86 protein-coding genes (2 of these 86 only partly in view) are annotated in these 115,343 nt (G+C 72.7%); 63 read left to right on the forward strand and 23 right to left on the reverse strand.

What is annotated here, in order from left to right:
- The 3 genes from WMF42_RS07710 to WMF42_RS07720 all read left to right on the forward strand — a co-directional run.
- Window positions 1-340 carry the 3' end of a CheR family methyltransferase gene (locus WMF42_RS07710; RefSeq protein ID WP_437691214.1) on the forward strand. It extends 572 nt beyond the left edge of the window, so only the last 340 of its 912 coding nucleotides appear in the window; its start codon lies off the left edge, out of view; it ends in the stop codon at window positions 338-340.
- Window positions 341-433: 93 nt separating this feature from the next.
- A complete protein-coding gene (gene cheB, locus WMF42_RS07715; RefSeq protein WP_061605839.1) occupies window positions 434-1,516 on the forward strand; it encodes a chemotaxis-specific protein-glutamate methyltransferase CheB in 1,083 nt (360 codons plus the stop codon).
- Between the two features lie 345 nt (window positions 1,517-1,861).
- Window positions 1,862-4,615, forward strand: a complete 2,754-nt coding sequence (locus tag WMF42_RS07720) for a transglycosylase SLT domain-containing protein (RefSeq protein WP_437691216.1) — start codon at window positions 1,862-1,864, stop codon at window positions 4,613-4,615.
- Between the two features lie 109 nt (window positions 4,616-4,724).
- On the opposite strand, the gene WMF42_RS07725 is transcribed toward WMF42_RS07720, so the two are convergent.
- The gene (locus WMF42_RS07725) at window positions 4,725-5,066 is read right to left on the reverse strand and encodes a cupin domain-containing protein (RefSeq protein WP_061605840.1); all 342 of its coding nucleotides are present in this window, start codon (window positions 5,064-5,066) and stop codon (window positions 4,725-4,727) included.
- Window positions 5,067-5,483: 417 nt separating this feature from the next.
- Here WMF42_RS07725 and WMF42_RS07730 point away from each other — a divergent pair, with 417 nt between their 5' ends.
- From WMF42_RS07730 to WMF42_RS07740, 3 genes are all read left to right on the forward strand, one after another.
- Window positions 5,484-7,748, forward strand: coding sequence for a protein kinase domain-containing protein (locus WMF42_RS07730; protein ID WP_437691219.1), 2,265 nt, complete (start codon window positions 5,484-5,486; stop codon window positions 7,746-7,748).
- Between the two features lie 227 nt (window positions 7,749-7,975).
- Entirely contained in the window at window positions 7,976-9,511 is a 1,536-nt protein-coding gene (locus WMF42_RS07735; protein WP_437691221.1) for a protein kinase domain-containing protein, read from the forward strand.
- A gap of 5 nt (window positions 9,512-9,516) precedes the next feature.
- On the forward strand, window positions 9,517-11,574 hold the full coding sequence (locus WMF42_RS07740) for a protein kinase domain-containing protein (RefSeq protein WP_437691223.1): 2,058 nt from the start codon (window positions 9,517-9,519) through the stop codon (window positions 11,572-11,574).
- 528 nt (window positions 11,575-12,102) lie between these two features.
- On the opposite strand, the gene WMF42_RS07745 is transcribed toward WMF42_RS07740, so the two are convergent.
- Together WMF42_RS07745 and WMF42_RS07750 are read right to left on the reverse strand one after the other, a co-directional pair.
- Window positions 12,103-13,470, reverse strand: coding sequence for a hypothetical protein (locus WMF42_RS07745; RefSeq protein WP_233560972.1), 1,368 nt, complete (start codon window positions 13,468-13,470; stop codon window positions 12,103-12,105).
- 342 nt (window positions 13,471-13,812) lie between these two features.
- Window positions 13,813-14,823, reverse strand: coding sequence for a PEGA domain-containing protein (locus WMF42_RS07750; protein WP_437691226.1), 1,011 nt, complete (start codon window positions 14,821-14,823; stop codon window positions 13,813-13,815).
- A 1,428-nt stretch (window positions 14,824-16,251) separates the two neighbouring features.
- Here WMF42_RS07750 and WMF42_RS07755 point away from each other — a divergent pair.
- A complete protein-coding gene (locus tag WMF42_RS07755) occupies window positions 16,252-16,470 on the forward strand; it encodes a hypothetical protein (protein WP_199693433.1) in 219 nt (72 codons plus the stop codon).
- Window positions 16,471-16,881: 411 nt separating this feature from the next.
- On the opposite strand, the gene WMF42_RS07760 is transcribed toward WMF42_RS07755, so the two are convergent.
- The 6 genes from WMF42_RS07760 to WMF42_RS07785 all read right to left on the reverse strand — a co-directional run bounded on the left by WMF42_RS07760 (window position 16,882) and on the right by WMF42_RS07785 (window position 27,108).
- Window positions 16,882-17,922 (reverse strand): PEGA domain-containing protein, encoded by a 1,041-nt coding sequence (locus WMF42_RS07760; protein WP_437691228.1) that lies wholly within the window; start codon window positions 17,920-17,922, stop codon window positions 16,882-16,884.
- Between the two features lie 11 nt (window positions 17,923-17,933).
- The gene (locus WMF42_RS07765; RefSeq protein WP_061605500.1) at window positions 17,934-19,805 is read right to left on the reverse strand and encodes a hypothetical protein; all 1,872 of its coding nucleotides are present in this window, start codon (window positions 19,803-19,805) and stop codon (window positions 17,934-17,936) included.
- On the reverse strand, window positions 19,795-20,826 hold the full coding sequence (locus WMF42_RS07770; RefSeq protein ID WP_061605501.1) for a hypothetical protein: 1,032 nt from the start codon (window positions 20,824-20,826) through the stop codon (window positions 19,795-19,797). Before WMF42_RS07770 ends, WMF42_RS07765 begins: the two co-directional genes overlap by 11 nt.
- Window positions 20,827-21,131: 305 nt before the next feature.
- Window positions 21,132-22,196 (reverse strand): tRNA (adenosine(37)-N6)-threonylcarbamoyltransferase complex transferase subunit TsaD, encoded by a 1,065-nt coding sequence (tsaD, locus tag WMF42_RS07775; RefSeq protein WP_437691230.1) that lies wholly within the window; start codon window positions 22,194-22,196, stop codon window positions 21,132-21,134.
- Complete coding sequence (locus tag WMF42_RS07780) at window positions 22,184-22,765, reverse strand: hypothetical protein (protein ID WP_434046256.1); 582 nt, start codon at window positions 22,763-22,765, stop codon at window positions 22,184-22,186. Before WMF42_RS07780 ends, tsaD begins: the two co-directional genes overlap by 13 nt.
- An 11-nt stretch (window positions 22,766-22,776) precedes the next feature.
- Window positions 22,777-27,108 (reverse strand): HEAT repeat domain-containing protein, encoded by a 4,332-nt coding sequence (locus WMF42_RS07785; protein ID WP_437691233.1) that lies wholly within the window; start codon window positions 27,106-27,108, stop codon window positions 22,777-22,779.
- 259 nt (window positions 27,109-27,367) lie between these two features.
- Between WMF42_RS07785 and WMF42_RS07790 the strand changes: the two genes are divergently transcribed.
- The 12 genes from WMF42_RS07790 (at window position 27,368) to WMF42_RS07845 (ending at window position 49,004) form a co-directional block, all read left to right on the forward strand.
- Window positions 27,368-31,381, forward strand: a complete 4,014-nt coding sequence (locus WMF42_RS07790; RefSeq protein WP_437691235.1) for a protein kinase domain-containing protein — start codon at window positions 27,368-27,370, stop codon at window positions 31,379-31,381.
- Between the two features lie 192 nt (window positions 31,382-31,573).
- Window positions 31,574-32,368: a hypothetical protein gene (locus tag WMF42_RS07795; RefSeq protein ID WP_437691237.1), complete on the forward strand. Its 795-nt coding sequence runs from the start codon at window positions 31,574-31,576 to the stop codon at window positions 32,366-32,368.
- A 60-nt stretch (window positions 32,369-32,428) separates the two neighbouring features.
- Window positions 32,429-33,601 carry a hypothetical protein gene (locus WMF42_RS07800; protein ID WP_437691239.1) on the forward strand — a complete coding sequence of 391 codons (1,173 nt, stop codon included), beginning with the start codon at window positions 32,429-32,431 and terminating at the stop codon, window positions 33,599-33,601.
- The gene (locus WMF42_RS07805) at window positions 33,598-37,128 is read left to right on the forward strand and encodes a hypothetical protein (protein WP_437691241.1); all 3,531 of its coding nucleotides are present in this window, start codon (window positions 33,598-33,600) and stop codon (window positions 37,126-37,128) included. The genes WMF42_RS07800 and WMF42_RS07805 overlap by 4 nt, the downstream gene beginning before the upstream one ends.
- Before the next feature lie 237 nt (window positions 37,129-37,365).
- Window positions 37,366-38,184 (forward strand): CDP-diacylglycerol--serine O-phosphatidyltransferase, encoded by an 819-nt coding sequence (gene pssA / locus WMF42_RS07810; protein ID WP_061609195.1) that lies wholly within the window; start codon window positions 37,366-37,368, stop codon window positions 38,182-38,184.
- 69 nt (window positions 38,185-38,253) lie between these two features.
- Entirely contained in the window at window positions 38,254-38,655 is a 402-nt protein-coding gene (locus tag WMF42_RS07815) for a hypothetical protein (protein WP_061609196.1), read from the forward strand.
- Between the two features lie 187 nt (window positions 38,656-38,842).
- Entirely contained in the window at window positions 38,843-39,748 is a 906-nt protein-coding gene (locus WMF42_RS07820) for a cytochrome C assembly family protein (RefSeq protein ID WP_061609197.1), read from the forward strand.
- A 6-nt stretch (window positions 39,749-39,754) separates the two neighbouring features.
- The gene (gene hemA / locus WMF42_RS07825; protein WP_061609198.1) at window positions 39,755-41,362 is read left to right on the forward strand and encodes a glutamyl-tRNA reductase; all 1,608 of its coding nucleotides are present in this window, start codon (window positions 39,755-39,757) and stop codon (window positions 41,360-41,362) included.
- A 5-nt stretch (window positions 41,363-41,367) separates the two neighbouring features.
- On the forward strand, window positions 41,368-42,264 hold the full coding sequence (gene hemC, locus WMF42_RS07830) for a hydroxymethylbilane synthase (protein ID WP_061609222.1): 897 nt from the start codon (window positions 41,368-41,370) through the stop codon (window positions 42,262-42,264).
- 112 nt (window positions 42,265-42,376) lie between these two features.
- Window positions 42,377-43,975 carry a glycoside hydrolase family 57 protein gene (locus tag WMF42_RS07835; RefSeq protein WP_437691245.1) on the forward strand — a complete coding sequence of 533 codons (1,599 nt, stop codon included), beginning with the start codon at window positions 42,377-42,379 and terminating at the stop codon, window positions 43,973-43,975.
- Window positions 43,976-44,647: 672 nt separating this feature from the next.
- A complete protein-coding gene (locus tag WMF42_RS07840) occupies window positions 44,648-45,739 on the forward strand; it encodes an efflux RND transporter periplasmic adaptor subunit (RefSeq protein WP_437691247.1) in 1,092 nt (363 codons plus the stop codon).
- 43 nt (window positions 45,740-45,782) lie between these two features.
- On the forward strand, window positions 45,783-49,004 hold the full coding sequence (locus WMF42_RS07845; protein ID WP_061609201.1) for an efflux RND transporter permease subunit: 3,222 nt from the start codon (window positions 45,783-45,785) through the stop codon (window positions 49,002-49,004).
- Window positions 49,005-49,079: 75 nt separating this feature from the next.
- On the opposite strand, the gene WMF42_RS07850 is transcribed toward WMF42_RS07845, so the two are convergent.
- Entirely contained in the window at window positions 49,080-50,237 is a 1,158-nt protein-coding gene (locus WMF42_RS07850) for a S1C family serine protease (RefSeq protein ID WP_434046268.1), read from the reverse strand.
- Between the two features lie 95 nt (window positions 50,238-50,332).
- Between WMF42_RS07850 and WMF42_RS07855 the strand changes: the two genes are divergently transcribed.
- From WMF42_RS07855 to WMF42_RS07885, 7 genes are all read left to right on the forward strand, one after another.
- Entirely contained in the window at window positions 50,333-52,075 is a 1,743-nt protein-coding gene (locus tag WMF42_RS07855) for a DUF885 domain-containing protein (RefSeq protein WP_437691250.1), read from the forward strand.
- A 107-nt stretch (window positions 52,076-52,182) separates the two neighbouring features.
- On the forward strand, window positions 52,183-52,719 hold the full coding sequence (locus WMF42_RS07860) for a hypothetical protein (protein ID WP_061609204.1): 537 nt from the start codon (window positions 52,183-52,185) through the stop codon (window positions 52,717-52,719).
- A 292-nt stretch (window positions 52,720-53,011) separates the two neighbouring features.
- Entirely contained in the window at window positions 53,012-53,488 is a 477-nt protein-coding gene (locus WMF42_RS07865; RefSeq protein ID WP_437691252.1) for a hypothetical protein, read from the forward strand.
- 264 nt (window positions 53,489-53,752) lie between these two features.
- A protein-coding gene (gene prfB, locus WMF42_RS07870) for a peptide chain release factor 2 (protein WP_199693749.1) occupies window positions 53,753-54,896 on the forward strand; the annotation gives its coding sequence in 2 pieces (ribosomal slippage) (window positions 53,753-53,821 and window positions 53,823-54,896; 1,143 coding nt in all).
- 44 nt (window positions 54,897-54,940) lie between these two features.
- Window positions 54,941-56,623 (forward strand): lysine--tRNA ligase, encoded by a 1,683-nt coding sequence (gene lysS / locus WMF42_RS07875; protein WP_437694227.1) that lies wholly within the window; start codon window positions 54,941-54,943, stop codon window positions 56,621-56,623.
- On the forward strand, window positions 56,607-58,334 hold the full coding sequence (locus WMF42_RS07880) for an ABC transporter permease (protein ID WP_233561746.1): 1,728 nt from the start codon (window positions 56,607-56,609) through the stop codon (window positions 58,332-58,334). Before lysS ends, WMF42_RS07880 begins: the two co-directional genes overlap by 17 nt.
- Before the next feature lie 8 nt (window positions 58,335-58,342).
- Window positions 58,343-59,077, forward strand: a complete 735-nt coding sequence (locus tag WMF42_RS07885; RefSeq protein ID WP_061609208.1) for an ABC transporter ATP-binding protein — start codon at window positions 58,343-58,345, stop codon at window positions 59,075-59,077.
- Here WMF42_RS07885 and WMF42_RS07890 read toward each other — a convergent pair.
- The 3 genes from WMF42_RS07890 to WMF42_RS07900 form a co-directional block, all read right to left on the reverse strand.
- On the reverse strand, window positions 59,066-61,153 hold the full coding sequence (locus WMF42_RS07890) for a GMC family oxidoreductase (protein WP_061609209.1): 2,088 nt from the start codon (window positions 61,151-61,153) through the stop codon (window positions 59,066-59,068). The genes WMF42_RS07885 and WMF42_RS07890 overlap by 12 nt on opposite strands.
- Before the next feature lie 125 nt (window positions 61,154-61,278).
- Complete coding sequence (locus tag WMF42_RS07895) at window positions 61,279-62,322, reverse strand: arginine N-succinyltransferase (protein ID WP_061609223.1); 1,044 nt, start codon at window positions 62,320-62,322, stop codon at window positions 61,279-61,281.
- Between the two features lie 141 nt (window positions 62,323-62,463).
- Window positions 62,464-63,240, reverse strand: coding sequence for a shikimate dehydrogenase (locus WMF42_RS07900; protein ID WP_437691256.1), 777 nt, complete (start codon window positions 63,238-63,240; stop codon window positions 62,464-62,466).
- Window positions 63,241-63,356: 116 nt separating this feature from the next.
- On the opposite strand from WMF42_RS07900, the gene lepB reads away from it, so the two are divergent.
- Window positions 63,357-64,091, forward strand: a complete 735-nt coding sequence (lepB, locus tag WMF42_RS07905) for a signal peptidase I (protein WP_081426610.1) — start codon at window positions 63,357-63,359, stop codon at window positions 64,089-64,091.
- A 13-nt stretch (window positions 64,092-64,104) separates the two neighbouring features.
- On the opposite strand, the gene ftsH is transcribed toward lepB, so the two are convergent.
- Entirely contained in the window at window positions 64,105-65,925 is a 1,821-nt protein-coding gene (gene ftsH / locus WMF42_RS07910; RefSeq protein WP_061609211.1) for an ATP-dependent zinc metalloprotease FtsH, read from the reverse strand.
- Between the two features lie 260 nt (window positions 65,926-66,185).
- Between ftsH and WMF42_RS07915 the strand changes: the two genes are divergently transcribed.
- From WMF42_RS07915 to WMF42_RS07925, 3 genes are all read left to right on the forward strand, one after another.
- A complete protein-coding gene (locus WMF42_RS07915; protein WP_155798518.1) occupies window positions 66,186-66,677 on the forward strand; it encodes a hypothetical protein in 492 nt (163 codons plus the stop codon).
- Window positions 66,678-66,760: 83 nt separating this feature from the next.
- Window positions 66,761-67,012: a hypothetical protein gene (locus WMF42_RS07920; protein WP_061609225.1), complete on the forward strand. Its 252-nt coding sequence runs from the start codon at window positions 66,761-66,763 to the stop codon at window positions 67,010-67,012.
- 1 nt (window position 67,013) lies between these two features.
- Window positions 67,014-67,688, forward strand: coding sequence for a sigma-70 family RNA polymerase sigma factor (locus WMF42_RS07925; protein ID WP_061609213.1), 675 nt, complete (start codon window positions 67,014-67,016; stop codon window positions 67,686-67,688).
- Between the two features lie 49 nt (window positions 67,689-67,737).
- On the opposite strand, the gene WMF42_RS07930 is transcribed toward WMF42_RS07925, so the two are convergent.
- Window positions 67,738-68,160 (reverse strand): hypothetical protein, encoded by a 423-nt coding sequence (locus WMF42_RS07930; RefSeq protein ID WP_061609214.1) that lies wholly within the window; start codon window positions 68,158-68,160, stop codon window positions 67,738-67,740.
- Window positions 68,161-68,312: 152 nt separating this feature from the next.
- On the opposite strand from WMF42_RS07930, the gene WMF42_RS07935 reads away from it, so the two are divergent.
- The 24 genes from WMF42_RS07935 to dnaJ all read left to right on the forward strand — a co-directional run bounded on the left by WMF42_RS07935 (window position 68,313) and on the right by dnaJ (window position 97,126).
- Window positions 68,313-69,077, forward strand: coding sequence for an SDR family oxidoreductase (locus WMF42_RS07935; protein ID WP_061609226.1), 765 nt, complete (start codon window positions 68,313-68,315; stop codon window positions 69,075-69,077).
- 184 nt (window positions 69,078-69,261) lie between these two features.
- Entirely contained in the window at window positions 69,262-69,474 is a 213-nt protein-coding gene (locus tag WMF42_RS07940) for a (2Fe-2S)-binding protein (RefSeq protein WP_081426611.1), read from the forward strand.
- Window positions 69,475-69,666: 192 nt separating this feature from the next.
- Window positions 69,667-70,137, forward strand: coding sequence for a bacterioferritin (gene bfr / locus WMF42_RS07945; protein ID WP_061609215.1), 471 nt, complete (start codon window positions 69,667-69,669; stop codon window positions 70,135-70,137).
- Window positions 70,138-70,345: 208 nt separating this feature from the next.
- Window positions 70,346-71,701, forward strand: coding sequence for a sigma-54-dependent transcriptional regulator (locus tag WMF42_RS07950; RefSeq protein WP_061609216.1), 1,356 nt, complete (start codon window positions 70,346-70,348; stop codon window positions 71,699-71,701).
- 424 nt (window positions 71,702-72,125) lie between these two features.
- Window positions 72,126-72,533, forward strand: coding sequence for a response regulator (locus tag WMF42_RS07955; protein ID WP_233561763.1), 408 nt, complete (start codon window positions 72,126-72,128; stop codon window positions 72,531-72,533).
- A gap of 9 nt (window positions 72,534-72,542) precedes the next feature.
- The gene (gene queA / locus WMF42_RS07960) at window positions 72,543-73,664 is read left to right on the forward strand and encodes a tRNA preQ1(34) S-adenosylmethionine ribosyltransferase-isomerase QueA (RefSeq protein WP_061609218.1); all 1,122 of its coding nucleotides are present in this window, start codon (window positions 72,543-72,545) and stop codon (window positions 73,662-73,664) included.
- The gene (tgt, locus tag WMF42_RS07965) at window positions 73,661-74,782 is read left to right on the forward strand and encodes a tRNA guanosine(34) transglycosylase Tgt (protein WP_061609219.1); all 1,122 of its coding nucleotides are present in this window, start codon (window positions 73,661-73,663) and stop codon (window positions 74,780-74,782) included. Before queA ends, tgt begins: the two co-directional genes overlap by 4 nt.
- Window positions 74,783-75,104: 322 nt before the next feature.
- Complete coding sequence (locus WMF42_RS07970) at window positions 75,105-76,772, forward strand: response regulator (RefSeq protein ID WP_434046285.1); 1,668 nt, start codon at window positions 75,105-75,107, stop codon at window positions 76,770-76,772.
- A 75-nt stretch (window positions 76,773-76,847) separates the two neighbouring features.
- Entirely contained in the window at window positions 76,848-78,968 is a 2,121-nt protein-coding gene (locus WMF42_RS07975) for a GYF domain-containing protein (protein WP_437691263.1), read from the forward strand.
- Window positions 78,969-79,064: 96 nt separating this feature from the next.
- On the forward strand, window positions 79,065-79,469 hold the full coding sequence (locus tag WMF42_RS07980) for a cobalamin B12-binding domain-containing protein (protein WP_061609429.1): 405 nt from the start codon (window positions 79,065-79,067) through the stop codon (window positions 79,467-79,469).
- Between the two features lie 551 nt (window positions 79,470-80,020).
- Window positions 80,021-80,479 carry a division/cell wall cluster transcriptional repressor MraZ gene (gene mraZ, locus WMF42_RS07985; RefSeq protein ID WP_061609428.1) on the forward strand — a complete coding sequence of 153 codons (459 nt, stop codon included), beginning with the start codon at window positions 80,021-80,023 and terminating at the stop codon, window positions 80,477-80,479.
- A gap of 20 nt (window positions 80,480-80,499) precedes the next feature.
- Window positions 80,500-81,423, forward strand: a complete 924-nt coding sequence (rsmH, locus tag WMF42_RS07990; RefSeq protein ID WP_233561852.1) for a 16S rRNA (cytosine(1402)-N(4))-methyltransferase RsmH — start codon at window positions 80,500-80,502, stop codon at window positions 81,421-81,423.
- Window positions 81,420-81,773: a cell division protein FtsL gene (locus WMF42_RS07995; RefSeq protein ID WP_061609426.1), complete on the forward strand. Its 354-nt coding sequence runs from the start codon at window positions 81,420-81,422 to the stop codon at window positions 81,771-81,773. Before rsmH ends, WMF42_RS07995 begins: the two co-directional genes overlap by 4 nt.
- A complete protein-coding gene (locus WMF42_RS08000) occupies window positions 81,770-83,857 on the forward strand; it encodes a penicillin-binding protein (protein ID WP_061609425.1) in 2,088 nt (695 codons plus the stop codon). Before WMF42_RS07995 ends, WMF42_RS08000 begins: the two co-directional genes overlap by 4 nt.
- Complete coding sequence (locus WMF42_RS08005; protein WP_437691266.1) at window positions 83,854-85,458, forward strand: UDP-N-acetylmuramoyl-L-alanyl-D-glutamate--2,6-diaminopimelate ligase; 1,605 nt, start codon at window positions 83,854-83,856, stop codon at window positions 85,456-85,458. The genes WMF42_RS08000 and WMF42_RS08005 overlap by 4 nt, the downstream gene beginning before the upstream one ends.
- Window positions 85,455-86,585, forward strand: coding sequence for a phospho-N-acetylmuramoyl-pentapeptide-transferase (mraY, locus tag WMF42_RS08010; RefSeq protein ID WP_061609423.1), 1,131 nt, complete (start codon window positions 85,455-85,457; stop codon window positions 86,583-86,585). Before WMF42_RS08005 ends, mraY begins: the two co-directional genes overlap by 4 nt.
- 4 nt (window positions 86,586-86,589) lie before the next feature.
- The gene (gene murD / locus WMF42_RS08015; protein WP_437691268.1) at window positions 86,590-87,960 is read left to right on the forward strand and encodes a UDP-N-acetylmuramoyl-L-alanine--D-glutamate ligase; all 1,371 of its coding nucleotides are present in this window, start codon (window positions 86,590-86,592) and stop codon (window positions 87,958-87,960) included.
- On the forward strand, window positions 87,960-89,279 hold the full coding sequence (ftsW, locus tag WMF42_RS08020) for a putative lipid II flippase FtsW (protein WP_155798543.1): 1,320 nt from the start codon (window positions 87,960-87,962) through the stop codon (window positions 89,277-89,279). Before murD ends, ftsW begins: the two co-directional genes overlap by 1 nt.
- The gene (gene murG / locus WMF42_RS08025) at window positions 89,276-90,490 is read left to right on the forward strand and encodes an undecaprenyldiphospho-muramoylpentapeptide beta-N-acetylglucosaminyltransferase (protein WP_437691270.1); all 1,215 of its coding nucleotides are present in this window, start codon (window positions 89,276-89,278) and stop codon (window positions 90,488-90,490) included. The genes ftsW and murG overlap by 4 nt, the downstream gene beginning before the upstream one ends.
- Window positions 90,490-91,902: a UDP-N-acetylmuramate--L-alanine ligase gene (murC, locus tag WMF42_RS08030; RefSeq protein ID WP_061609419.1), complete on the forward strand. Its 1,413-nt coding sequence runs from the start codon at window positions 90,490-90,492 to the stop codon at window positions 91,900-91,902. Before murG ends, murC begins: the two co-directional genes overlap by 1 nt.
- Entirely contained in the window at window positions 91,899-92,921 is a 1,023-nt protein-coding gene (locus WMF42_RS08035; protein WP_437691273.1) for a cell division protein FtsQ/DivIB, read from the forward strand. Before murC ends, WMF42_RS08035 begins: the two co-directional genes overlap by 4 nt.
- A 141-nt stretch (window positions 92,922-93,062) precedes the next feature.
- Window positions 93,063-94,373, forward strand: a complete 1,311-nt coding sequence (gene ftsA, locus WMF42_RS08040) for a cell division protein FtsA (protein WP_233562684.1) — start codon at window positions 93,063-93,065, stop codon at window positions 94,371-94,373.
- A 245-nt stretch (window positions 94,374-94,618) separates the two neighbouring features.
- Window positions 94,619-95,887, forward strand: coding sequence for a cell division protein FtsZ (gene ftsZ / locus WMF42_RS08045; protein WP_061613183.1), 1,269 nt, complete (start codon window positions 94,619-94,621; stop codon window positions 95,885-95,887).
- Window positions 95,888-96,040: 153 nt separating this feature from the next.
- Window positions 96,041-97,126, forward strand: coding sequence for a molecular chaperone DnaJ (gene dnaJ / locus WMF42_RS08050; protein WP_063816008.1), 1,086 nt, complete (start codon window positions 96,041-96,043; stop codon window positions 97,124-97,126).
- Window positions 97,127-97,268: 142 nt separating this feature from the next.
- Here dnaJ and WMF42_RS08055 read toward each other — a convergent pair whose 3' ends face one another.
- From WMF42_RS08055 to WMF42_RS08075, 5 genes are all read right to left on the reverse strand, one after another.
- On the reverse strand, window positions 97,269-98,435 hold the full coding sequence (locus WMF42_RS08055) for a PrsW family intramembrane metalloprotease (RefSeq protein ID WP_061613181.1): 1,167 nt from the start codon (window positions 98,433-98,435) through the stop codon (window positions 97,269-97,271).
- A 40-nt stretch (window positions 98,436-98,475) separates the two neighbouring features.
- On the reverse strand, window positions 98,476-99,186 hold the full coding sequence (locus tag WMF42_RS08060; RefSeq protein WP_437691277.1) for a hypothetical protein: 711 nt from the start codon (window positions 99,184-99,186) through the stop codon (window positions 98,476-98,478).
- Between the two features lie 161 nt (window positions 99,187-99,347).
- Entirely contained in the window at window positions 99,348-99,557 is a 210-nt protein-coding gene (locus WMF42_RS08065) for a DNA gyrase inhibitor YacG (protein WP_275936240.1), read from the reverse strand.
- 112 nt (window positions 99,558-99,669) lie between these two features.
- Complete coding sequence (locus WMF42_RS08070; protein WP_233562683.1) at window positions 99,670-100,872, reverse strand: trypsin-like peptidase domain-containing protein; 1,203 nt, start codon at window positions 100,870-100,872, stop codon at window positions 99,670-99,672.
- A gap of 337 nt (window positions 100,873-101,209) precedes the next feature.
- On the reverse strand, window positions 101,210-101,806 hold the full coding sequence (locus WMF42_RS08075; RefSeq protein WP_437691279.1) for a hypothetical protein: 597 nt from the start codon (window positions 101,804-101,806) through the stop codon (window positions 101,210-101,212).
- A 491-nt stretch (window positions 101,807-102,297) separates the two neighbouring features.
- On the opposite strand from WMF42_RS08075, the gene tsaB reads away from it, so the two are divergent.
- The 5 genes from tsaB to recO all read left to right on the forward strand — a co-directional run bounded on the left by tsaB (window position 102,298) and on the right by recO (window position 106,339).
- Window positions 102,298-103,116, forward strand: coding sequence for a tRNA (adenosine(37)-N6)-threonylcarbamoyltransferase complex dimerization subunit type 1 TsaB (gene tsaB / locus WMF42_RS08080; RefSeq protein WP_437691281.1), 819 nt, complete (start codon window positions 102,298-102,300; stop codon window positions 103,114-103,116).
- Entirely contained in the window at window positions 103,113-103,940 is an 828-nt protein-coding gene (locus WMF42_RS08085; protein ID WP_061608666.1) for a Crp/Fnr family transcriptional regulator, read from the forward strand. The genes tsaB and WMF42_RS08085 overlap by 4 nt, the downstream gene beginning before the upstream one ends.
- Before the next feature lie 235 nt (window positions 103,941-104,175).
- Window positions 104,176-105,015: a tetratricopeptide repeat protein gene (locus tag WMF42_RS08090; protein ID WP_233561544.1), complete on the forward strand. Its 840-nt coding sequence runs from the start codon at window positions 104,176-104,178 to the stop codon at window positions 105,013-105,015.
- A gap of 108 nt (window positions 105,016-105,123) precedes the next feature.
- Window positions 105,124-105,558: a helix-turn-helix domain-containing protein gene (locus WMF42_RS08095; protein WP_061608668.1), complete on the forward strand. Its 435-nt coding sequence runs from the start codon at window positions 105,124-105,126 to the stop codon at window positions 105,556-105,558.
- 58 nt (window positions 105,559-105,616) lie between these two features.
- Window positions 105,617-106,339: a DNA repair protein RecO gene (recO, locus tag WMF42_RS08100; protein ID WP_061608669.1), complete on the forward strand. Its 723-nt coding sequence runs from the start codon at window positions 105,617-105,619 to the stop codon at window positions 106,337-106,339.
- 24 nt (window positions 106,340-106,363) lie between these two features.
- On the opposite strand, the gene WMF42_RS08105 is transcribed toward recO, so the two are convergent.
- Complete coding sequence (locus tag WMF42_RS08105) at window positions 106,364-107,536, reverse strand: hypothetical protein (protein ID WP_437691284.1); 1,173 nt, start codon at window positions 107,534-107,536, stop codon at window positions 106,364-106,366.
- 167 nt (window positions 107,537-107,703) lie between these two features.
- On the opposite strand from WMF42_RS08105, the gene WMF42_RS08110 reads away from it, so the two are divergent.
- Window positions 107,704-108,123, forward strand: a complete 420-nt coding sequence (locus WMF42_RS08110; RefSeq protein WP_437691286.1) for a hypothetical protein — start codon at window positions 107,704-107,706, stop codon at window positions 108,121-108,123.
- 83 nt (window positions 108,124-108,206) lie between these two features.
- Entirely contained in the window at window positions 108,207-109,109 is a 903-nt protein-coding gene (gene hemH, locus WMF42_RS08115) for a ferrochelatase (RefSeq protein ID WP_061608672.1), read from the forward strand.
- Window positions 109,110-109,119: 10 nt separating this feature from the next.
- On the opposite strand, the gene WMF42_RS08120 is transcribed toward hemH, so the two are convergent.
- Complete coding sequence (locus tag WMF42_RS08120) at window positions 109,120-109,935, reverse strand: SDR family oxidoreductase (RefSeq protein ID WP_061608673.1); 816 nt, start codon at window positions 109,933-109,935, stop codon at window positions 109,120-109,122.
- Between the two features lie 201 nt (window positions 109,936-110,136).
- On the opposite strand from WMF42_RS08120, the gene WMF42_RS08125 reads away from it, so the two are divergent.
- Window positions 110,137-112,950: a tetratricopeptide repeat protein gene (locus tag WMF42_RS08125; protein WP_061608674.1), complete on the forward strand. Its 2,814-nt coding sequence runs from the start codon at window positions 110,137-110,139 to the stop codon at window positions 112,948-112,950.
- Between the two features lie 245 nt (window positions 112,951-113,195).
- Here the strand turns inward: WMF42_RS08125 and WMF42_RS08130 are convergent, their stop codons facing one another.
- Window positions 113,196-114,578: a sigma-54-dependent transcriptional regulator gene (locus WMF42_RS08130; protein WP_061608675.1), complete on the reverse strand. Its 1,383-nt coding sequence runs from the start codon at window positions 114,576-114,578 to the stop codon at window positions 113,196-113,198.
- 262 nt (window positions 114,579-114,840) lie between these two features.
- Between WMF42_RS08130 and WMF42_RS08135 the strand changes: the two genes are divergently transcribed.
- Window positions 114,841-115,343, forward strand: the start of a protein-coding gene (locus WMF42_RS08135) for a hypothetical protein (RefSeq protein ID WP_233561547.1). 631 nt of this gene lie beyond the right edge of the window; only the first 503 of its 1,134 coding nucleotides appear in the window; it begins with the start codon at window positions 114,841-114,843; the stop codon falls past the right edge of the window.

The following is a 115,343-nucleotide window of genomic DNA, read 5'->3' on the forward strand; positions in this document are numbered from 1 at the left end:
GGTGGACGATCTGCGGTCGCTCTGCCAGTTCGGGCACCTGAACCTGCTCGACTCGTCGCGCGCGGCGGTGGTCGGGCGCGTGGACGTCATCTTCTGCCGCAACGTCCTTATCTACCTGGACGAGGAGTCGCGGCGCCGGGTGATCGACATCTTCTACGAGCGCCTCTCGCCCGGCGGGTTCCTCCTGCTCGGCCACTCCGAGTCGCTGCTGAACGTCACGACCGCGTTCGAGATCGTGCACCTCCGGGAGGATCTCGTGTACCGCAAGCCGGCGGCCACGCTGCGTCTCGGGCTCACGGAGGGCTCGCCGGAGCGGGGGGGCGGGGAGGAGGGCGGATGAGGCGGCGAGGAAGTCGAGGCTGTACAGGCGACGGGTGGTCCCATGGCGCCCCGGGTGGGCTAGAATGAACCTCCGGCGGAAGGTTTTGCGCTCATGACATTCGCTCCCCTGCGCGTGCTCGTCGTCGACGACTCCGCGTACAACCGGCGCAACATCGCCGAGATCTTGAGCGGAAGCGACGAGATCGAGGTCGTGGGCAAGGCCGGTGACGGCGACGACGCGCTCCGCCAGGCCGCGCAGCTCAGGCCGGACGCGATCACGCTGGATCTCGAGATGCCGCGCATGGACGGCTTCACGTTCCTGCGCATCCTGATGGCGCGGCAGCCCACGCCGGTGATCATCGTCTCCAGCTACAGCCACAAGGAGAACGTCTTCAAGGCGCTCGAGCTGGGCGCTGTCGACTTCGTGGCGAAGCCGGATCGGCAGTTCACGGCCGACGCGCAGATCCGCCGGGAGATCATCCAGAAGGTCCTGCTCGTGCGCTACCTCCGCCCCCGCTCGCCGATGCCTGCGGCCGCGGCGCCGGCCCGCGCGTCGCAGCCCACGGCGCAGCGCGCGGCGCAGGAGCCGTCGCGGCTCGGGGTCTCCCTGCGCCACCTCGTGGCGGTCGGCTCCTCGACCGGCGGGCCCACGGCGCTGCTGGAGATCTTCAACCGCATCCCGGATCGTTTCCCCGGCGCGATCCTCATCGCGCAGCACATGCCCGACAAGTTCACGCGCACGTTCGCGGAGCGGCTCGATCGCAAGGGCGGGCTCCGCGTCGTGGAGGCGCAGAACGGCGACCAGGTGGTGGCCCGCAAGGCGTACGTGTGCCCGGGCCGCATGTGCATGGAGATCGCGGTGACGCCGGGCAGCGGGGTCGGGCTGAGCGGCGACATCCGGATCCGGGTGGGCGCGCCCGCGCCTGGCGATCGCTACGTGCCGAGCGCGGACCGGCTGTTCCGGAGCGTGGCGCAGGTGGGCGGCAGCCGCGCTGTGGGCATCATCCTGACGGGGATGGGCGACGACGGGGTGAACGGCGCGCGGGCGATCCGCGCGGCCGGGGGCACGGTGGTGGCCGAGAGCGAGGACTCCGCGGTTGTCTACGGCATGCCGGGCGCCGCGGTGCGGGCGGGGGTCGTGAACGAGAGCCTGCCGTTCACGGCGATCGGCGACTTCATCGCGCTGCTCTCCTAGGCGCGGCGGTGGTTCCTCGAGAGCCCCGAGAAAATTGAACCACAGAGGCACAGAGGGCACAGAGGGGAGAGAGAATTCTGCCCCTCTCCGATCAGGGATCGCCGACGGATCGAGCTCTTTCTACTCTCCGATCCCTCTTCCCTCTGTGCCCTCTGTGCCTCTGTGGTTCAAATCTCTCTCTTCATCACACACGCCGCCGCTGTGTGCTCCAGCCCCCTGAACCGTTGGCACTGCAACGGTTCCCGGCTGACTGCCAAAGTTGACCCCTCGGTCGCATCGTGAGACAGGTCGGGCGCTGACATGCGGATCCGACGCGCCGCACGCAGGCTTGTTTGTCTTGGCTGGATGGTCGCCCTCTCGGGCGTCGCGTTCGACGGCCTCGCTGCGCCCGCGGAGGCCGCGGCGACCGCGGCCGAGGCGAAGAAGGCCGAGCCGAAGAAGGACGGGCCAGCCGACGGCAAGGCGGAGAAGCCTGCCCCGGCCAGGCCGGCGGCGCGCGCCGCGGGGGCGTCGAGCGGCAACGGCGGCGCGAAGCGCGTGGCCGCCAAGGCGCCGGCGAAGCCCGCGGCGCGGTCGAAGCCGGCGAAGAAGGGCGCGGGCAAGATCGCGCGCAAGCCGGGGGAGCCCGGCGCCCCGGACGAGGCGGCGCGGCGGGTCATCGCGGGCACCTCGACGCCGGCGGGGGCGAGCGTCGCCGAGTCGCCCGAGCTCCGCACGATGCGCGCGATCGACCAGGCGCTCTTCCCCGGCGCCGCGCCGACCGCCGGCCCGGCGTGGCCGGTCGACGGCACGCTCCTGCTCGGCGCGGGCGAGCCGCGCATCGAGGCCTCCGGCCTGCCGCCCTCCGGCCTGACGGCCGCGCCGGTGGACGCCGAGGAGACCCGCGACATCTCCTGGCTGCGGCAGCTCGAGCTGCCGGAGATCCCGGTCCGCTGGGACGGCCGGGTCGTGCGCTACCTCGAGTACTACAAGGACGACCCGCGCGGCCGCTGGGCCGTGGCCACGTGGATCAAGAAGAGCGGCCGCTACGGCGCCGCGATCCGCCGCGTCCTCCGCGAGCAGGGGCTCCCGGAGGACCTCCTCTGGCTGTCGCTCGTCGAGAGCGGCTTCGACCCGACCATCCACTCCCCGGCCGGCGCCGCGGGCCTCTGGCAGTTCATGCCCGAGGGCGCGCGCATCTACGGCCTCACGGTCGACCGGTGGGTCGACGAGCGCCTCGATCCGGAGCGCTCGACGCTCGCGGCGGCGCGGTACCTCTCGGATCTGCGGCGTCGCTTCGGCGGCTGGGAGCTCGCGTTCGCGGCCTACAACATGGGCTACGGCGGGCTGCTCGCGTCCATCCGCAAGTACAACACGAACGACTTCTGGGAGCTGTCGCGGCTCGAGGCGGGGATGCCGCTCGAGACGGCGCTCTACGTGCCGAAGATCCTCGCGATCGCGATCGTCGCGCGGAACCTGAAGGTGTTCGGCTGCGACGAGCTCGAGCTCGACCCGGCGGTGACGTTCGACAAGATCTCGCTGGGCTCCGGGGTGTCGCTCCAGTCGGTGGCGGCCGCGACGGGGGCGGGGGCGCCGGAGATCGAGGCGCTGAACCCGCAGCTCGTGGCGAAGCGCACGCCGCCCTCGCCGGTGGACGCGAGGGAGCAGGCGCGCTGGGAGATCCGGGTGCCGGCGGGCGCCGGGGCGCGCGCGGCGAAGTCGATGCCGAAGCTCCTCGAGCGCGAGCCGAAGCTCGAGCGGTACCTGGTGCGCTGGGGCGAGTCGCTCGACGACATCGCGACGTTCCGCGGCACGACGCGGTGGACGCTGCAGTCGCTGAACGGCCTGCGGGCGGGCGAGCCGGTGCGCCCGGGGACGCTGCTGTTCGTTCCGGCGGCGGAGGGCGTCGGCGTGGCGGCGGCGGAGCACCTGCTCGCGAACGGCGCGCCGCTGTCCTCGGAGGCGAAGCCGGTCGTGGTGGTCCCGGCGCAGCGCTTCTCGTACGAGGGTCGCCGGCGCGTGTTCTACCGGGTGGTCGCGGGCGACGCGCTCCGGGATCTCGCGGCGGTGCTGTCGGTGACGCCGGACGAGATCTGCCGCTGGAACACGCTCGCGCCCGGGGCGTCGCTCCACGAGGGCATGACGCTCCAGCTCTTCGTGCCGAGGTCGCAGCGCCACGACGGGGTCTTCCTGCTCGACGAGGCCGACGCGCGGGTGATGGAGGTCGGCTCGGAGGAGTTCTTCACCCACTTCGAGGGGCTGAAGGGCCGCAAGCGCATCGAGATCGCGGTGCGCGAGGGCGACTCGTTCAGCAAGCTCGCGACCCGTTACGGCCTGAGCGTGGGCAGCCTCGAGCGGATCAACCAGCGCTCGCGGCGGAGCGTGCTGATGCCGGGCGACCGGCTGGTGGTGTACGTGCCGGCGTCGCATCCGGGCGATCCGCCGCCGGTGGAGCCGCGCGAGGACGACGTCCGCGTCGCGTCGGCCCAGGCCGCGGGCGCGGTGGACGACGGCGACAAGGCGGCGGCCGCCGTGCCGGTGAAGGCGGCGACGGCCGCCGTGCCGGTGAAGGCGGCGACGGCCGCCGTGCCGGTGAAGGCGGCGACGGCCGCCGTGCCGGTGAAGGCGGCGACGGCCGCCGAGGGCGCGAGCGAGACGAAGCCAGCGAAGGCAGAGGCCGGTGCGGGCGAGACGAAGCCGGCGAAGGCCGACGGGAAGGCCGCCGAGGGCGCGGGCGAGACGAAGCCGGCGAAGGCCGAAGGGAAGGCTGCCGAGGGCGCGGGCGAGACGAAGCCGGCGAAGGCCGACGGGAAGGCCGCCGAGGGCGCGGGAGCCACGAAGCCGGCGAAGGCCGAAGGGAAGGCCGCCGAGGGCGCCGGCGCCACGAAGCCGGTGCGGGCCGAGGGGGCGAAGGCCGAGGCGGGCGCCGGGGAGAAGCCCGGCCGCGCGGACGCGGCGGGCGCTGGCGAGCGGGCCGGCGCGGCGGCGGAGGAGAAGAAGGCTCCCGAGGGCGAGAAGAAGCCGGCGCCGGGCGGCGCGGACGAGAAGACCCCAGCGGGGCGCGCCAAGGGAGCGCAGGACACGGAGAAGCCCGCGACGGGCAGCGGCACCGCGCTGTGATGTCGCGTGGCACGGCAGCCGAGCTCAAGCGAGCTCGTCTGTCGAGGCGAGCTGTCGAGGGCAGCCGAGAACAGCCCGTGTCGAGATGGGGTCTCGGGAGAGAGCTTCCTCAGGTCTCGTCCCGCCCGTGGACGCTGGCCGGCGGGCTGGTCGCCTCGACAGCGGTGAACGGTTCAATGATCTTGTAGAAATGTGATGTGCCTTTAGGGACCGTCCACGAATCGCCGGGCTCGAGGCGCACCATCTGTCCCTCGAGGTGCAGCTCGGCTCGCCCCTCGATCACGAACCCCACGGTCTCATAATCGCGTGCGGTCGGCTGTTTCTCCTCGCCGGGCGGCTCGCGCTCCCAGAGCCGCATCGAGACCTGGACTCCGGAGGCCAGGTACTTCTGTCCCATCTGCCCTCTCGGGGAGCGGCCGGAGGAGACCTTCATGATGGTTGTGTCGCCCATGTGCGCCTCGCTTTCGTCGTCGATCGATCCGTCCGGTCACTCGCCTGGTCTGGCGAGGAGCGCGGGCGCGATCGTGGGCGCCAGCCTCGCTGACGCGAATCGGGCTTCTCCCTCATTCCTCGTCCGTCTTTGCTCGTCGGTCTTTCGTTGCAGAGAACGTATCCCGCCGGTCCGAACTCCTGTAGGATGGATCTCACTGGAGGCGCGTCCCGTGGACCTGGGATCTGGATCGTACGTCGCGCGGGAGCGCGCGAAGGATGGGTCGCACGGGGCGAGCGCGGGGCGGTGGGTGCAGGGGGAGCGCGGCCCTGTCACCGGAGCGGCGCTGATTGACGCGGTCGTCCGGGCGCGCTCCGTGAGGGCCAGGCGCGCTGCGCTGCCAGGAAGTCGCTGATGTCGTCTCCGAAGAGTCCGACCTTGCTCTCAGCCGGCGTGCTGATCGACAGGAAGTACCGGCTCGTGCGCCAGATCGGCGAGGGCGCGATGGGCGTCGTCTGGTCGGCGGTGAACGTGGCGACCGCGCGCGAGGTGGCGCTGAAGCTGATCCACCGCCCCGAGGCCGAGTTCCGGCTGCGGCTGCAGCGCGAGGCGCGCAATTGCGGGGCGCTGCGGCACCGGAACGTCATCGACATCTACGACATGGGGGAGACGGAGGCCGGGGAGCCGTTCCTTGTGATGCAGCTCCTCACGGGCGAGACGGTGGCCGAGCTGCTCGCGCGGCGGCGCAAGCTCGAGCCGCCGGTGGCCGCGTCGATCGGGCGCGACGTCGCGAGGGGCCTCGCGGCCGCGCACGCGATGCACGTCATCCACCGCGACCTGAAGCCGGCGAACATCTTCCTGCACCGCGAGCCGGACGTGGACGAGCCGGTGGTGAAGGTGCTCGATTTCGGGGTCGCCAAGAACCTCTCGGTCAACGACGGCCTGCACACGGTGCAGGGCGGCGCTGTCGGCTCGCCGCTCTACATGAGCCCGGAGCAGGTGAGGGCGGAGCCGAACGTGGATCACCGCGCCGACATCTGGGCGCTCGGGGTGGTGCTGTTCGAGATGCTGACCGGCATGCGCCCGTTCCAGGGGGACGCGCAGTCGGTGTTCATGGGGATCCTGACGGGCGAGATCCCCACCGTGTCCAGGTACCTGAGGCGGGTGGACCACGGCCTCGTCGATCTGATCGCCCGCTGCATGCGGCGCGAGCGATCCGACCGGATCGGCTCGGCGGCGGAGGTCGCGGCGCTGCTCGATCGGTACGCGGCGCGGGGCGCGGGGGCAGACGCGGCGCTGCGGCAGACGGCGGACGCGCCGTGGCCGCAGCCGGGCGCTGGCGGCGCGGCGGCGCAGCCCGGGTCGGGGAGCGCGGGCCTCGCGGCGCCGGCGTCGATCGCGGATCCGATCTCGGTGAACGCGGGCAGCGCGGGCGCGCTGCCCCTGGCGCTGCTCGGCGGAGGGCCGCGTGCGCCGGTGCCGGTGCAGGAGCTGCCGGGCGCGGGCGCGGTGGCGTCGCAGCGCCCGGGGAGCTCGGCGCAGCTCACGCCGCTGCCGTCGGCGGGGCGTGCCCCCTGGGACGACGACATGCCGACCTTGCCGATCGCGCGCGGGAGCGCGGAGGCGGCCGGGGCGGCGCGGCAGCGCGCGGGGTCGGGGCAGCATCCGGCGGCGGGGCCTGCCGCGGCTGCGCTGGCGACGCCGCTGCCTTCGGCGGTGGGGTCTGCAGCGCCCGGGCTGGCGCATCCTGGGCTGGCGCAGGCGGGCGCGGCGCAGCCCGCGCCGGGGGTGTTCCCGGAGCGCGGGTCATGGGGGAGCACGGTCCGCATGAGCTCGCCGTCGATCCCGGAGCGGAAGGCGGGGGCGAGCACCGGCGGTCCTGCCGTCGCGCCGGGCTCCGGGAGCTACGTCGCTCCGTCGGGCTCGATCCAGGAGTCCACGGTGAAGCTCGGGGCGGAGGCGGGCGCTGGCGCGTCGGACTCGAGGCCGGGCGCGACCACCGCGACGGGCGCCGCCGCGACGTCGAGCACGTCGGCGCAGGCGGGGAGCTCGTCGACGACGCCGCTCGTCTCGAACCATCCGTCGGTCCATCAGACCGGCGCGCACAGGGCGCAGGACGCCCAGGACGCGGCTCCGCAGGACGATCGGAGGCGCCGGCGGACGGCCGCGACGCTGGCGATCGCGGCCGCCGCCGTGTCGCTCATCCTTGTGGGGATGCTGATCGCGATGCGCTCGGGGGGGCCGTCGCACGCCGCGCCGGAGGAGCCCGGGAGCCTGGCGCCGCCGGTGAACAGCGCCGGCGGAGACATGGGCGCGGTGCCGGAGCGCGGGGGATCGCCGCCGCCGGACGAGGAGCCCCCGGCGCTACGCGACGAGGCGCCGCCGGCGTCCGCGCCGCCCGAGGTGCCGCCGCCGAGCGCCGTTCCGGTGAACAGCGCCGGCGCAACGCCGAGCGGCGGCGCGGGGGCGGCGCCGAGCGCCGTTCCGGTGAACAGCGCCGGCGCAACGCCGAGCGGCGGCGCGGGCGCAGCGCCGAGCGGCGGCGCGGGGGCGGTGGCGGGGACGGCGAGCAGCGCGAAGTCGATCCGGACACAGCCGTCTCCTCTGGTGACATCGCAGCAGGCGAAGCCGCCGGCGGCGGTCTCGTGCGCTCATCTGAGGTTTCTCGAGCGGAAGCAGTGCGAGGCGAAGCACAAGAAATAGCTGAGCTCTCGGCGGATCCATCCAGCTACACCCGCCGGAGTCACGATCGTCGCGGCGTTGGCCTCGAGCGTCGCTGCGGTGACGAACACGTGTGCTGGACGCATGCCGTGCTCAGGGGCCGGGCGCCTGCCCACGCCTTTGCTTGACGGTGCGCTGCCTCACCTGCGACAATTCTTCCCAAGCGCCCTCGATCTGCCACTGCATCCGCCCTCACGCGAGCTCACTCCATGCAGTCTCCCTCGCCTCCTGCCGCGCCGCCGCCAGGTGCGCTCGTTTGCGGCAAATACCGCCTTTTGCGCCGGATCGGCGAGGGCGCGATGGGCGTCGTCTGGGCAGCGCACAACGAGGCCACATCGCGCGAGGTGGCGCTCAAGCTGCTCGTGCGGCCCGATCCGGAGCTCCGCGTCCGGCTCTTGCGGGAGGCGCGCGCCTGCGGCGCCGTGAGCCACCGGAACATCGTTGATATCTACGATGCTGACGAGACCGAGAGCGGCGATCCGTTCCTGGTCATGCCGCTGCTCTCCGGCGAGACGCTCTCGTCGTTGCTCAAGCGCAAGCGGAAGCTGGAGGTCCCCGAGGCCTCGCGCATCGCCCGGGACATCGCGCGCGGCCTCTCCGCCGCGCACGAGCGCGGCATCATCCACCGCGATCTGAAGCCGTCCAACATCTTTCTCCACACCGAGCCAGGCGACACCGACTACGTCGTCAAGATACTCGACTTCGGCGTGAGCAAGTTCGTCACCGGGCCTCAGCAGGTGCGGACCGCGACAGGCATCCTCATCGGCTCGCCTGCGTACATGAGCCCGGAGCAGGTGCGGGCGCAGGGCGAGCTCGACACGCGCGCGGATCTCTGGGCGCTCGGCGTGGTGATGTTCGAGATGCTCACGAGCCGGCGGCCGATCCAGGGCAGGGCGCATGAGCTCCTGAGGAGCGTGCTCCAGGGCGACATCCCGTCGGTGTCGCAGTTCGTCTGGCAGATCGATCCCGGCCTCGACGCCCTGGTGACGCAGTGTCTCCAGCGCGATCGCGAGCGGAGGCCGCGCTCGGCGGCCGAGGTCGCGGCGGCGCTCGAGTCGTTCGTCACGCCGTCGGTGCCCCCGCGTTTGCCCTCGTCGCCGGGGTCGTCGCCGGAGCTGCGTCATGAGATACCGCAGCATCTGGGGAGAGGGTCGTGGGGCGGGGCTTCGTCTGGACCTTCGCCGGCGACAACGACGCCGCTCCCGCTGTCCATGGGCCATCTGCAGTCTCCGCACGGGCACGGGGGGGCGGCGGCGGCATCGACGCGGGGCGCGGGCGCGTCGCCGGCGCCGGCGCTCCCGGCGGACGGGGGCGCGGTGACGCCGGCGCAGCGGAGGTCGATGTCGAGCAATCCTCTGCTGGGCGAGCACGGGACGATCAAGCTCACCCCGGATCAGGCGGCCGTCCATCGGGCGGCGCTTGCGTCGTCTCCGGCGCTTCCGAGCGCGCCCGCGCCGAGGGCGGCGTCGTTCGGCGGCACCGTGCCGCTCGGACCGCTCCCTCCGCCGAGGCGATCGTCTCCCGAGCTTGCCCGGTCGCCTGTCGTGTGGGTCGCGATGGCGGTGCTCGCGGCGGCGGTGCTCGTGGGGATCGGCATGATCGCGGGGTACCTCCTGTTGCGCGCCGGCGTGGAGAGCCCGGGGGAGCGCGGCGCAGAGCGTGCTACCTTCGATGGCGTCCCTTGGTTGGCCATAGGTAAAGAGATCTCGCGCGCCGTCGTGCTGCGCCTCGAACAACCCTGCTGAGCTCGATGTCGAAGTCTTTCACGCAGATCGCTCCTGGCCTGGTGATCGCCGAGAAGTACAAGCTGGTGCGGCGGCTGGGCGAGGGATCCATGGGTGTGGTGTGGGCGGCGCTCAACCTGTCCACGTCGCGCGAGGTGGCGCTGAAGCTGATTCACCGTCCGGATCCCGAGCTCCGGCTGCGGCTGCAGCGGGAGGGGCGGAACGGCGGGGCGCTGCGGCACCGCAACGTCATCGACATGTACGACATGGGGGAGACCGACTTCGGTGAGCCCTTCCTTGTGATGCAGCTCCTCACGGGGGAGACGCTCGCGGAGCTCCTCCAGCGCCGGCGCCGGCTCGACGCGGACGTGGCGGCGTCGATCGGGCGCGACGTGGCGCGGGGCCTGTCCGCGGTGCACGCGCTGCATATCGTCCACCGCGATCTGAAGCCGGCGAACATCTTCCTGCACCGCGAGCCGGACATGGACGAGCCGGTGGTGAAGGTGCTCGATTTCGGGGTCGCGAAGAACCTCGCCGTGAACGACGGGGTCCGCACGGCGACGGGCGGCGCTGTCGGCTCGCCGCTCTACATGAGCCCGGAGCAGGTGAGGGCGGAGCCGAGCGTGGATCACCGCGCCGACATCTGGGCGCTCGGGGTGGTGTTGTTCGAGATGCTGACCGGCATGCGCCCGTTCCAGGGGGACGCGAGGGCGGTCTTCACCGGGATCCTGACGGGAGAAATTCCGAAGATTTCCAGGTACTTGCGGCGGATCGACCCGGGGCTCGTGGAGCTCGTGGCGCGGTGCATGGCGCGCCATCGGGACGACCGGATCGGGTCGGCGGCCGAGGTGGCGGAGCTCCTCGAGGGGTACGCGGGCGGGAAGGCGAGGCCGGGCGTGGGGGCGGGGGCCGCGGTGGGGGGCGGGGGGATCGGCGGGATCGGCGGCGGGATCGCGGGCGGGCCGATGCCGCCGGCGGAGGTGCCGGGGTTGCCCGGGGCGGGGTCGGCGGGCGCGCCGCTGTCGCCGCGGGGCGTCGGGGGGATGCGGGCGGGGACGCCGCTGCCTGGCGAGATGCCGCCGGGCGCGCCGCTGTCGCCGATGGCGAGCGCGGGGTTCGGCGTGGCGCCGTTCTCGCCGCTGGGCAGCGCGGTGCCGGCAGGGGCGCAGCCGGTGCGGATGCCCAGCGCGGCGCCGGCCGAGGCGCCGCTGTCGCCCAGGGGCAGCGTGGCGTCGGAGCCGGTGTGGAACGCCGAGCTCACCCAGAAGCTCGATTTCGATGCCCTACCGCCGGCCCCGGAGGCCGGGACGGGCGTGCCGCCGGCGCCGGCGTGGAGCCAGGACGAGCCGGGGAAATCGGCGACCGCGCCGCTCGCGCCGAGCCCGGAGGTGAGCCGGGCGGGGCAGTCGTCGCCGTGGGCAGCGCGACCGACGCCGCTTCCTCAGCCGACAGCGCAGCCGACGGCGCCGCGGCGACAGGAGATATGGAATCGCCTTCCCCCTCGTCCGGTCCTGGCGGCGCTGGCCGCCGGCGCGGCTGGGTTGCTCGGCGTGGTGCTCTTCTTTGCGCTGCGCTCGCCAGCGCCCGCGGAGAACGCCGCCGCGCCTGAGGTGCTGCCGGAGGCCGGCGTCGAGAGCGATGTGACCGCCGCCAGGCCGACGGAGGCGCCGCCGCCGGCGACGACGACTCCGCCTCAGGCATCGGCTGCGCCCGAGCCGCCCGGGATCGATGAGCCTGCGGATGCGGGCGCGGCGGACGCGGCGAACAGCGCGGCGAGCGCGGAGCCCGCAGGCGCGGAGCCCGCGGTGGCGGAGCAGAATCAGCCGGCGGCGCCGGCTGTATCGGTGGCCGCGGCGCCGCAGCGGACCGCGGCGCCGCAGCCGGCCCCGGCGCCAGTGCGGTCCGTCGCGGCGGCGCAGCCCGGGGTGAAGCCTCCCGTGCAGCCGACGGCGGCGCCGTCGCGATCGGCGCAGCAGCCCGCGGCCCGGCGGCCGGCTCCGGATCCGTGCGCGGGGAAGACGGGGTTCATCCGGACGAACTGCCTGCGGGAGCAGGCGAGGAAGAAGGACCCTTACGCTCCCTGAGCGGTGCCAGGCGGGCGGGCGCGCGGCGCCGTGATTCCAGCCGCGCGGGGGCAATGCTAAGCCCGCGCAGGCAGTAGGGCGCGGGGGCATATCTCGGAGCTGATCGAGGCGTAGAAGCTGCTTCCGGGCATGCTGCTCGCCAAGAAGATACCGCCTGAGCCGCAAGCTCGGGCAGGGCGGCATGGGGGTCGTCTGGGCCGCGACCAACGAGGCGGGCTCGTGAAGGTCGTCTGGGCCGCGACCGAGGAGGCGGGCTCGTGAGGCTCGTGGATCGGTGCCTCCGGAGAGAGCGGGGGAGCCGAGGCGCCGGTCGCCGGGGCGAAGCCGGTGGTGATGCTTCGTGGGGCGGCCGTGATGCAAGATCAGGCCGCCGAGGCGCAGCGGCAGGCGGCGATGCAGCCCGAAGGGGCGCGCGTGTCACCGGCATCGCGGGAGAGCGAACCTGGTGCGATGCGGCCGGGAACGCGGGGGCGAGGAGCTGACCGAGGCGGAAGACGTCAGCAGGGGGTCACGGCGCCGGAGCGCGCGCTATAGAGCCGAGAAGTCCAGCAGGTCGCTGGCCTGACCCGCATCACCATCGTACTCGTCGCTGCTGCCCTCGCCACCGACGCCAGGCGCACCGCGCTGGACGGTGGCGCCGTCGAGGGACGGGAGGGTGTCCGGCGTGCCCTGGAAGGCGATGCCAAGGGAATGGCCGCCCTGACCGCCGCCGCCACGGCCGCCGGTGCCTCCCACGCCTCCCGGCCCGCCGGCGCAGCCATCCAGCATGCCGGCGATCGGGTCGCCGTTCATATAGCGCCCACGCAGTCCGCCTGTCCCGCCGCTGCCGCCCGGTCCGCCTGTCTGGCCTTCGGAACCATCGCCGCCTTTGCCACCCTTGCCGGCGATCAGGAGGACCTCACGGAAGGTGAGCTTTGCGTTGAGGCTCAGCAGGGCGATGCTCGACCCACCAGGAGAGCCGCCCTTGCCGCCTGCTCCGCCGCAACCGCCGGCGCCGCCGTTGCCGCCGCTGGCACCTCCATTGTTGAGACCAGGGCATGATGTATTCCCGCGGGAGCTGCCGCCGCCCCCGCCGCCCTGGGCGGTTTGCCCGTTCTTGCCGTCGCGGCCGCGTATACCGGCGTAACCGAGACTGGAGAGCTGGCCGATGCCGCGTCCCCCTGCGCCTGCCTCGCCGAGATCACCATTTCTACCGCGCTGGCCATTGCTGCACGTGTTGTTTGTGGCATCGTAGCTGCCAGCGTTGGGGTTGATCTCCGCGCCGGGAGAGCCGCTGGTGCCGACGCCTCCGCGGTCCGCGTAGCCAATACCGGCTCGTCCGCCGAGCGAGTCGTCAGAGATATCCGGTGTGCCGCAATCATTGGGCAGCGGCATTGCGGTAAACACCGTCTCCGCAGAGCATGCGTCATTGCCACGTGCGCCGTCGTTGCCTGGCTCGCGCTGCGCAGGAGGAGGCGCCCCCGAATCCCCGGGCGCCGCATCGCCCGCCTCGACGGTGCAACGAACCAGAGCGACCTTGCAGCGATCGGCGATCGCTGCAATGGCGGACTTCCCCGCATCACTCGAATCGATCTTCGGAGCGAGGATGTGGACATCCTCGAGGCGCACCGTGTCGCCCACGGCGCGCATCGTCAGAGGCACGACCCCGGGCGACGTCGTGAGGATCGTCTTTTTCTCACCATCCCATCCCCAGTTTGCCTTGCAATCAAGCCCACCATGGATGGTCACGCCCGCGGTCACCGTGACGACTTCCTCGAACCTCTCGGCGCAGGCGTACACGCGCCGCGCGCTCTCATCCTCTTTCGTCACGGCGAGCTGGATGGCCTGCGCGAGCGTCTTCACCGGCGCGTCGGGCGTCCCCGCTCCGTCGTCGCTCCCCGTGGTCGACACGAACACGCCGCAGCTCTCATCCGCGGTCCAGCTTTGCCCGTCGCTGGGCACGCACCCCACCGGCGTCGGCTCTCCCCCTGCGCCGCCTGTCCCTGTTGCGCCCCCGGTCCCTGCTGCGCCGCCTGTCCCTGCGCTGGTCGTTCCGCCGGCGGCCATGCCGCCCGCGCCCCCCGTACCGCCGCCGTTCTCGCTACAGTACAGGGGCTTGTGCTCGCAATCATCGTGGAGCGCGAACGGGAAGCAGCCGGCAAGATCGAGGCTGGCGGCCAGGGTCCCGAGGACGAGCAGCGCGGCGGTACGAGCAGTCCGAGGCATCATCCATTCTCCGTCGTCTTGAGGTCACCGTCGTCAGAACGCGCCGCCAACCGAGACCCCCACGTCGTGAAATCCAACCGTGGGCGTCACCCGCACGCGAGCCTCAGGCTCCGATGGCCCGCTCACGAAGCCATAGAGCAACGTCCCGAGGCCGACAGTGCCGGCCCCCACGAAGCTCCAGAACGCCACGTTGCTGTAAAGCGCGCTCTCGTCCAGCGCCTCGCTCTGCTGCACGCACGCCGCCGGTGGGGACGTGTTCGAGCACCCGCTCTGACCTCCGGTGGTCAGCTCATTCTTCAGCCTCTCGGCCTCGCCGGCCCTGTTGTTCGCCAGCACCGTGAAGAGCACGCCCGCCGCGGCGCCGACGCCTGTCGCGATCCCACCCCCGACGAGCACCGCCGTCCTCGCGCCGTCCCGCGACCCCCTGGGCGCCGTCGGGACATCCGGGCCAGCGCCGGCGCGCTTCGCGTCGAGCGCCGGGGCGCGCTTCAGCTCGAGGACCACCGTCTCCGTGCCGCCCGCGGTCGCCGCGACCGGCTGCGCCTGCGGCACGTGCCCGTCGAGCTTCGCGCCCACCTCATGCCGGCCCGGGTCGAGGAACACGGGATCCGCGAGCGGCGCTCGCCCGACGCTCGCCCCGTCGACCGTCACCTCGGCCCCGTCCGGCGCGACCCGCACCGTGACGGTCGCGACCTGCGCCCGCGCCTCCTGGAGCGACGCCTCCGCGCGCTGCCGCTCCTGGACCTTCGTCGCGGGGACCTCGCGGAGGTAGAGCGTGAGGTACTCGGCCGCGTCGCGGGGCTTGCCGACCCGGAGGGAGGCCACGCCCAGGTTCGAGGCGATCTGGTAGTGCGGCTTGATGGCCCACGCCGCGAGGAACGCCGCGTGCGCGTCGTCCCACTTCCCCGCCTTGGCCGCCTTCACCCCGTCCTCGAAGAGCTGGCGCGCCTTGTCCGTCAGCGCGTCGCTCTCCTGCGTCTCGGCCCGAGGGGCCGCCTGCTGCGCACCGGCGACGGGCGCCAGCAAGGTGATGGCTACGCTCAAGGTCCACAGCAGCGGGCGCTTCGTCGTCATGATAAGTCCGGCGTTGCTCCAGGGAGCTGCGGTTCGGAGAAGGTTACCGCAGCACTTTACCCACCCTGGAGCTCGAACCGTACCCCTTCCGAGCGGTGACGGAAGCTTTGGTGGTCCCGTTCCCCACGGGGTGCGACATGTGCAACGGCTCGGTCGCGTTTCGCTCTGCTGACTTCCCGGCGCCAGAGCAGACCTGTAGTATTGAAATCCGCCATCGCGGGCATCAGCCGAGCGGGCTGGACGAGCGGTCAGGGACGGTGCTGCGCACTGCATATGCCCTTCCGCCGGCCTGTCCAGCGCCGTCGTCGTTGCAGAGCATGCAAACAGAGCCGGTCAGGGGTCGCCCACGGAGCGATAGCTACTTGTCACGGCTGAGCAGTGGCCGAGCAAGCCGTATTGTCGGCAAAATTCCAGCATTCTTCTGCGAGGCCATTCGCGCCTGAGGCACCGTTGTCCGGAGCGATTCCTGCTCCCGGGGCGCCTGTACCTGCATCGCCGGGGGTGAATGAGACGTTGCTGATTCCTCGCAACTCCCCCGCACGCAGGGCGACGCCGAGGGCGTGACCGCCGTGACCACCGCCACCCGGGCCGCCATTGCCGCCCGGGCCACCGCTCCCGCCGGCGCAGCTCTCCTTGGCATCACCCGCCCGGGCCCCACGGGCACCACCTGAGCTGCTACTTCCACCCAGCTGGCCTTCTCCTCCGGGGCCGCCATCTCCGGCGTCGCTGGCAACAAGGCTCACTCCGTCAAGGGAGACAGTCGCCTCGACAACAACCAACGCGATGCTGGAGCCCCCGGGGTGCCCCGCGTGGCCCCCTTGACCTCCACAGCCCCCGCTGCCGCCTGCGCCGCCGCTGGCGCCGGGCAGCAGGACCCTGGTGGTGCTGCCCCCACACGTCCCTGCTGTTCCCCTGGCGCCGCCACCGCCGCCCCCACCTTGACCGGGCCTGCCCGTGCCACCTCGCTCAGCGGGCGCTCCGGTGTAGCCATTCGCGTCGATGGCGCCCAGGCCTTCGGAAGGACGGGCTGGCTCGCCAGGATCACCGGGCGCGCCATTCTTCCCTTCGGTGCACAGCTGGCCAGCCGTTTCTCCGGTGCCGGCTGCGCCTTGAGCCGGCTGTGATCCGGCAGGCTTCCCGGACGTGCCGTCTCCGGCATCGGCGCGGTCGTACATTGCGACAGTACCCGTCACGGTACCGCCGTCGCCCCCTTTTCCTCCTTCGGATTGCCCGTCAGCACACTGAGTGACTGGTCCTGCTGGACCCCCGTGCGTGGCTCCCGGGCTGCATGCCTCCAGGCCCGGATCGCCATTGGTGCCGTCGAGCCTCCGATCTTCCGCGATGGTGCCCGCCTGCGCTCCGTTCGTCGCCTCGCCGGCCTCGAGCCTGCTATTGACGATGGTGACCGCCCCGCCGTTCGCCAGCAGCGCGATCGACGACCTCCCCGGGGAGTCGGCGCCCGCGGCGCTGGCGTCCGCGGCGATGACGTCGAGGTTCTCGAGCCGGTTGTTGCCGCCGTTCAGCGTGAGGGCGATGGCGTCGGCCGGCCCCTGGAGCGCCGCCCGCGCCTCGGGTGACCAGGTCCAGGCACCGTCGCACGCGGTGAAGCCGCCGTAGATCTTCACTCCGTCGTTGAAGATCACGCCAGCGTCCTCGGAGTACGTCGCTCCCATCTCACCGCACGCATAGATGCGCTTCGGGCTCGTCGCGGCTGCCTCGGCGAAGCTCTGGAACGGCCGCTCCTTGCTGCCGTCCCCACCGGCTGCCGCGCTCGACCTCACGAATACCCCACAGGATCCATCCGGGGGCAGGGTCTTGTCGGTGAGGTCGCAGTTCTTCGTCGGGTCGAGCTGGCCGCCTGCACCACCTCCCGTTGTGCAAGCAGGGCCTTCGCAGCCCTCTGATGGATCATAGCGATCCACGCACCCGACCGCCTCGGCGCCCATGGCTGCTACCGCCAGCAAGAGCACAGAAGCGAGACGGGCACGATGACGCATTCTGAATCTCCTCTGTTCCACGTACGCCCGCTCAAAACTTTCCGCTGACCAGGAGCCCGGAAGCCCCTGTTCCCAGGAGCGGCACCACCTGCACGGTCGGACGCGATTCGGATGACTTCATCGTCACGAGCCCGTAAACGAGCGTGCCAGCGCCGATCGCCCCACCCGCCACGAAGCTCCAGAACGCCGCGTTCGTCAGATCGACCTTGGCGAGGACCGTGTCCTTGAGCTCTGCGCACTTCACGGGATTGAGATCCGGGCACAGCGCGTATCCATCGCCTTCGACGATCAGCTCTTGCCTCGACGTCTCCGCGTCGCCTGCCCGCCCGTTGGCCAGGAGCGTGAACACCACGCCCGCCGCCACCCCAGCACCGGCCGCGATCCCACCTCCGACGAGGACCGCCGTGCGCACGTCGTCGCGCGGCGCCCCTGGCACCGGAGAGAGCGATGTGTCGACGCGCCCCCCGATCTGGGCAGAGGGCGTGCGCTCGAGCTGCAGCACCGCCGTCTCCTTGCCCCCTGCCGTGGCCACGATCGACCGCGTCTCCGGCTCATGCCCGTCGAGCCTCGCGCCGATCTCATGCTTCCCCGGGTCCAGGAACACCGGATCCATGAGCGGCGCCTTGCCCACGGCCACCCCGTCGACAATGACCTCCGCCCCTTGCGGCGCCGCCTGTACCGTGACGGAGGCGACCTTCGCGAGCGCCTCGTTCAACGAGGCTTCCGCGCTCTGCCGCTCTTTCACCTTGGTGGCGGGTGCCTCGCGAAGATACCGCGTCAGGTACTCTGCTGCTTCGCGGTTCCTGCCCAGCTTGAGGCAGGTCACCCCCAGGTTCGACGCGATCTGGTAATGCGGCTTGATCGCCCACGCCGCGAGGAACGACGCGTGCGCATCGGCCCATTTCCCTGCCGCTGCCGCCTGTCTCCCCTCTTCGTAGAGCTGCCGCGCCTTGTCCGTCAGCGCGTCGGTCTCCTCGGAGACGGCCGGCGCGGCCGCCTGCTGCGCGCCGGCCGTCGGCGCCGTCAACGCCACGGCCACGCTCAAGCCCCACAGCAGGGGACGCGTCTTCATCGTCAGAGTCATCAGAAGTCTGGCTTCCCTTCGGGGAGAGGCGGCTCGGCCGTGCTCGACGCGGGCACCTTACCCCCTCGGGGTTTCGGTTCAAAGCGCCCCGTCGCGGCCCCACCCGCCTTGGGGTTCCTGGTCCGCCCCGTTGACTGCGTCTTCGGCTGCGGTTCGTCCTGCTGCGGCTGCTCTTGCCCCGCCTGCGGCTTCGCTGTCTCTGCCGGCGGTGACCACGGCGACGGCAGCGCCGTCGCGGAGGGCGCCCCGGTCGCCGCCGCGCTGGCCTCGGCGCTCGGCTCCGGCGGTGCTGCGCTCCCCGCGGACGGCGGTACGACGACATCCGCTCCCGTCGCGTCCGGCACGGCAGGCCCCACCCCGGGAACCCTCTGCGATACAAGCACCGCAGCCGCGCCCGCCGCCGCCGCGAGGCCGAGCCCCGCCACGGCCCAGATCCACTTCCGCGACGCCGCCGGCTTCTCCACGATGACCGGGATCTCGTCGCGCTCCTCCCCCGCGCCGCCGCCCGGCAACGGCGGCAGCGGCGCCGCGCCCCACGCGCCGCTCGCCGCCTGCCCCGCGGCGCCGCCGGCCGGCTGCCCCATCCGCAGAGGCCCCGTGTGCCCAGCCTCAACCGCCGCCGACAGCGCCGCGCTCCGCGCCACGCCCCCCAGCAGCTTCTCCGTATCGATGACCAGCGTGCCCTTCGGCCCGACCTGCTGCGACGCCGGCCCGCTCGCCGCCGTCATCCCCAGCCCCGCCGCGCCGGCCCCCGCCTCCGCCAGCCCGCCGCCCGCCCTGCCGGGCGCGTCATTCCACCGGACCCCCGCGGCCCGCTGCGACGGCGGCGCCGACCCGGCCGCCCGCCGCTCCCGCTCGTGCAGCGCGACCCCCGGCATCGCGCCCGCCGCGCCATGCGCCGGTGACCCCAGCGGGCCCGTCCCGCCCTGCTGCGCCGCGAACCGCTCGCGCCACCCGCCGAACTGCGGCTTCTCCTCCTGCTCGCCCTGCGGCCGCGCCCCGAACATCCCCCGCGCGATCTCCCCCTCGTCCTCCGAGACATCCTCGATCCGGAGCAGCACCCCGTGCCGCTCCTCCATCGTGACGTCGCGCTCCCTCACGAACCGCACCGACACCCCACCCGGGATATCCGCCTCGCGCCCGCTCGTGATCGACGTCCACTTGATGTTCGACCGGTACAGCACCGTCGCGATCCTCGCCGCCGCATGCGCGATCGCTCCGAACGGCTCATCGTGCTTGTGCACGATCACCACCCGCTTCGGCGCCGCCCCGTCGTCGACCTTCCAGTCCCACGTCGCGCTGCTCCGCCGCAGGTACGGCAGATCCCCGTACTCCTCGACGTACCGCTCCAGCACGTGCGCCACCCGCTCCGGCGCGTCGCGCACCGCGGCCACGTACTCGCGGTAGAACATGCCGGCCGACGAGTTGACCTCCGTCGCGTTCATCACGTGCCGGTAGAACGTCGCCGATGCCTCCAGCAGCGTCGCATACCCGAGGTCCCGATCCACCGCGACGAGCCCGTGCGCGAACGGCGGATTCCCCCGCCCGGCGTGGTCGACCGTCCCCCCGATCCGGAACCCGAAGATGAGACCCACCGCCCCGTGCCCCGGCTCGTGCTGCGTGTCGTCGCGCGACAGGTTCCCGATCGCGAACGCATGCGTCGCCCCCGTCGCAGGCTCGATGTACTTCATCAGCCGCGCCAGGTGGCTGAAGTGCGTCGTCGTGAGGGGCCCCTGCGGCACCTCAGGGCAGTACATGAAGTCGATCTGATGCCCCGGGATGTTCCCGTGCAGCACGTGATACCACGGCGCGTCCCCGGGAGCGCGGTACCGCGGGATCACATACCCCGAGGCGCCCTCGCTACCGTACATTGGGCCTGACCTGCTGCGGGAGCGGCTGCGGGAGCTGCGGGGCAGGGAGCTGCGCGGTCCGCGCCAGCGCCGGGTTCGGGCCCATGTCCTGCTTCATCCGCTGCAGGAGCTGCGGATCATACGCGTTCTTCGGGAGGATCCGCTCCACGAAGTGCGAGAACAGGTGATGCGTGCTGTGCCCGTAGCTCGCCGACCCGACCAGCACGCGAATATCGATGTTGTTCTTGTACCGCTCGAGGCTGTCGATGAGCGGCTTGTAATAACCGCGCGCCTCCTTCTCCACCTCGGCCGGCGTCCCCGACAGAACATCGGACTTGTTGATGAACAGCACGACCGCCTTGCACGACGCCAGCGTCTTCGGGCTGAAGAAGAACTGCAGCGACTGCGCCTGGAACTCCCGGAGCTGCTCCTGGATCCGCGACGGCTCGAGCTTTTGCCCGTCCTTGCCCGCCAGATCCACGACCATCAAGAGCCCATGGATCTCCTCCATGATGAGCTCCTGCTGGGCGTCCACGATGTGCTCGCCGCCCCAGTCGCCGATCTCGAACACGTGCTCCGTCAGCACCTCTTTCGTGAGCACGTGGCTCACCGTCCGCTCGTAACGCTCGATCTTCGTCCCCTGCAGCGTGCCGAGATCCACGAGCGGATTCGCCCACTTGAGCGTGAGCGACGTCTTGCCGGTCCACTTGATGCCGAGCGTCAGGATCTTGTAGCGCTTCTGCGTGATCTTCGGCCGGCTCTCGAGCTCGGCCTTGTACCAGTCGATCTCCTTCTGCTGGGCGTCGAGCCAGTCGACCTTCTGCCGGTCCTCGCTCCTCGCGATGTCGAGCGCCTGCTGGAGCTGCCCGAACTGCGCCCGCGTCTGATCGAGCTGGCTCTTGGCCTGCCGGAGCGCCTCGATGTGCTGGTTCGCGTCCTGGAGCTGCCGCCTGAGCTGCGTGGCCTGCATCAGCAGGAACACGGCGCCTGCGCCGCACGCCACCGCAATCAACCCGAGCACGATCGGTAGAACAACCTGCATGGCTTACAATCCTCGCGCCCCGCCGGGCGGCTCTCCCAAGATGGCCTGTCCCGTGCGGCCGGAAGAACGGCCAGCGCGGGCCGACCTGTATCCTGAGATCTCATCAGACCACGGCTCGCCGCAGCGTACAAGTCCGAGGTAATCCCCGGCACGAGCCATCCCTGCACAGCCCCGCATGGCCCCACACACCTCAGCCTTGCAGCGCTCCCATCCCGCAGAGCCTGCAAGGATCGCCGCCCGCAGCCGACGCCGCCTCTCCGGCCCTCGCCGCCTCTCTGGCAAGCCCCGCTACCTGCCTCTCCCGCTCACCTCGCGCCGCCGCCCTTCCGGGTCACCCGCGGCAGCGCCGTCCTCGTCTCCGGCGCGAGATCCAGCGTGTCCCGCTCCCCGGCCGCGAGCCGCAGCGCGCCCGCATACGCGATCATCGCCCCGTTGTCCGTGCAGCTCGCGAACGGCGGGACGAACAGCGCGAGCCCCCGCCGCGCGCACGCCGCCGCCATCTTCGCCCGGAGCCCCCGGTTCGCGGCGACGCCCCCCGCCAGCACCACCCGCTCGACCCCCTCGGACCGCGCCGCCCGCACCGTCTTCTGCACGAGCGCGTCGACCACCGCCCCCTGGAACGCCGCGCACAGGTCGTTCAGCGCCTGCCCCTCCGGCCGCCCCCGCTTCGCCACGTGGCGCGCCACCGCGCTCTTGATGCCCGAGAAGCTGAACTCCAGCGACTCCTTGCGCGCCATCACCGCGGGCACCGCCTCCGCCGCGGCCGCCGCGTCCCCCTCGGCCGCGAGCCGGTCGACCACCGGGCCGCCCGGATACCCGAGGCCGAGCAGCTTCGCCACCTTGTCGAACGCCTCGCCCGCCGCGTCGTCGCGCGTGGCGCCGAGCTCCCGGATCGCGCCGAGCGAAGGCCCGTCCACCCGGTAGATCGCCGTGTGCCCGCCCGAGGCGAGCAGCGCCACGTACGGGAACGCCGGCCGCTCCTCCGGCGCGGGCGCCCCGTCCCGCCGCAGGAACACAGCGAGCAGGTGCCCGACGAGGTGATCCACGCCGACAAGCGGCTTGCCCGCCGCCCACGCCAGCCCCTTCGCGGTCTGCAGGCCGACGAGCAGCGCCCCCGCGAGCCCCGGCCGCGACGTCACCGCCACGCCGTCGAGGTCCGCCGCCGCCACGCCCGCGCGCGCCAGCGCCTCGCGCACGACCGGGACCACCGCGCGCGCATGATCGCGCGCCGCGACCTCGGGCACGACGCCCCCGTACGGCGCGTGCAGCGCCACCTGGCTGCGCACGACGTCCGAGAGGACGTCGCCCTCCTCGGTCACCACCGCCGCCGCCGTCTCATCGCACGATGTCTCGATCCCTAGAACCCGCATGTCCCCGTCCGCCGCGTCAGCCTGAAGTTGCCGAACACCTGCCGCTGCCCCGCCGCGGGCGCCTCGCCCGAAGGGAGCGGCGCCTGACCCGGCCGGAGCAGCCGGACCTCGACCGAATCGTCGGTGCGCAGCGACAGGATCGCCAGCAGCGACTCCGCCTCCGGATCCGACGCGCTGACCGCGTAGATCGCGTTGCGCTCCCGGCCCTCCCCGAACTCCAGCCGCGACAGCGGATCGTGCGCGAGCGCGCCGATCGGCCGGAGCGGCGCGCCGTCGAGGAGGCGCCGCTCGGGCGTGGCGGCGTCGGGCGCCTCGTAGGTCCACAGCGCGCCCGGCGGGTCCGGGCCGTCGAGCGCGTCCGCGTCGAGCGACAGCCGCATCTGCACCCGCGGGCTCAGGCCGGCGCGGAACGCGCCGCCCAGCGTGATCGCGCCGCAGTAGGACTCGCCCTCGGCCGTCGAGAACCGGCTCACGTCGTCGCAGCCGGCCGCCCCGCCCGCGGTGACCGAGCCGGCGAGCGCGAGGGCGATCGGCGCGAGCCGCAGCGCGGGGCGCCGCGGCCCGGGCATGGCGCCGCTGCTCAAGGCGCGGCGCTCCGCATCAGCTCGGCCGCGGCCTGGCGCACGCGCGGCTCGGGGTCGCGCGCCGCGAGCTGCTTGAGCACCGGCGCCGCCGCCGCGCGATCCGCCGCGGCCAGGGCGCGCGCCGCCGCCTCGCGGACCAGGGCGTACGCGTCCGAGCGCGCGGCCGCGCCGAGCGTCTCCGCGACCTGGCCCGGCCTGCCCCCGCCCGCGCCCGGCGCGCCGAGCCGGCCCAGCGCCTCGGCCGCGCGCACGCGGAGCGGCCAGCTCGGCGAGCTCCGCAGCAGCCCCGAGACCGCCGCGATCGTCGGCCCGTGCCGGACCGCGCCGAGCGCCGACAGCGCCGCCCGCCGCACGCTCTCCTCCGGATCGCCGAGCGCGTCGACCACCGCGGCCTGCGCTTCCGGCTCGGGCCGGGTCGCGAGCAGCTCGACAGCGCGCGTGCGCACCTCGATCGCCGGGTGCCGCACGAGCGCCACGAACCCGCCCACGACCGCGGCCGCGATCCCCTCCGCGGCGGCCTCCACCTGCTTCTTCAGCTCCGGGGCGAGCTCTTCCCGCCCGTCCGTGAACGGCGCGAGCCCGGGCGCCGCGCCGCCCCCAGCAGCGGCGCGCTCGCCTCCCGCCCCTGTCGCGCCCGCGCCGCGCGCGACGTCGGCAACGTGGCGCGCGCCGCGCGACAGGATCGCGTCCGCGACGACCAGCGCCCGCTCCGGCGACGTCGCCACCGCGGCGACAGCGGCCCTCTGGAGCGCCGGGCCGAGCGCGACGAGCGCCGCCGCGCGGTCCTCGGGGCCGAACGGATCCGGATCGAGCCCCGCGAGCACGTCCTTCACCGTCAGCGCCCCGTCCGGCACGGGCAGCGGCTCGCGCGTGCGCGGGTACACCCGCCGCGTGAGCGCGACCGCCGCCGACACCGCGGCCGCGCGCAGCCCCTCGTCCGACGAGAACGCGCCGGCCGCGATCGCCTGCGCGGCCCTTCCCGAGGCGAACGCCTCGGCTTCGCCCGTGTCGCCGCCGCCCTTCGGCCCGGCGCCGCTGCCGCCGCCCAGGCGCGCGAGCGTGATCAGCGCCGCGCGGCGGAGCTCCGGCTCGCTCGAGTCGGCCAGCGACATGAACAGCGCGGGCCCCTCGCCGCCGCCCCCGAGCTCGCCCAGCGCTCTCACCGCCGCCGCGCGGGGGATCGAGCCGGCCTCGGGCGCCCTCGCGACGGCGGACAGCGCCGCCGCGTGCTTGCGGTCGTGCGTCAGCCCGAGGCCGACCGCGGCGATCGCCCGCACCTCCGGCGCCGGGGACGACAGGAGCCGCGCGAGCAGCGCCTCCGCCCTGGCCGCGGGCCGGCCGCCGCCCGCCGCGAGCCGCGCCGCGCCCCAGGTCGCCGCGACAGCGACCGCGTCGTTCGGCAGCACGCTCGCGGCCGCGTCCCTCGGCGCGAGCATCTGCTCGTAGCGCTCCAGCATCGCCGGGTCGCGCAGCGCGCCGCACGCGATCATCGCGCGGGCGCGCAGGCCCTTGTCCGCCTGCCCGATCGCGAAGTTGTAGAGCGCCGGCCCGGCGCTCTTGTTCTCGACGTATGCCAGCACCTCGATCGCGATCTTCTGCTGCGACTCCTTCTCGTCGGCGAGCGCGTCGAGCAGCGGCTTCACGGCGCGCGCGCCGATCTTCGCGAGCTCCGCCCGCGCGCCCGCGCTCGCCGCGCGGCCCTCGGCGCGGACCTTCTGCATGAGCGGCAAGGTCATCGCCCCGTACAGCTCCACGAGCAGCCGCCGGTAGAGCGGCTTCTGCGGGTTGCCGACCGCGACCGGCAGGAGCTCGCGCTCGAGCACCTCGAGCGAGCTCCGGCCGAGGTTCACCTGCATCGACATCCGCGCCGCGCGCGCGACGAGCTCCTCGTCGTTCGACGCCCGCACCACCCGCCGGAAGAGCCGGTCGGCCTCGTCGGACTGCCCCGCGGTGAGCAGCAGCTCGGCCAGGTCGAAGTACACCGGGAACAGCCGGTCGTTCTTCGCGAGCGCCTGCCGGTACTCCGCGATGGCGCGCGGGAAGTCCTGCCGCCGCCGGTACATGTCGCCGAGCTTCTGGTGGCCGCTCGCGTCCTCGGGCGACAGCTCGACGGCCCGCGCGGCGTACCGGATCGCGTCGTCGTCGCGGTAGAGCTCCGCGGCGTACTGCGCCATGCGCTGGTAGAACTCGCGGGCGCGCTTCGGGTTCACCTCGACGAGCTTGCCGAGCACGTCGATGGCGCCGAGGAGGTTCTGCTGGAGCACGAGCACGCGCTCCAGCGCGAGCAGCGAGTCCTCGTCGCCGGGCGCGGCCTGGACGAGCCTCCGGAGCGTGGCCTCGGCGTCGGGCAGCCGGTGCAGCTTGCGCTGCACCTCCGCGAGCAGCCGCCCCGCGTCCAGATCGGGCGGGGTCGCGTTGAACCGCGCGCCGAGCGGCGCGACGCGGCCCGGCAGCTCGCGGGTGAGCGACCACAGGCTGACGATGTGCGTCCGCGCCTCGCGCGCGAGCAGCCTGTCGTTGCCCGCGCCCGCGAGGAGCTGCTCCCACAGCTCGCGCGCCTCGGCGTAGCGCGGCCCCGCGTTCCCGAGCGAGCTCGCCGTGCGCTCCAGCGCGATCGCCAGCGCCTTCTTGTAGCGGCTGTTCGCGGGCTCGAGCTGCGCGGCCTCCCGGAGCGAGGCGAGCGCCTCCGCCACCATGTCGTGGTCGAGGTACACCTCGCCGAGGGTGGCCGCGGCGCGCGCCCGGTTCGGCACGACCTGCTTGATGCGCGCCCATGTCTCGAGCGCCTTCTTCTTGTCGCCCGCCTGGAAGTACCTGTCGCCGAGGTCGACGAGGTGGCTCGGATCGCCGCCCCCTGCCGCCGCGAGCCGCTGGAGCACCCGCAGGGCCCGGTCCTTCTCCTCGACCCGCTCGTAGAAGTCGGCGACGGCCGCGAGCGTCTCGGGCTCGCTGGCGACGCGCCCCTCGAGCTGGGTGAGCAGGGCGAGCGCCTTGGGCCGGTCGCCCCGCTGGATGAGCGTCTCGCACAGCTCGAACACGAAGTCCGCGTTGCTCGGGGCCGCCTTGATCAGGAGCTCGTACTCGCGGATCGCCGTGTCGAGATCGCCGGCTGTCTGGAGCAGGTGCACGAGCCGGAGCCGCGTGTCGATGTGCTTCCCCTCGAGCGCGAGCGCCCTCCTGTAGATCGCGATCGCCTTCTCGACGTCGCCGGTCTCCTCGTACAGCGCGCCCAGGGTGGCGAGCCGCTGGAAGTCCTGCCCCCGCTCGGCCTCGAGGATCGCGATGAGCTCCGCGAGCTTCCCCTCGGCGCGGAACGCGTCGGTCATGATGAGCAGGATCTCGGCCCGCACGCCCGCGGCGCCGCCGGCGACGGCGAGCGCCCGCTTCAGCACGGCCATCGCCTCGTCCATCTTCTTCTGCCGGGCGAGCGACTGCCCGAGATCGCGCAGCGCCGGCGCGAGCGCGCGGTTGTCGCCCGCCGCGGCCTTCACGAGCTCGCGGAACTCGGCCTCGGCGCGCGCGTGGTGCCCGCGCGCGGCGAGCTCGCGCCCGAGCTCCGCCTTCACGAAGAGCGAGCCCTGCGCGTTCTTCACGAGCGCGTCGTGCTGCGCCTTGGCCCCCTGGAAATCCGAGAGGTCGAGACAGAGCCCGAGCAGCGTGCGCCGGGTCTGCTCGACGTCCGCGGGCACCTTGAGCAGCGGCAGCGCCTTCTCGTAGTGCGCCCGCGCGCGGGCCTTGTCGCCGCGGTCGGCCTCGAGCTGGGCGAGCGCCATCATCGGCGCCGGGTCCTGCGGCCGGTCGGCGATGGCGGCCTCGTACGTCTTGATGGCGTCGTCGTAGCGCCCGTCCTGCTTGTAGATGCCGGCGAGCACGACCTTCGAGGCCCAGGCGTCGGCGCCGGGCTGCGCCGCGCGGCGCTCGAACTCCTCGACGAGCTTCTTCAGGTTCCCGTCGCGCTCGCGGTAGAGCTGGGCGAGGCGCTGGAGCGGGAACGGCGCGCTCGGCTGGCTCATGACGATGGCCGTGTAGCGGGCGATCAGCGCGTCGCTCGACGGGCCGCTCCGCTTCCCATCGCCGGCCTCGGCCGCGTCGGGCTTCGTCTGCGGCGCGCCGGCGGGCTGCGGCCGTGGTCCAGGCTGCGGCCGCGGCCCTGGCTGCGGCCTGGCGGCGGGGCCCGGCTTGCCGCCGCCGGGCTTCGGGGGCTTCGGCCTGGGCCGCTTGCCGCGGCCGGACGGATCGAAGTCCGCGGCCTCGGCGTGCGGGATCGCGAGCGTCGCGGCCGCGGGGATCAGGACCGCGAGGCAGCCGGCCAGAACGTGGGAACGCACCGGGGTAGGGTAGACCGGCGGTGCGCGGGGGGCCACGCGGAGCGGGGGCGGGGGCTCGACGGGGGGCGCGACCTGCCCCTCCGTCGCGCCGCGCCGCTCGACAGACGTTCAACAGAGCTTGTCGAGGTTGCCGCGCTCACAGCAACATTTGCTGTCTGGAAAGCCCCGAGTTCTGGCTATCCTGGGCCACTGCGATGGGCTCGCGACGCACTGCACGGCGAGCGATGCGGCTCCCTGAGCCGCGGCAGGGGTGGTGCTGATGCTTGCAGGGGACCTCGTCGGCAACCGCTTCGAGATCGAGGGGCACGCCACCGCCGGCGGCATGGCGCAGATCTTCCGCGCCCGCGATCGCCTCACGGGCGAGCCGGTCGCGCTGAAGGTCCTCCAGCGCAGGGGCCTCCAGGAGACGCACCGCTTCCTCCGGGAGGCCCACGCGCTCGCCGCGCTCCGTCACCCCGGCATCGTCGGGTACGTCGCCCACGGCACGACCGAGGGAGGCGACCCCTACCTCGCCATGCAGTGGCTCTCCGGCGAGACCCTGGCCGAGCGCTTCCTCCGCGAGCCGCTCACCGTCCCCGAGAGCCTCGCGCTCGGCGTGCGCATCGCCTCCACCCTCGGCGCCCTCCACCGGCTCGGCATCGTCCACCGCGACCTCAAGCCGAGCAACCTCCTGCTCGTCGGCGGCTCCGTCGACGAGGTCACCCTGCTCGACTTCGGCGTCGCGCACGTCGTCGAGGCCGGCCAGGAGCTCACCATGCCCGGCGTCATGCTCGGCACCCCCGGCTACATGGCCCCCGAGCAGGCGCGCGGCGAGGTCGCCATCGACGCCCGCGCCGACGTCTTCGCCCTCGGCTGCGTCCTCTACCGCTGCCTCACCGGCCGGCCCCCGTTCGTCGGCAACGACAGCCTCTCCGTGCTCGTGAAGGTCCTCCTCGAGGAGCCTCCGCGGCTCCGGGAGCTCCGCGGCGAGATCCCCGCCGCGATCGACGACCTGGTCTTCCGCATGCTCGCGAAGTCCCCGCGCGACCGCCCCCGCGACGGCGCGGCCGTGGCCACCGAGCTCTCGTCGCTCGGCGATCTCGCGCCCGGCTCGCGGCGCGTGCCCTTGCCCCTCGGCGGCCCCACCCCCGAGCTCACGACCGGCGAGCGCCGGATGATCTGCCTCCTCCTCGCCCGCGACGGCGCGCTCGACAGCGACGCGACCCGATCCGAGGGCGAGGACGCGCTGCGGGTGCGCGCGCTCAGCGCCCTGGCCGAGCGCCACCAGGGCCGCCTCGAGATCATCGAGTCGCGCTCGCCCGTCGTCGTGCTGTCCGGCGCCGTCGCGCCGACCGATCTCGCCACCCGCGGCGCGCGCTGCGCGCTGGCCATGCAGGTGCTGCTCGGCGGCGCGCCCGTCGCGCTGGTCTCGGGGCGCACCGAGATCTCCGCCCGCTCCCCGATCGGCAAGCTCATCGACCAGGCCGCCGCGCTCCTCGCCGGCGACGCGGCGCGGCCCGGCGTCGTCCGCATCGACGAGGTCACGGCCGGCCTGCTCGGCGCGCGGTTCGACGTCGGCGCCGACGACGCCGGCCACCTCCTGCGCGGCGAGCGCGACGACCTCGAGGCCGTGCCGCGCCTGCTCGGCAAGCCCACGCCGTGCGTCGGCCGCGACCGCGAGCTGTCCCTCCTCGAGGCGACGTTCGTCCAGTGCATCGAGGAGCAGACGCCGTCCGCGGTGCTGGTCACGGCGCCCGCCGGCCTGGGCAAATCGCGCCTGCGCAGCGAGCTGCTCCGGCGCCTCCGGGCGCGCGGCGAGCCGATGGAGGTCTGGATCGCGCGCGGCGACCCGATGAGCGCCGGCGCCGCCTTCGGCCTGCTCGCGCAGGTGCTCCGGCGCGCGCTCGGCGTCGCCGACGGCGCGCCCGCCGCGGCGGTGCAGCGCAGGATCCGCGAGCGCCTCGCGCGCCACGGCGAGGACGGCGAGCGCATGGCGCCCTTCCTCGGCGAGATCGTGGGGGCGCCCTTCCCGGACGAGGCCAGCGAGGCGCTCCGGGCGGCGCGCCGGAGCTCCATGCTCATGGGCGACCAGCTCCACCTCGTCTGGGAGGAGTTCCTGCGGGCCGAGTGCGCCGCGCAGCCGGTGCTGCTCGTCCTCGAGGACATGCACTGGGGCGATCTGCCCACGGTCGCCATGATCAACAGCGCCCTCCGCAACCTGCGCGACGCGCCGTTCATGGTGCTGGCGCTCGGCCGGCCCGAGGTGCGCGAGATGTTCCCGAAGCTGTGGGCCGGCCGCGGCGTGCAGGAGATCGAGCTCACGGGGCTCTCGCGCCGCGCGAGCGAGCGGCTCGTGCGCCAGGCGCTCGGCAGCGCCGTCCCCGAGGACGCTGTCGCCACGCTGGTCGAGCGCGCCGACGGCAACGCCTTCTTCCTCGAAGAGCAGATCCGCGCGGCCGCCGACGGCCGGGGCGCCGCGCTGCCGGAGACGGTGCTCGCGATGGTGCAGGCGCGGCTCGAGGCGCTCGATCCCGAGGCGCGGCGCGTCCTCCGGGCGGCGAGCGTCTTCGGCCAGAGCTTCCGCTCGCGCGGCGTCGCCGCGCTGCTCGGCGGCGCCGACGCCGAGGTGGCGGATCGGCTCGCCGAGCTCGTCGAGCGCGAGGTCATCGTCCCGAGGCGCCAGCCGGGCCGGGGCGGCGCGCGCGGCGCCGGCCTCCTCTCGTCGACATCCGCGCGCGGGATAGCCGCCGACGCCGACGGCGCGGCCCGCGAGGCGTCGCCGGCCTGCGACGGCGACGCGCTCGAGCAGGGCCCGCCGAGCCAGGCGGGCGCGGACGAGCCCGAGCACAGCTTCCGGCACGGGCTCGTGCGGGAGGCGGCGTACGGGGCGCTCACCGACTACGACCGGCAGCTCGGCCACCGGCTCGCGGGCGAGTGGCTGGAAGGGGAGGGGAAGGGCGACGCGGCGGAGCTCGCCGAGCACTTCGAGCGCGGCGCCGAGCCCGGGCGGGCGGCGGCGTGGTACCGGCGCGCGGCGGAGCAGGCCCTGCGCGGCAACGATCTCCTCGCCGCGATCGGCCACGCCGGGCGCGGCCTCGCGTGCGGCGCGTCCGGCGCCGAGGCGGGCGTGCTGCTCCTCGTCGAGGCCGAGGCCCGCGTATGGCGCGGCGATTTCGCGGCGGCCGAGGAGCGCTCGCTCGCGGCGGCCGCGCTCTTCGAGCCCGGCTCGCCGCCCTGGTACTCCGCGGTCACCGAGGTGATCATGGCCGCCGGCAAGCAGGGCGCCCTCGACCGCGTCGAGTCCTGGGTGACGGCGGCGCGCGGCGCGTCGCCGCAGGGCGGCGCGCTGACCAGGAGGGACATCTGCCTCGTCGAGGGGGCCCTCTGGCTCGTCTTCGGCGGCCGCTACGCCGCCGCGGACGGGATCATCGAGGCGCTCGAGCGCAGCGAGGGGGAGGGCCGGTCGCTCGACGTCGAGGTGCTGGCCAGGCTCTACGAGGCGCGCGCCATCCGCGCGATGACCTCCGGCGACCCCGGCGCCTGCCTCGAGGGCATCGAGGCGGCGCTCGCTGTGTTCGAGCGGAGCGGCGATCGCCGCAACGCCTGCTCGCTGCGGGTGAACCTCGGCGCCATCACCATGGAGCTCGGCGACTACGAGGGGGCCGAGGCCGCGCTCCGCTCCGCGCTGCGCGCGGCGGAGCAGATGGAGCTCACCGATCTCGCCGCGTTTGCCCGCAGCAACCTCGGGAGCGTGAGGATCGCCCGCGGCGACATCGACGAGGCCCGCCGGCTCGAGGCGGAGGCGATCGCGACGTTCCAGCGGCTGGGCGACCCGAGGGCCGAGGGGGTCGCCCGCGCCTACCTGGCGAAGGCGGCGCTGCTCACCGGGGATCTCGCCGCCGCCGAGGACGAGGCCCGCGCCGCGGCCGAGCTGCTGCAGAGCGCGCCGCCGCTGCGCGCCGCGGCGTGGGCCCTCTCCGCGCGCGTGCTGCTCCGGAAGGGCCGCGCCGACGAGGCGCTCGCGCTGTCCGGCGAGGCGCTCTCGCTGCTCGAGTCGCTCGGCGCCGTCGAGGAGGGCGAGTCGCTGATCCGGCTCGTCCGGGCCGAGGCCCTCTTCGCGAGCGGCCAGCGGGCCGAGGCGTTCGCCGCGATCGCGAAGGCGCGCCGCAGCGTGCTCTCCCGCGCCGCGCAGATCTCGAATCCTCGCTACAGGGACCGGTTCCTCTCCGCGCTCGACAACGGCGAGACGCTCGCGCTCGCGGCGCGGTGGCTCGGCGATCACGAATCGACGTAACCCGGTGATCCGCCGCACGTAGGATTCCCTGCTTGCGGCTCTCCCGGAGTCCGCGCGAGGCGCACGAGCGCGCCTGTCCTACCGCGCTTGCGCCGTCCTCACGACGTCACCGCAGGCACAGAATTCTAGGAGTCTGCCTGAAAATTGATTGAGGAAACTCCTGACGCATGTTTCATTCGTGTTGAGGGGGCTATGCGAAATCAACTCGAACTGGCGACCTCGATCCTGGGCCTGCTGAGCGTCTGCTTGCCTGCCTGTGTCGGCGACGCTGAATCTCAGGAGGAGTATGTCGATGAGATTGCGCAAGAGGCGTTCACGAAGAACGCGTTCACGAAGAACGCGCTGAAGGCCAGCGCGCTCACGACAGACAGGCGCGCGACAGAGGCGCTCACCGGCAACCCGCTGACGAACGACGGGATTGCGGGCAGCAGCCATGTCCTGAGCGCGCTGCGCGACCCTCTGGCGCGCGAGTTCCTGACCTACGTGGCGGGCTGCGCGCTCCCGGCGGAGCAAACCGTGCGGGTGTCGCTCGACGGCCAGGAGCATGTGTTCAAGGGGGATGTCGGCCTCGCGCCCGAGTGGGGCAGCGCGCATGGGCAATGCAACGCGCGCTGCCAAGGATGGGTGTCGGCCTGCATGCTGGCCAGGGTCAACTACCTCGGGGAGAGCATCCCCATCTCGATGCGGGGCAGGAACAAGGCCCTCGAGGCGGACGCCGCGGAGCGGGAGAGCTTTCCTCACCGGGAGGGTGCCTATTTCGGCGATCTCTTCGCCCCGGAGCCGCTCCGGTTCGCGTGCAGGTCGCCCGGGTCGACGCTCATCTCCCGCGTGTGCGGCGGGACGGGCGTCGACGCGCCCGGCTGCATCATCGACGTCCTCGGTGAATGCGATGATCTCTGCGGTAGACCGACGGCGGACGGCAGCTTCCCCAACTGCGTCGGTGGCGGCCATACGATGCCGACGACGGTGACGATCTTCCGGCAATGATCTCCCGCCCGTAGCGGCGCGCGCGACGGCTCCCCGCTTTCGTACTAGAGTCGCGCCGCCATGAACCGAAGGCCGACCGCCGTCCTCGCTTGTCTGCTCCTCGCCGCCTGCGCCTCCCCGGAACCCCGGCCGAAGGAGCCCCTCGGCCAGATCCCCGAGGCGACGACCACCGCGAAGCCGGAGTGGCTCCCGTTCCGCGTCCGCGCCGGCAAGAGCGTCGCCGCCGACCCGCGCGAGAAGCACCTCGCCGACCTCCGGCAGCTCACCTTCGGCGGAGAGAACGCCGAGGCGTACTGGTCGCCCGACGGCAAGAAGCTCGTGTTCCAGTCGACCCGCGACGGCAACAAGTGCGACCAGCAGTACGTCATCGACCTGGAGAGCGGCGACGTCCGCCGGGTCTCGAACGGCCAGGGCAAGACGACCTGCGGCTATTTCCTCTTCCCCGCGCCCGCTGTCCCGGCCGACGCGCGCGTCCTCTTCGCCTCCACCCACGCCGCCGGCGAGGCGTGCCCGCCGAAGCCCGATCATTCGCAGGGGTACGTCTGGCCGCTCGACGAGTTCGACATCTACACCGCCAAGATCGACGGCTCGGACCTCCGCCCCCTCATCCAGGGCAAGGGCTACGACGCCGAGGCCACCGTCGCGTTCGACGGCTCGCGCCTCGTGTTCACGAGCAACCGCGACGGGGACATCGAGCTCTACACAGCGAAGCTCGACGGCTCCGACGTCCGGCGCATCACGAGCACGCCCGGTTACGACGGCGGCGCATTTTTCTCTCCTGACAGCACCAAGCTCGTGTGGCGGGCGAGCCGCCCGACCGGCGCGGCGCTCGACGACTACCGCGCGTTGCTCGCCAAGGGGCTCGTGCGCCCGAGCGCGCTCGAGATCTTCGTCGCGAGCGCCGACGGGCAGAACCCGCGCGCTGTGACGAGGAACGGCCGCGCCAACTTCGCGCCCTACTTCCTGCCGGACTCGCGGCGCATCCTCTTCGCCTCGGATTTCAGCACCCCGCAGGGCGCGCGCGGCATGCCGAACTTCGACCTCTACCTGGTCGACTCCGAGGCGCCCCCGTCGGCGGACGGCGTGCCGCCCGTCGAGCGCGTGACCTTCTACGAGGGCTTCGACAGTTTCCCGATGTTCTCGCCGACCGGCGAGCACGTCGTCTTCGCCTCGAACCGGTACGGCGAGAAGCCGGGCGAGACCAACCTGTTCGTGGCCCGCTGGGTCGAATGACAGCGCCGCCGTCGCGGACCCGCGCGCCGGTCGCCCTCGCGTCGGCGTGCGCGCTCGCCGGCTGCTCCGGCGCCCCGGCCCAGCCGTCGCGCCCCGCCGAGGCCGCCGTCCCGTCGGCGGACATCGCGGGCGCCGCCTACACCTCGCCCGCGCGCTGGAGCTACCACCCCGCGGCGCCCGACGCCGCCGTCGCGTGGGCGCCCGCCGGCGCCGGCTGCGTCGTCGTGGCCCAGGGGGGCCAGCGCTGGACGGTGACGCCCGACCCTCAGGCGTCCGCGGCCGCGCCCGCCGCCGCGCCGGCCGCGCGCTGCGCGGGCCAGGGCAGGACGAGCGCCTCGCCTGCGCCCGAGGAGCTCACCGCGATCGTGCGGCGCTCGCCGACCTCGTGGATGTTCGTCGGCGCCAGCGGGGCGATCTACGAGGCCTCCTCGCCGCTCGGCCAGTTCACGCGCACGCTCGCGCCGCCCGAGCCGCTCGCGCAGGTCGCGGGCGCCGGCGGCGCGCTGCTCGGGGTGACCCGGGGCGGCGGCGTGCTCCGCTGGCGCGAGGATCTCGGCTGGAAGCCGGTCCCGCTCGACGGCGCCGCGGGGCAGGGCGGCTCGCCGCCGCCGCGCGCGTTCGGCGTCGCGATGGCCGAGGGGGGCCGGGCGCTCGCGCTCGCGCTGCCCGAGGCGCTGTTCGCGAGCGAGGACGGCGGCGCGACATGGTCGCGCGCGCCGCTCCCGCCCATGGGCCTCTCGCGGGTCGGCGTCCTCGGCGGCGAGCTCCTCGCCGAGGGCCTCCTCGCGTCGGCGGCCTGGGATCCGCGGCGCGCGCCCGCGTTCTCGCGCAGCGCCGCGGTGCTCCCGCGGGCCGACGTCGAGCTCGCCGTCGCGGCCCCGCGCGCCCCGTCCGCCTCCTCGGTGTGGCTCGGGCGGGCGGCGATGGCCGGCGATCGCTACCTCGAGGCGGTCCGGCCCGACGACGCCGGCGCGCCGTGGCGCTTCGCGAGCGGCCCCATCGAGGGCCCGCTCAGGGAGGCGCCCCTGCCGGGCACGGGCGAGTGCGGGAGCATCAAGCTCGGCGCGAACGGCGCGAACGGCCGGCGCATCGTCGCAGTGTGCTCCGAGCCGGACGGCGACCGCATCCTCGCGCGGGTGCTCCGCAGCGAGGACGGCGGCGGCACGTGGTCGCCCGCCGCCACGCTGGAGACGCTGGACATCGACCAGGTCGGCGTCGCGGTGGCGCCCGAGGGCGCGGCGCTCCTGACCGGCGTCTGCAAGCCGAGCGAGGGCGCCGGCGGCTGCAAGCCGACAGCGCCGCTGCTCCTGACCCACGACGGCGCCCAGGACGACGCCCGGGCGACGGTCGCCCTCACGGCGGCCCCCACGCTCAGCGCCCCGGCCGCGCTGCCCGCGTTCTCGGCGGACGGGCGCTCCGCCTACTTCCTCGGCTACCGCGGCAAGGACGAGCGCCTCGCGCTGTTCGTCTCGCACGACGGCGGCGAGACGTTCGCGCCGCGATCGCTCGACGCGACCGCCGCGACGGCGCCGGCGCCGCCGGAAGAGGACGCCGAGGCCGAGGACGCCGAGGGCGGGTCGGGCGACGGCCCCTCGTCCGAGGGGCTCGAGATCGTCGAGGAGAGCGCGCTGCGCCCCGCGGACGACGGCGCCGTCGGCCTCCTGCTCTCGGATCGCGGCGCGCTCACGTACCTGACCGCCGACGAGGACGGCCGGGTGCTCACGGTGGCGGCCCCGCCGGCCGAGGGCGCGGCGCTCTCCGGCTTCGGCCGGCGCGTCGTCGCGCTCGCGACCCGCGCCGCCCCGCGCGCCGGCGCGGAGGACGTCGCGGTGCTCTGGGAATCGCTCGACGGTGGCGTGAGCTGGGCGGAGCTCCCGGAGATGCTGGCGCTCTCGCGCGAGCTCGCCCAGGCCCCGGTCGCGATCGCGTGCGGCGCGAGCGGCTGCCTCTTCGGCGACGTGGCGACCCGCGTCGGCTGGGGCGGCCAAGCCGAGGGCGCGCCGCCGCGCGCCCCGGACCTCGCGCCGCGCGCCCAGCCGGCGGCGCGCACCCCCATCGTCTGCGAGACGCTGCCGTCCTCGAAGTGGACGCGCATCGACAACGTCGACTCGAGCGGCCTCGGCCTGCCCGACGCCGACGAGCTCCTGCGCGGCCGGTCGGTCTGGTCGCTGCTCACGCGCGCGCCGAGCGGCGCCGTCGACGTCGTCTCCGCGATGCTCCCCGAGTCGGGCGCCGGCGAGGCGCGCGTCGTCACGCGCTCGCTCCTGCCCGCTGTGCCTTCGGGGCTCGGCAGGGCGCGGGTCGCGACCAACCTCACCACGCAGATGGAAGGTTACGCCGCGGCCCGCGTGCGGCTCCCCGGCGGCGCGGCGAAGCCGGGCACGCCGATGCGCAACGTCGAGGTCGCCTGGGAGAACTGGATGGATGGCACCTCGGGGCGCGGCGTGATCCCCGACGCCGGCCCGTTCGAGCTCGGCGACGTGAAGGTCGTCCCGGACGCGGCGCGCCAGCCGTCGTCCGGCGCGCGCCCTCAGCCCGGCGCGTCCCCGCGCCGCGCGCCGCCGCCGCCCCCCGAGGATTTCTTCGATCCCGCGCTCCTCTCCGTCTCGATGCGCGGGCTCTTCGTCCGCCCGCACTCCGGCAGCGCGCACTCGGCGCTCACGTTCTTCTACGAGCCCTCCGGCAGGCTCCAGCGCTTCGAGTTCCCGCCCTGGCCCGAGTCGGGCCCCCGCGGCAGCCTCGACGTGCGCGCCGACGCCGTCTTCGCGGACGGCCAGCCTGTCGGCGTGGGCATGGTCCGGCAGGCGTCGAACGGCCCGGTGACCACGATGCTGCTCGCGCATCGCCCGGCGCCGGCGTCTCCCGGCGGGGCCACCCCGCCGGATCCCGGCGCCGCGTGGGCGATCGACGCCGTGACCGTCGCGCCTCCGCCGGGGCGCGATCGCGTCGTGCACACCGACTGGACCTACGCCGGCAAATCGATCGGCGTCACGACGCTCGTCGCCGATCCAGGGCACGGGACGGCGTGGGCGATCTTCCAGCCATTCCGCGGGGATGGAACGCTCGGCCCGGCGCAGTCGATGCCGACGCCGCTCGACCTCGGCGACGTGCCGCGCCCTTGCTCTGCCGCCGAGCGCGCCGCGACCCCGCGCCACGAGGCGCCGCTCTTCCTCGGGAGCGAGGCCCTGTTCCCGGGCACGCGCCACCCCGTCCTGGTCACCGACGCCGCCGGCCCTTCTGGCGCGACCGAGGCGATGGTGCTCCTGACCTCGTCCTCGGTGCTCCACGGCACGCCTGCCGCGCCGTGCGTGGCAGGCTGGGAGGCGAGATCGATCGGGCGGGCTCCTCTCTCGGCGATTGTCCCGGGCGATCTCGCGCGCTCGTGGCTGTTCCGGGCCGCGTCGGGCTCGTCCTCGGCGAGCGGCGTGGCCGTCGAGGTGCGCCCGATGGCGTGCCGCTTCGATCCGGGCGCCAGGGTGCCAGAGGCGGTATGGAACGAGCCTGCCACCGCGCGCCCCGACCGCTGAGCGGTCGGCGGTGATGGGGCCGCAGAGCGGTCGAGCCGATGAGCATGGCGCGGAGCTGTCGATGCGGCGCTCGGCCGCAGACCGCTCCGACGTGATGAATGAAATGCAGCAGATGGTGCGATGAAACAATCCCGGATCCGAGCTCGCGGTAAGCTTCCAACGGCCCTCGTTTGTGCCGCGGTGCTTGCGTTCGTGGTCTTCACGGCGATAGCCTCGCCTGCCTGAAAGGGAGGCGGCATGATCCGGAAGCGACGGCGGTTCGAGCTCAGGAAGACGCTGTTCCTGCTTCCGAACCTGATCACGCTCTCATCGATATTCTGCGGCTTTGACTCGATCCGGCGCTCGGCGACAGCGCAGTCGGAGGACGATTTCTACCGCGCCGCGCTGCTGATCGTCTTCGCGATGTTCTTTGACACGCTCGACGGGCGCGTCGCGCGGATGACGAAGACCCAGAGCGCCTTCGGCCTGCAGATCGACTCGCTGGCCGACATCGTCTCGTTCGGCGTGGCGCCGTCGATGCTCGTGTACCAGTGGACGCTGCACCGCTTCGACCTCGCGGGGCTGCTCGTCTCGTTCTTCTTCACCGCGTGCGGCGCGGTCCGGCTGGCTCGCTTCAACGTCCTCTCGATGGGCGAGGCGGGCAAGCCCACGAAGCCGTCCAAGTACATCGTCGGCCTGCCGATCCCGGGCGCGGCGGGGATCCTTGTGTCGATCGTTGTCGCGAACCACGCCGCCGCCGGCGCGATCGGCGGCGAGCGCTACGCGTCGGCGATCCTCGCGACCACGACGATCCTGTCGCTGCTGATGGTCTCGACCATCCGGTTCCGCTCGTTCAAGGATCTCCGCCTCAACGTCCGGACGGTGCTCTTCGTCGCGTTCGCGGTCGGGTCGAGCGCGGTGATCTCGACGCAGCTCCAGCCGGCGTTCGTGCTCGTGTGGCTGCTCGGCTTCTACGTGCTGCTCGGGATCTTCGAGTCGCTCTGGCACCTGCCGGCGCGCCTCCGCGGCCTGCCGCGGGACTCGGCGCCTCCGCCCAGGGTGCCCCCGGCGGCCTGACGCCCGTCTTCTCCGGCCCGCCCGTCGCCGTCCCACCGCTCGGGCCTGTTTTTGAGTAGACTGGGCGCGATGAAGAACCGCGTGTTCTTTCCGCAGGCCGCGCTCGACGACTGGATCGCGAGCGACCGCGTCGATCTGAACAACGACGAGCTTCTGATCAAGACCGAGGGGCGCCGCTACAAGATCATCGAGGCGATCCGCGTGCTGCGCGAGGTGACCGGCTCGGCCGACATCCACGAGGTCCTCGGCAGGGTCAAGACGCGCGCCTTCCTCCGGGAGCTCGGCGCGGAGATCCTCGAGGGCTCCATGATCATCGGCGACAACGCCTACGACGTGATCCCGGGGTTCATCGGCGCGCCGGTGGGCACGTTCGCCGAGCACCGCAAGGCCGCGCCGGCGGCGACCGCGACCAACAGCAGCCTGACCACCGACGAGGAGCTCCTCGCCGCGTTCCTGACGAGCGACATGTAGCCGTGTCGCATCGCGCCGCGGCGGCGCCGCCGCTGGAGCAGCGCCGGCGGAGGCGACGCGCTGACAGCGGGAGCTCCGGGGCGCTCGGCCTGGCTCTTCTGTGCAGTCGGGCCCGTTCTTACGAGAGTACGCCTCCGCCTCTGCGGCCGGCGGGCCATCCCCGGTGAGGCAGGCTATAACGGGGGCCATGCCCGAGGTCCTCTCCGGGATCAGCTTTGTGCTCGCGCTGCTGTTCTACGGCGTCGCGAGCGCCCTCTTCTTCATCGACGTCGCCGGCAGCCGCTCGCGGCTCCCCTCCGCGACCGATCTCGCTGGGCTCGGCGCGGGGTCGCACCACCATGATCCCGCGGCGCGGCCGAGCGCCGCGGCCGCGCCTCCCTCGCGGCACGCGCCCCTGCTGCTCGGCCTCGGCGCCCTCGGGCACGCGACCTACGTCACGTTCGCCAGCTTCGTCGCGCGGGTCTGCCCGGTCCATTCCGTTCACTTCATGCTCTCGGTCGCGTCCCTCCTCGCGATCGCCGTCTACCTCGTCGCCCGCCGTCGCTTCCGCATCGACGCGCTCGGGCTGCTCATCGGGCCGCTCGGGCTCGCCTTCCTGCTCGGCACCTTCTTCCTCGGAAAGCCGCACCCGGAGCCGAAGCTCAGCCCGCTGTTCATCGCGGCCCACGTCATGGCGAACCTGCTCGGCATCGCCCTCTTCCTGCTCGCCGGCGCCTCCGCCGCGCTCTACCTCGTCCAGGAGAAGCGGCTCAAGAAGAAGCGGCACGTCGAGCGCATGGGCAGCCTCCCGCCGCTCGACACCCTCGACCGCGCCGTCCACCGCTTCCTGATCGCCGGCTTCCCCTTGCTGACGCTCGGCATCGTCACGGGCACGTACTGGGCGCACCAGCTCGAGATGGGCAACACCGAGGAGGTGATGCGCGCCATCTTCGGCTACGCCACCTGGCTCCTCATCGCGCTCGTGTTGCTCCTGCGCGCCGCCGCGGGCTGGCGCGGCCGGCGCGCGGCGTACGGCACCATCGCGGGGCTCGCCTGCGCCGCGGCGGTGCTCGTCATCTATCTCGTCCGCCCCGCCGCGGGGCTCGGAGGCTAGGGGCAGTTGATCTTCGTCGGGCTCTCCCACAAGACCGCGCCCATCGAGGTGCGCGAGCGGCTCGCGATCGGGCGGAGCCAGCTCCCCGAGGTGCTCGCGCGCCTCACCGCCCACCCCGCCATCGCGGAGGCGCTCGTGCTGTCCACGTGCAACCGCGTCGAGGTCTACGCCTCACCGCGTCGGCCGGCGTCGGGCCTCCCCCGCGTCGGGGGCGCGCCGATGTCGCCGCCGTCGCTCGATGACGAGCTCTCGCTCGACAACGAGGCGCTCCGCGCCGCCGTCTCGGTCCTCGTCGGCGTCGGCGGGGACGCCGTCCGCGGCCACCTCGCCGGCCGGGTCGGCAGCGATGCCGTCGTCCACCTCTTCCGCGTCGCCGCCTCGCTCGACTCGATGGTCGTCGGCGAGCCGCAGATCCTCGGCCAGATGAAGGAGGCCATCGAGATCGCCCGCGGCGCGAAGACCCTCGGCGCCCGGCTCGGCCGCGCCGCCCACCGCGCGATCAAGGTCGGCAAGCGCGTGCGCACCGAGACGGCGATCGGCGCCGGCCAGGTCTCGGTCTCCAGCGTCGCCATCGATCTCGCCCGCCAGATCTTCACGGATCTCGCCGGCCGCACGGCGCTGCTCATCGGCGCCGGCGAGATGGCCGAGGCCGCCTCGAAGCTCCTCGTCCGCGCCGGCGCCCGCCTCGTCGTCGTCAACCGGAGCCCGGAGCGCGCCGCCGCGCTCGCCCGCGAGGTCGGCGGCGAGCCCCGCCCCTGGGCCGAGCTCGAGCGCGCCGTTGTCGACGCCGACATCGTCGTCTCGTCGACCTCGAGCCCGAGCTACGTGGTCACGCTCGATCTCGTCCGCCGGGCCCGCAAGGCCAGGAGGGGCAGGAGCCTCTTCCTCATCGACATCGCGGTCCCGCGCGACATCGACCCGGCCGTCAACAAGCTCGACAACGTCTATCTGTACGACGTCGACGACCTCTCGCAGATCGTGGCGCAGTCCGTCGAGGGGCGCGCCGCCGAGGCGGCGCGGGCCGAGGCGATCGTCGTGGACGAGGCGCAGGCGTTCGAGGCGTGGACGCTCGAGCGCGCCCTGACGCCCACGATCGTCGGCCTGCGGTCCCGCACGCGCTCGATCCTCGCCGCCGAGGTCGAGCGCAGCCTCTCCGGCAAGCTCCGGCACCTCGGCCCGGCCGAGCGCCAGGCGCTCGCGCTCATGATCGACGCCGCCACGAACAAGCTGCTCCACGTGCCCACCACCCGCCTCCGCGCGATGGCCGGCGATCCCCGCGTCGCCGAGCACGTCGACTCGCTCCGGGAGCTGTTCGACATCGACGACGCCCTGATCGACAGCGGCGTCACCCGGGCGCTCGCCGAGGGGGAGCTGCGCGACGCCGCGGACGATCGGCGCACGCCGGTGTCCGCCCGCGGGGCGGAGCCGCCCGCCTCCGGCGACCGCAGCGGCGACCCCGCGCTCCGGCAGGCCGGGCCGCGCCCCCACGCCGCGGAGGACAACGGCCACTATGCCCGGCCGTCGGGCGCGCGTCCCCAGCCCGCCGAGGCCAGCGTCCTGGCCGTCGCGAATCCATCGGCGGCCGTGAGCGCGGCTGGGTTAAAAGGAGCGTGACCTACATGGAGCTCACCCTCGCCACGCGCCGATCGGCGCTCGCCCTCGCCCAGTCCCGCGCCTTCGCACGCTCTCTCGAGGCGGCGGTGCCCGGCCTCACCCTCCGCGAGCTCGAGGTGGTGACCTCGGGCGACAGGACCCAGGATCGATCGCTCCAGGACATCGGCGGCAAGGGGCTGTTCATCAAGGAGCTCGAGGAGGCGCTGCTGGATCGGCGCGCCGACTTCGCGGTCCACTCGATCAAGGACGTCCCCGCCGAGATCGCCCGGGCGCTGTGCCTCGCGTGCATCCCCGCGCGGGAGGATCCGCGCGACGTGCTCGTCACCCGGAGCGGCGCCCCGCTCGCGGAGCTGCCGGCGGGGGCCCGGGTGGGCACGTCGAGCCTCCGCCGCGCTGTCGCGCTGCGCGAGGCGCGCCCGGACCTCCAGATCGAGCCGGTCCGCGGCAACGTCGACACCCGGCTCCGCAAGGTGGTCGACGGCGCTTTCGACGCCATCGTGCTGGCGCTCGCCGGCCTGAAGCGGCTCGGCCTCGCGGACCGCGCCACGGAGGTGCTGTCGCCCGAGGTGTCGCTGCCGGCGATCGGCCAGGGCGCGCTCGGCATCGAGTGCCGCACGGACGACAGCGCCGTGCGCGACGTCCTGGCGGCGCTCGCGGACCGCGAGACAACGACCTGCGTCACGGCGGAGCGCGCCGTGATGGCCGCCGTGGAAGGCAGCTGCCGGACCCCGGTGGCCGCCTACGCGGTGCGAGACGGCGACGCGCTCTGGCTGCGCGCGTTCCTCGCCGACCCCGACGGCTCCCGGCTGCGGCGGGCAGAGCGTCGCGTCGCGTGGCCCGGCGACCTGCGCGAGGCAGCGCGCCTCGGCGAGGACCTCGGGGCGGAGCTCAAGCAGGGCTGAGGCGCCCAGCCGAGCTCCGGAGCCCCGACCTCCGGAGCGCCCGGCGCTTTCCACGCCCGCGCGTCCGTGCGAGACGAGGGCCCGCCGGCGGTCTACCGCCGCCCAGCGCTCCATGCCGGGCTACGTCGCCCTCGTCCTCCACGCCCACCTGCCGTACGTGCGGCACCCCGAGCACGCCCGTTCGCTCGAGGAGCGCTGGCTCTTCGAGGCGCTCTGGGAGTGCTACCTCCCCTTGCTCGGCGTCCTCGATCGCCTCGCCGCCGATCGCGTCCTCGCCCCGCTGACCGTCTCCGTCTCGCCGTCGCTCCTCGCGATGCTGCGCGACGAGCTGCTCCTGCGCCGGTTCGAGGATCACCTCCGCCGGCTCACCGCGCTCGCCGCCCGGGTCGAGGCCCGCTTCGCCGGGAGCGGCTTCGCGCCCGCCGCCGCGTTCTACAGCGCGCGGCTCGCCGACGCGGCGAGCGCCTGGGCCGCGCTGGGCGGCGACGTCCCCGGCGCCCTGGTCCGCCACGCCCGTGCCGGCCGCGTCGAGCTCCTCACCACGGCCGCGACGCACGCCTACCTGCCCGGCCTGCTCCCCACGCCGGCGTCGATCCGGGCGCAGCTCCGGCTCGGCCGCCGCGCGTTCGCGGCCCTCACCGGCGCGCCCGAGCCCCGCGGCTTCTGGCTGCCCGAGTGCGCCTACGCGCCGCCCATCGACGCCGAGCTCGCCGCGGCCGGCGTCCGCTTCACCGTGCTCGACGCCCACGCCCTGACGCTCGCCGCGCCGCCCGCGTCCGCCGGCGCCGCCGTCCCCGTCCTCTCGCCGTCGGGCGTCGCGTGCTTCGGGCGCGACCGCGACAGCGCCCGCGAGGTCTGGTCGCGCGACGCCGGCTACCCGGGCCACCCTGCCTACCGCGAGTTCTACCGCGACGTCGGGCTCGACCTGCCCGAGCGCGAACTCGAAGGCGAGATCGGCCCCGACGGCGTCCGGCTCATGACCGGCCTCAAGCTCCACCGCGTGACAGGGCCCGGCGCCGACAAGGCGCCCTACGACCCGGCCCGCGCGTCCGCGCAGGCGCGCGCGCACGCCGCGGAGTTCGTGGCCCGCCGCGAGGCCGCGCTCTCGTCGATCCGCGGCGCCGCCGCCCCGCCCATCCTGGTCGCCCCCTACGACGCCGAGCTCTTCGGTCACTGGTGGCTGGAGGGCCCCGAGTTCCTCGAGCACGCCCTGCGCGGCCTCGCGGCCTCGGCGCGCGCCGTCCCGATCGCGCTCGGCGCCTACCTCGAGCGCCACCCGCCCGCGGAGGTCGTCGAGCCTGCCGCCTCGACGTGGGGCGAGGGCGGGTTCGGCGCGTTCTGGACCGGCCCGAGCGCGGCGCGCCTGTGGCGTCACGCCCACCACGCCGAGCGCGCGGTGCTGGACGCGCTCTCGCGTCGCCGCGACGCGGGAGGCCTGCCCGGCCGCGCGCTGGATCAGGCGATCCGCGAGCTCCTCCTCCTTCAATCGAGCGACTGGGCGTTCATGATGTCCGCGGGCGAGATGGTCTCTTATGCAGGAGCGCGCGCCCGCGCCCACGCGGCCCGAGCACGCCGGCTCGCGGGCCTCGCCCTGCAGCCCTCGGCCGCGGCCGCCGATCTCGCCTGGCTCGACGCCGTCAGCGCGCTCGACCCTTTCCTCGCCGAGCTCACGGGCCCGGCGCTCCGCGACGCCTTCGATCCGTGGCGCTGAGTCGCTCTCCCTCACCCCCACCTCATCCCTGCTCCCACGCGCACAGAGCCTCTCCCCGGGACATGTCATTCCACCCTAATTGAATTATTTTGTGGCGGTATTCTCGCCGTGGCGGCTGACCACCGGCTCCATGCCGCAGCGATCGTCGGATCCGTGGCGGGCGCGAGCGGCTCGTCCGCCCGCCCCCCGGCGCCTCTGGGCCCGTGTTTCAGCGTTTCCGGCGCGTTTTTCGGGAACATGACCGGCCATTCACTTTCCCGTTCCATTGCCGCTCGCGGGGCGAAGCAACCTCGAGGACGCCGCGCAGCACGTTTTCCTCGGGCGGAGCAGCACGAAGTGCGAGGCGGACGTAGACATGGCCCGGAGCACCCCCTTGATGACCGGCCGGTCAGCACCCTACTGTGGTGCCCGCCAGCTTTGCTCCTGGACCGCACCGGCAGGCGCTGGCAAGAACCGGGCGAACTCCCCATGACACATCCTTCTTGCGGACCCGAGCGCCCTATCGCTCGACGGGTTTTCGGCGCTCGTAGCGTCGCCTCGAATCACTCCCGCGCCGCCCTCGTCGCGGCGCTGCTCGCGGCCCTCGCGGTGCCCACGCTGACCGCTTGCCGCAACTCGGACGCGGGCACTCAGCCGGCGCGCGACACCGCGGCGCCCCGCGAGAAGCCCGCCGTGCGCTTCGGGAAGGTCACCACGCGCCCGCTCGCGAAGACGCTCGACGTCAGCGGCACGCTCGTCGCCGACGAGACGAGCGAGGTGGCCACGCAGGTGGCCGGCCTGGTCCTGAGCGTCGCGGTCGACGTGGGCTCCCGGGTCAAGAAGGGCGACCCGCTCGTCGTGCTCGACGCGCGCAACGCCGCGCTCCAGTCGCAGGCGGCCTCCGCCGCCGTCGCGCAGGCCCGCGCCAAGCTCGCGCTGCAGGAAGGGGCGTCGCCGAAGGGGATCGATCCCGACCAGGTGCCCGAGGTCCGCGCCGCGAAGCAGAGCATGGAGCTCGCGAAGTCCGAGGCGGAGCGCGTGAAGCAGCTCTACGACCAGGGCGCCGTCGCGCAGTCGACCTGGGACGCGGCGCGCACGCAGGCGCAGAACGCGGCCGCGCAGTACGACGCCGCGGTCAACGGCATCCGCGCGACGGTCGCGGCGCTCACGTCCGCGCAGGCGCAGGCGGGGCTCGCCTCGAAGTCGGTCGCCGACACGACGGTCCGGGCGCCGTTCGACGGCGCCGTCGCCGAGAAGCGGATCAGCGTCGGCGAGTTCGCGGGCCCGGGCCGCGTCGTCGCGGTCGTGGTCCGCGACAACCCGCTGCGGCTCCGCATCGACGTGCCCGAGTCGGACATCGCGCAGATCGAGGTGGGCAAGGCGGTCAGCGTCTCCGTCGCCGCCTTCCCGGGCCGCCTGTTCCCGGGCGTCGTGAAGCGGATCGGCGCGAGCCTCAAGGAGTCGTCGCGCACGCTCCCCGTCGAGGCCGAGTTCGACAACAGCGAGGGGAAGCTCCGCCCGGGGCTCTTCGCGCAAGGCCAGCTCGCGCTGACCGGCGAGTCAAGAACGGCGATCCTCGTGCCCGAGGCGGCGGTCGGCACCTCCGGGACGAGCGCGCGTGTGTTCGTGCGGGCGGGCGATCGCGTGACCGAGCGGCTGGTCAAGACGGGCCGCAAGATCGAGGGCCTCGTCGAGGTCATCGGCCCGCTCACCGAGGGCGAAGAGGTCGCGATCGACAAGGTGGACCAGCTCGCGGATGGCATCGAGGTCGCTGCGGCGCAGTGAGCCGAGCGCACCGGCGTCTCATTACTGAAGAAAGGTAGCGACCATGCAATGGCTCGCGGCAATCTGCATCCGTAGGCCGGTGTTCGCCTCGGTGATCGTCCTGCTCCTCACGGTGCTCGGGGCGTTCTCCTACTTCGGCCTCGGCGTGGACCGGTTCCCCAAGGTGGAGTTCCCGTTCATCGTCGTGACGACGATCCTCCCCGGCGCGGCGCCCGAGGAGGTGGAGACGGAGATCTCCGACAAGCTCGAGTCCGCGGTCAACACCATCAGCGGCATCGACGAGCTGCGCTCGGTCTCGGTCGAGGGCCTGAGCCAGGTCATGATCTCCTTCCAGCTCGAGAAGGACGTCGACGTGGCCGCGCAGGAGGTCCGGGACAAGGTCGAGGGCGTCCTCGCCGAGCTCCCGGAGGGCATCGAGCCGCCGGTCGTCGGCAAGCTGGACCCGGACGCCGCCCCGATCCTCACGCTCGCCATCTCGTCCCCCAAGGCGAACGTCCGCGAGGTGACCGAGTTCGCCGACAAGACGCTGCGGCGCGAGCTGGAGTCGCTCCCCGGGGTCGGCCAGGTGCTGGTCATCGGCGGCCGCAGCCGCCAGATCAACATCTGGATCGATCCGGAGAGGCTCGAGAAGTACTCGCTGACGGGCGGCGTCGTGGCGCAGGCGCTCGCGAGCCAGAACGTCGAGGTCCCGGCCGGCCGCATCGAGCAAGGGGGCAGGTCGCTCACGCTGCGGACGCGCGGCCGCGTGCAGTCGGTCGAGCAGATGGCGGACATCGTGCTCGCGAACCGCGACGGCTACTCCGTCCGGCTCGGCGACGTCGCGGAGGTCCAGGACGGCATGGCAGAGCAGGAGTCGGCCGGCTTCCGCGGCCTCGACCCGGCCGTGCTCCTCAGCGTCCGCAAGCAGAGCGGGACGAACACCGTCGAGGTCATCGACGGGCTCAAGGCGCGCATCCGCGAGGTCGAGAAGCGCCTCCCCGCGGGCTACCAGATCGTCATCGCGCGCGATCAGTCGGAGTTCATCAAGAACTCCGTCAACGCCGTGAAGGAGCACCTCGTGCTCGGCGCGCTGCTCGCCGCGATCATCGTCGCGCTGTTCCTCGCGAACGCCCGCAGCACGATGATCTCCGCGATCGCCATCCCGACGAGCATCATCTCCACGTTCGCGCTGATGAAGGTGGCGGGCTTCACGCTCAACGGGATCACGCTCCTCGCGCTGACCCTGGCGGTCGGCATCGTGATCGACGACGCGATCGTCGTCCTCGAGAACTGCTACCGCTGGATCGAGGAGAAGGGCTTGAACCCGTGGGAGGCGGCGCTCCAGGGCACGCGGGAGATCGGCCCCGCGGTGCTCGCGACGACGCTCTCGCTGATCGCTGTGTTCGTCCCCGTCGCGTTCATGAGCGGCATCGTCGGCCGCTTCCTGAACTCGTTCGGCCTCACGATGGCGTTCTCGATCCTGGTGTCGCTGATCGTGAGCTTCACCCTGACGCCGATGCTGTCGGCGCGGTGGCTGAAGAAGCCGGAGAAGCACGCCGGCCACAGCTCCAAGGAGTCGCGCTTCTACGGGCCCATCGAGCGCGGCTACATGGCGCTCCTCCGCTGGTCGATGGCGCACCGCTGGGTGATCGTGCTCGCCTCGCTCCTGGCGCTCTTCTCGATCCCGGTGCTGGGCGGCCTCGCGAAGTTCAACTTCCTCCCGACCGAGGACGAGTCGCAGTTCCAGGTCAGCATCCGCGCCCCCGAGGGCGTGAGCCTCGACGGGACGCGCGTCCTCGCCACGCGGCTCGCGTCGGACCTGGAGAAGATCCCGGGCGTGCTCTACACGCTGACGACGATCGGCGACGACCCGCAGAAGACGCCGAACCTCGCCAACATCTACGTGAAGCTCAAGCCCGCGAGCGAGCGCGACCTGTCCCAGCAGGACCTCATCGACCGCGCCCGGCGCGAGCTCAAGCCGAAGTTCGACGCGGAGAAGCTCCGGGCGAACATCGGCCCCGTGCCCGCGTTCTCCGGCGGCCAGAGCGCACAGATCGCCTACCAGGTGCAGGGCCCCGACCTCCAGCGGATCGGCCAGTACTCCGACGCGTTGCTGGAGAAGCTCAAGGCGATGCCGGGCGTCGTCGACCCGGACACGTCGCTGCTCGTCGGCAAGCCGGAGATCCGGGTGATCATCGACCGCAAGAAGGCCGCCGATCTCGGCGTGCAGGTCGGCGACGTGGCCAGCACCCTGCGCCTGCTCGTGGGCGGGTACAAGGTGTCGACCTACAACGAGGGCGGCGAGCAGTACGAGGTGCGCGCGCGCGCGCTGCCGAGCTTCCGCTCGGACAAGGAGGGCCTCGCGAAGATCACGGTGCCCTCGGCCAAGCTCGGCGCGGTCACGCTCGACAACGTGGTGACGTTCGCGGAGGGGACCGGCCCGTCGCGCATCGAGCGCTACAACCGCCAGCGGCAGGTCATGCTCACGGCCAACCTGGAGGCGGGCTACTCGCAGCAGACCGTCGTCCAGGAGCTCGACAAGGCCGTGTCGCAGATGAACCTCGCGTCCGGCTACTCCGCCGGTCCGGTCGGCGCGTCGAAGGAGCTCGTCAAGATGATGAGGAGCTTCCTTGTCGCCCTCCTCCTGTCGCTCGTCTTCATGTACCTGGTGCTCGCCGCGCAGTTCGAGTCGTGGCTGCACCCGATCACGATCCTCCTGTCGCTGCCGCTCACGGTGCCGTTCGCGTTCATCGCGGTCATCATCTTCCGGCAGTCGCTCAACATCTTCTCGCTGCTCGGCATCGTCGTGCTGTTCGGCGTCGTGAAGAAGAACTCGATCCTCCAGATCGACCACACCATCAAGCTGCGCGAGCACGGCCTGCCGCGGGCGCAGGCCATCCTGGAGGCGAACCGCGACAGGCTCCGGCCGATCCTCATGACCACGCTCGCGTTCGTGGCCGGCATGATCCCGCTGGTCGCCTCGAGCGGCGCCGGCTCGGGGACGAACCGCGCGACCGGGTTCGTGATCATCGGCGGGCAGACGCTGGCGCTCCTCCTGACGCTGCTCGCGACCCCGGTCGCCTACTCGCTCTTCGACGATGCCTCGTCGTGGCTGAAGCGGGTCCTGCCCTTCATGCGGGGCAGCGACGACCAGGGGGACCCGCGCGGGGCGGGCGGCGCTGCGCCGCCCGGCGGGGGGCCCGTCGCAGCGGAGCCTCACGGCGCCGCGGCGCGCGTCGCTGTCGCGCACGAGGGCGGCCGGCCGGCGCAGGCCCACCTCGACTGACCGCACCGGCCGGCTTCGCTCCGGGGCCGCGGCGCGCCGCGCCAGGCTCCCGGAGCGACAGCGGCGCGGCGACGCTCACCCGGGGTCGCCGTGCACCTTGCGCAGGATCACATCCAGCAGACCGTCGAACGCGTCGCGCATCGCCCAGGCCTGCGCGGCGTTGTCGTCGAGCACGGCGGCCTTGCGGCGGCCCTCGGCGAGCGCCTGCTTCGGGCCCCTGCACGCGCGGCCGATCCGGCGCTCCATGTCGAGCGCGGCTCCCTCGTAGATGTGATAGCAGGACGCGAAATCTCCCTCGTTGTAGAGCGGCGAGCCGACCTGGATCGCGCCGTCCATCGTCCGCGCCAGCACGAGGAGATCGCCCTCCGTGCAGCCGCGGAGCACCGAGAGCGCGTGGTGGGGGACCGACCGCTTGACGGCCGGGAGCGCGCGCTCCTCCTCGGCCGTCTCGGCCGCGAACGTCGACAGCGGGACGGGATCGGGGCGCACGAGCAGCTTCTTGAGGTAGTCCGCGGGCACGCCGAAGTTGAGGTTCTGCCCCTGCGTCGCGACCGCGGCGGCGACGCCGATCACCTCGCCGCGCTCGTTGAACAGCGGCCCGCCCGACGAGCCTGGCGCGATCGGCGCGGAGATCTGCAGCAGCGTCAGCGCGGGGTCGACAACGCGGACCGCGCTCACGAGGCCGTTCGACACGGTGTCGGCGAGGCCGAGCGGATGGCCGATCGCGACGACCGGATCGCCAGGGCGGACCGCGAGGCTGTCGCCGAGGGGCAGCAGCGGGAGCTTCCGCGGCGCGTGGATCCGGACGATCGCGAGGTCGCGCTCCTCGTCGAACGCGAGCACCTCGAGCACCGGGTGCTCGCTCTCGTCCCAGAGGACGACCTTGAGATCCGGGATCCCGGCGATGACGTGGAAATTCGTCGCGATCCAGCCGTCCTCGCGGATGAGGAAGCCCGCCCCCAGCGAGCCGTCGCCGCGGATCGTGACGACCGCCGGCGTGGCGCGCGCCGCGATCTGGGCGGGCGTCATCACGGCGGCGGGCTGCGACGCGGAAGCCGCCGGCTGGCCGGATGAGCCCGCGCCGCAGCCGAGCGCCGCGAGCGCCGCCGCGGCGACGAGCCCGGAGAGCCGCGGCCAGCCGGGTCGTCGCGGGGGTCGGCGGCGGGAGGGAGGAGCGGCGCAGGGGCGCCGGTCGTCGTCATGGAGCTCGCCTGGCAGGCTGCGGTGATTCATGTCGCTCCCCGGGGCGCCGCTCAGGAGCGAGCACCCACCACCAAGCGTAACGAAGACCCGTCGGATCGTCTCGCGCGCCCGGAGAAAATTGAGGCGTGACCGCATATGCTGTCGCGGTGAGCCAGAACCACGACGCGCGCGATCCGATCTTCGCCCTCAGCGACGAGTTCGTCGCAGCCTTTGCCGCCCAGTGCCCTGCCCATGCCACCCTGGCGGGCCTCCCGTGCGACGACGGCGCGTGGAACGACTGGAGCCCGAGCGGCGCGGCGTCCTGGGCCTCCACGGTCGCGTCCTTCCAGGGGCGGCTCCGGGCGCTGCCGCCTCCTCGCGGACCGGAGGCGCGGTGGGGCCGCCTCGCACGCCGTGTCATGGCCGAATACATGGACGAGCGGCTCGACGATTTCCGCCACGACGAGCACCTGCGCGACCTCAACAACATCGAGTCGGCGTTCCAGCACCTCCGGATGGTCTTCGACCTCATGGACCTCCAGAGCGCCGCCGGCTGGGACGCCGTTGCGTCGCGCCTGGAAGGCCTGCCGCAGGCCTGCGACAGCTACCGTGCGTCCCTGGAGGAAGGGCGCCGGACGGGGAAGGTCGCCGCGCGTCGCCAGGTGCGCGCCGTCATCGAGCAGGCGCGCTACCAGGCGGGCGAGGCGTCGTTCTTCCTCACGCTGCCGGCCGCCTACGAGGCGTCCGGGCTCGCCACGGGCGCTGGCCGCGCGCGCCTCGCCGCCGGCGCCGAGCGGGCGCGCGCCGCGTTCGGCGCCTTCGCCGGCTACCTGGAGCAGACGTACCTGCCCAGCGCCCGCGTCGAGGACGCTGTGGGAGAGGAGCGCTACCTGCGCCACGCGCGCCGCTTCCTCGGCGCGAGCATCGACCCGATGGAGACCTACGCCTGGGGGTGGTCCGAGGTGCACGCGATCGAGGCCCGGATGACCCGCCTCGCCGCCGAGATCCTCCCGGGCGCGTCGCTGCCCGAGGTGATCCAGGTGCTCGAGACGGACCCGGGCCGGTGCGCGCCAGGGCCCGAGGAGTTCCTCCGCGTCATGTCCGAGCGCCAGCGCAAGGCGCTCGCCGAGCTCGACGGCGTCCATTTCGACATTCCCGCGCCCATCCGCCATATCGAGGTGAAGATGGCCCCGCCGGGCGGCGCGCTGGGCGCGTACTACGTACCCCCGAGCGACGGTTTCAAGCGGCCCGGCACCATCTGGTATGCCCCAGGCTCGAAGCGCGTGTTCCCGCTCTACGAGGAGATCACCACGGCGTACCACGAGGGCTTTCCCGGCCATCACCTGCAGTGCGGGCTCCAGGTGTACCTCGATGATCGGCTGAGCCGGCTCCACCGCTTCCTGGTGGTGAACTCCGGTCACGCCGAGGGGTGGGCGCTCTACGCCGAGCAGCTGATGTACGAGCTCGGCTATTTCGAGCGCCCCGATTACGTGCTCGGGATGCTCGCGGGCAAGCTCGCGCGCGCCTACCGCGTCGTCCTCGACATCGGCATGCACCTCGGTCTGCCGATCACCGAGCGCGCCCCGCTCCACGCCGGGGAGCCGTGGCGCTACGAGACCGCCGTCGAGTACCTGCACCGCCGAGCGTTCCTCACGCCGGAGCACGCGCACAGCGAGGCGACGCGCTACCTCGGCTGGCCTGGGCAGGCGATCTGCTACAAGGTCGGCGAGCGGGTCGTCCTGGAGCTGCGCGAGGAGCTTCGGCGCCGGCAGGGCGAGGCCTTCAATCTGAAGGCGTTTCACGCCAGGGTGATCGGCTCCGGATCGGTCGGGCTAGACCACCTGCGCGAGATCGTCCTCGGCGACGACGCGGACGACGCCGCGCCCTGAGCGGCGCTTCGCCCGGCTCCACGGCCGCGCCTTCGCTCCAGCGCGCCGGGGGCCCTGGCCGGCCCTCGCGGCTCGACGCCGGGCCGCGCGCGTGCCAATCGAGGCGGGTGAGCTCTCCTCCAGCGAGCGCAGCGAGCGACGCCCCCGAGGCGCAGCCGAGCGGCTCGGACCTCTGCACCGCGTGCGGCCTGTGCTGCACGGGGCTGCTCTTCGACATCGCGCCGCTCGAAGAGCACGAGCTTCCGCTCGCCGAGAAGCTGCGCCTGCCGCTCGCCTGCAACCAGTACCACGACGCCTTCAGGCTGCCGTGCCCCTGCCATCTCGACCGCAAGTGCACCGTCTACGAGGCGCGCTTCTCGGTGTGCAGCAGCTATGAGTGCGGCCTGCTCCGGCGCTGCAAGGCGGGCGAGGTGCCGCTCGGCGAGGCGCTGTCCCGCGTCGAGCGCGTGGTCCGCCTCGCGGACGCCGTGCGCCGGCGCGTGCCCACGCTGGAGCCTCCCCGCCCGCTCTGGGACGAGGCCCGCGAGCACCTCCGCCGGCGTGACGCCGAGGACGCGTCGCCGGCATGGCGGAGCGAGCGCGCCTCGCTCGTCGCCGCGCTCGACGAGCTCAGGGGCGCGTGCAGGGAAGGGCTCGACCCTTAGATTCGCGGGGCCCCGGGGAGGCCGCCGCAAGGAGGCGGGAGATCGGGAGCGGTGTTTCCTGTCTCGTCGCGATGGGATCGATCCATAGATCGCATCACCGCCCTTCGCGGAGATCTCCCATCGTCCTTCTCCCGTACAACCCGGCAGATCCCGCAGGACAAGGCGGTGCACGGAGACTCCTGTGCTTCGTCCGGGGCAAGCGTGATCCGTCCTCGAACTGGCGCCTCGAGCCTCGCATCGACAGGCTCCTCCCGGCCTCCCGGCGTCTTGCTCCGCGCCGTATAGTTGGCTGATGGAACCGAAGATCCGCCGGATGACCAACAAGTATTCTGCCGTGGCCGCAGTGACGAGCTTCATCACGCAGCCGATCCCCGGCGCAGATGAGTTGATCGTGGTTCCCATTCATTACCACTTTGCCATGTCGCTGACGCGAACCCGGGGCGTGCCGCTCCTCGCCGCCCCGTGGCTCCAGGTCAGCAAGATCATCTGGGGCGGAGCGGCGGTGCGGCTCTTCGCCAACTTCACGCTCGGCCTCGTCCCCGTCGCCGGTCTCTTCTCCAATGCGATCACGGCCGTCGCCCTGACCGAGCTCCTGGCCCGCTACCTCGACGGCGCGCTGAGCGCCCCTGCGTCGCCGCCCGCGGTCTCCGTGAAGACCATCAGGGACGCCGTCGAGGGACCGCTCCGGGCGTGGAGAGCGCCGCGGGTCTGGTCCGGGATCCGTCGCGCTTTCCGGAGAACAGCCCCTGTGTCAGCTCCTGCGGGGTGAGGGGCCCTGTCCCGCTGCCGGGCAGCGCGGAGCTCGCGCCGCCTCGCCACCTCCAGCGGTGACGCGACCCGGGCCCAGGGAACCGGCGGCGCCGGGGCACGCGCACCACACCGCTGCGCGCGGGGAGCGCTCGACGCCGGCCGGCCACGTCGCGCGCCGCGTCCGCAGGGCGCCGCCGGCGCCCCGGCGGGGCCGCCGCCGTCCCCGTGAGCGCGCGGCTGTCTCTCCTGGCGATCGCCGCCCGGATCGAATAGATCCCCGGCCATGCTCTCCGAGACCCGCGAGAAAGTCCTGGACATCAAACGGCGCTTTGAGGCGCTAAGGGGGCATCTTTGACGTCCCTAAGCTCGAACGGATGCTTCAGGACCTGACCCAGACGACGCTGTCGTCGGGGTTCTGGAACGATCAGGAAAAAGCCCAAGTCGTCCTCCGCAAGCGCGCCCAGGTCGAGGCGAAGCTCGAGATGGCGCAGAAGCTCGGTCGCGAGATCGAGGATCTCGCGGAGTACCTCGAGCTCGGCGCCGCCGAGGGCGACGAGGGCGTCATCGCCGACGCCGACGCGCAGGCCGAGGCGATCGCCGCGCGCCTGCGCAAGGCCGAGCTCGATCGCATGCTGGCCGGCCCCGCCGACCGCGGCAACGCCATCGTCAGCATCCACCCGGGCGCCGGCGGCACCGACGCGAAGGACTGGGCGTCCATGCTCCTCCGCATGTACCTGCGCTTCTGCGAGCGCCGGGGCTACAAGACGGAGATCATCGACTACCAGGACGGCGACGAGGCCGGCATCGACGCCGTCACCTTCACGGTGAGCGGCGACGCCGCCTACGGCTATCTCCGGTCCGAGGCCGGCGTCCACCGCCTCGTCCGGATGAGCCCGTTCAACGCCGATCACACGCGTCAGACCGCGTTCGCCGCCGTCGAGGTCACCCCGGACAGCGACGACGAGATCAACATCCAGGTGAATGAGAAGGACATCGAGATCACGACGATGCGCGCCGGCGGCAAGGGCGGGCAGAATGTGAACAAGGTCGAGACAGCCGTTCGCCTGCGGCACATCCCGACCGGCCTCAACATCGTGTGCCGCGCCGAGCGCAGCCAGCACCAGAACCGCGCGATGGCGATGAAGGTCCTCAAGGCGAAGCTCTACGAGATGGAGCTCCAGAAGCGGGAGGCCGAGGTCCAGGCCTACAACGCCGCGAAGAGCGCCATCAACTTCGGCAGCCAGATCAGGAACTACGTCCTCGCGCCCTACCGGCTCGTCAAGGACGTCCGCACCTCCACCGACGCCACCGACGTGGACGCCGTCCTCGACGGCGATCTCGATCGCTTCATCGAGGCCTACCTGCTCGCCGCGGCGGGCGGCTCGCTCCGGAAGGGCGGCGCCGTCGCGGAGGACGACGCTCCGTGAGCCAGCAAAAAGACAAGCCGAACGACAGGAAGACCGAGCGCCTCATGCAGGAGGCCGCCGAGGCCGCGCGCGCCGAGGAGACGCTGATCGCCACCCGCAAGGCGAAGGCGGCGCGCCTCCGCGCCCGCGGCGAGAACCCGTTCGCCAACGACGTCACCGCGGGCGAGCCGCTCACCGAGCTCGCGGCCGTCCGCGCCCGCTTCGACGGCGCGCGGGCCGCGGCCGAGCCCAGGCCCGAGGGCGCGGCGCCGGAGCGGCCCGCCGCGCCGACGGCGGATCGCTACGATCCGGCGCGCGTCGAGCCGCTCCCGTTCCGCGTCGCGGGCCGGGTCCTCTTCGTGCGCTCGTTCGGCGGCGTCACCTTCGTCCGGCTGCGCGACCGCACCGGCGAGCTCCAGCTCTACTGCGAGCAGGGGAGCCTCGCCGACTTCGAGCGGCTCGAGGACGTCGATCTCGGCGATTTCGTCGAGGCCCACGGCGTCGCGATGGCGACGCAGAAGGGCGAGCTCTCGATCCGGGCCGAGCGCCTCCGGCTGCTCACGAAGGCCTACCGCCCGCTGCCGACGAAGACGAGCTTCAAGGACGTCGAGTCGCGCTACCGCATGCGGTACGTCGATCTCGTGGCCAACCCGCACGTCGCGGGGATCTTCCGCGCCCGCACGGCGATCGTCGCCGCGCTCCGCGAGTTCCTCGACGCGCGCGGCTTCCTCGAGGTCGAGACGCCGACGATGCACACGCTCGTCGGCGGCGCGACAGCGAAGCCGTTCAAGACCCACCACAACGCGCTCGACCTCGAGCTCTTCATGCGCATCGCGCCCGAGCTCTTCCTGAAGCGGCTCGTGGTCGGCGGCTTCGAGCGCGTGTACGAGATCGCGCGCTGCTACCGGAACGAGGGGCTGTCGACGCGGCACAACCCCGAGTTCACGATGATCGAGTACTACCAGGCGTACGCGACGTACGAGACCCTGATGGACGCGACCGAGGCGATGCTCCGCCACGTCGACGCCCGCCTCGCCGAGCGGCTCCCGGCCGAGCACGCGGCCTGGGCCGCGCAGCGCCCGTTCTCGCTCGATCGCTTCGCGCGCGTCCCCATGGCCGAGGGGATCGCCCTCGCCCTCGCGAAGTCGGGCCTCCCGGCGGACGTCCCGCAGCGCGTCGCCGCGGACGACGCGCCGATCAAGGAGTGGGCGAAGGCGGCGAAGGCGAGCGGGCGCGAGATCGACTGGGCGAACTTCCGCGCGGGCGCGAAGAAGTGCGAGTCGCCCGGCGAGCTCGTCTTCTGCGCCTACGAGTACGTGCTCGAGCCGTTCCTGACGCGGGACTACCGCACCGAGTCGGGCGACAGGAGCGTCCCCGTCTTCATCATCGACTATCCCTTCGAGGTCTCCCCGCTCGCCCGCAAGAAGGACAGCGACCCTGCGCTGGTCGATCGCTTCGAGCTCTTCATCGACGGGCGCGAGCTCTGCAACGCCTTCAGCGAGCTCAACGATCCCGAGGACCAGGACGCGCGCTTCCGCGCGCAGGTCGCCAAGAAGTCGCGGGGCGAGGAGGAGACGATGGATTACGACGCCGACTACGTCCGCGCCCTGGAGCACGGCCTCCCGCCGACGGCGGGCTTCGGCATGGGGGTCGATCGCCTGACGATGCTCCTCACCGGCGCGACGTCGATCCGTGACGTCATCCTGTTCCCCCTCCTGAGGCCTGAAGCGAGTGCCGCTGATACCTAAGCCCGTCTACATCGCCTTCCTCGTCGCGGTGGCCGTGGTGAGCGTGCTGCTCGTCATCCGCGGCGTCCGCCGCATGAAGACGAGCCTGCCGCGCGCGCTGTTCTGGTGGTTCGGCGGCCTGCTCGGCGTCTCGTTCGGCGTCCTCTCGACGATGGCGGCCCGCCTCCCGGTGACCCGCGGCTCCACGCCCTTCGTCCTCCAGAACGAGCTCATCCGCTTCGGCGCGCTCGGCACCGGGGTCATCTTCCTGCTCATCTCGCTCGCGGCGCTGCTCCCGGTCATCCTCGACGCCATGGAGCGGCGGAGCTTCGTCTCCTACGTGGGCGCGCGCCACGTGCGCGCCACGAAGAGCGGCTTCCTCACGGTCATCTCGGTGCTCTCGATGGCCGGCGTGGCGGTGAGCTCGTGCGCGCTCTGCTCGGTGACGAGCATCATGGGCGGCTTCGGCGCCGATCTGAAGCGCAAGATCCTCGGGAACAACGCGCACATCGTCATCGACGCGACCCGCCCCGGCGGGTTCGGCGACTGGGAGGACACGCTCACGGGGGTCCGCGTCGCGCTCGCCTCGCGCGGCGGCGCCGCGACGCCCGTCGTCGCGGGCGAGGCCATGGGCTCCAGCGCCTCGAACACGGCCGGCTCGCTCGTGCGCGGGATCGATCCCGACTCGATCAGCCAGGTCATCGACCTCGTCAACAACATCGAGGTCGGCAAGTTCGAGTACCTGCGCGATCCCGAGAAGCTGACGAGCTTGCCCCCCGAGGAGGTCATCGGCCGCGGCCCCGGCGGGGAGCCGTACTTCAAGGGGCCTGATTTCCGCCAGCCGACGGACGTCGACCCGTCCGTGCGCGAGTACCTCAAGCAGCAGACCCGCGTGTACCCCGGCGTCATCATCGGCCGTGAGCTCGCGAAGTCGCTCCACGTGCTCGTCGGGGACGAGATCACGCTCCTCTCGCCCATGGGCGAGCTCGGCCCCACCGGCGTGATGCCGCGCTCCCGCAGGTTCCGCGTGGCGGCGATCTTCTACAGCGGCATGTACGAGTACGACGTCACGCACGCGTACGTGCTGATGGAGGAGGCGCAGAAGTTCTTCAGCCTCGAGGGCAAGATCACCCACATCGACATCCGAGTCCCGGATCCCGAGCGGGTGCAGGAGGTCCGCCCGGCCGTCGAGGCCGCGGTCGCCGCGAGCGCTGCGGCGGCGGACGAGGTGCCCGACGGCGGCAAGCCGCCCCCGGCGCTCCGCGTCCGCGACTGGATGGAGATGAACAGGAACCTCTTCAGCGCGCTCAAGCTGGAGAAGATCGCGACCTTCATCATCCTGTCCATCGCCATCGCCGTCGCGAGCTTCTGCATCGTCTGCACGCTGCTCCTCATGGTGACGGAGAAGGGCAAGGAGATCGCGATCCTGAAGGCGCTCGGGGCCTCCGACAACGCCGTGATGCGCGTGTTCATGCTCGAGGGCATCATCATCGGCGCCATCGGCACGGTCTTCGGCGTCGGCACCGCGCTTGCGTGCTGCACGGGCCTGTCCTGGTTCGGCGTCCGGCTCGACCCGGACGTCTATTACATCGACCGGCTGCCCGTGAACGTGAACGGCTCCGACTATGCGATGGTCGCTGTGGCGGCGCTGATCATCTGCACCATCGCCACCCTCTATCCTGCCCGCGCCGCCTCGAAGCTCTCTCCGGTCGACGGGCTTCGTTACGAGTAACCAATCCCATGTCCACTCCGCTCGTCGTCGTCGAAGATCTCCGCAAGACGTTCGTCCACATGGGGCGCGAGCTCCACGTACTCTGCGGCATCGACATCGTCATCAACCAGGGCGAGGTCGTGGCGTTCGTGGGCCCCTCCGGCGCCGGCAAGAGCACGTTCCTCCACTGCATCGGCACGCTGGACCTCCCGACGAGCGGCCGCATCCGCCTGGGCAACGATGAGCTCACCGGCCTCTCGAGCTCGCGCCTCGCGGCGATCCGGAATCGGACGATCGGCTTCGTCTTCCAGTTCCACCACCTGCTCCCCGAGTTCAATGCGGTCGAGAACGTGATGATGCCGGGCCTCATCCAGGGGAAGACCCGCCGCGAGATGGAGCCGCTCGCGCGCTCGCTCCTCGCCGAGGTCGGGCTCGCCGAGCGCGCCACGCACCGCCCGGGCGAGCTATCCGGCGGCGAGCAGCAGCGCGTGGCCCTGGCGCGGGCGCTCGTCCTGTCGCCGAAGCTCCTCCTCGCCGACGAGCCGACCGGAAACCTCGACACGGCGACGAGCGACTCGATCCACCAGCTCTTCTTCGAGATGAACCGAAAGCACGGCACCACGATCGTGGTGGTGACGCACAACCTCAGCTTCGCCGAGTCGATGCCGCGCGTGGTGACCATGCGCGACGGCGCCATCGAGAGCGACCGCATCGGCAGCGACCGCGCCGCGGCCCTCGGCTACCGCGCCGGCTCAGCCGGATAGCCGCTCGCTCAGGAGCTCGGCCGCGCGCAGCGACATCGCCATGATGGTCATCTGCGGGTTCACGCCGAGCGACGAGGGTATCGCGCTCCCGTCGCACACGTAGAGCCCGGCGACGTCGTGCGCCTGGTGGTCCAGCCCGAGGCACGAAGAGCGCGGATCCACCCCGATGCGGCACGTCCCGAGCGGGTGGAACGCGGCGATGTCGAGGTCACCCGCCTTGATCGGCTGCGCCCTCAGCCGCTCCAGGTCACCCGGGCCGTTCACCTCGTCGCAGCCGGCGACGAGCGGCAGGACCCGCCGTGCCCCCGCGGCCAGGAACACCTCGCAGAGCAGCTCGATCCCGCGCTGCATCCTCGCGACGTCCTCCTGGTTCATCGTGTAGAGCACGAGCGGCGTGCCCCCGATCCCGGGCCTCACCTCTCCGCGGCTCGTGTCCTTGATCATGAACCCGAACGTCGCGAGGTGCGGATACTGCTCCATCAGCTCCGTGTAGCGGTGCCCCGTCCACGGCACGGCGAGCGCGGCGACGTCGAACGGGAGCGAGCCTCCCTCGAACATCAGCCCTTCGTCGGCGAAGTGGTCGATCTGGTAGCCCTGCGGGATGCCCTGCCACTGGTCGATCCGCTCGTCGAAGAGCGCCATCACCTTCGAGGCCGGGTGGATCGACAGGTTCTTCCCGAGCATCCCGCTCGCGAGGCACGCGCCGCTCCGGCGCAGGAGCAGCGGCGTCATGAGCGCGCCCCCCGCCACGACGACGGCCTCCGCCCTGACAACGAGCCGCGGCCGCCGCCGTCCCGGCCCGGCTCTGCCCCCGCTGGTCTCGGCCCGCGTGTCGCCGCCGAGGACCGCCGTCGCGCCCCGCGCCCGCCCGGCCACGATGTCGATCGTCCTGACGCGCGCCGCCGTGATGAGCTGCGCGCCGCGCTTCAGCGCCTCGGGCACGTAGCTCACGTCGGTCGAGCGCTTCGCCCCGGTGGGGCAGCCGAAGCAGCAGATCCCCTGGCCGTCGCAGTCCGGCGCGTTCCGCTGGAGCGGCCCGTGCCGCAGGCCGAGCCGCTCCGCGCCGCGCCGGACGATCGGCCCGATCGCCCCGAGGTGCAGCGGGTCGGCCGGGGCGACCTGGAGCATGCGCTCGACGCGCTCGTAATACGGCGCGAGCCCATCGGACGAGAACTCCGCGGGCAGCCCCATCCCGCCTCGCCACGACGCGAAGGTGGTCTCCGGAGCCCGGTAGCACGTACCGGAGTTGATCACCGTGCTCCCGCCGACGGCCCGCCCGGCGAACACAGGGATGCTCACGTTCCCGACCGCCATGTCGAGCCCGTGATCGCGGTACATGTCCCGGTACGCGCGCGCGGGCCGTCCGGTGAAGCTCGCCCGCCGGTGGTAATCGCCCTCCTCGAGCATGAGCACCGCGTGCCCCCGCGACGCGAGCTCGTAGGCGGCGGCCGCGCCGCCGGCCCCTGTGCCGATCACGAGCACCTCGCACTCGAGCTCCAGGTCCTCCTCGACCTCGCGGCCGTTCGTCACCTGCGCCAGCCAGCGGGGCTCCTCGTTGCGCACCGTGGGCAGCTCGTACCGGCAGCCGACGTGCTGGAACATCTCGGGCTGGTCGTAGTGGAGGAACCGGAGCGGCGTGAGCACCGCGCGGAGCAGCGAGCGCAGGGCCCGCGCGCGGCTCTGCTCGAAGCCGCGGAGCACCTCCATCCGCTCCTCCAGCGGCAGCGCCGACAGCGGCCTGAGCCGCGTCGGCACCGGCGCGAGCTCCATGGCCCACAGCGCCGCGCGCAGCCCCTGCGCGAGGTGCGGCGGGATCGACCCGAGCCAGCCCGCGAGGCGTCTGGCGGTGGCCGCGCCCGCGCCCTCGAGGAAGCGGCCGGGCGGCATGGCCGCCTCGGCGAGCGCGGCGGCGATGCGCCTCTCCCGCTCCGAGAGCCCGGGCTCCGCGCCCGCGCCGCCCGCTGCCACCGACGCGCCCTCGGCGCCGCGCTCGTCCTGCTTCGCCGCCCCGGCCCGGAGCTCCCTTCGCTCCAGCGCGGGCCAGCGCCTGAAATCGAGGTCCAGTCCCAGGGCCATCGCCGTTCGAACCTCCTTCGAGACTTCTGTTAATTCTGTAGCAACAGAATCGTCACAAAGCAAGGCGGCCTGAGCCGCGGGCGCTGCGCGTTCCGGACGAAGCGCGCAGGCGCTCCCGGCCGTGATCACGGCATGGGCAGGACCCAGAGCGGCGCGAGGGGGTGCAGGTCGAGGTGCTGCCAGGCGTCCTCGGCGATCGCCAGGCCGCGCGCGCCCTCATCGCGGAAGCTCGCGGTGACCGCGCGGAAGTAGGGGGCGTCGGGGCGCTCGAGCGCGACGATGCCCTTCGGGTCCGACGGGCCCGGCGCGAACGGGCGTCCCGCCTTCGCCCGGCGCGTGTCGCTCACGAGCGAGATCTCGTCCATGCGGGCGGTGAAGTGCGGCCCGCCGTCGAACGGATCGACCCGGTGGGCGTAGCGGAAGCCGATGCGGCGCAGGAGCTTCTCGACCCCTCGGGTCTGCGCGCCCACCTTGCCGATCACGCGCTGCGCGTCGTCCGGCAGCAGCGAGGCGTAGAGGGTCCCCTCCGGGAAGAGCCCTTTGATGAACTCCTTGTTCTTCTTCGAGAGGAGGTCGGCCTCGGCATAGCTCATGTCGGTGAACTTGCGCCCGAGCGCTTCCCAGAGGTGGCTTGTCCCGTCCGGCTCGAGCGGGGGCATCAGCTCAGCGAGGATCTCTTCCTGGAAGAGCTCCGGACGCGCGGCCATGTAGAGGAAGCGAACATAGGAGATCATCGTGCCGAGCCGCTCCGGCCCTTGCCGGTAGCCCGGCATGAGCACGAGTCCCCCGATCTCGGTGGGGCCGTTGTACGAGTAGCCGATGCGCAGCACGGTGTGATGGAAGTGCTTGTCGATCGTGGCCGAGTACTTCTCCTCGTCGAGCACGTCGAAGAAGATGTAAGGGATGCCGCGCCGGCCGAGCTGCGCGATGATCATCGACGTCCCGACGATCGTCCCCTTGCCGCCCTTCGTCAGGTCGACGAGCACGAAGACGTATTGGCGCAGGCGCGGGTCCGTGATCGCCCCGCTGAAGCTCTTGTGGCTCTCGGCGACGATCTCGTGGATTGCGTCACGGTTGTTCGGCAGGTTGACCGAGTTCAGGTGGCGCGCGACATCGAGGAGCTGCTCCTCGTCGCCGGTCACGGCTGCGCGAATTTCGAACGAGATCATCGGCATAAGCCTACGCGTGGCGCTCGCCGTTGGCCATTGCCGCCGGGGGCGGCGCGCGGGGCGTACAACAGAGGTCGCCTCGCGCTCGCCGGCCGCGGCGCTGGCTCGGACTGTGCGGCGCGGCCGCAGGCGGCGCGCGAATCAGCCGAGCTGAGCGCGCAGCGCCTCGTCCATGGCGTCGAGCGGCGGCTCCCGCCCCGTGTACAGCCGGAACTGCTCCGCCGCCTGGTGGAGGAGCATCCTCCCGCCGTGAACAGCGGTCGCGCCGCGCCGCCGCGCCGCCTCCACGAGCTCCGTGATCATCGGCTTGTACACGATGTCCATGACCAGCAGATCCTCCCGGAGCGCCTCCTCCGGGACAGGGCTCCGCGGGTCGACCTCGGCCATGCCGCGCGAGGTGGCGTTCACGAGGATGCCGTGCTCGGGCGAGGAGGCCGCGCCGTCGAGGGGCACCGCCGTCCCGCCGACCGCCGCGGCGAGCTGCCGCGCCTTCTCGAGGTCGCGGTTCGCGATCGTGACCGCCGCGCCGCGCTCCGCGAGCCCGAACGCGACAGCGCGCGCCGCGCCGCCGGCCCCGAGGAGCAGCACCCGCGCGCCCCCGAGCTGCGTCACCTCCTCGAGCGCCCGCACCGCGCCGATCCAGTCGGTGTTGTAGCCCCGGAGCCACCCCTCGTCGTTGACGATCGTGTTCACCGCGCCGATCCGCGCGGCCACGGGGTCGATCTCGTCGAGGAGCGGAATTACCGCCTGCTTGTAGGGCATCGACACACCGAGGCCGCGGATTCCGAGCGCCCGCATCCCGCGCGTCGCGCCTTCAACATCGGTCACCGCAAAAGGGATATAGGTAAAATCGAGCCCGAGCGCGCGGTAGCCGGCGAGGTGCATCGCGGCCCCTGTCGATACCGGATGACGCGACATTGATCCGCAGAGTGTGATGCGGCCCAGAGCCTGGGAGAACGGTGCAGTCGATGAAGTACAGCGGTGCATGCGGCGAAGCTGGCCTGTCTCGAGCGCGGATGCTAGCCCCGCCGGCGATGAGCGAGCCCGGCTCCCCCCCGCCCGCGGCGGAGGTCGCGACAGCGTGCCTCCCGCCCGACAAGGCCGAACTGTTCATACCTCGATCCGATCGCGCGTTCGCGCGGCGCGCCTACCGGACTGTCGCGCCGCTCGCGCGCAGCCTCCTCAAGGTCGTCGCGGCGCTCGTGATCCTCACGATGGGCCGCTCGACGCTCGCGGACCAGTACCACGTGCCCACCGGCTCGATGTGGCCGACGATCGCGCCGGGCGACCGCATCCTCGTCGACAAGGTCGCCTACGGGCTCCGCGTCCCGCTCGTGGAGGGCTACCTGCTCGAGCGCAGCGGGCCCCGCGCCGGCGACGTCGTGCTCTTCGCGGATCCGCGCGGCGGCTCCACCCTCCTCGTCAAGCGGGTGATCGCGCTCGCCGGCCAGACGGTGATGCTCCGGGCAGGCGTGCTGTACGTCGACGGCGCGGCGCAGCCCGTCGAGCAGCTCGGGGACGGCACGCGGGTGGAGCACCTCGGTCGGGTCACGCACGCCGCGGGCGAGCCCGACTTCGCCGCGTTCGGCCCGGTCGTCGTGCCCGCGGACCACCTCTTCGTGATGGGCGACAACCGCGCCGCGTCGCTCGACAGCCGGGTGATGGGCGCGGTGCCGCGGGAGCTCGTCCGAGGCCGCGTGCTCCGGGTCGTCTACCACCACGACGCCGCGGGCTTCGATCTGTCCCGCGCCCTGCTGAGCGTCGACTGAGCGCCCGCCCTCGCTACGCCCCGCCGTTCGCCATCATCGCCCTGAGCTCGTCGCCGCTCAGCGTCTCGACCTCGTAGAGCCGCGCGGCGATGCGCTCGAGCGTCGCGCGGTGCCCGTGGATCATCGCCCGCGCCCGCGCCTCCGCGTCCGCGAGGATCCGCGCGACCTCCGCGTCGACCTCGCGCGCTGTCGCGTCGCTGCACTCCCGCGCCCCCGCGCCGGGCGGCGCGCCCCGCGCCTCGTCGAGGAACGACAGCGGCCGGCGCGGGTCCAGCGCCGAGAGCCCCACCCCGCGGCCCATCCCGAGCTCGCGCACCATGCGCCGCGCGAGATCCATCGCGTTCATGAGGTCGTCCTGCGCGCCGGTCGACAGATCCCCGACGGCCTCTTCCTCGGCGACGCGCCCCCCGAGCAGCACGACAAGCCGGTCGAGGATCTCCTGCCGGCTCCACAGGTAACGGTCCTCGCGCGGCTGCTGCATCGTGTACCCGAGCGCCCCCGGTCCGCGCGGCACAACGGACACCTTGCGCACAGGATCCTGCGTCGGCAGCAGCGTGGCCGTCAGCGCGTGCCCCACCTCGTGGTAGGCGACCACCCGCTTCTCGCGCGCGCCGAGCCGCCTCCCGCGCCGCTCGAGCCCCGCGATCCCGCGCTCGATCGCGGCCTCCATGTCGCTCTGCCCCACCGCGCTCGCCCTGCGCCGCGCCGCGAGCAGCGCCGCCTCGTTGACGATGTTCGCGAGATCGGCGCCGACGAGCCCGGCGGTCTGCGCGGCCATGGCGTCCAGATCCACGCCCGGATCGAGGACCACCTTGCTCCCGTGCACCGCGAGGATCTCCTTCCGCTCGGTGAGATCGGGCCTGTCGATGTGCACTCGGCGGTCGAACCGCCCCGCCCTGAGCAGCGCCGGATCGAGGATCTCGGCGCGGTTCGTCGCGGCGATCACGACGATGGCGGCGCGCGCGTCGAACCCGTCCATCTCGGTCAGGAGCTGGTTGAGCGTCTGCTCGCGCTCGTCGTTGCCGCCGACCGAGCCGCCCAGCCCCCTGGCCTTTCCGACAGCGTCGAGCTCGTCGATGAACACGATGCACGGCCCCCGCTCGCGCGCCTGGGCGAAGAGATCGCGGACGCGCGCGGCGCCGACGCCGACGAACATCTCCACGAACTCCGACCCGCACGCGCTGAAGAAGGGGACGCCCGCCTCTCCCGCGATCGCGCGCGCGAGCAGCGTCTTGCCCGTGCCGGGCGGCCCCACGAGGAGCACCCCCCTGGGCATCCGGCCGCCGAGCTTCTCGTAGCGCTCGGGCGCCTTGAGGAAGTCGACGATCTCGCCGAGCTCGGCCTTCGCCTCGGCGCTGCCGGCGACGTCGCGGAACGTCGCCGTCGACCCCCGCTCCTCGTGGAGCCGCGCCCTGTTCTTGCCGAACGTCGTCGCGGCGGTCGGGACGTTCCCTGCCGCGGTCGCCCGGCGCGAGGCGAGGTAGATCGCCGCGACCAGGCCGGCGATCGGCAGCATCAGCCAGAGGTGCGGCAAGAGCCCTCGCTCGTCAGCGACGCGGGTGTACGGGATGTGGCGCCTGTCGAGGCCGGCGAGCAGCTCCTTCTCGGTCTGCTCGATGCGCCCCGTGCGGTAGCTCCGCTGCGCGTGCGTGCTCGGGCCGGGCACCGTCCGCCCGATGTACACGTCGCCCAGGATCTCGACCTCGGCGAGCTCTCCGCTCTCTGCGAGCGCGCGAAAGCGCGCGTACGGAATGCGCCTGTCGGACGCGACAACCACCTGAAGCAGCAGCGCCGAGCCGAGCACCAGGACGAGAACAATCCAGAGTGACCGCATGCGCCCGCCTCCGCGCGGACAGGCGACCTCGCCGGCAAGCCGGCCCTGCCGCCGCCGTTCGCCCTGCACGGAGCCTGCCAAGGCGGTTCGTGCACCTCCGTGGCAACTCCGGAGCAACTCCGGATCAGGAGGGGCAGGCGGCGTTCGCTCGTCTTCACAGCTTCACAGCACGGCTTCACAGCGCCGAGCGCGCCCGGCGCGGCATGGACGCACGGCGCGAACCGATCAATTCTCGTCGCATGGGGAGAGCTCTTGTCTTGATGGCTGGTCCTGTATCGATGGTGCTGCTCGGGTGCGCGGGGGCTCCGCCGCCTCCGGCCGAGCAGCCCGAGCCCGCGCCGCAGGAGGAGCCCGCGCCGCCCGTGGAGCCCGCGCCGGCGGCCGCCCTGGGCGACGAGGCGCCGGGAGCGGATCCCGCCGCCGCGACGCCGGCGGCGCCGCGGCGCGACGACTCCGTGCCCGACGACTACGCGCTCATGCACGGCGACTGCGTGGAGCTCGGCAAGCAGCTCACGGTGCTCACGCGCACGGAGCAGGTCGCGGCGCTGAGCGCCAAGCTCACGCCGGAGCAGCGCGGCGAGACCGAGAAGAAGATCGACGTGGTCGCGGCCAAGCTGGGCGAGCAGTACTCGCAGATGTGCGAGCAGAACGTCGGCAAGCACGTGGATCCCAGGTCGCTCAAGTGCGCGTTCGACGCGCGGACGGTCAAGGCGTTCGAGGACTGCCTCAACGCCTCGCCGCCGGCCAGGTGAGGCCCCCGCGTCCGGCGCGCCGAGCGCGCGCCGGACGCGCGCAAGATGACGGCGCGCCCGGTGCAGATATAATGGCGGCCAGCATGGACGCCTCGCTCCTCGATGACCCCTGGATCGCCGCTCAGGTCGACGCCGCCGTGGCGCCTTACGTGGGCCGCCTGCCGGCGCACGAGGTCGCGTGGATGCGCGAGCAGCTCGCGGAGGTCCTGGTGCACGACGAGGAGGCGAGCCGCCTGCTGCGGCGCGCGCATCCGCGCGAGGTCGACGAGAGCGGCGAGCGGGCGTTCGGGGTGCTCGGCGCCGCGGAGCGCGCCAGGGCGACGAAGGCGGGATAGCGTGCGCGCTCCGGAAGACCGGCTGGTCGCCGAGGGGATCCACCTTCTCGCCCTGGTCGCGAAGCGCATCGCGCGCCGCCTGGGTCGCCGCATCCCGGTCGAGGACCTCGTCGCGCTCGGGCACCCGGCGCTGATCGACGTGGCGCGGACGTACGATCCGAGCCGGTCCACGTTCGAGGCGTACGCCAAGCGGAAGATCCGGTGGGCGATCTTCGACGGCATCCGGCGGGAGACGCGCTGGCGCTCCGCGGCCGCGCGAGCGAGCGCGCTCGCCGCGTCGGCGCGGTTCGCGGAGGGGCGCGGCCCGGACGCCGACGCCGACGCCGACGCGCCTGCCACGCAGGAGGCCTACGCCGCGCGGCTCAGCGGCCTCCTGGCCGGGCACGCCGCCGCGATGGCGCTCGGCCTGGCCTCGGCCCACGGCGACGTCGCCGCCGTCCCCGACGCCGCGGACAGCCCCGAGGAGTGCGCCTCGCGCGCCCAGCTCGCGCAGGTCGTGCGCGACGCCGTCAGCGAGCTCCCCGAGCGCGAGCGCGCCCTCGTGGAGCGCCACTACTTCGACGGCGAGCGCTTCGACCAGATCGCGCAGGATCTCGGGATCAGCAAGAGCTGGGCGAGCCGGCTGCACGGCCAGGCCATCGAGCGTCTCGGCGAGCGGCTCCGTGCGGCGCGCTGATCGCGCCGCGGGCGCGCCGCCCGAGCCGGCGTCCCACCCGCGATGGCGGCTAGCGCTGCCGGCTCTGGTACGAGCGGATGTACGGGGCCCGCTCCTCGTCGCTGACCGGCTCGTTGCTGATCACCCGGTGGTCGCGCGGCATGAAGTTCACGAGCCGGACCATCATGTGGTCCTTCGCGACGGTCATGTTCCCCTTGCGGCGGAGCTCCGCGGCTTCCTGGAAGGTCTGCACCTTGGGGTCGTAGGCGATCATGTGCAGATCGCGTCCGAACGGCGGGGGCAGGTCTTCCACCTCGACGATCTTGTAGATGCGGATGCCTCCGCTTCTCTCGGCGGCCGCCACGACCGCGCCGACGACCAGATCCTTGCCCGTCGGATCCGAGGCTTCGGGAACAGGGGGCGCGCGGTCGCAGGCCGGCGCGAGCGTCAGGGTGCCGGCGCACACGGCGACGGCGAGCGCGATCGACCTCATGGGCGCTGAATAACATCGCTGCGACCTGGCGCAAGCGTCTCGCCGCGGCGGCGCGGATCTCCGCTCCGCAACGTCTCCCGCCGCCGCGCTGCCTCGTGGTAGACGGCGCCTCCGAGACAGCGGTCGGGAGCGATCCCTGGAGGAATGCGATCATGCGACTCGAGGACACGAAGTTCGTCGTCACAGGCGCCGCCCAGGGGCTGGGTCGCCACTATGCGCTGCGGCTCGCGGAGCTCGGGGGCCAGGTCGCCGCGGGCGACGTGAACGAGGAGGGGCTCGCGTCGCTGGTCGAGGCGGCCCAGGGGTTCCCCGGGAAGATCCACGCGCGCCCGTTCAACGTGGCGGTGGAGGCGGAGGTCGAGGCGTTCGTCCGCTTCGCGCACGAGGCGATGGGCGGCCTGAACGGCCTCGTGAACAACGCCGGCATCCTGCGGGACGGCCTGCTCGTCAAGAAGGACCGCCAGACGGGCGCGGTCGTCAAGCTGAGCGCCGCGCAGTGGCAGGCGGTCATCGACGTCAACCTGACGGGCGCCACGCTCATGGTCCGCGAGGTCGTCGCGAAGATGGTCGAGACCGAGCAGAAGGGCGTCATCGTCAACATCAGCTCCATCGCGCGCCACGGCAACCGCGGCCAGTCGAGCTACACAGCCGCGAAGAGCGCGCTCGCGGCGAACACGAAGACCTGGGCGCTCGAGTTCGCGCCGTTCGGCATCCGCGTCGGCGCCGTCGCGCCCGGCATGATCGAGACGCCCATGACCCAGGGCATGCACCAGAAGGCCCGCGACGCCCTGGTCGCCATGATCCCCGTCGGCCGCATCGGCGTGCCCGAGGACATCTGGCAGGCGGTGCGCTTCGTGATCGAGTGCGAGTACTTCAACGGCCGCTGCATCGACGTCGACGGCGGCCTCACGATGTGACGCCGCCGGCGGCCCTGCCGCCCGCGCCCCTCCGCCACGCTCCCACCAGCACCGCCGACGCGCTCGACCCGAGCGTGGTCCAGACCACGAGACGATCCGTCCGCAGGACGTTCGTGCTTGACGCATCGATATTGAAAGCTATGTTCAATATCATCCGTGGCCGTCAACGTAGCCGGGGGTCTGCATGTACGTCTGCCTCTGTATGGGCGTCTGTGACCGAGAGATTCGCGAAGCGATGAACGAGGGGGCCTGCTCCGTTTCGGAGGTGATGGAATGCACGGGTGCCGGCACGCGGTGCGGCTCCTGCCGGCCGACGATCGCCAAGCTCGTCGGCGATGGTGAGTCCGCTCCCACGCCACGCCGCCTGACGATGGCGCCGGTCTCCAGCGCAGCCTGATTCTCCGCAGGTTGCCCTGCATCGCGCCGGTTTCTCCGGTGAGGCGGCCCGTGTCGCTGCGTATTTCCTTCGAAATTTCTTGCGCACCTGCGTCGACCTTGCGCATTTGACCTGGGCGCTGGCGCTCCAGCCGGCGCGCCCTCGCCTCGAGATGCGGGGCGAGCACGACAGGCACGAGCGCGAGAGGATCCGATGAAGGGTGCGAAAGATATCGTCGACGCGTTGAACGAGGTGCTCGCGGGAGAGCTCGTCGCGATCAACCAGTACTTCCTGCACGCGAAGATGTGCCAGCACTGGGGCTTCGTCACCCTCGCCGCGCACGGGCGGGCCGAGTCGATCGACGAGATGAAGCACGCCGACGCGATCATCGACCGCATCCTCTTCCTGGAGGGGCTGCCGAACCTCCAGCGCCTGGACACGCTTCGCATCGGGCAAAGCGTGCCGGAGCAGCTCAAGAGTGACCTCGAGCTCGAGTACCACGCGGTCAAGCGGCTCAACACGGCGATCGCCCTCTGCCGCGACAAGGGCGATCGGACGACCGAGGAGCTCTTGGCCAAGATCCTCGAGTCCGAGGAGGAGCACATCGACTGGCTCGAGACGCAAATCGGGCTGATCGAGAAGCTCGGGGAGACCGCCTACCTGTCCCAGCAGATCCGCGAGTAGGGCAGGGTAGGGCTCGCCCCCGCTCCGCCGGCGCCCCGCGTGCCTCCTGGCGGCGAGGGCCGTGCTTGACGTACGATACGGTGGACGCATGTCCAAGACGCCGCGGACGACCGCGCTCGCGCGGTGTTGCGCCAGCTCGGCGCGCGTCGGTCGTGATCGTCGCGCCGCTCTCGTCCCACCAGGGGGATGAGGGCGGCGGGGGAAATCCATGTCGAAGATTCTTGTCGTCGATGACCAGCGGAACATGCGGACCACGCTCGCGATGATGCTGCGTGGCGCCGGGTACGACGTCGATGAAGCGGCGGACGGCAGCCAGGGGGCCGACCTGGGCGCCAAGGGCGCCTACGACGCCGTGCTCACCGACCTCCGGATGGGCGGCTTCGACGGCATCGGCGTGCTGCGCGCGGTGAAGGAGTCGAACGCGAACACCGAGGTCATCGTGATGACCGCGTACGGCACCATCGAGAGCGCGGTCGAGGCGATGCGGCTCGGCGCCTTCGACTACATCCAGAAGCCGTTCTCGGAGCAGGAGCTCCTGGTGAAGGTGGAGCGCGCGATCCAGAACCGGAAGCTCACCGGCGAGGTGCAGCTTCTCGCCAGCGAGTTCAAGGAGCGCTACCGGTTCGAGAACATCGTGGGCCGCTCGCAGGCGGTCCGCGAGGTGCTGGGCCGGATCGTGAAGGTCGCCCCGACCGACGCGACGGTGCTCATCACGGGCGAGAGCGGCACCGGCAAGGAGCTGGTCGCCAAGGCCATCCACGCCAACAGCAAGCGCGCGGACCGCCCGTTCGTGCCGGTGAACTGCGCCGCCATCAGCGAGACGCTCCTCGAGAGCGAGCTGTTCGGCCACGCGCGCGGCTCGTTCACGGGCGCTGTCGCGGCGCGGAAGGGGCTGTTCGAGGAGGCCGACGGGGGCACGTTCTTCTTCGACGAGATCGCGGAGACCCCGCTCACCTTCCAGGCGAAGCTGCTCCGCGCCATCCAGGAGAACGAGATCCGCAGGGTGGGCGAGAACAAGCCGATCCAGGTCGACGTGCGCATCATCGCCGCGACGAACCAGGAGCTCCTGACAGCGGTCGCGGAGAAGCGGTTCCGCCAGGACCTCTACTACCGGCTGAACGTCGCGCGCTTCGTGCTCCCGCCGCTCCGCTCGCGGCGCGAGGACATCCCGATCCTCTGGGAGTTCTTCCTGGAGAAGTACAACCGCAAGATGAGCTGCCGCGCGCGCGCCGCCGATGGCGTCGTCGAGGCGCTGACGCAGTACGATTTTCCCGGCAACATCCGCGAGCTCGAGAACATGGTGGAGCAGGCGGTGGCCCTCTCGGGCGGCGGCGTCATTAGCGTCGACGACGTGCTCCCCGCCGCTGTGCAGCCGAAGCGTCCGCACGAGGGCGGCGGCAGGCTGCTCGCCGACGTTGTCGACTGCGCCGAGCGCCAGGCCATCGAGGTCGCGCTGCGGGAGTGCGACGGCAGCCGGGAGCGCGCCGCCGAGGTGCTCGGGATCAGCGCGACAACGCTGTGGCGCAAGATGACGCGCCTGGCCATCACCTATCCCCCGGGCTGAGCCAGCGCCCTCCTCTGTGCCGGGCGGCGCGGCGTGCTCCTCCGGGCGGGCAGCGCGGCCGGCCTGTCAGCCAATCTCAGCAGCGCGTACCCGCAGGGTACAGCGAGTGTGAACCACCCTGCTCCTCAGGCTGCTGCTCGCCGGCCGAGCAACCTGATGCCCACCAGGCTCAGCAACCGCCCGCTGACCCGGGTTCATCCGGCACATACGGCCGGACAGAGCAAACCACCTGACTCAGCAGCAATTCAGGGCAGCTAGCTCACGACGGATTGCATCCCTGCAATGTAGGAGTGTCGGGATTTGCCTTAGTGCAATGAGGCGGCTGATGTAGACTGTGTTCTTCTGTTTCACTCCGGCGTCGGAAACCACAATCCGACGATTCGGTTACTTGGCCCGGCGATTGCTAAACCGGTAGGCGTAATAGATGGCGGCAGCCGCCGCAGGAGGACGCTTAATGGCCCGCATGCTGATCGTGGACGGTGAGAATTCCCAGCGTCGCGCTCTTTCGGCTGGGCTGAGCGTCGAGGGGTTCGACGTCGCGTTCGCGGCCTCGTTCCAGGATGCGCTGCGCATCCTCGGCTCGTCTTCGATCGACGTCGCGATGATCGACCTGATGATGCCGGATCTGAACGGCCTCGAGCTGGCCCGCCATATCCGGCGCGCCTTCCCGAGGGTGCGCGTCGTGCTTTCCAGCGCGTATCACCTCTCCGCGCGCCAGGTCGAGCGCGCCGACTGCGGCGCCGTGGCCTTCGTCCCCAAGCCTTACAAGGTCGGAGAGATCTGTCGTTTCCTCCGCGCCAAGACGAGCGTGCTCACGCCCGCGTCGTGCTAGTAGCGCGGCGTGCGCTGCGAGCTGCTCGACTACGAACTCCCTGAAGCGCTCATCGCGTCGCGGCCCCCCGAGGAGCGGGACGGCGCGAGGCTCCTCCTGATCGATCGCGGCCGCAGCGACCGCGAGATCGAGCACGCCGCGATCCGCGATCTCGACCGGCACGTCGAGCGCGGCGCGCTCGTGGTCGTCAACGACACGAGGGTCGTCCCCGCGCGCCTGTTCGGCAGCAAACGCGGCACGGGCGGGCAGGTGGAGCTCTTCCTGCTGCACCGGCTGGACGAGGCGCCGGCCAGCGGGGGCGACCTCGCCGGCCCTGCGGAGGGCGCGGCGCGGCCCGAGCGCTGGCGTGCCATGGGCCGCGCGTCGAAGCCGATCCGCCCGGGCGCCGTGCTCGATCTCGAGCGCGACGGGGCGCTGGTGGCAGAGGTGCTGGAGCGCGCGGAGGACGGCGTGCTCACGGTGCAGCTCTCCTCGCCCGCAGGGCTGTCCATCGCCGCTGCGATCGACGCGTACGGGCACATCCCGCTCCCTCCCTACATGGGCCGGGGCGACGACGCGTCCGATCGCGAGCGGTACCAGACCATCTTCGCGCGCGTCCCGGGCGCCGTCGCCGCGCCCACCGCGGGCCTGCACCTCTCGCCCGCCCTCGTCGAGCGGCTCCGCGCGAACGGGGTCGAGATCGCGAGCCTCACGCTGCACGTCGGCCTCGGCACGTTCCAGCCGGTCACGGCCGACGACCTCGACGTGCACCCCATGCACGCCGAGGTCTACTCCGTCCCGGAAGCGACCGCCGCCGCGATCGCGCGGGCGCGCGAGCGCCGCGCCCCGGTGGTCGCGGTCGGCACCACCGTCGTGCGGGCGCTGGAGACCGCCGCGGATCCGGCGCGCGCGGGCCTCGTGCGGGCGCAGTCCGGGGAGACGCGCCTCCTCATCCAGCCCGGCTATCACTTCCGCGTCGTCGACGCGCTGCTGACGAACTTCCACCTGCCGCGATCGACGCTGCTCGCGCTGGTGTTCGCCTTCGCCGGCCGCGAGCGCACGCTGCGCGCGTACCGCGCGGCGATCGACGCCGGCTACCGCTTCTACTCCTACGGTGACGCCATGCTGATCCGCGGGGCGAGCGCGCCATGAGCCGCACGCCTGGCTTCTCGTTCACCGAGCTCGCGCGGGACGGTCATGCCCGCACGGGCCTGCTCTCCACGCCGCACGGCGAGGTCCCGACGCCGACGTTCATGCCGGTCGGCACCCAGGGCAGCGTGAAGACGCTGACCCCCGCCGAGGTGGCCGCGACAGGCGCGAGGATCGTCCTCGGCAACACGTACCACCTGTGGCTCCGCCCGGGGCCCGAGCTCGTCGCGCAGCTCGGCGGCCTGCACGCGTTCTCCCGGTGGCCGCACGCGATGCTCACCGACTCCGGGGGCTTCCAGGCCTTCTCGCTCGCCGAGCGGCGCACCCTCGTCGAGGACGGCTTCGTGTTCCGGTCGCACCTCGACGGCGCCCGCAAGGCGCTCACGCCCGAGGTCGCGATGGAGGTGCAGGGGCTGCTCGGGGCCGACATCGCGATGCAGCTCGACGTCTGCCCGCCCGGCGGCGCGCCGCTCCCGGAGGTCGAGGAGGCGTGCCGGCTGACGACGCGCTGGGGGAGGCGCTGCCTCGCCGCCAAGCGCCCCACGCAGGCGCTCTTCGGCATCGTGCAGGGCGGCACCTCGGTCGCCCTGCGCACGGCGCACGCGGAGGAGCTCGGCGCCCTTCCGTTCGACGGGCTCGCCCTGGGCGGCTTCTCCGTGGGCGAGCCGATCGCGATGATGCACGAGGTCGTCGCGCAGATCGCGCCGCGCCTCGACCCTGCGCGCCCGCGCTACCTCATGGGCGTTGGCACGCCGCTCGACCTGATCCACGCGATCGGCGCCGGGGTCGACATGTTCGACTGCGTGCTCCCCACGCGGAACGCCCGCAACGGGCAGGCGCTCACGCAGCACGGCAAGATCGTCATCAAGCAGGCGCGCTACAAGGAAGACCCGTCGCCGCTGGACCCGACGTGCTCCTGCCCGACCTGCGCGGGGGGCTACAGCCGCGCGTACCTGAGGCACCTCTACATGGCGGGCGAGATCCTCGTGCTGCGGCTGTTCACCGAGCACAACCTGCACCTCTACGGCCGCCTCATGCGCGAGGCGCGCGCGGCCATCGCCGAGGGGCGGTATGCGGCGTTCGCCCGCGCGTGGCTCGGCGCGCCCGACGCGAGCGAGTGACCCTACATCATCGCCATGGGCTCCTCCACGGCGCCCGGGGCAGGCGCCGCGGCGCTCTCGCCGGCGAGCGCAACGTCCGCGCTGTCCGGAGGGTTCCGGAGTACGATGAGCGAATGGTGAGAACTGGCCGTCCGCCTCGCGCCGCGCGCAGGTCTCCGCGCGCCACCGGCGGCGCCTCGGCGGCGATCGACAAGGCAGTAGGCTCGAGCCGCCGGTCCAGGAGCCCGAGCCGGTGGCGCCAGCCGAACGGCCGTCTCAGCGCGCGGGTCGCGTGCTTGCCCGCGCATTCCTCGTCCATTAGCCTTCGGACTCGGCCCGCGGAATGACGCAAGACGCCAACAAGAAGCCGCTCGGACGCATCCTCCTGCAGCAAAGGGCGGTCACCCAGCCCCAGCTCGAACAGGCGCTCCTCGACGCGCGTGCGAAGGGGGTCCCCCTCGCCACGAACCTCATCGAGAGCGGCACCGTCTCCGAGGTCGCTGCGCTGAAGGCCCTCTCCGAGCAGAGCGGCGTTCCTGGCATCGACCTCAACCAGGTCTGCATCAAGCTGGGCGACCTCTCGATCCTGCCCCGCGAGATCGCCGCGAAGCACAAGCTCTTGCCCGTGCTCGTGCGCGAGGACCGCATCCTCGTGGCCATGGCCGCGCCCGCCGACAAGAAGGTGATCGACGAGCTCGAGTTCGTCACCGGCAAGCGCGTCTTCCCGTACATCGCGCTCGCGGGCCCCCTCGTGCGGACCATCGCGGCCGCCTACGACATGAAGGAGCAGGGCGAGCCGTTTTACGTCGGCGCGAAGTGCCCCCCCGAGGTGCTGAAGCGCGCCGGCCTCGGCGCCGCCGCGTCGTCCTCGACCGAGGCGCCGCCCGCGCCCACGCCGGCGCCCGCTCCTGCGCAGCCAGCGCGCCGGCCTCCGTCCGCCGTGCCCCCGTCGACGGTGGCCCAGGCGCCTGCTCCGCCTGCGCCCAGCGCCGCCCCGCCAGCGCGGCCCGCGCCGGAGCGCCCGCGCGACGACGCGGAGATCTCGTTCGCCGATCTCACCGACGAGCCGAGCCCGCCCGCGGCTCCTTCGCCGGCGCGCATCTCCTCGGCGGGCCCGCCGCTCGTCGTCGACGACGCCATGCGGAGGGCGGCGGCGGCCGACGAGCTCACGGACACGGATTTCGGCACCGCCGATCGCGATCTGTCCATCGTCGAGTCGCTCCCGGGCGCGGGCAAGGCGCCGCAGGGCGATCAGACCACGATCCTGGTCGTCGACGACGAGCCCGAGATCCGGAAGCTGCTCCGCCGCATCTTCGAGGAGCGCGGGTACCGCGTCGAGGAGGCCGACCGCGGGCTCCTCGCCCTGCGCATGGTCAAGGAGAATCCGCCCGACGTGATGATCCTCGACGCCATGCTGCCCGAGGTGCACGGCTTCGACATCGCCCGCCGCATGAAGGGCACGCAGCGCTACGGCCACATCCCGATCATCATGATCTCGGCCGTGTACCGCGGGTGGCGGTTCGCCGAAGATCTGAAGTCGAGCTACGGCGTCGAGGCCTACATCGAGAAGCCCTTCCGCGTCGCGGACGTCGTCGCCGCCGTGGAGAACGCGCTCCAGGCGCGCTCGATCCGCGGCGATCAGGACCGGATCTCGGCCGAGGCGGAGCGCCTCCTCGCCGCGGGGATCGCGGCGTACCGCGCCGGCGATTTCGACAAGGCCGTGCGGCACCTGCGCGAGGGCACGGCCATCGACCCGCTCGCGTACCGGCTGCACTTCCACCTCGGCCTGCTCTACGGCAAGCAGGGCCAGCTCTACGACGCCATCCAGGAGCTGGAGACCGCCCTGCACATCAACGGCAAGCACTTCCCGGCGCTGAAAAACCTCGCCGTGCTGTACCAGAAGGCCGGGTTCCGCAACAAAGCGATCGAGACGTGGGAGCGCGCCCTGGGCGTCGCGCCCGATGACCCGACGCGGCAATCCATCAAGGAGCACCTGCTCGGGTTGCTCTGACCGCGCCTACCCCATGTCGTTTGGGGTCAAGCTGTCGTAGACTGCGCGGATTCCAACCCGCAGGCGCGTTCCTGGATGAAATTCATCTGCGATAACTGCAAGGCCAAGTACCAGATCGGCGACGAGAAGGTCGCCGGCAAGTCGGTACGGATGCAGTGCCGGCGCTGCGGGCACCTGATTCAGGTCAGCGCGAGCGTCACCGAGAGCTCCGTGGCGCAGGCGCTCCCCGTCGAGCCGCCGCGCGCGGCGGGCGACGACGCGCACCTCGCCCCTTCGAGCGAGGAGGCGCCGGCCGTCGGGACAGGCGCGCCGGCCGCCCGCGCCGCGAGCCCCGCGAGGCCGCCGCCGGCCTCGGTCCAGGGCGCCGCGCCGTCGCCGCCCCGGCCGGCGTCGCAGGCCCTCCCGCGCCCCGGGGGAGCGCCTCGACCTCCGGTCGCCCCGCGCGCTGTGCCCGCGCCCGTCGCGCGGCCGGCGTCGACCGCGTCGAGCCCGCGCCCTGCGACAGCGCCGCAGGCGCCGCCGGAGGCGCGGCCCGCCCCGCCGGCGCCCGCGCGGCCCGCGGCGCCCGCCGCCAGGGGAGCGGATCCCACGCCGTCGCCGCCCGGGGTCGCCGGCGCGTTCAAGCGGACCTTGTCCGATGACCGCCCGCTCGCCAAGGCGCCGACCGCGCGCGCCACGTCGAGCGAGGACTGGTACGTCGGGGTCGGCGGTGTCCCGATCGGCCCGGTGCGGCTCTCCGTCATCCGCGAGAAGGCGCTGGCGGGCGCTGTGGATGGCGACTCGCTCGTCTGGCGCGAGGGGTTCGACGAGTGGCTGCCGCTCAAGAACTTCCCGGAGCTCATCGAGATCGTCACGCAGGCCCAGTCCACCCGGGTGTCCACGCCCGCGCGCCGGACCAGCAGCACGGGCTTCTCGGTCGGTCAGGCCCAGGTCCCCTCCTCGGCGAGGGTCCCCCCGCTGGGCGGGGCCACGCCAGCGCGCCCGGCGGTGCGCGAGCCCGAGCTTCCCGGCGTGAACGAGCAGCCCTCGGCTGTCGCCGGCTCGGTCGCGGCCTTCACGGCGGCGGGGACGCTCGCCGCATCGACCTCACCGGCCACGTCTCCTGGGCGCGTCACGCCGCCCACGCCGGCGGGCAGCGCGCCGGCCGCGTGGCCGGGCGCCTCGGGGGGCGCCGCGGCGGCCCACGCCGCGGGCGCCGCGCCGATCGCGGTGCTCGCCGACCCCTTCTCGACCGCGCCGGCCGGCCACGTCGCCCCCGCGCCGCAGCCCGAGCTGGCGGCGCCCTTCCCGGCCAGCGCCGGTCTTGCCGCGGGCGGCTCGCCGCCTCCGACGGCGCCCGCGGCCGGCCTGGCGGTGGGCGGCTCGCCCTCCGGCGCGGCGCGCACGGGGGGCCTGGCCGCTGTCGTCTCATCGCAGGTGGCGGCGCCGGCGGGCGCGCTCGCTTCTGCGGAGCCCGCCCCCCTGGTGGCCACGCCTGGCAGCCTGGTGGAGACTGTCGCGCCGAGGCGGCGGTCGGGCATGAGCCCGCTCGCCTACGCCTTCATCGCCATGGCAGCGGCGTTCGGCGGCGTCTCCGCCTACGTCCTCCTCTCTCCGAAGCCGCAGCCCGTGCAGGTCGTGACCGTCCCGCAGCTCCAGCCGCCCGACCTGCTGCCGACAGCGGCCCCTCCGCCGCCGCCGAGCGTCGAGCCGGACGCACCTCAGCCGGCCGACTCCGCGTCGGCCAAACCCGAGGTCGCCTCGCCGGGCAAGCCGGGCGGCGCCGCGACCCAGCGCCCCCAGCCCGAAAAGCCGGTCGCCTCGGCGAGCCCTGCGCCGCTCGACCGGTCCGGGTTCGGCGCAGGGGTCCCCGGTCCCTCGTCGGGGCCGGGCACCCAGGGCGCCGGCGCTGGCCTGAGCCAGCTCTCTCAAGGGGAGATCGCCGGCGTCGTCGAGGGGAACCGCCCGAGCGTCCGGCGCCACTGCTGGCAGCCCGCCCTCGACGCGCGCGATCGCAATGCCGCCACCACGGCCCGCGTCTCGGCCTCGGTGGTCATCGGCGCCTCGGGCGCCGTCCAGTCGGTCTCGGCCGCCGGGTCGGAGAAGGACTACCCGGGCCTGTCGAGCTGTATCGCCTCGCGGATCAGGTCCTGGCGGTTCCCCCCCTCGTCGGGCTCCACGCCGGTGACCATCCCGTTCGTGTTCGCCGCCCAGTAAGCGCGCCCCCTGCGACGCCGGCGCAGGGGAGGGGAGGCCGCATCGCCGGGGCGCTGCGCTTTACGCCTGCCCGGGCAGGCGGTAATCGACGCGCTCATGGCAGAGCGCAAAGTCCGAATCCTCGTGGCGAAGCCCGGCCTGGACGGCCACGACCGCGGCGCCAAGGTGGTCGCCCGGGCCCTCCGCGACGCCGGCTTCGAGGTGGTCTACACGGGCCTGCACCAGACGCCGGACATGATCGCCTCCGCCGCGGTGCAGGAGGACGTGGACGCCGTGGGGCTGTCCATCATGTCCGGAGCCCACAACACCCTCTTCCCCGCCGTCATCGAGGCCCTCCGCAAGCAGGGCGCGGAGGACATCGTGGTGTTCGGTGGGGGCATCATCCCGGACGAGGACATCGCTCGCCTCCAGAACGCAGGCGTGAAGGGCGTCTTCACCCCCGGGACCACCCTGAAGAGCATCGTGGAGTGGGTCCAGACCCACGTGACCCCCCACGGCTGACCGCCGGGGCAGCGGCTCTCCCCACTCTCCCCCACCGCACGCATCCCCGGCCGGGCTTTCCCGGGTCGACAGCCGGGGCAGCGGCTCTCCCCACGCTCCTCCACCGCCCGCTCCTCCCACCGGACCTCCCCCGGCCGCCAACCCGCTGAGCCCGTCCGGCCCACCGCGGGGTCCTCCGCCGTCCGGGGTGCGAAAGGCCGCATCCGTCGGCGGCGATCCGCCTTGCTTCATTTCCATCTTGCCAGGCATCCGCCTGACGTGCCGGCGCCCCCCTCGATCCGCTCCCCACTTCCTCCCACGGACCCCGCTGAGCTGCGATCTTGCGGTATTCCCCGCGGTTTTGTCGGGTGCGACTTTGGGCGTATCTGTCCTACATAGGTAGCCACCAGGGTCCAGAAATCTCCCAATCTGTTGACACTCGGCGCCTCCCTCCGTAGCGTGGCGGGGCTTCGTGGGAAGAAGTGGCAGAGAATGTCACGACGCGGTGCGCGCCCGGTGCAGCAACGCGTCAACAAGCCCTCGGCGGGACAGGCCAGCCGCAGCTGGGGTCGATGAGCACGATGTTTCGCGGTCACTTCGAGCACGCGATCGACGCGAAGGGGCGCACGAGCCTCCCTTCGCGTTTTCGCGACGTGCTCGCGGCCGCGAACGACCTGCGCATGGTCATCACCCCGGCCCTCTTCGACCCTTGCCTACATGCCTACCCGATGAAGGCCTGGGAGGAGCTGGAGGCCAAAATTGCAGCATTGCCGCAATTCGATTCCAACGTTGTCGCATTCCGGCGCCGCTACCTGTCCGCGGCCGTCGAGTGCGACCTCGACAAGCAGGGCCGGATCCTCATCCCGCCGTCGCTCCGCGAGCACGCCAGCCTCACCAAGGACGTGCTGTGGGCGGGGATGGGACAGACGATCGAGCTCTGGTCGACGGAGCGGTGGAAGGCCGCTCAGCAGATGAGCGAGGTCGAGCTCCAGAGCTTCAAGACCGCAATCGCGGAGCAGTTCCGCCTATGAACGTTGTCAATGTAGTCCCCATGCACCTTCCCCCCCCGCCGCCCCGCCCGCGCGGCGAGCCGCACGTCACCGTCCTCGGCCGCGAGGTGCTCGCCGCGATCTCGCCGGTCAGCGAGGGCATCTACGTCGACGCCACCCTGGGCGCCGGCGGCCACGCCGAGACGATCCTCGAGACGCCCGGCACCCGGGTCATCGGGATCGACCGCGACGAACGCGCCCTCGCCATCGCGCGCGCCCGGCTCGCCCGGATGGGGGAGCGGGTGACCTACGTCCACGGCGAGTTCTCCGAGATCGAGCGGCACCTCGCCGCCCTCGGCGTCGCCCAGGTGGACGGCCTCGTGGCCGACGTCGGCGTGAGCTCCATGCAGCTCGACGACCCGGCGCGCGGCATGAGCTTCCGCGCCGAGGGGCCGCTCGACATGCGGATGGATTCGAGCCGCGGGGAGACGGCGCTCGAGCTGATCGAGCGGCTCAGCGACGAGGAGCTCGCGGATCTGATCTACCGCTACGGCGAGGAGCGCCGCAGCCGCAGGGTCGCCCGCTGCATCAAGCAGGCGGCCGAGAGCGGCGAGCTCGAGACGACGCTCGACCTGCGGCGCGCCGTGGTGCGCGCCGTGGGGCCGGCGCGCATCGGCGGCGTGGATCCGGCGACGCGCACGTTCCAGGCGCTGCGCATCGCCGTGAACGGAGAGCTCGACGAGCTCGAGGCGCTGCTCGCGGCGGCGCCCCGGATCATCGCGCCCGGCGGCGTGCTCGCCGTCATCGCCTTCCACTCGCTCGAGGACCGCATCGTCAAGCGCGCGCTGCGCGAGCCGGACGTGTGGCAGCCGCTCACGAAGAAGCCGGTGACCGCGGGCGACGACGAGATCGGCGACAACCCGAGGGCCCGCAGCGCGAAGCTCCGCGCCGCGCGGCGCGTCGGCCGACCGGAGGCGCACGCGTGACGCAGCGCCCGTTCCTCGCGCTCTGGACGCTCGCGGTGGCCGCGACGGTGGCGGCGTTCGTCGTGCACCTCGCCTTGCGGGGGCGCACGGTCGACCTCGGCTACCGGCTCGGGCGGGCGCGCGCCGAGCAGGCGCGGCTGCGCGAGGTCAAGCGGGTGCTCTCGCTCGAGGCGGCCAGCTACGAGACCCCGCAGCGCGTGGAGATGGTCGCCCGCACGCTGCTCGGCATGACGCCGCCGCCGCCCGAGCGGGTCATCCCGGTGCGGGGCTACGTGGCGCCCTCGGGCGATCGCGAGGCGGCGAGCGGGGAGACGGGCGGCGCGACGCCGGGCGCTGGGCGGCAGGAATGAAGAACCTCGACCCCAGGCGCGCGCGGTGGATCCGCATCCGCATGGGCCTGCTCTGCGGCCTGATGGCGCTCGGCCTCGGCGGCGTCGTGTCCGGCGCGTACCGCATCGAGGTCGAGGACGGCGACGCCTGGTACGACCTCGCGGAGCGGCAGCGCCAGCGGCGGCTCCACATCACGCCGAAGCGCGGCACGATCTACGACCGGAACGGCGCGCCGCTCGCGGAGAGCGTGGAGGTGCCCAGCGTCTCGGTGGACGCGGTCGAGATGCTCCGCGGCATCGAGGAGAAGTACATCCCGACGCAGATCCAGCAGTACGCCGAGCGCATCGCGCAGGCGCTCTCGCTGCAGGTCGAGGACGTCGCGGAGAAGCTCGGCCGGCGGCGCCGCTTCGCGTGGCTCAAGCGCCGCATCTCCGAGCAGGAGGTCGAGAACATCCGCGCGCTCTCGGATCGGCGGCAGCGCTACCCGGTGCGCGGGCTCGTGATCGAGGGCGAGGGGCGCCGCTTCTACCCGAACCGCGAGCTCGCCGGTCCGCTGCTCGGCTTCGTCGCCACCGACGGCGAGGGCAAGGAGGGGATCGAGCTCAGCCTCGAGCACGAACTGCGCGGCAACGCGTCCGAGGTGCGCGGGCTCCGCGATCGATCGGGCCGGCTCATCTTCTCCGAGGGGATCGAGGACGAGCAGGCGCTCGCCGGGCACAACGTCCACCTGACGATCGACAAGGGCATCCAGTTCACCGCCGAGCGCGAGCTCGAGGCGGCGATGAAGACGTACGAGGCGCTCGGCGGATCGATCGTCGTCGTCGATCCCGAGAACGGCGAGATCCTCGCCATGGCGAGCGCGCCGGGGTTCAACCCGAACGACTACTCGCAGAGCGATCCCGGCTCTCGGCGCAACCGCTGCGTCGTCGATCGCTTCGAGCCCGGGTCCACGATGAAGGTGTTCGCCATCGCGAGCGCGCTCGCGGCGAAGAGCGTCTCCCCGAGCGCGACCATCTACTGCGAGGAGGGGAACATGGCGATCGACAACGTCGTGATCCACGACACGCACGTGCACAAGTGGCTGACGATCCCGCAGATCCTCGGCCAGTCGTCCAACATCGGCACGGCGAAGATCGCACTCGGGCTCGGCGAGCAGCGGCTCTACGAGGGCTTCCGCCGGTTCGGCTTCGGCGATCTGACAGGCGTGCCGCTGCCGGGCGAGTCGGTGGGCGTGCTCAGGCCGCGCGGCCGCCCCTGGGTCCAGGTCGAGACGGCGGCGGCGTCGTTCGGTCAGGGGATCAGCGTGACCACGCTGCAGCTCGCGATGGCCACGGCGGCGATCGCCAACCGCGGGCGGCTGCTCGAGCCCATCCTGGTCAAGCGGATCACCGACGGCACGGGCGTCACGCTGTCGGAGCCCTCGCCGCGCGTGCGCCGCGACGCGGTGCCCGCGCAGATCGCCCGGATGATGTCGGAGATGCTCGTCGCGGTGACCGAGGGGAACGGGACCGGCGTCGAGGCGGCCATCCCGGGGTTCCGCGTGGCGGGCAAGACGGCCACGGCGCAGAAGATCGATCCCGCGACGGGCAAGTACACCGACACCCACTACGTGGCGTCGTTCGCCGGGTTCATCCCGGCCGAGAAGCCGCGCCTCGTCATCGCGGTGGTGCTCGACGAGCCGATGGGCGGCACCTACGCCGGCGGCTCCGTCGCCGCGCCGATCTTCCGGCGGGTCGGCGAGATGGCGCTGCGTTACCTGGGCGTTACCCCGCGCGGGAGCGTGCCGATGAAGCTGTCGGAGATCGGCGAGCAGTCGGGCGAGGACATCGCGGCGAACACCTACCAGGTGCTGAACGAGGCGCGATCCGCGGCGGCGCCGATCTCGACCGCGGTGGTCACGCCGTCCGCGCCGCTGAAGACGGGGGAGCTGCGCGTCCCCGACCTCACCGGCCTGCCGCAGCGCGAGGCGGTGAAGAGCGCCGCCACGCTCGGGCTCGACCCGAGCGTCGAGGGCACGGGCAAGCTCACGCGCCAGGAGCCGCCGCCGGGGACCGTGCTGCCCAAAGGATCGCCCCTGAAGCTCATCTTCGAGCCCCCCACATGACAGAGCGCGACCCCAGAGACGCCGCCGTCGCCGAGACCGAGCTCGCGCTCCGGCTCGGCGATGTCCTGCGCGAGATCCCGGGCGCCGCGCTCTCGCCGGCGGAGGCCGCGGGCCTGCTCGTGACGGGCGTGCACCTCGACTCGCGCAAGGTGGCCGAGGGGGACATCTTCGTCGCGCGGGCGGGGGAGCGCGCGCACGGCGAGCAGTTCATCCCCGAGGCGGTCGCGCGCGGCGCGCGGGCGATCATCCTCGCCCGCGGGAGCGCGGCCGACACGCTCGGCGCCGCCCGCGTCGAGGTGCCCGACGTGCCGCTCGCGCTCGCCCAGGCCGCGGCGGTCGTCTACGGGCACCCGACCTTCACGCTCGAGGTCGTCGGCATCACCGGCACCAACGGCAAGACCACGACCGCACACCTCGTCCAGGCCTGCGTCGATCGGTGCGGCGGGCGGGCCGGGATCGTCGGGACGCTCGGTTACCGCTTCGACGATCTCGACGTCCCCGCGTCACACACGAGCCCCGAGGCGGACGAGCTCGCCCGCGTCGCCGCCGCGATGGTCGAGCGCGGCGCGACGCACCTCGTGATGGAGGTGTCGTCGATCGCGCTCACGGCGAAGCGCGCGGACGCGACCCGCTTCCGGATCGCCGTCTTCACGAACCTCACGCAGGATCACCTCGACTACCACGGCACGATGGAGGCGTACGCCGCGGCGAAGGCGCGCCTGTTCGTGGATCTCGGCCCCGGCGCCGCCGTCATCAACGTCGACGATCCGTTCGGTCGGAGGCTCGTCGAGATGATCGCGCCGGGCGGGCTCTCGCGGCCGGCCGCGTCGACGCTCGCGCGCTACTCGACCGAGGTGGGCGCCGGCCCGGACACGGCGGAGATCGCGCCCATCGAGCTCGCGCACACGGCGAGCGGCATCTTCCTCCGCGCCCGCACGCCCGCCGGCGAGGTCGCCATCCGCTCCCACCTGCTCGGCGCGTACAACGCGTCGAACCTGCTCGCCGCGCTCGCCGTGGCGTACCTGCTCGGGTTCGACGTCGAGGACGCCGCCGCCGCGCTCTCATCGCCGATCCAGGTCGCGGGCCGCCTGGAGCGCTGCGACACGCCGGGCGCCGATGACGTGATCGTGCTCGTCGACTACGCCCACACGCCGGACGCCCTCGCCCGGGTGCTCGCGAGCGTCCGCGCCCTCAGCGAGGGGCGCGTCCTCTGCGTCTTCGGGTGCGGCGGCGACCGCGATCCGCTGAAGCGGCCGCGGATGGGCGAGGCCGTCAGCCGCGGCGCCGACGTCGCCTTCGTGACCAACGACAACCCGCGGAGCGAGGACGCGCGCGCGATCGCCGACGCCATCCTGCCGGGCCTCGCCGCCGGACGCGCGCGCGTCGTCGTCGAGCTCGATCGGGCGCGCGCGATCGAGCGCGCGGTGCTCGAGGCCGAGCCCGGCGATCTCGTCCTCATCGCCGGCAAGGGCCACGAGCCGTACCAGATCATCGGCGGCGTCACGCTGCCGTTCGACGACCGCGACGAGGCGCGCCGCGCGCTCGCCGCCCGCCGCAGCCGATCCCTGGCCGCGCGGCAGTCGCACGGAGGTGCGGCGTGATCTACGAGCTCTTCTACCCGCTCAAGTTCCACTACGGCTGGCTGAGCTGGCTCAACGTCCTGCGTTACATCCCGTTCCGCACGATCATGGCGACGATCACCGCCATGGTGCTGACGTTCGTGCTCGCGCCGTGGTTCATCCGCGAGCTCCGGCGCAAGCAGATCGGGCAGGTGGTCCGCGCCGAGGGGCCGGAGACGCACAAGATCAAGGCGGGCACGCCGACGATGGGCGGCGCGCTCATCCTGCTCTCGCTGCTGCTCCCCACCGTGCTGTGGGCCGATCTCAGGAACCCCTTCGTCCTCGCGACGACGGCCGTCACCGCGGGCTACGGCGTCATCGGCTACCTGGACGACTTCCTCAAGATCAAGCGGCGGAACAGCGGCGGCCTGCCCGGCCGCTACAAGCTCATCGGCCAGGTGCTCATCGGCGGCGCGGCCGTGTCCTACACGTTCCTGCTCGCGTCGAAGCTCCCGCCGGACTGGGCGGAGATCAGGACGCGGCTCTCGATCCCGTTCGTCGCGTTCTCGAAGTACCCGATCGAGCTGCCGCTCTACGCCTACGTCCCGTTCGCCGTGTTCGTCGTCGTCGCGACGTCGAACGCCGTGAACCTCACCGACGGCCTCGACGGGCTCGCGATCGGCCCGGTGATCATCAACGCCGGGACGTACCTCATCCTCGCGTACATCGTCGGCGCGTCGATCGCGAACTTCTCGCTCGCGACCTACCTCGACATCCCGGCGATCGCGTCCGCCGGCGAGCTCTCGGTGTACTGCGGCTCGGTCATCGGCGCCGGGATCGGCTTCCTCTGGTACAACACGTACCCCGCGCAGGTCTTCATGGGGGACGTCGGCTCGCTCGCCCTCGGCGGCGGGCTCGGGATGCTCGCCGTCTTCACCAAGAACGAGCTCCTGTCGATCATCCTCGGGGGGATCTTCTTCATCGAGACGGTCAGCGTCATCACGCAGGTCCTCTCGTTCAAGCTCACCGGCAAGCGCGTCTTCTTGATGGCGCCGATCCACCACCACTACGAGAAGAAGGGGTGGGCGGAGCCCAAGATCATCGTCCGCTTCTGGATCATCTCCATCCTCCTGGCGCTGGTCTCCCTGGCGTCGATGAAGCTGCGCTGAGGGCATGATGGACGTCCGCGGGCGAACAGTGATCGTCGTCGGTCTCGGTCGGAGCGGTGTCGCCGCCGCGCGCCTCCTCGTGGAGCGCGGCGCGCGCGTCATCGCGAACGACGGCGCCCCGCGCGACCGGCTCTCCGCAGCGGCTGCGTCGCTCGAGGCGGAGGGCGTCGCGCTCGCGCCGGGCGGGCACGATCCGGCGCTGTTCGAGGGCGCCGATCTCGTGGTCGTCTCGCCGGGCGTGCCGTCGTTCCCCGCGCTCGACGCCGTCGAGCGCTCCGGGCGCGAGGTCATCGGCGAGCTCGAGCTCGCGTCGCGCTTCGTGTCGGCGCCCATCGTGCTCGTCGGGGGCACCAACGGCAAGAGCACGACGACGGCGCTCACGGGCGCGATGCTCGAGCGCGCCGGCCTCCGCACCTTCGTCGGCGGCAACTTCGGGACCCCGCTCGCCGAGGTCGCGGGCGAGGCGTGGGACGTCCTCGTCCTGGAGATCTCGAGCTTCCAGGCGGAGCGCGTCCCGACGCTGCACGCCCGCGCGCATGCCTTGCTGAACATCACCGACGATCACCTCGACCGCTACCCGAGCTTCGCGGCGTACGCGGACGCGAAGGGCAACCCGTTCGAGCGCATGGCGCCGGAGGACGTCGCCGTCGTCCCGCTCGGCGACGAGCTCGTGGCGCGGCAGGCGGCGCGAGGGCGCGCCCGCGTCGTGACGTTCAGCGCGAGCGATCCACGCGCCGACGTGGCCGTGGCGGGCGGCGCGATCGTCGATCGCGTCGCGGGCGCGAGCTACCCGCTGGAGCGCGTCCGGCTCACGGGCGCGCACAACCTCGCGAACGCCTGCGCCTCGGTGGCGCTGGCCGCGGCGCTCGGCGCTCCCGCCGAGGCGATCGCGGAGGCGCTCGCGCGGTTCGAGGGGCTCGAGCACCGGACCGCGCTCGTCGCCCACGTCGACGGCGTCCGCTATTACGACGACTCCAAGGGGACGAACGTCGGCGCCTCCGTCGCCGCGCTCTCCGGCCTGCGCGAGCAGAAGGCCGTCCTGATCGCGGGTGGGCGCGACAAGCTGGGCGACTACGCGCCGCTCGTGGCCGCGCTGCGCGACCGGGGCCGCGCGCTCGTCGTCCTCGGCGAGGCCGCGGAGCGCATCGCCGCCGCGGCGAGCGGCGTCCTGCCGATCGCGCGGGCGAGCTCGATGGACGAGGCGGTGCTCGCCGCGCGCTCGCTCGCGCAGCCCGGCGACGCGGTGCTGCTCAGCCCTGCGTGCTCCAGCTTCGACATGTTCCGCGACTACAAGGACCGCGGCGACGCCTTCGTCCGCGCAGTCCGCGCGCTCCAGAGGTCGACCGGCGGCTCCGCCGGGGAGGTGGCGTCGTGATGTCGTGGCGCGGCGGGTTCGGGGCGGGCGCCGATGCGCCCAGGAACCGGCACATCGGTCCCCCGGAGCAGCAGAAGGCCGAGCCGGGCGGGGTCGCGGCGGCGGCCGAGGCGTTCTGGAAGGTGCGATCGAGCCCCTCGGGCCCCGTCGACGCCCTGCTCGCGGCCGTCGTCACGGCGCTCATCGGCTTCGGCGTGGTGATGGTCTACAGCGCGAGCGCGGTCGAGGCGACGGTCCGCTACAAGGACGCCCAGTTCTTCCTCAAGCGCCAGGCCGCCTACGCCGTCCTCTCGATCGCCACGATGTGGATCACGAGCCGCATCGATTACCGGCGGCTCAAGGTCCTCACGTACCCGGTGCTCATCGCCGTCACCGGGATGCTCGTCGCGTGCGTGGCGGGCCTCGGCCACAGGGCGGGCAACGCTTACCGGTGGATCGCGCTCGGCCCGGTCCACGTGCAGCCGGCCGAGATGGCGAAGCTCGGCATCGTGCTCTGGCTCGCGTACTCGCTCTCCAAGAAGGCCGATCGCATCAAGTCGTTCTCGGTCGGCTTCCTCCCGCACCTCATCGTGGTCGGGCTCCTGATGCTCCTCTGCCTCAAGCAGCCCGACTTCGGCAGCGCCGTCGTTCTGCTCTTCCTGACCTTCACGCTGCTGTTCGTCGCGGGCGCGCGCGTCCCGTACATCGCCGCGTTCTCCATGCTGCTGGCGCTCGCCGGCGCCGCGCTCGTGCGCTTCAGCGGCTACCGCTACGCGCGCTACCTCGCGTGGATCGACATGGACAACAACCGCGCCGACCTCGCCTACCAGCCGTTCCAGTCGGTCATGAGCTTCGGCTCCGGCGGCGTGTTCGGCCTGGGCCTCGGGCGCGGGCTGCAGGTGCTCTACCTGCCGGAGGCGCACACCGATTTCGTCTCCGCGATCGTCGGCGAGGAGCTCGGCTTCGTCGGCATCGTCGGCCTCTGCGCGGCGTACCTCGTCATCGTCTCGCGCGGCGTGAAGATCGCCCTCGAGGCCGCCGACGACTACGGCAGCTTCATGGCCTTCGGCATCGCGACGCTCTTCGGGGTGCAGGCGATGACGAACCTCGCGGTCGCGATGGCGATCCTCCCGACGAAGGGGCTCACGCTGCCGTTCCTCAGCTACGGCGGCTCGTCGCTGCTCGTGAACGCCGCGGCCGCGGGCATCCTGCTGAGCATCAGCCGATCGCGGACGCTGGTCGCTCCCGATCCGAGAGGCGCGGGGCGTGCGTCGCCCGTCCCGCACGCGCCGAGCGCGTCGGCCCTGGTGGCCGCGTCGGCCGAGGAGGGCGGCGCGTGACGACCGTGCTGATCGCAGGAGGCGGCACCGGCGGCCATGTCTTCCCGATGATCGCGGTGGGCGACGCCGTCCGCGCCGCGGCGCCCGAGGCGCGCGTTGTCTACGTCGGCACCGCGCGCGGCATCGAGGTGCGCGTGATGGGCGAGCGCGGCGACGACCTCGAGCTGCTCCACGTCCTGCCGCTCCGCGGGGGTGGGCTCTCCGGCTTCGTGCGCGGCGCTGCCCGCGCGGGCCGCGTCCTCCCGGAGGCGAGGCGGCTCGTCGAGCGGCTCGACGCCCGCGTTGTGCTCTCGCTCGGAGGCTACGCCGGCGGCCCGGTGTCCCTCGCGGCGCGCTCGCTCGGCGTGCCGGTCGCGATCCTGGAGCCGAACAGCGTCCTCGGGCTGTCGAACCGGCTCCTCTCGCCCCTCGTCGATCGCGCGTACGTCGCGTTCCCTGAGACGGCGCGCGCGCTGCGCCCGAGCGCCGTGCGCCTCTTCGGCGTCCCGCTCCGGCGCGCGTTCGCCCGCGCGCCGTACGCTCCGCGCGAGGGCAGGCTGAGCCTGCTCGTGCTCGGCGGCAGCCAGGGCGCGCTGGCGCTGAACGACGTCGTGCCTCGCGCCATCGCGCAGGGGCGCGAGCGCGGCCTCGATCTCGACGTGGTGCACCAGACGGGCAGGGATCGCGAGGCCGCCGTACGGTCGCTCTACGCCGAGCTCGGGCTCTCCGATCGCGCGCGCGTCGTCCCGTTCATCGACGACGTGGCAGAGGCGCTCGCGGCGGCCGACGTGGTGATCGCCCGCGCGGGCGCGTCGACGCTCGCCGAGCTCTGCGCCGTGGGCCGCCCTTCAATCCTGATTCCGTACCCGTTCGCGGCCGACGACCACCAGATGAAGAACGCGCAGTCCCTCGAGCGGGCTTCCGCCGCGGTGGCCATCGCCCAGGCCGACGCCACCGAGGCGCGCATCGCGGGCGAGCTCGCCCGCCTCGCGGCGGCCCCGGCGCTCCGCGCCCGCATGGCGGACGCCGCGGCGGCGTTCGGAACGCCGGACGCCGCGGCGCGCGTCGCCGCCGATCTGCTCGAGCTCGCGCGCGCTCCGCGCCACCGCGCGCTGCGCTTCCCCATCGGCGGCGCTCGCGCGAAGCGCGCAGCAGAGGAGGCGCCGCGTCGCGCCGCGAGGAGAGGGGCCGCGCCGCCCGGCGCTGCCCTCGGCTGGGAGGAGGCAGGCTGATGTTCCGCGGTCGAGTTCGCCACGTCCACTTCGTCGGCGTCGGGGGCGTCGGGATGAGCGGCCTCGCCGAGATCCTGCGCTCGCTCGAGTTCGAGGTCTCCGGCTCGGACCTCAAGGAGAGCTCGACGACGCGGCGGCTCACGTCGCTCGGCGTCCGGATCGACATCGGCCACCGCGCCGAGAACGTCCGCGGCGTGGACGTCGTCGTCTACTCGAGCGCCATCCGGCCCGACAACCCCGAGCTCACCGAGGCGCGCGCGCTCGGGATCCCGGCGATCGGGCGCGCGGAGATGCTCGCGGAGCTGATGCGCGTGAAGTACGGCGTCGCGATCGCGGGCTCGCACGGCAAGACCACCACGACCTCCCTGGTCGCCACGGTCCTGCGCGCCGCCGGCCTCGACCCCACCGTCGTCGTCGGCGGCAAGATGGCGGCCCTCGGCACGAACGCCCGGCTCGGCGCCGGCGATCTGCTCGTCGCGGAGGCCGACGAGAGCGACGGATCGTTCCTGCGGCTCACGCCGACGATCGCGGTGGTCACCAACATCGATCCCGAGCACCTCGATCACTACGGCACGCACGAGCGCATCAAGGACGCCTTCGTGGAGTTCGCCGCGCGCGTCCCGTTCTACGGGCTCGCCGTGCTTTGCCTCGACCACCCGCACGTCCAGGACCTGCTCCCGCGCATCCCGCGCCGCCACGTGACGTACGGCGTCTCGCCGCAGTCGGACTACTCGGCGCGCGGCATCCAGTTCCGCGGCCTCGAGACGAGCTTCAACGCCTACCGCCGGGACGAGCCGCTCGGCGGCTTCACGGTGAAGATGCCCGGCGCGCACAACGTCCTGAACTGCCTCGCCACGATCGCGGTGGCGGACGAGCTCGAGGTGCCGCTCGACGTCACGAAGCAGGCGCTGGCCACGTTCGGCGGCGTCGCGCGCCGCTTCACCGTCGTCGGCTCGATCGGCGGCATCACGCTCGTCGACGATTACGGCCATCACCCGGCCGAGATCCGCGCCACCGTCGACGCCGCCAGGCGCGCGTTCCCCGGCGAGGATCATCGGATCGTCGTGGCGTTCCAGCCGCACCGCCACACGCGCACGCGCGATCTCTACGACGAGTTCACGCGCGCCTTCAACCAGGCCGACGTGCTGCTCGTGACGGACATCTACGCCGCGGGCGAGCCGCCGATCCCCGGCGTCTCCGCCGAGCGCCTCGTCCAGTCGATCCGCGAGCACGGCCACCACGACGCGCGCTTCGTCGCGGACAAGGCCGACCTCCCCGAGGCGCTCGAGCGGATCGTGCGGCCGGGCGATGTGGTCATCGCGCTCGGCGCGGGCGACGTGAACGCGTGCGTGCGGGATCTCAAGGCGCGGCTCGAGGCCAAGGGGCTGCCGCCCGAGGAGCGCAGCGCATGACCGAGCGCCCCAGCGCCCCGCCGCCGCCGAACCGCCGCCGCGCGCCGTCGTCCTCCGCCGCGGCGCCGTCCAACCGCGCGGCGTCCGCGCGCGCTTCGAAGCCGGAGCCCGTGGCCGCGGTGCCGGCGCCGAAGAACGAGCGCGTGCGCGCGACGACCCCGCCGCACGAGTCGCCGGCCCCGCCCGCGACGAGCGTCTCCGTGCGCCCCCCGCGCCCGCCCGGCAAGGGCGGCTCGCCGGGCGAGGCGCGCCCCGCGCGGCCGCTGTCGCGCCATTTCCGCGCGCTGCAGCTCTTCGCCGGCGCCGCCGTCGTGCTCGTCGCCTCGACCGCTGTCGCGTGGGGCGCGCGTCGCTACATCGTGTCGAGCCCGCGCTTCGCCGTCCGCACCGTGCTCGTCGACGGCGTCCAGCGCCGTACGGCCGAGCAGGTGGCGAGCTCCGGCGGCATCGAGGTGGGCAAGAATATCTTCACGCTCGATCTCGAGCTCGCCAGCGCCTCGATCGCCGCCGATCCATGGATCGAGAAGGCGACCGTCACCCGCACGCTTCCGTCGACCGTCCACGTCAACGTCATCGAGCGGGAGGCGCAGGCCCTTGTCGCGATCGGCGGCGACCTGTACCTCGCGACGCGCGACGGCGAGCTCTTCAAGGAGCTCGCCGAGGACGATCCGGTCGACCTCCCCATCGTCACAGGGATCACCGGTGACCAGGTGGCGCGGGATCGCGCCGGCGTCGTCATCGCGGTCCGGCGCCTGCTCGACGCGGTCGAGGACATGGCGCGCGCGGGCATCGCCCGCCGCTACCCGATCCAGGAGCTCCACATCGAACGGGACGGGTCGGTCGTCGTCACCATCGGCAAGGAGGGGATCGCGCTCCACCTCGGGCAACCGCCCTACCGCGACAAGGTCGGCCAGGCGTCGCGGGTGCTCACCGAGCTCGCCCAGCGGAAGGCGAGCGCGTCGGTGATCTTCCTGGACAACAACGCGCACCCCGAGCGCGTCGTTGTGAGGATGAAATGAGCGCCTCCGCGCGCGTCGCCGTCGCCGGCGTTCGCCGAGCAAAACTTGGCCGGCTCCGCTGGCTCATGGCAGCGTCCTGCCCGCCTGACACGCGCAGGGGGCTCGTCCCCGCATGAGGTGGTGCACGCAATGAAGAGCCGGATGGAGACTTCTGAGATCGTCGTCGGCCTGGACATCGGGACGACCAAGGTCTCGGCGGTCGTGGGCGAGATCGACGCTGATGGGATCACCATCCTCGGGGTGGGCAACGTCCCGTGCCGCGGCCTGCGAAAGGGCGTGGTCAGCAACATCGACTGGACGGTGCGCTCCATCGCCGAGGCCATCGAGGCGGCGCAGACGATGGCCGGCGTCGAGATCCGCACCGTCTATGCCGGCGTCGCGGGCAGCCACATCCGCTGCCAGCAGTCGGACGGCGTCGCCGCGGTCTCGGGCGGCGAGGTCACGCGGGTGGACGTCGAGCGTGTCCTCGAGGGCGCGCGGGCGATCCCCGTCGACGCCGATCGTCAGATCCTCCACGTCCTGCCGCGCGAGTTCACGGTCGACAACCAGGACGGCATCCGCGACCCGGTCGGCATGAGCGGCGTCCGTCTCGGCGTGAAGGTGAACCTGATCACCGCCGCGACCTCGTGCGTGCAGAACGTCGTCCGCTGCGCGGAGCGCTGCGGCCTCACCGTGGCCGACGTGGTACTCGAGCCGCTCGCCAGCGCGGAGGCGGTGCTCTCCGAGGACGAGAAGGAGATCGGCGTCGCCATCATCGACATCGGCGGCGGTACGACCGACCTGCTTCTTTACGTCGACGGCGGCATCGCGCACGCCAGCGTGATCCCGGCGGGCGGCAACAACGTGACCGCGGACATCGCCGCCGGGCTGCGCACGCCGATGGGCGAGGCCGAGCGCCTGAAGCGCAACGCCGGCTGCGCCCTCGGCCGCATGGTCGGCGACGAGGAGGAGATCGAGGTCCCGGGCGTCGGCGGGCACATGCCGCGCAAGTCGGCGCGCCGCGTCCTGTCGGACATCATCGAGCCGCGCGTCGAGGAGATCTTTGCGGTCATCCGCAAGCGGATCGAGGACACCGGGATGCTCGAGCAGCTCTCGGCCGGCGCGGTGCTCACCGGCGGCGGCGTCCTCATGGAGGGCATGACGGAGTTCGCCGAGGAGATCCTCGGAATGCCGGTGCGCCTCGGCGTGCCGGTCGGCGTGCGTGGCATCACGCAGCTCGTTGCCGGCCCGCAGTACGCGACCGGCGTGGGCCTCGTGCAGTACGGCGCCAACGCGCTCGCGCAGGCGCGCGCGCTCACGCCGGTGGCGCTCGACGTCGGCCACGCCGGGCGCGGCGAGAGTCGCCGCGAGAAGGTCCGCGAGCGCGAGTCGCGTCGAGAAATCGTCGAAGAAATGGCGATTGAAAAGAGGTCGAGCGGGAGGTTCTGGAACTGGCTCAGAGCTGCATTCTAGGAATGACGTAGCAAAAGAAAGTTGTTAGAGAATTAGGTTTGAGAGGATCGAAGAGCGCACCGGCGATCCCTCTTGAAGGCGAAGTCAAGAGGGTTTGAAAAACGGCGCTCACAGGGGAAGAGGCGCCCCTCTGAGCACCGTCCGGAGCGAGGACGTCCTCGCGCATTAGGGTTCCGTGCCGCTCGACCTTCGCGGGGGTCGGCGCCGGGCCGAGCGGCTAGCTGTACATCCCCCGGGAGGAGTTCATGAGTTTCTCCATCGAGTTTGCCGACGAACACACCGGGTACGACGCCCGGATCAAGGTCATCGGTTGTGGCGGTTCTGGCGGCAATGCAGTCAACACGATGATCAACTTCGGCCTCGAGGGCGTGGAGTTCATCGTCGTCAACACGGACGCTCAGGCGCTGGGCTCGAGCCTCGCGCCGACCAAGCTCCACATCGGGGCGAGCGTCACGCGCGGCCTCGGCGCCGGCGCCGATCCCGAGAAGGGGCGCAAGGCGGCGCTCGAGGACGTGACCCGCGTGAAGGAGTGCATCCAGGGCGCGGACATGGTGTTCGTCACCGCGGGGATGGGCGGCGGCACCGGCACGGGCGCCGCGCCGGTCATCGCGCAGCTCGCGCGCGAGGAGGGCTGCCTCACCGTCGGTGTCGTGACGAAGCCGTTCTTCTTCGAGGGCAAGCAGCGCTCGCGTCGCGCCGAGCTCGGCCTCGCGATGCTCGCGGAGCACGTCGACACGCTCATCACGATCCCGAACCAGAAGCTCCTCTCGCTGGGCGACGAGGACCTCTCGTTCGTCGAGGCGTTCCGCAAGGCGGACGAGGTCCTCTATCAGGCGATCAAGGGCATCAGCGATCTCATCACGCAGAACGGGATCGTGAACGTCGACTTCGCGGACGTGAAGACGGTCATGTCGAACATGGGCCGCGCGCTCATGGGCACCGGCTGCGCGAAGGGGCAGGGCCGCGCCCGCCTCGCCGCGGAGATGGCCGTCAGCTCGCCGCTGCTCGACGACATCTCGGTCGAGGGCGCGACGGGCGTGCTCATCAACATCGTCGGCGGGCCCGACATGCGGATGCGCGAGATCGAGGAGGCCGCGACGCTCGTGCAGGAGCAGGCGCACGAGGACGCGAACATCATCTTCGGCGCGACGATCGACGAGAACATGGGCGAGATGATCAAGGTCACGGTCATCGCGACCGGCTTCGATCACCTCGTCGCCGAGGTCCCCCACCAGCTCGCGAGCGCCGCGCAGCCCCGCGCGACCGCGCACTCGATCGGCGCGTCGCTCGCCGCCGCGGCCGGCCCGATGTCGGCGCGCTCCGCCTCGAGCGCTCCTCCCATGACGCAGCGCCAGCCGCACCGTCATGAAGAGGTCGCGTACCCGACCACCCGCCGGCCCGCGCCGCAGGTCCAGTCGGCGGGCGGCGGCGGCGGCCCGCGCGATCGCGCGAGCTTCGTCCCCCCGCTCGACTCCGACTGGGACACGCCCGCGTTCCAGCGCCGGGGCCAGTAGCAGCCTCTCGGCCCGCGCGGAAGATCTCGCGAAGCCACGGTCCATCCTGGGCGTTCACGCTGTATTGCGCGTTGACAGGCGCGGGCGAGGACTTATGGTCAGCCGGCGCCTATGCCCCCTGTCGGGCAGGATCGACGCGGCGGTCCATCATTCATGAGTGAAAAGCGCGACTTCTACGAAGTTCTTGGCCTCGCGCGAGACGCGACGCCTGACGACATTCGCAAGGCCTATCGTCAGGCTGCGTTGAAGTACCATCCGGACCGAAACCCCGGCGATGCGTCGGCGGAGTCGCGCTTCAAGGAGGCCACCGAGGCGTACCAGGTCCTCTCCGACGAGGAGAAGCGCCGGCGGTACGATCAGTTCGGGCACGCCGGCCTCGAGGGGATGGGCGCCGGGGCCGACAGCGACATCTTCTCTCACTTCCAGGACATCTTCTCGGAGTTCTTCGGCGGCTTCGGCGGCGGGCAGCGCCGCCGGCGCGGCCCGGCGCGCGGCCAGGACATCCGGGTTCAGCAGCGGCTCTCGCTGCGCGACGCCCTGCTCGGCTGCAAGCGGGAGGTCGTCCTCCGCACGCCGGTCGCGTGCGAAGAGTGCTCCGGCTCGGGCGCGAAGCCGGGGACGAAGCGCAAGCCGTGCGGCACGTGCGGCGGCGCCGGTCAGGTCTCGACCTCACGCGGCTTCGTGATGTTCACCCAGACCTGCCCCGAGTGCTCGGGCGAGGGGTCGGTCATCAAGACGCCGTGCGCCGCCTGCAAGGGGTTCGGCGCGGTCGAGAAGACGCGGAAGGTCGTTGTCAACTTCCCGGCCGGCATCGACGGCGGCCAGCGGTTGCGGGTGCCCGGCCAGGGGATGCCGGGCGCCCAGGGGGCGCCGCCCGGCGATCTGTACGTCGACGTCGATCTCGCCGCCGACGAGCGCTTCGAGCGCGACGGTCTCGACCTCATCACGCGAGCGCCCGTCTCCTTCGTCGACGCGGCGCTCGGCAGCACGGTGAAGATCGACCTGCCAGACGACACGGCGGTCGACGTCGAGATCCCGGCGGGCGTGCAGCCTGGCGAGGTGATCTCGGTGAAGGGCAAGGGGGCGCCCCGCATCGATGGCCGCGGTCGCGGCGCGCTCCAGGTGATCATCCAGGTCGAGGTGCCGAGGAACCTCTCGCCCGCGGCGCAGGAGCTGCTCCGCAAGTTCCAGGACGAGGTCGCGAAGCACCAGCCCTCGGCCAAGGCGGCGACGGCATAGCGTCGCCGGCCTCGGTGACGAAGGTACAGCACCGGCGAGAACAGCGGCCGCGCGCATCACGCTGCGCGGCGGCGAGCGTCCAGCTGTTGCACCGCGGTGCGGTTCGGAGACCGGCGCGCCGAGCGCGTGGTGCCGATCGCGCTCAGCGCGTGGTGCCGATCCAGGCGCCCGCGCACGCGAGGCTGAAGGCGATGGGAGCGAGCGCGGTCGCGAACACGACGGCGACGGGCGCGGCGAGCCCGAGCAGCACCAGCGAGCCCAGGATGGCGAGCGCCGCGGAGGCGGCCGGCTCCAGGACGCTGCCCGTCGACGAGGCCCGGGCGACGAGGTAGCCGGCGAAGGGGAATGCTGCGATCGCCGCCGCGACGAGCAGCAGGAGCGGCGCCGCCGCCGCGGTCGAGGCGTCGCCCCGATCCACCGCGGCGAAATCCACGCCGAAGCGATGGCCGAGCGCGACCGCGAGGGCGAGCGTGGTGGTCATCACCCCGACCGTGACGAGCGCGCCGAAGGCGATCCAGCTCAGCATCAGCGGCCGCTCGGTGCGGCGCAGCGCCTCGCGCATCGTGCCGAGCGACGGCGGCGAGATGTGCGGCAGGAAGCGGCGCTCCCGCCGCTGCGAGCTGTGCGGTGACGCGCTCCGGCGGAGCAGATCGCGCGCGGCCAGGAACGTCACGAAGCCGACGCCGAGGAGCATCGGCGCCGCGATGAAGAGCGCGACCGGCCGGCACGCGAAGACGATGTAGTCGTAGGCGCCGTTGAGCAGCATCGCGGCGAGCCACGCCGCGTTGAAGCGGCGGCCTCCGAGCGGCCGCTTGCGCTCGCGACCGAGCGCGTAGCCCCAGAGCGAGGCGAAGAAGAGGTGCGCCGGCACGGCGAGCGCGGCCCGCACGACGTCGATCGACGACAGCGGCCGGCCCCAGAGGTACATGGCGTTGTGGGCCGACACGAACCCGAGCGCCGCGGCGGCGGCGTAGACCAGCCCGTCGAACGGCTCGTCCACGGTGCGCAGCCGGGCCATCGGCGCGACCGCCGCCACCTTGAGCCCCTGCTCCAGCGGCGCCACGACAACGAAGAGGTAGATCAGCGTGACGGCGTCGAGCGTGCCGGCGACCTTGTCGAGCCCTTGCCAGCGCTGGAGGAAGCCCTCGAGCAGCAGCGCCGGCACGAACGCGATCGCGCCGAGCAGCGCGGTCCCCACCACGAACCGGCGCCTGCCATAGAGCCGCTGGGTCCCGAGGAGGAGCGCGGCCAGTCCTCCGAGCGGCGCGGCGACGGTGGCGAGCCAGATGAGCGCGTCGACTGCGGTCATGGGCAGGAGGGCAGGGGAGGCGACGCTCGCTCGGCGGCCGCTAGAAGTGGAGCCCGGCGACCGCGGTCAGGGCGAGCGCCGAGCCGACGCTGGAGCCCTCGGCCGCGAGCAGATCGGCCTTGGCCTGCTGGGGCGTGGCGGCGGCTTCGCTCCTGATGCGCTCGATCTGCGCGGAGGTGAGCCCCGGCCTGGTGAGCGCCAGGAGCTCCCAGCTCGCGTTCGCGCCGAGCGAGAAGACCGGCGACAGGTACACGTCGAGCCCGCCGGAGATCCGCCCGTAGAAGCCGCGGATCGCGATGGCGTCGGCCGCGCCGCGCACCGCGCTCTTGAAGCTGCCGAGGCCCGCGTACCCGAAGCCCAGGTCGACGTGCGGATCGAGCCTGCCGAGCGGCAGGTGCATGCCGACCTCGCCGCCGGCGCTGAAGAGCTGCCAGTCGTTGAAGAACCCGACCCGCCCGCGCGCGCCCAGCGTGAAGTAGAGGAGCCGGACGCCGACCCCGGCCCCGATGACCCCGCCGTTCGCCGCGCTCGAGATGAACCCGGCCGTGAGCTCGTCCTCGTCGATGTTGAACGTCTGGAGGCCGACGTTCTCGTAGCCTCCCTCGAAGTTCAGCCAGACGATCTCGAGCCCGCGCCCCGAGTCCTCTTGCTTCGCCTCGTCGAGGCGCCGCGCCGTGCCGCCGTCGGGCGAGGCGGGCTCCGGCTCGAGCGTCGTCATCGGGGGAGGCGGCGCCAGCCCTCCGGCTTGCATCGACGGGTCGTAGGGGTTCAGCTGGGCGGGCGCGGCGCCGGGGGTCGAGGCGGCGCCATAGGGCGTGGTCCCCGGGGCCGGCTGACCCTGTTGCGCCGTGGCGAGGGACGCCGTGGTGGCTGCCGTGAGAACCGTGAGGAGACAAAGCGCGCGGCGAGCGATCATTCGTCCTCTTCCTGGATGTTCCCGTCGAGCCCGTCCAGCCGTCCCCTCGACTCCAGGTGCTCGGCATCCTCTGACGAGGAGACCAGTGGGCCAGGCACCCTGTAGCTCCCCTCGAGCCAGCGGCCGAGGTCCACCAGCTTGCACTGCGGCGAGCAGAACGGAAAGGCCGGGTTCTCGGGCCTGGGCCCCGCCGACTTGCGGCACATCGGGCACATTGCGCCTGCCGAAGCTCCCATGCGGCGTAACGTAGCAGTGTCCATCGCGGGCATGTAGCCCGCGCTCGGCGCGCCGAGCCGAGCGCGCGGGAGCGACGTTCGCTCAGCGCGCGGGGACAGCGATGTACCGGGCCGATCCGTTGCGCCGCACCCGGAACAGCAGGTCCTGGCGCCCCGCGGCGCGCAGGCGCTCGGCCAGATCGGCGCCGCCGCGCACCGGCACGCCGTTCAGGTCGAGCACCACGTCGCCCACTTCGAGGTGGCCCGCCGCCGGGCTCTGCGGCGCGATCGACTCGACCCGAGCTCCTTCCGGCGCGTCGCTCGCCAGCACGCCGAGCGGCGGCTGTTCGGCGCCCCTCTCCGCGCCATCGCCTCGCAAGAGCGGCCTCGGACGTTCGTGTGTCGCCGATCGCTCGAGCCTCACGGTGGCGCGCCGATCCGCGCCGCCGCGCTTGTACGTGAGCTTCACCTCCTCTCCGGGCTTCGAGCGGCGGAGCGCGCGCGCGAGCTCGCGCGCGTGCTCGACGCGGCGCCCCTCGAGCGACGTGATCACGTCGCCGGGCTGGAAGCCCAGCCGCGACCCGGGGCTCTCCGGTTCGACCTCCGTGATCAGCGCGCCCATCCGGCCTGGCAGCCGGAGCACCCGCGCGAGGGGCGGGGTCACCTCCTGGAAGGTGATCCCGATGCGCCCCCGGTCCACGCGGCCCGTCTCGCGCAGCTCGGGGAGGATCTCCACGACCTCGTCGATCGGCAGGGCGAAGCTGATGCCGCGGCCGTCGGTGTGGATCGCTGTCGCGATGCCGATCACCTGTCCCGCCGCGTTGAAGAGCGGCCCGCCGCTGTTTCCCGGGTTGATGGCGGCGTCGGTCTGGAGGAAGCCGTCGAGGCTCCCCGTGCCCATGGGCCTCGAGGTCGCGCTGATGATGCCCCGGGTCACCGTCGGCCCGAGCCCGAACGGGTTGCCGAGGACGAGGACGTCGTCTCCTGTCCGGACCGGGGCGCTCGATCCGAGCGACGCGACGCTCAGCGACGCCGCGCCGAGCAGCCTCAGCAGCGCCACGTCGAGCATCGGATCCCGCCCGACCACGCTCGCCTCGAAGGCGCGTTCATCCGAGAGCTGCACCTCGATGTCGAGCGCATCGCCGACAACGTGGTCGCTCGTCAGCACGAGCCCCTCCGCGGCGATCACGAACCCGGATCCGATCGCCCGCTCCACCCGCGGCGCGCCGTCCCGGAAGGGAAACCTCGGGGTCGCGCGCCCGTCCGGCATCGAGGAGACGCGCAGGGTGGCGACCGTCACCACCACGGGCCGAACCCGCTCGATCAGCGCGGGCAGGGGCGGCGCTGTCGCGGCCGGCGGCGCCTCCGCGCGGAGGATCGAGCACGGCGCGCTCGCCTCACGGTGTGACGCAGCGGGCGGTGAGAGCGCGGCCGCCCGGTCGCCGCAGGCGGCGAGCGATGCGGCTCCGAGGAACCCGACACACGCCCATGCGGCAGCGCGGAGCCGTCCCACGCGCCGGACGTAGAGCCTCGATGCGCGACCGCAAGGAGCGCCAGGACGCGCGAGGACCCGCGCTGGCAGGCGCCTCGCGCGCGGGCGGGCGACACGACGGCCCGCCTGGACGATGCGGGGCGCCGGGCGCTCAGCCGGGCGGCGCGCCTCGCGCGACCTCCGTGCGCACCACCTGGACCACGACCTCCACGACGCGGCCGCCGGGCTGGGCGAACGACGCCTTGCCGCGGCCGCCTTCGAAGCGCCACGCCAGGTCGGCCGGAGCGCCCGTCTCCCCGTCCTCCGCCCCGGCGCGGATGACGGCGCTGACCTCCAGGGTCTGCTTCCCCGCCGTCACGGCCCCGCGCGCCACGGCGAACGTCCCGCTCCCGAGCAGCGCGATCGTCCGCTTCGCCAGGTTGCCCAGGTGCCGAGCGAGCGGCTCTTCCCCCTCTGGGCGCCACGACGCGATGTGCCCGGCGTCGTCGATGTCGATCACGATGCGCGCCTTGCCGGCGCTGCCCGGCGGCAGCGTCGCCCAGCTCGGATCCGCCTGGCATGCAGGTGGGATGGCCCTCGTGAAGGCGCGCCCGAGGCTGCGCACCGCGCTGCTGCCGGCCGCCCCGAAATTGCCCTCGCCACCCTCTCCCGCGCCACCGCTCGTCCGCGCGGCCGTGGAGCGCGTCGGGTCGCCGGCCCGCTCGTCGGCCGCGCGCTCCTCGCCCTCTCCTTCGCGCCGGGGCGCCACGCTGGGCCGCGGCGTCGCTCTGGGCCGCGGCGTCGCTCTGGGCCGCGGCGCCGCGGGCGCGGGTGGCGCCGGCGCGCCGTCGGCTTCTGCGCGAGGCGCCGCGGGTGGCTCGGCGGCATCGGCCGGGGCGCGCGTGGCCGGGGCGCTTTCCGACCCGCTGCGATGGTCGACCGGACGCGACGAATCGCCGCTGCCTGGCAGGGCGGCGGTGGTCCCCGTCCAGATATCGATGGGATCGCGCTCCTCCGCCGGCGACGCGGGAGGGGCCGCAGCCTCTCTCCGCGACAGCCCCGCGGACCCCCATGCGCCCAGGTGGACGAGCGCCGAGACGAGGAGCGCCGGCAGCATCGCTCGTTGATCGCGCATCGGCTCGCACTCCGCCCTCGGGTTGCACGAAGGGGCCGCGGCCCCGGTCATTTCGCTGAAGCTCGTTGCCCGTGGCCCGAGGTTCTGCCAGACAGCACCGCGGCTGCAACGTTCCCGAGCGCGCCTTGAAGCTCCTCGCCCTCTCGACCTCGACCCCGCGCGGCAGCGCGGCGCTCCTCGACGCCGCGGACCTGGACGGTCCGGCCCGGACCGCCGCGCCCCCGAGCAGCGGTTCCTCCGCCGGCCTCGCGTCGGCGCCGGACGCAGGCGCGCGCGTGCTCGCGGCGACGACCTATGCCGATCTGCACGGGCACGCCGAGCGCATCTTCGGGGCCATCGACCAGGTGCTCGCCGCGGCGTGCATGCCCGCCGCGGCCGTGGGAGCGCTCGGTTGCGACGTGGGGCCCGGCTCGTTCACCGGGGTCCGGGTGGCGGTCGCGGCGGCCAAGGGCGTGGCGCTCGCGCTGGATGTCCCGACGGCCGGCGTCACCTCGCTCGAGGCGATGGCCGCCGCCGCCTTCGCCGCAGGCGCGGCGAGCCCCGGGGATCTGCTGGTCCCGTTGATCGACGCCAAGAAGGGAGAGGTCTTCCTCGCCGCGTTCGACAGGCCCGCGGCGCCGTCCGAGGTCCCGCCGCGTCACCTGCCGCGCGACGCGGCCTTCGACGCCATCGCCGCGCTCGCCGCGGGGCGCCGGATTGTCGTCGTCGGCGCGGTCGCCGAGGAGATCGAGGCGCTCCGGCCGCTCGCCGTCCGCGGCGAGGCGCTGGATTTTCCCGACGCGGTCTGGATCGGACGCATCGCGATCGGCCGGCTCCGGACCGCCGCCGCGGGCGGCGAGCGCGGTCGAGCGGCCGCCGAGCACGATGCGGCGCTCCTCGAGCCGCTCTACGTGCGCGCGCCGGACGCGAAGCCAGCGGAGCTGGGATACACTCCGCCCCGATGACCAGCTCGCCTGAAGGGGACGGCGTCGCACCCGACGCGGAGCGCGAGGCCTCCAGCGACGCGGAGCCCGCCGCGGCCGCGGACCCCGCGCGCTCTCCCTCCGTCGCCGGAGCGCCCGAGGAGCTCGACGACCTCGCCGGCCGCGCGGAGCCGGCCGAGTCGGTGCCAGATCCCGAGCGGCTCCGGGCCCGGTTCGGCCGTCCCTTCGAGGCGGGCGACGTCATCTTCCGCGAGGGCGAGCCCGGGACGGAGGCGTACCTCCTCGAGGAGGGGCGGGTCCGCCTCATCAAGAAGGTCCGCGGCGCCGAGCGCAGCCTCATGGTCCTCAAGCCGGGCGATCTGTTCGGCGAGTCCGCGCTCCTCGGCGGCGCTGCGCGCTGGTCGACGGCGATCGCGCTGTCCCGCGGCGTCGCGCTCACGCTCGACCAGGGCACGCTGCAGAACCTCGTCGAGCGCAACCCGGCCGTCGCCCTGCGCATCATCAAGCAGCTCGTGGGTCGGCTCCGCGACGCGGAGGACCAGATCGAGATCATGATGCTCACCGACACGCAGTCGAAGGTGGTGAACGCGCTGCTCAAGCTCGCGCAGCAGTCTCGCGCCGCGAGCGGCTCCTCCTCGAACGGCGCCTCGTTCGCGATCTCGCCGATGGAGCTCTCGACCCGCGTCGGCCTCGATGTCGACACCGTGAAGCGCGCCGTGCAGCAGCTCCGCGAGGGGCAGTACCTGCGCGTCGCCGACGAGCGCCTCGAGATCCCCGACATCGACGCGCTGCGGAGGCTGTTCAGCCTGCTCGGACTCAAGGACGAGATCCGCGGCGAACAGTGATGAGCGGGAGCCCCCCCTCCTCTCCATCCTAGGCTGACCTGACGCTTGCGGGAAGCCGAATCGAGATCCCGAGAATGCGCTGCGTCTTCAGGGCGGATTCGCGGGTTGACGTGACCAGCGGCCTGGTTTACTCAGGGGTCCCCGCAGGGCAGGTGACATCCCGTCCTGACGTGTTGCCGCGCTGCGGCATTGCTCAGCAGCGGACTCCAACTCGCACATGACATCGCAGCGACACATGACAGCAGCGACCCGCGCGGGGTGCATCCGCGGCGCGGCTGTCGTCCTGTCGCTCGGGTCTCTGCTGCCGTTCGCGTCGCTCTCGCTCGCCGCGTGCGGCGGCGCGCAGCCTGCGGCGCAGGCGAGCGAGGCGCGGTCGGTCGCGGAGTACGATCTCGCGCGCGACGCCTTCCAGAACGGCCGGCTGCGCGAGGCGCTGGGCCACATCGAGGAGGCGCTCTCGCTCGACGAGGACAACGCCGAGGCGGCCTACCTCGGGGCGGTGATCCTGCTCGGCTTCTGCGCGAGCGACGCGCGCTCGAGCGACTGCCGCTTCGACGGCGCCGAGAAGATGGCGCGGCGGGCCCTCGAGGCGAACCCGGAGATGCGGGACGCGAAGAACACGCTCGGGGTCATCCTCGTGCATCAGGGGCGCTACGACGAGGCGATCGCGGTGCTCAAGCCGCTCACCGAGGACATCCTCTACGCCTCGCCGGAGAAGTCGTGGGGTAACCTGGGCTGGGCGTACCTGCTCAGGGGCAGCAACGACGAGGCGATCGACGCGCTCCGCCGCGCCGTGGCCGCGCAGCCCCTCTTTTGCGTGGGGCAGTACCGCCTCGGCCTCGCCTACGAGAAGCGAGGCGAGCTCGATCTGGCGCGCGAGGCGTTCACCAGGGCGGTCGAGACCGACCAGCCCGAGTGCAGGCGGCTGCAGGACGCGTTCGATGCGCGCGCCCGCGTCGCCGAGAAGAGGGGGCTCCTGGACGAAGCGCGCGCCGACCTCGAGCGGTGCCGCGAGATCGCCGCGACGACGCCGGTCGGGCAGCGCTGCGCTGCACAGTTACAGACGTTGCAGTAAGGCCCATGGCGCCTCTCCCTCCGAGAGGAACTTCAGGGTGCGCTAGGGCTTGAGCAACGGTTCTCGGGGTGAGTAGAGTGACGACCGAATGACGATGGGTGGAATGGGATGGAGTCGATCGGACGCTACCTGAGACGCACGCGTGAGGCCCGAGCCATGAGCGTGGAGGAGGTCGCCCGCGCCACGCGCATCCCCGTGATCTCCATCGAACGGATCGAGGCCGATCACTTCGATGACCTGCCAGGCGAGGTGTTCGTCCGCGGGTTCTTGAAGGCGTATGCTCGCGCCGTCTCGCTCCCGATGGAGGAGGTGCTGGCCCGGTACACGGCCAGCCGCCGCATCGCGCTGGTGACGCCGCTGCCCATCGCAGCGCCCGCGCGCCGCACGCAGAGCAGGCGCTTCGGGGTCGCGATCGCGTTCGTGCTGCTGCTCATCCTGTTCACGCTGGCGCTCAGCATCGTGCTCCGGCCGCGCGGCCACGACATGCCGCCGGAGCTGTCGGAGGGCACCCTTTCGAGGGCTCGTACCTCCCTCTCGACCTGAGGGCCAAATTTTCGCCGCGTGATCGTCGCGGCGCGTGCTGTCACCCTCGAACCTCGCCATGCCTCGATCCGTTCGTCCGCGGACAGAGCGGCTCCGCACCGAGGCGCTCCTGGTCCGGCGTGTGCCTTTCGGTGAGGCCGACCTGCTCGTCGGGCTCTTCACCGAGCAGGGGGGGCTCCTCTCCGCGACCGCGCGCGGCGCGCGCCGCTCGTCCAAGCGCTTCCCGGCGCTCGAGCCGATGCACCTGCTCCGCGTGACCCTGGAGATCCGGCCCGGCGCCGAGCTCGCCCAGCTCACCGAGGCCGCGATCGAGCGCCCGCGCCTGCGGCTCGCGGGGGATCTCGCGCGCCTCGAGGTCGCCGGTCGCGCGCTGCGCTGGGTGCGCGAGATCGCTCCGGCGCACACAGCCGAGCAGGCGGCCTGGCACGAGCTGAACGGGCTCCTCGACCGCCTCGACGGCGCCTCGACGGCGTCCCCGCAGGCGCTGCTCGCGGAGACCGGCCTGCGGCTGCTGATCGCGTTCGGCTGGGGCCTCGAGCTCACGCAGTGCGTCCGGTGCGGGCGCGCCTGTGACGCGACGCAGTCGGCCCAGGTCGACCCGGCGCGCGGCGGCCTCGTGTGCCGGGCGTGCGGGGGCGGACCCCTCTTCTTGCGACCGGAGCCGCGAGAGCGGCTGCTCGCCGCGATGCTCGGCGACGCCCCCGAGATCCCGGAGGAGGATGTCCCGATCGCGCTCGAGCTCGTCGAGGGCGCGCTCACCGCGCACGCGAGCGGGGGCTAGCGCCAGCAGATCCCGCGCGTCATCTCACGCCACGGCTCTCCAGAAGCGGCTCACCGCGCGCGGCGCCTCCGGAGACCCCTCGATCTCCACATACGGCCTGCCGGGCGCGTTGCGCGGGAAAGAGAAGCTGCCGGTGTTCGCGTAGCCGTCGCCGAGCGCCTCCCGGTGCGTGTGGCCGAACACGACGAGCTTCGCGCCGGTCGCCTTCGCCACGTGGCCGGCGCTCTCGGCCAGCCGCTCCGCGACCGTGCCGGCGTACCGGTTGTGGCCATTCGCCCAGCTCACGCCCATCAGCAGCGCGCCGAGCCCGAGCGCCGCGGCTCCGGTCTCCCGCGCGCCGAGCCCGAGCGCCGCGATCCCCGCGCCCATCGACAAGGTCGCGATCACGCGATCGAAATACAGCCGCGTGAACGTGCTCGCCGCGCTCTCGAGCGTCGGCGTGGCCGCGAGGCCGAGGAGCTCGTCGGCCATCGCGCGGGGCACCCCGAGCTCGTGCGCGAAGCGCTCGACGACCGCGGCGCCGACCGTCGCCTCGCCTCGCGCGCGGTAGAGGGGCCCGCTCTTCAGCATCGCGCCGATCGCCGCGTGGAAGTAGCGGTAGATGACATAGGGCGCGCGGGGGCCGTACCAGGTGAACGCGGACAGGAACAGGTGGAGCGGCGTCTGGTCGTTCGCCTGCAGGTAGCGGTGCGCGCCGGTCGGCGCGATGAACTCCTCGACGAAGTGGACGCCGAGGCTGCGCTCGCCGACCACGAGCGGGTGAGCCGGCGCGTTGTCCGGATCGTACAGGTGCCCGTGCTCGATGTGGACCGCCCCGTCGCGGAAGAACCAGGGCGTCGTCCGGATCCGGGCCCGGGCCTCGCCGCTCACGCCGAGCGCCTCCGCCAGTGCCTCGGGGAAATCGGGCGCGCCGACCTCGGCGTCGTGGTTGCCGCCCGAGAGCCAGAGCTCGCCGTCCCGGTCGAGGTGCTCGGCGAGCGCCGCCCGCGCGGTCGGGTGAGCGAACAGCGCCTCGCGCAGCGCGAGCGGCCGGGGCATTCGCGGCGACTCGGACGAGAGGTCGAACAGATCGCCCGCCACGACGACGCGCGCTCCCCGGTGGGCTGCCACGAACCGCGCCAGATCGGCGGTCACGTCGCCCGGCGTCTGGCGCACGAGGTGGAGATCGGCGAGCACGACCGTGCGGCGCTGCGTCATAACCCACCATATTCATCACGTCCGTCCGGGCGCTGCAACTCGCCATCCCCACGTGCGAGCCCGGAGGGACCGGGGGGCAGCAGCCCGTCGAGCTCGGCCCTTGTGCGCCGCGATCACGCCGCTGTCCGGGCTCGACGACCGCACCGCCGCGTCCCATGCAAGCGTGTATGGAAGGCTCGGCACGGACGCGACCTCTGGCCCACCGGGTGCGCGATGGACTGCTCGCGGAGATCGAGCGCGCCCTGCGGGGCAGGGACATCGAGGCGCTCTCCCGGATCTACGCCGAGGACGCCGTCATCGAGGAGGTGAGCAACCGCAATCCTCCGGCCCACCCCAGCGTCACCAGCGGAAGGCAGGCCATCCTGGAGCACCTCAAGAACGAGCTCTTCCGTGATCCCATCTCGGGGTGGGAGCGCCAGCTCGACGCCACGGAGATCGTGGACGGCATCGAGACCGACGAGGGGCTCGCGTTCATGGAGGTGCGGGTCTACGCCGCGGGCGATCGGGTGGTCGCCCAGCACCTGGCCCGCAAGAAGGATGGCCTCATCGGCCACGACCGCGTCGTGGTCGTCTGGGACGCGAAGTGAGCCTTTGCCGGCGAGCCGCCGCGCCGCGTCCGCACGCTGGCGACGGCGGCGCTGTTTGCATGGAGGCGATGTAGAGTGGCGCCGTGACCACCGCCGTCCTCCTGAGCTGCCACGGCACCGTCGAGCGGCTCGATGATCTGCCCGCCTTCCTGTCCAACATTCGCCGCGGCAGGCCCGCACCGCCGGAGCTGATCGACGAGGTGCGGCGCCGCTTCGAGACGATCGGCGGCTCGCCGCTCCTGCGCATCACGCAGGCCCAGGCGGACGCGCTCGCCGCGCGGCTCGGTCTCCCGGTCGCGATCTCGGGGCGGCTCTGGCATCCATATCCGGCGGAGGTGCTCGGCGCGCTCCACGCGGGCGGCGCGCGGCGCGTCGTCTCGCTGCCGCTCGCGCCGCAGTCCGTCGACGTCTACCACGCCGTCGTGCGCGACGCGGCCGCCAGGCTGGACGGGATGGAGGTCCGGTGCGTGCCGGCGTGGGGGCTGGAGCCGGCGCTGATCGACGCCTTCGTCGAGGTGATCGACGAGGCGCTCGCGCGCTTCCCCGAGGAGAGCCGGGCGAACGTGGCGGTCATCCTCTCGGCCCACAGCCTGCCGCAGCGGATCATCGACGGGGGCGATCCGTACGAACGCCAGTTCCGCGCGATGGCCGCCGAGGTGGAGCGCCGCGTCGCGCCGCGCGGGAACCCCGTGCTCGTCGCCTTCCAGAGCCAGGGAATGACCGGCGACGCGTGGCTCGGCCCGGATCTCCGGTCGACGTTCGACCGGCTCGCCGCGGGCGGCGCGCGCGAGGCGCTGATCGCGCCGATCGGCTTCGTCGCGGACCACGTCGAGACCCTCTACGATCTCGACGTGGAGGCGCACGTCCTCGCCCGGGACGCAGGCCTCGCTCGGCTGGAGCGGGCGCCGGCCGTGAACACGCGCCGTCGCTTCATCGACGCCCTGGAGGCGCTCGTCCGGCGCGAGCTCGGGGCGGCCGCGCCGTAGGCGGGCCGGCTCAGCGGCGTATGCCCCTGCTCCTGCCCCCGAGCCGCGAGAAGGCCGCGTTGAGGAGCCCGGGGGCGTGCCTCGCGAGCGACACCCCGAGCTTCGCGTGCCCGGTGATGATGACCTCGGCGCGGCGCGCGACGATGGCGTCCATGATCTGCCGCGCCGCCTTCGGCGTCGGCATGATGAGCCAGGGAGGCACCGGCTCCCGGGCGCCGTCCCGCAGCTCGCCCAGGTTGTCGACCCGACGGATCTCGCTCGCCACGAACCCCGGGGCGACGTGCGTGACCGCGACGCCGTCGGCGTGGAGCTCGCCGCGCAGCGTCTCGGCGAGGGCGCGCACCGCGAACTTGCTCATGCTGTAGGCGCCCATGCCGGGAAACGCGAGGTAGCCGCTCGCGCTGCCCATGAGCGCGACGCCGCCGCGCGACCGCTTGAGCTCCGGCAGCGCGGCCTTGACGGTGCGCAGCGCGCCGAAGACGTTCGTCTCGATCTGCCGGCGGAAATCGTCGAGCGAGAGCTCCTCGACGCGCCCCGCCACGCCGAACCCCGCGTTCGCGATGGCGATGTCGAGGCCGCCGAACGCCTCGCGCGCCTCCTCGACGGCGCGCTCCACGTCGCCGTCGCGCGTGACGTCGCACCGGGCCGCGATCGCCTCGCCGCCGGACGCCCGGACCTCCGCCGCGAGCGCCTCGAGCCGCTCGGTCCGCCGCGCCGCGAGGACGCTCCGGCCGCCGCGCCGGGCGACCTCCCGGGCGAGCGCCTCGCCGATGCCCGACGACGCGCCCGTGATCAGCACGACCTTTCCTGCGAGCTCGCTTTCCATGGACCCCCGCATACCACGATCGCTCGGGGGCCAGCCCTGGCGCGCCCTCTGGCGCTCGCTCATGCTCGGCCCTTCCTCTCTCGGCTAGGATCGGCTTGCCCGGCCCGGCCGGGCGCCGCCCTTCATCAGCGCGGTCACGCAACAGTCACGCGTAGTTACGCAGAGTTACGCACGGTCACGTGCGGTCGCGTACGGGGTGTCATGCGAAGCCACTCGATCCGCCGCTCTCTCTCCGCTCTCCTCGTCGCCGCCGCCTGCGCGGCCCAGGCTCCCGCTTCCGCCGAGCCGCCCGCCTCGCTCGCGCGCGCGGAGGCGCTCCTCACGCAGGGCGACTACGCCGGCGCGGAGAAGGTGCTCGCCGCCCTCCAGGGGGGCGCGGAGCGCGCCCCGGCGCTGATCGCGAAGGCGCGGATCGAGCTGCTCACGGGCCGCTACGACGAGGCCGCGAAGACGGCGAAGGCGGCCGCCGCGATCGGCAAGGAGGCGAGGATCGCCGCCGCGCCGCTCCGGGCCGCGGCGCTCGCGCGCCGCGGGAAGATGGCCGAGGCGATCGCGGCCGCGCGTGAGGTCGAGCGGGAAGACGAGGCGCGCCGCGCGCGGCTCGTGCTCGGCGAGCTCCTGATCCAGTCGGGCAAGCGCGGCGAGGCGCGCGCGCCGCTGATGACGATCATCGACGACTACAACGACGACAAGATCACCGCGAGCGACGCGGAGGGGATGTCGCTTGTCGGGCGCGCCGCGCACCTGCTCCGGAGCGCGCGCGATGCGAACGACGCGTTCAACGCGGCGGAGAAGGTCGGCGGCAAGCAGCGGGTGGAGACGCTGCTCTGGCGATCCGAGCTGTTCCTCGACAAGTACGACCCCGGCCACGGCGGGCAGGTCGTGAAGGAGGCGCTCAAGCTCGCCCCGAAGGACCCGCTGGTCCGCGTCGCCATGGCGCGCGTCAAGCTCGACAGCGCGATGGATTTCGGCGGCGCCGACAGCGAGATCGCGCAGGCGCTCTCCGTGAACCCGAACCTCGCCGAGGCGTATTTCGTGCGCGCCGGTCTCGCGCTCCGCGACATGGACATCGACGCCGCGGACGCCGCGGCGGACCGCGGGCTCAAGGTCAACCCGAACGACCTGGAGCTGCTCTCGATCAAGGCGGCGGCCCGCTTCCTCGCCGACGACACGGCGGGCTTCGACGCCCTCAAGGCGAAGGTGCTCGGCCTGAACCCGGAGTTCTCGCGGTTCTTCCAGATCGTCGGCGAGTTCGCGGAGTGGGAGCACCGCTACGACGACATCGTCAAGATGATGGAGGAGGCGACGAAGGTCGATCCTCACGACGCGAAGGCGTACGCGACGCTCGGGCTGAACCTGATCCGCGCCGGCGACGAGAAGAGCGGACTCGTCGCGCTCCAGAAGGCGTGGGACAAGGACCGCTTCAACGTGCGGGTGTTCAACACCCTGAACCTCTACGAGAAGGACATCGCCACCCAGTACGTGACCGTGGAGGGGCAGACGTTCCGCGTCCGCTATCACAAGCAGGAGAAGCCGATCCTCGAGCGGTACGTGCCGCGCATGCTCGAGGAGGCGTGGGGCTCGATGGTGAAGCGCTACGGCTTCACGCCGAAGGTGCCGGTCTCGATCGAGCTCTACGCGTCGACGGAGAACTTCAGCGTGAGGACGAGCGGCCTGCCGAACGTGGGCATCCAGGGCGTCTGCTTCGGCCAGACGCTGGCGGCGCTGAGCCCGGCGGCGGCGGAGTTCAACTGGGGGAACGTGCTGTGGCACGAGCTCGGGCACGTCTTCGCGATCCAGCTCTCGAAGAACCACGTCCCGCGCTGGTTCACCGAGGGGCTCAGCGAGTACGAGACGATCGTGCGGCGGCCGGAGTGGCACCGCGAGGAAGATCCCGCGCTGTTCGCCGCCCTGAAGGGCGGGAGGATCCCGGCGGTCGAGGGGTTCAACCGGGCCTTCACGCACGTCGACAGCATCGAGGACGTGACGATGGCCTACTTCGCGGCGAGCCAGATCGTTGTCTTCATGGTCGAAGAGTTCGGCTTCCCGAAGGTGGTGTCGATGCTGCCCCGGTGGGCCGCTGGCAAGCGGACGCCGGAGGTCGTGAAGGAGTCCCTCGCCATCGGCACCGAGGAGCTGGATCGGCGTTTCCGCGCGTGGCTGAAGCCCCGCCTCGAGCGCTACGAGAAGCAGTACGTCCCCGACCTGCACGCGCCGCCGCTCGATGAGGCGCGCAAGGCGGCGGTCCGCGCCCCGAAGGACGCGAAGCGGCTCGTCGAGCTCGCGCTCGCGCTGTTCGAGGACGGGCAGCGACAGGAGGGCGAGGCGGTGCTCGCCGAGGCGCTCCGGGTCGACCCGAAGCAGCCCGACGCCGCGTACATCAAGGTGCGGGCGGCGTTCGCCGAGAAGAAGCCCGACGAGGCGGCGAGGCTCCTGAGCAAGATGGTCGCCGACGGCCACGACGGCTACGTCGTGCGGATGAAGCTCGCGGATCTCGCCGAGCTGAAGAAGGACGCGGCGAGGATGAAGGCGAACCTCGAGGCGGCGTCCCGCCTGGATCCGTCGCAGGCCGAGCCGCTCCAGGGGCTCTACGATCTCGCGCGCCGTCAGAAGGACGCCGCGGGGGAGCTCTCGGCGCTGCGCCGGCTCGCGCTGCTCGACCAGCACGATCGCCGGGTCTGGCGGCGGCTCCTCCGGCTGCTCGTGGAGCGCGGCGCGTGGGAGGAGGCGCGCAAGGTCGGCGAGAGCGCGATCTACGTCGACGTGGCCAACCCGGAGATCCACCGGCTCTACGCGCGGGCGCTGGCGCGCACGGGGCGGCACGTGTCGGCGATCTACGAGCTGAACAGCGCGCTGCTGTCCGGGGCGAGGCCCGCGGACGCGGCCGAGATCTACGGGGAGCTCGCCAAGGCCTACGCGAAGATGAAGCGGGACGACTACGCGAAGCAGGCGCTGGAGTTCCAGAAGGCGATGCGGGGGGCGGCGCCGCCGGCGCCGCAGGCGATGCCGGACTGAGGCGCGGGGCGGGGCAGGGCGACGATCCTGGGAGCACGCGCCGGGGGGGGCTCTGCGCGGCGGGGCGCCGGTGGGCGCTCGGCCATCCGCGCCCCGCCGCGCAGAGACCCCCGCCGGCGCTCACGTCGTGCCAGGTCGAATGGACGCCGTGAGCTCGCCGCAAAGTCGGCCCGCGGCTCGGCTGCTCCGCTCCGACCTCCGCGCCCGCTGTACGTCGCGCAGACCTCCCGGGACGCGGCCCCCGCCTACTCGTCCTCGACCTCCCCCTTGTCCCCGCGCAGCCCGAGCGCCTTGCACTTCTTGTAGAGGTGGCTCCGCTCGAGCCCCAGCCCCCGCGCCGTCGCGGCCATCTGCCCTCCGTGATGGCCGAGCGCCTCCTCCAGGATGGCCCGCTCCGCCTCCTCGGCGAGCACCCGGAACGGCACGCCCGGACGGAAGAGCCCCCCCTTGATCGAGGCCTGCTGTCCGCCGAGGCACACCTTCACGTCGCCCTCGTCGATCGTGTCGTCCGGCGTCAGGATCACCAGCCGCTCGATGATGTTGCGCAGCTCCCGCACGTTGCCAGGAAAGCTGTAAGCGACGAGCATCCCCATCCCGCCGCTCGTGAACGCCATCCCGGGCCGATCGTTCGCCTGCGTCGCGATCGCCAGGAAGTGCCGCGCGAGCAGCGGGATGTCCTCGCGCCGCGCCCGGAGCGGCGGCAGCGACAGCGGCAGCACGTTGAGCCGGTCGTGGAGGTCCGGCCGGAACTGCCCCTCGCGGCACGCCGCCTCGATGTCGCGGTTCGTCGCCGCCACGACGCGCACGTCGACCTTGATCGTCTCGTGCCCGCCCACGCGCTCGATCTCCCGCTCCTGCAGCACCCGGAGCAGCTTCGCCTGCATCGCGAGCGGCATGTCCCCGACCTCGTCGAGGAACAGCGTGCCGCCGCTCGCGCGCTCGAATTTTCCCCGTCGCTGCTTCGTCGCGCCGGTGAACGCGCCCGCCTCGTGGCCGAACATCTCGCTCTCGATGAGCTCGCTCGGCACCGCGGCGCAGTTCATCTTCTCCAGCGGCCCGCGCGCGCGCTTCGAGGCGCTGTGGATCGCGCGCGCGACGAGCTCCTTGCCGGTGCCGCGCTCGCCCGTCACGAACACCGTCGCGGTCGCCCTCGCCGCGCGCGCTATCTGCTCGCGCAGCTCGAGCATCGCCCGGCTCTGTCCGATGAGCTCGCCGACCTGACCGGTCTGCGCCCGCAGCGCCTTCGCCTCGGCCTCGGCCCGGACGAGGCGCAGCGTGTTGTCGAGCACGAGCAGCAGCCGATCGGTCGAGAGCGGCTTCTCCAGGAAGTCGATCGCGCCGAGCCGCGTCGCGCGGACAGCGGCGTCGATCGTCGCGTGGCCGCTCATCATGACGACCGGCAGCTCCGATCCTGCGGTGCGTATCCGCTGCAGCAGCTCGACGCCGTCGCCGTCGGGCAACGAGACGTCGAAGAGCGCGATGTCGTAGCTCCGCTTCGCGAGCTTCTCCTCGGCCACCCCGACGCCGCCGGCGACGTCGACCGTGTAGCCCTCCAGCGACAGGGCCTTCTGCAGGGTCGTCAAGATCGCCCGCTCGTCATCGAGCACCAGCACATGTCCGCGAGGCATGCCTGCCACCGTAGCGCGGAACCGCCGCGGCGGATGGCCGCTGGGCCGGGTACGCGCGCCGCCGCCCGACCCCAGCCGCGCGCACCCGGAGGTGAAGGGAAGGCGTCGAGCGCGCGTCGGAACGGGCAAGAAACGAAGGTGACGACCGACGCCGGAGCGCCGCGGCTCCATGAGGGCGAGCGCGACATCGGCGCCGCTTCGGCGCGTCTGTGCGCGGAGAAAGGGGCTCCGGCCCGCGGGCGCTATGATAGCTTTGCGTGGGATGTCTGCCGACGGCCCCGCGACGGCGGAAGGAGATCTGGAGCGCACGCCGTTCGCTCATCTCTTTGTGTATGCCGTCGAGCACCGGCTGACCGGCGCGCTCATCCTGCGGGAGCCCACGGGCGCCGAGCACACGGTGCGCATCGTCCGGGGGGCCCCCGTCAAGATCCGCCCGAGCGACGGCTATGCGCGGTTCGGAGAGATCCTGCTCGAAGAGGGGGTGATCTCCGCCGAGATCCTGGCGGATGCGCTCGCGACGAGGGGCCTCCTCGGCGATGTGCTGCTGCTCTCGGGGTGCCTCGACGCCCCGACGCTCGACTGGCTCGCGCAGGTTCAGTTCGTGCGGCGGATGGTGCGGCTCTTCGACCTGCCGCCGGAGACGAAGTACCGCTACTTCGACGGCCTCGACGCGCTGGCCGACTGGGGCGGCGATCCAGCGAAGGTCGATCCGCTCGCGCTGCTCTGGGCGGGGCTGCGCGAGCACGGCGAGCGCTCGACGCGGCT

The sequence above is a fragment of the Sorangium sp. So ce176 genome (assembly GCF_051519835.1).
Taxonomy (GTDB): Bacteria; Myxococcota_A; Polyangia; order Polyangiales; family Polyangiaceae; genus Sorangium; species Sorangium cellulosum_G.

Coding starts and splice junctions, on each gene's coding strand:
- cheB (WP_061605839.1), top strand. CDS start 434: ATGACATTCGCTCCCCTGCGCGTGCTCGTCGTCGACGACTCCGCGTAC.
- WMF42_RS07720 (WP_437691216.1), top strand. CDS start 1,862: ATGGTCGCCCTCTCGGGCGTCGCGTTCGACGGCCTCGCTGCGCCCGCG.
- WMF42_RS07725 (WP_061605840.1), bottom strand. CDS start 5,066: ATGGGCGACACAACCATCATGAAGGTCTCCTCCGGCCGCTCCCCGAGA.
- WMF42_RS07735 (WP_437691221.1), top strand. CDS start 7,976: ATGCAGTCTCCCTCGCCTCCTGCCGCGCCGCCGCCAGGTGCGCTCGTT.
- WMF42_RS07740 (WP_437691223.1), top strand. CDS start 9,517: ATGTCGAAGTCTTTCACGCAGATCGCTCCTGGCCTGGTGATCGCCGAG.
- WMF42_RS07755 (WP_199693433.1), top strand. CDS start 16,252: ATGGTGACCGCCCCGCCGTTCGCCAGCAGCGCGATCGACGACCTCCCC.
- WMF42_RS07760 (WP_437691228.1), bottom strand. CDS start 17,922: ATGAAGACGCGTCCCCTGCTGTGGGGCTTGAGCGTGGCCGTGGCGTTG.
- WMF42_RS07765 (WP_061605500.1), bottom strand. CDS start 19,805: ATGTACGGTAGCGAGGGCGCCTCGGGGTATGTGATCCCGCGGTACCGC.
- WMF42_RS07770 (WP_061605501.1), bottom strand. CDS start 20,826: ATGCAGGTTGTTCTACCGATCGTGCTCGGGTTGATTGCGGTGGCGTGC.
- tsaD (WP_437691230.1), bottom strand. CDS start 22,196: ATGCGGGTTCTAGGGATCGAGACATCGTGCGATGAGACGGCGGCGGCG.
- WMF42_RS07780 (WP_434046256.1), bottom strand. CDS start 22,765: ATGCCCGGGCCGCGGCGCCCCGCGCTGCGGCTCGCGCCGATCGCCCTC.
- WMF42_RS07790 (WP_437691235.1), top strand. CDS start 27,368: ATGCTTGCAGGGGACCTCGTCGGCAACCGCTTCGAGATCGAGGGGCAC.
- WMF42_RS07795 (WP_437691237.1), top strand. CDS start 31,574: ATGCGAAATCAACTCGAACTGGCGACCTCGATCCTGGGCCTGCTGAGC.
- WMF42_RS07800 (WP_437691239.1), top strand. CDS start 32,429: ATGAACCGAAGGCCGACCGCCGTCCTCGCTTGTCTGCTCCTCGCCGCC.
- WMF42_RS07805 (WP_437691241.1), top strand. CDS start 33,598: ATGACAGCGCCGCCGTCGCGGACCCGCGCGCCGGTCGCCCTCGCGTCG.
- pssA (WP_061609195.1), top strand. CDS start 37,366: ATGATCCGGAAGCGACGGCGGTTCGAGCTCAGGAAGACGCTGTTCCTG.
- WMF42_RS07815 (WP_061609196.1), top strand. CDS start 38,254: ATGAAGAACCGCGTGTTCTTTCCGCAGGCCGCGCTCGACGACTGGATC.
- WMF42_RS07820 (WP_061609197.1), top strand. CDS start 38,843: ATGCCCGAGGTCCTCTCCGGGATCAGCTTTGTGCTCGCGCTGCTGTTC.
- hemC (WP_061609222.1), top strand. CDS start 41,368: ATGGAGCTCACCCTCGCCACGCGCCGATCGGCGCTCGCCCTCGCCCAG.
- WMF42_RS07835 (WP_437691245.1), top strand. CDS start 42,377: ATGCCGGGCTACGTCGCCCTCGTCCTCCACGCCCACCTGCCGTACGTG.
- WMF42_RS07845 (WP_061609201.1), top strand. CDS start 45,783: ATGCAATGGCTCGCGGCAATCTGCATCCGTAGGCCGGTGTTCGCCTCG.
- WMF42_RS07850 (WP_434046268.1), bottom strand. CDS start 50,237: ATGAATCACCGCAGCCTGCCAGGCGAGCTCCATGACGACGACCGGCGC.
- WMF42_RS07865 (WP_437691252.1), top strand. CDS start 53,012: ATGGAACCGAAGATCCGCCGGATGACCAACAAGTATTCTGCCGTGGCC.
- lysS (WP_437694227.1), top strand. CDS start 54,941: ATGCAGGAGGCCGCCGAGGCCGCGCGCGCCGAGGAGACGCTGATCGCC.
- WMF42_RS07885 (WP_061609208.1), top strand. CDS start 58,343: ATGTCCACTCCGCTCGTCGTCGTCGAAGATCTCCGCAAGACGTTCGTC.
- WMF42_RS07890 (WP_061609209.1), bottom strand. CDS start 61,153: ATGGCCCTGGGACTGGACCTCGATTTCAGGCGCTGGCCCGCGCTGGAG.
- WMF42_RS07895 (WP_061609223.1), bottom strand. CDS start 62,322: ATGATCTCGTTCGAAATTCGCGCAGCCGTGACCGGCGACGAGGAGCAG.
- WMF42_RS07900 (WP_437691256.1), bottom strand. CDS start 63,240: ATGTCGCGTCATCCGGTATCGACAGGGGCCGCGATGCACCTCGCCGGC.
- lepB (WP_081426610.1), top strand. CDS start 63,357: ATGAGCGAGCCCGGCTCCCCCCCGCCCGCGGCGGAGGTCGCGACAGCG.
- ftsH (WP_061609211.1), bottom strand. CDS start 65,925: ATGCGGTCACTCTGGATTGTTCTCGTCCTGGTGCTCGGCTCGGCGCTG.
- WMF42_RS07915 (WP_155798518.1), top strand. CDS start 66,186: ATGGCTGGTCCTGTATCGATGGTGCTGCTCGGGTGCGCGGGGGCTCCG.
- WMF42_RS07920 (WP_061609225.1), top strand. CDS start 66,761: ATGGACGCCTCGCTCCTCGATGACCCCTGGATCGCCGCTCAGGTCGAC.
- WMF42_RS07930 (WP_061609214.1), bottom strand. CDS start 68,160: ATGAGGTCGATCGCGCTCGCCGTCGCCGTGTGCGCCGGCACCCTGACG.
- WMF42_RS07935 (WP_061609226.1), top strand. CDS start 68,313: ATGCGACTCGAGGACACGAAGTTCGTCGTCACAGGCGCCGCCCAGGGG.
- WMF42_RS07940 (WP_081426611.1), top strand. CDS start 69,262: ATGTACGTCTGCCTCTGTATGGGCGTCTGTGACCGAGAGATTCGCGAA.
- bfr (WP_061609215.1), top strand. CDS start 69,667: ATGAAGGGTGCGAAAGATATCGTCGACGCGTTGAACGAGGTGCTCGCG.
- WMF42_RS07950 (WP_061609216.1), top strand. CDS start 70,346: ATGTCGAAGATTCTTGTCGTCGATGACCAGCGGAACATGCGGACCACG.
- WMF42_RS07955 (WP_233561763.1), top strand. CDS start 72,126: ATGGCGGCAGCCGCCGCAGGAGGACGCTTAATGGCCCGCATGCTGATC.
- tgt (WP_061609219.1), top strand. CDS start 73,661: ATGAGCCGCACGCCTGGCTTCTCGTTCACCGAGCTCGCGCGGGACGGT.
- WMF42_RS07970 (WP_434046285.1), top strand. CDS start 75,105: ATGACGCAAGACGCCAACAAGAAGCCGCTCGGACGCATCCTCCTGCAG.
- WMF42_RS07975 (WP_437691263.1), top strand. CDS start 76,848: ATGAAATTCATCTGCGATAACTGCAAGGCCAAGTACCAGATCGGCGAC.
- WMF42_RS07980 (WP_061609429.1), top strand. CDS start 79,065: ATGGCAGAGCGCAAAGTCCGAATCCTCGTGGCGAAGCCCGGCCTGGAC.
- mraZ (WP_061609428.1), top strand. CDS start 80,021: ATGAGCACGATGTTTCGCGGTCACTTCGAGCACGCGATCGACGCGAAG.
- rsmH (WP_233561852.1), top strand. CDS start 80,500: ATGCACCTTCCCCCCCCGCCGCCCCGCCCGCGCGGCGAGCCGCACGTC.
- WMF42_RS08000 (WP_061609425.1), top strand. CDS start 81,770: ATGAAGAACCTCGACCCCAGGCGCGCGCGGTGGATCCGCATCCGCATG.
- WMF42_RS08005 (WP_437691266.1), top strand. CDS start 83,854: ATGACAGAGCGCGACCCCAGAGACGCCGCCGTCGCCGAGACCGAGCTC.
- murD (WP_437691268.1), top strand. CDS start 86,590: ATGATGGACGTCCGCGGGCGAACAGTGATCGTCGTCGGTCTCGGTCGG.
- ftsW (WP_155798543.1), top strand. CDS start 87,960: ATGTCGTGGCGCGGCGGGTTCGGGGCGGGCGCCGATGCGCCCAGGAAC.
- murC (WP_061609419.1), top strand. CDS start 90,490: ATGTTCCGCGGTCGAGTTCGCCACGTCCACTTCGTCGGCGTCGGGGGC.
- WMF42_RS08035 (WP_437691273.1), top strand. CDS start 91,899: ATGACCGAGCGCCCCAGCGCCCCGCCGCCGCCGAACCGCCGCCGCGCG.
- ftsA (WP_233562684.1), top strand. CDS start 93,063: ATGGAGACTTCTGAGATCGTCGTCGGCCTGGACATCGGGACGACCAAG.
- ftsZ (WP_061613183.1), top strand. CDS start 94,619: ATGAGTTTCTCCATCGAGTTTGCCGACGAACACACCGGGTACGACGCC.
- dnaJ (WP_063816008.1), top strand. CDS start 96,041: ATGAGTGAAAAGCGCGACTTCTACGAAGTTCTTGGCCTCGCGCGAGAC.
- WMF42_RS08055 (WP_061613181.1), bottom strand. CDS start 98,435: ATGACCGCAGTCGACGCGCTCATCTGGCTCGCCACCGTCGCCGCGCCG.
- WMF42_RS08060 (WP_437691277.1), bottom strand. CDS start 99,186: ATGCAAGCCGGAGGGCTGGCGCCGCCTCCCCCGATGACGACGCTCGAG.
- WMF42_RS08065 (WP_275936240.1), bottom strand. CDS start 99,557: ATGTGCCGCAAGTCGGCGGGGCCCAGGCCCGAGAACCCGGCCTTTCCG.
- WMF42_RS08085 (WP_061608666.1), top strand. CDS start 103,113: ATGACCAGCTCGCCTGAAGGGGACGGCGTCGCACCCGACGCGGAGCGC.
- WMF42_RS08090 (WP_233561544.1), top strand. CDS start 104,176: ATGACAGCAGCGACCCGCGCGGGGTGCATCCGCGGCGCGGCTGTCGTC.
- WMF42_RS08095 (WP_061608668.1), top strand. CDS start 105,124: ATGGAGTCGATCGGACGCTACCTGAGACGCACGCGTGAGGCCCGAGCC.
- recO (WP_061608669.1), top strand. CDS start 105,617: ATGCCTCGATCCGTTCGTCCGCGGACAGAGCGGCTCCGCACCGAGGCG.
- WMF42_RS08105 (WP_437691284.1), bottom strand. CDS start 107,536: ATGACGCAGCGCCGCACGGTCGTGCTCGCCGATCTCCACCTCGTGCGC.
- WMF42_RS08110 (WP_437691286.1), top strand. CDS start 107,704: ATGGAAGGCTCGGCACGGACGCGACCTCTGGCCCACCGGGTGCGCGAT.
- WMF42_RS08120 (WP_061608673.1), bottom strand. CDS start 109,935: ATGGAAAGCGAGCTCGCAGGAAAGGTCGTGCTGATCACGGGCGCGTCG.
- WMF42_RS08125 (WP_061608674.1), top strand. CDS start 110,137: ATGCGAAGCCACTCGATCCGCCGCTCTCTCTCCGCTCTCCTCGTCGCC.
- WMF42_RS08130 (WP_061608675.1), bottom strand. CDS start 114,578: ATGCCTCGCGGACATGTGCTGGTGCTCGATGACGAGCGGGCGATCTTG.